This window comes from Brachybacterium timonense, assembly GCF_900258505.1.
Lineage (GTDB): Bacteria > Actinomycetota > Actinomycetes > Actinomycetales > Dermabacteraceae > Brachybacterium > Brachybacterium timonense.
On the sequence record NZ_LT984895.1, the window covers coordinates 1,095,970 to 1,211,312 of the forward strand.

A 115,343-nucleotide genomic window follows, 5' to 3' on the forward strand; every position below is an offset into this window, starting at 1 on the left:
GCGTGCGGTCGAACGCATCCGACCTGACTCCGCCGCCCACTGAGACACACCAGGAATCACACCCATGGCCAGCACCTCCGCAGCACGCGCCGCCAGACCCGGTCGCGTGACCCGTAGCGCACAGCAGCAGCGGCCCAGTCTGACCGTCCTTGCCCGGCCCGAGCCTGCACGCAGCCCGCTCCCGTTCACGGTGCTGTGCACGCTCATCGTCGTGGGCACGCTGGTGGCACTTCTGCTTCTGAATATCCAGATGTCGGACGCAAGCTACAAGATCACTCGCCTGCAGAGTCAGTCTCAGCGCCTCACCGAGGAGGCACAGGCGCTGCAGGAGACCAATGCCCGACTCGGCACGCCGCAGGAGCTCGAGAAAAGCGCCCGTGAGATCGGTATGGTCCCTGTCGGAAACCCGGCCTACATCGATCTGTCCACCGGCACGGTGATGGGAGAGAGCTCTCCAGCTGGCCAGGTAGAGCAGGCGCCGGCGCTTCCTGCCGCGCACGTTGTTCCACCCGCCCGCCTCAGTGACAGCTCCACCGCCTACCGCGGAATGGGCAACGAGGGAGTCTGAGCATGGCCACCCGCACCTCGCCTCGCCGCAGCCCCGCCCCGCGCACCCGCGGCGGCGGCTGGATACCGCGCGCACGGCTCGGCGCACCTGCTGTGCGCCACCGCTTCTTGCTCACGCTGTTGCTGGTAATGGCGCTCGCCCTGTCCGGCCGGCTGATCTGGATCCAGGGCCTGGACGCGAGCGCGAGAGCCCAAGAGGCGGTCAAGCAGCGCATGGTGGAGCGCACCATTCCTGCTCTGCGTGGCCAGATCGCTGATCGTCATGGCACGGTTCTTGCGGATTCTGTGGAGCGTTACGACCTGTGGGTCGACCAGCGGCAGGTTGGTGACTACCTCAAGAACTCCACAACAGCTACGGTCAAGGGCATCCCCGCCGCCGCGCGAGAGCTGGCCCCGGTGCTGGGCTGGACCATCGAGGAGACCACCACTGCTCTGACGGGTGATCGGGGCTTCCTCTATCTGCGGAAGAACGTCGAACCGGAGGTGCGCAGCGCCGTTATGGCGCTGAAGATTCCCGGCGTCGGCTCTGACCGCGTCGCTGATCGCGTGTACCCGGCCGGTTCCGTGGGCGGGAACATCGTCGGTTTCGTTGGCGCCGATGGCGCCGCGCTCGCAGGCGCCGAACTGACCTACAACGAGACTCTCGCGGGGACGAATGGCCGGATCGAGTATGAGCGCGGCGCCGGTGGGCAGATGATCCCGACGGGGAACAACACCGTCACCCCGGCGCAGGACGGTGAGTCCCTCGCCCTGACCATCGATCGTGACCTGCAGTGGAAGGCACAGCAGACCGTTGCTGGCGCCGTCGACGCCTGGGGAGCGACCGGGGGCAGTGCGGTGGTCTACAACGCGCGCACCGGCGAAGTGCTCGCTCTCGCCGACTACCCCACCTATGACCCCAACGCGCCTGCTGACTCCCCGGACACAGCGCGCGGCAACAAGTCCGTCTCGAACGTCTTCGAGCCTGGTTCGACAGGCAAGGTGTTCACTTTCGCGGCCGCCATCGAGGAGGGCGTCGCATCCCCGTCCTCTCAGTACACAGTGGACTACGAGCAGTATTTCAACGGCGAGCGGATCAAGGACTCGCATCACCATCCCACGCAGCGTCTGACCCTCGCCGGGGTTCTCAAGAACAGCTCGAACGTCGGCACCGTGCAGGTCTCCGAGAAGATGACTCCGCAGGTGCGCTATGACTACTTGCGCAAGTTCGGGCTGGGAGCACCCACAGGGGTCGGCCTTCCGGGGGAGTCCGCAGGCATCGTGCATGCTCCGGAGAAGTGGACCGGGCGCACTCGCTACACCACGGGCTTCGGTCAGGGCTACTCTGTGACCGCCCTGCAGATGGTCTGCGCTATGGGTACGTTCGCCAACGACGGGGTGCGTGTCCAGCCGTCCATCGTCAAGGGTGTACGGCAGGCCGACGGCAGCGTGCGCCCGCTGGGCGAACCCACCCGTACCCGTGTGATCTCCTCGGAGACCAACGAGACCATGGTGCGCATGATGGACACTGCCGTCGAGGACGGCAAGCACAAAGCGTCCGTCCCGCAGTACACCGTGGCAGGGAAGACGGGCACCGCGCAGGTTCCCGATGGCACCTACACCGCGTCCTTCATCGGCTTCGCTCCCGCGGATAACCCGGAGATCGTGATCGGTGTGTTCGTGTTCGGTCTCCCCTCCTTCATCTCCGGCAGTAAGGCGGCTGCTCCCGCCTTTTCCGAGCTCATGGCGTACACGCTCCAGACTCAGGGCATCGCGCCCACCGGGGCCGCACCGCGCCCGTACGAAACGGAGTGGTGAGCAGCATGACGCAGCAGAGTGCAGACGGCGAGAATCTGCGCACGGACGACCCGGAGCCCCCACGCCCCGCGCATCCGCGAGGGGAACAGCTGTCCCAGCTTGCCTCGCTCCTGGGTGTCACCGAACCACTGGCCGCGGATCCGGTCATCACCGGCATCACCCTCGACTCCCGCACTGCCCGGCCCGGTGACCTGTTGGCAGCCTTGCCTGGGGCTCATACCCATGGCGCTCGTTTCGCCGCGCAGGCGGCTGAGCGCGGAGCTGTCGCCGCACTGACGGACACCGACGGGGCTGCGGCCTGCCGCGAGGCTGGGCTGATCGTGCTCGAGGTGAGGAACCCTCGTGCCGACACTGCCCGGGCTGCCGACGCGGTCTACGGCTCCGCCTGGCGTCGCCTCAAAACCATTGCCGTGACCGGAACCAACGGCAAGACGTCGGTCACCACGATGGTCCGCTCCGCCCTGGGGCACCTGGGGCATGCCGCCGGAATGATCGGAACCAGCGGCACCTTCTATCGTGACGGTTCGGGGCGTGAGCATCGCGTGGCGACGGCGCGCACCACCCCAGAAGCCACCGACCTGCATGGCATCTTCGCTCGCATGGTCGAGGACGGCGTGGACGTGTGCGCCATGGAGGTCTCCAGCCATGCACTCGTGCTGCACCGCGCCGACCAGGCGGTCTTCGACATCGCCTGTTTCACGAACCTCAGCCAGGATCACCTGGACTTCCATCCCACGATGGAGGACTACTTCCAGGCGAAAGCCCGACTGTTCACGCCCGAACACTCCCGTCGCGGCATCGTCTGCGTGGACGACGATTGGGGCCGCCGCCTCGCAGCGATCGCCTCGGTGCCTGTCACCACGTACGCCACGGCTCCCGGCGTTGACGCCGACGTCACAGCGACGGATGTCCGCCCTGACGGTTTCGGCACCTGCTTCACTGCCCGCAGCGCCGATCGAGATCTGCCGCTGCGGGCCGCGCTGCCTGGACGGCACTACGTCGCGAACACACTGGCCGCGCACCTGCTGCTGGATGCCATCGGCATCCGTGGCTCCGAGGTCGATGAGGCGCTCGGGACCGCCGGGACCGTCCCGGGCCGCATGGAGCTGATCGCCTCTACGCCCGTGCGCGGTGTCGTCGACTACTCGCACACACCGGCAGCGCTTGAGCAGGCGCTCGCGACGCTGCGCGCTGTTCCCGGCACCGCGCGTGTGATCACCGTGATGGGCGCCGGTGGCGATCGGGATCGCACCAAGCGGCCCCTGATGGGGAAGGTCGCGGCCGACGGTTCCGACATCGTCATCATCACGGACGACAACCCGCGCACGGAGGATCCTGCAGCTATTCGTGACCAGGTGCGTTCCGGCATTCCTGCGGAACGGCCAGATGTGCACGTTGTTGAGGGCCGTGCCGCCGCGATCGCACGTGCGGCGTGCCTGGCCGCCGTGGGCGACACGATCCTGGTGGCCGGCAAAGGAGCGGAGACCGGTCAGGAGATCGGCGGTATCGTCCATCCGTTTGACGATCGCGTGCAGCTGCGGGACGCGCTGCGCCGCGGCGTCGAGAAGCCACGCACCACCATAGACGGAGATCACTGAGCATGCTCACCATGACCGCGAGAGACGTCGCAGCCGTGACCGGGGGACGACTCATCGGCGGCGCCACAGGCGCTGAGACGATCACCGGGAGCGCTCGACTGGACTCACGTGCGGTGCACCGTGGAGACCTGTTCGCGGCATTCGTCGGCGAAAGGTCCGACGGGCACGACTTCGTCGGCGCCGCAGCGCGAAACGGTGCCGCGCTGGCCCTGGTTTCTGCCTCCGTCGACCATCCGGCGGTGCTCGTGGATGACGTGGAACAGGCACTGTCGGTACTCGCTCACGAGCAGCTGGAGCGGGCGCGCCGCGAGAACCCGGACCTGGTGGTGCTCGCTGTCACCGCAAGCGCGGGGAAGACAGGCACCAAGGACCTCATGGGGCATGTGCTCACCGGGTGCGGGGAGACCATCGCCCCCGAAGGCAGCCACAACAATGAGCTCGGACTTCCGCTGACCGTGCTCGGCATCCGGGAATCCACCCGGTTCCTGGTGCTCGAGATGGGAGCGCGGGGCCTGGGGCACATCGACCATCTCACCTCGATCGCCCGTCCGGATATTGCGCTTGTGCTGAATGTTGGCACCGCGCATATCGGCGAGTACGGCGACATCGAGACCACGGCTCGTGCCAAGGGTGAGCTGGTCGCCGCCCTCGAGCCCGCCGGCCGTGCCGTGCTGAACGCGGAGGATCCGCGTGTGGCTGCCATGGCCGAACGCAGCGCCGCCCCGGTGACCACGTGGGGCTTCTGGTCCGGCCAGGTGCGGGGGGAGAACCTCACACTCGACGACGACGCCCGCGCCCGTTTCGACCTGGTGATCCCCGACGGGCTCACGCGGCTGGACGGCAGCGTCGTGCCCGCTGGCAGCTTCCCTATGCGACCTGACCTGCTGGGGGAGCACCAAGCCGCGAATGTGCTCGCCGCCGTGACCGCAGCCGTGATCGCCGGTGCGGACCCCGCACAGGTGGCGGAGCGGGTAGACGGTGCCCGCCTCGCTTCCGGGCAGCGCATGCAACGCCACGAGTCCGGTGGCGTCACCCTCATCGACGATGCCTACAACGCGAACCCGGACTCCATGAAGCACGCTCTGCGCACCCTCGCGCATCTGGGGCGGGGGCACCGCACCATCGCGGTGCTCGGCGAGATGCTCGAGCTCGGCCCCGACACTACGAGTCTGCACGACGAGATCGGCCGCCTGGCCGTGCGCCTGAACATCTCCCAGCTCATCGTCGTGGGGAAGGGCGCCGCCCCGATCCATCACGGTGCCAGCCTGGAAGGAAGCTTCGGTGGTGAATCACGCTATGTCGAGACGGTAGATGACGCGCTCACTGTGCTAGAACGGATCACGGCGCCCGGAGACGTGGTGCTGCTGAAGTCATCGCGCGATGCCGGACTGCGCCGCATCACGAGCCCCCTGCTCGCCTCTCTCGAGCATCGCGCCCAGCCCGATCCGCAGGGAGGGGAGCAGGCATGATCGCGATCATGATCGCGGGAGTCATCGCCCTGGCCATCGCCGGGGCTGGCACGCCGCTCTACATCCGTGTGCTGGTGAAGAAGGGCTACGGGCAGTTCATTCGCGACGATGGCCCCACCTCGCATGCCACCAAGCGCGGAACGCCGACGATGGGTGGAGTGGCCATCATCCTTGCAGTGCTGCTGGCGTACGCCGCCACGCATCTGGTGCTGTGGACGCCGCCCACCGCCTCGGGACTGCTTGTGCTGTTCCTCATGGTGGGCCTGGGGGTCGTCGGCTTTTTGGATGACTACCTGAAGATCTCCCAGCAGCGCAGCCTGGGTCTGACTCCCCGTGCGAAGTTGATCGGCCAGTCACTGGTCGCCACCGGGTTCGCGGTTCTCGCGCTGCTGTTCCCCGATGACGTCGGCAACACCCCGGCCAGCACGCAGATCTCCTTCGTGCGCGATGTGCCGTGGCTGGACCTTGCATTCGCCGGCACCGTCGTGGGCTTCATTTTGTTCGCAATCTGGGCGAACTTCCTGGTAGCTGCCTGGTCCAACGGGGTGAACCTCACCGATGGGCTGGACGGGCTCGCCACCGGCGCCACCATCATCTTCACTGCCGCGTACCTCGTGATCTCGTTCTGGCAGTGGCGCCAGGTGTGCAATGTGGATCTCTCCGCCGGCGGGATCGTGCACTGCTACTCCGCCCGCGACCCGCTGGACATCGCGATCGTTGCCGCCGCCATCATGTGCGCCTGCGTCGGTTTCCTGTGGTGGAACACGTCACCGGCGAAGATCTTCATGGGCGATACCGGTTCGCTGGCCCTGGGCGGTGCGCTCGCCGGGCTGACGATCCTGTCACGCACCCAGCTGCTGGGCGCCATCATCGGCGGCCTGTTCGTGATCATCTCCCTGTCCGTGATCATCCAGGTCACCAGCTTCAAGACGACGGGCAAGCGTGTGTTCCGCATGGCCCCGCTGCAGCACCACTTCGAGCTGAAGGGCTGGAACGAGGTCACGATCGTGGTGCGGTTCTGGATCGTCGCCGGTGTCCTGGCCGCTCTGGGCCTTGGCGTGTTCTACCTGGATGCCCTGCCGAGGCTCACCTCATGACGCAGCGCACCGGCGCCGTCGATGTCGAGCAGCTGCCCTGGCCCGGTCTCGACGTGACCGGGCTGCGGATCCTCGTGGCCGGTTTCGGTGTCTCCGGCTACGCGGTGGCTGACCAGACCATGCAGCGCGGCGCCCGGGTGCTCGTCGTCGACGGCGCGGACACGCCAGAGAATCGCGAGCGTGCCCAGGTGCTCGAGGTGCTCGGCGTCGAAGTGCGCCTGGGGCAGACGGAGACGAGCGCACTGCCGCAGGACCGTGACATCGACCTGGTGGTCACCTCCCCGGGATGGCGGCCCAGCCAGCCCCTGCTCGCCGAGGCGCGCGAGCAAGGCATCCCGGTATGGAGTGAGGTCGAGCTCGCCCGCCGCATGCAGGCACCGGATGGTCCCGCCTGGCTCGGCATCACGGGCACCAATGGCAAGACCACGACGGTGACGATGCTCGAGACGATCCTGCGCGCAGCGGGATTACGCGCCGTCGCGTGCGGCAACGTGGGGCTGCCGGTGATCGAAGCCGCTCTCGACCCCGAGGGGTACGACGTGCTCGCCATCGAGCTGTCGAGCTTCCAGCTGCACTGGACCCAGCATCTGCAGTGCGAATCCGCAGCCGTGCTGAATGTGAGCGACGACCACCTCGACTGGCATGGCAGTGCACAGGAGTACGCCCGCGCCAAAGGCACGATCTACGAGGGTGTGCAGCGTGCCTGCGTCTATGCCACCGCCGACGACACCACACGCCACCTGGTCGAGCGGGCCGATGTGCTGGAGGGGGCACGTGCCATCGGCATCACGCTCGGTGCCCCCGGCCCCTCCGAGCTCGGCATCGTCGATGGCATGCTGATCGACCGCGCCTTCCTTGCTGACCGACGCCGCCAGGCGCTGCAGCTGACCGAACCCGGGGATCTCGATCATCTGGGCCCACACGGCGCGCCGCCCCACATCCTGCTGGACGCACTGGCCGCCGCAGCACTCGCCCGCTCCCACGGTGTGGAGCCAGCAGCTGTGCAGGCAGGTCTGCGTGCCTACCGCATTGCGCAGCACCGCGCCGAGCATCTCGCCACCATCGACGGCGTGCACTGGATCGACGACACCAAAGCCACCAATCCGGCGGCCGCCCGCGCCTCACTGGCTGCCTCAGATCAGATCGTCTGGATCGCCGGCGGTGACCTCAAGGGCGCCGACGTCGATGAACTGGTCAGCGCTGCGGCGCCGCGACTCATCGGCGCGATTCTGCTCGGCGTGGACACGACCGCCTTCGAGCAGGCGCTGAGTCGACACGCCCCGACCCTCCCCGTGATCCGGGTCGATCCAGGGCAGACTGGCGATGTCGAGAACAGGACCCGACTCATGCGCAACGCCGTGCAGGCCGCGCATGAGCTGGCCGTTCCGGGCAGCACGGTGCTCCTGGCACCCGCAGCCGCCTCCGTCGACCAGTTCCGTGACTATGCGGAGCGGGGGGATCTGTTCGCGGCGGCCGTGACCGAGCTGCCAGGAGAGCGCGCATGACGATGCAGGAGACCCGCCCGGGCCCCCGGGTGATCCGTCCCGAGGAGGATGACCCCTTCGGTGACGTCGGCGGCCGCATGCGTCGCGGAATTGGCAGCTGGCTGAACTCGCCGGCCTTTGACTTCTATGCCCTGATCGCGCTGGGCACCCTGCTGGTGGGTATTGGCCTGGTCATGGTGCTCTCCAGCTCCTCCGTGCTGAACATCGCGCGCGGGGAATCCGGGTTCGCAGGGTTCATCAGCCAGGGAAGCTTCGCCGCCATGGGCCTTGTGGGCCTCGTGATAGCTGCCTGCTTACCGCCGGGCTTCTATCGGAAGGCGGCTCCCTGGCTGCTGCTGCTCGGTCTCGTATTGCAGGGGCTCGTTCACACCCCGCTGGGCTGGGAAGTGGCGGGAAACCGCAACTGGATTCGGATCGGCTCCTTCACCGCCCAGCCGTCCGAACTCGTGAAGCTCTCCCTTGCCGTGTGGATCGGCGCGCTGATGGCGAACAAGCGGCGCCTGCTGCACCAGCCCGGCCATCTCCTCTTCCCCCTGGTGCCCGGGCTGATCGTGGCGCTCGGCCTGGTCATGTGGGGGCACGACCTGGGCACCGTGCTGGTGATGTGCATGCTCGTGGCAGGGGCGCTGTGGGTGGCGGGTGTACCGCGGCGCTGGTTCGCCGCGGGCGCACTGATCGGCGTCCTCGGTGTCGTTGTCGCGACGATCACCAGCGGGAACCGCATGGCGCGCATCGCGAACTGGCTGCACGGTGAATGCCCCCGTGACACCTGTATGCAGTACGAGCGCGGCCTCATGGGTCTGGCCGAGGGCGGCTGGTGGGGCGTGGGCCTGGGGGAGTCCCGTCAGAAATGGGGGCGCCTGCCCGCGGCTAAGGACGACTACATCTTCGCCATCATCGGCGAGGAGCTCGGCCTCGTGGGCACGCTCGGTGTGCTGCTGCTGTTCGTGCTGCTCGCCTTCGTGCTGCTGCGCATGATCACGAAGGTCGATGACATCTTCCAGCAGGTCGCCATCGGCGGCATCGCCTCCTGGCTGCTCGGGCAGGCGTTCGTGAACATGATGGTGGTCACCGGCCTGCTGCCGGTGCTCGGCGTGCCGCTGCCGTTCATTTCCTCGGGCGGATCTGCACTCATCGCCTCGATGTTGGCACTGGGTGTGTTGCTCTCCTTCGCCCGCCATGAGAAGGGAGCAGCACAAGCACTCGGTGCGTCGTTCTCCCAGGTGCGACACACGGTCTCCGTGTCCGTCGGCCCCCGGTCCGGACGCTCCACGCGCCGACGCGTCCGGGGCAAGCGCCCCAAGGACCGCGGCACGGGCAGGGGGCGGACGCGCCGCCGCGGACTCGCAACGGGCACGGTGCGGCGATGAGCGCGCCCCGTATCCTGCTCGCCGGCGCCGGCACGGCGGGGCACGTCGCCCCGCTGCTCGCCACCGCTGCCGCGATCCGAGAACGCGAACCCGATGCGGAGCTCGTGGCGCTGGGAACGGCCGACGGCCTTGAAGCCGACCTTGTCCCAACGGCAGGGCTCGAACTCGCCACCATCGAGAAGGTGCCCTTCCCGCGCCGCCCGAACGGTGCGGCCCTGCGTTTCCCGCAGCGATTCGCGCGCACCCTGCGGCAGGTGAGCGACCTGCTGCGCGAACGGCAGATCCAGGTGGTTGCGGGTTTCGGCGGCTACGTCTGCCCGCCCGCGTATATCGCGGCCGGCCGCACTCGCACCCCCGTTGTGCTGCATGAGGCAAATGTGCGCCCCGGTCTCGCGAACCGTCTCGGTGCGCGTCGGGCACACGCCGTGCTCACCGCGTTCGACAGCACCCGGTTGCGCGGCGCTCGGCGTATCGGCATGCCGATGCGTGCCTCGATCGCGCACCTGGATCGCGCTGCCCGCCACGACGATGCAGTGCGTGCATTCGGGCTTGATCCTGCCCGTCCGGTGCTGCTCGCAACCGGAGGTTCGCTCGGTGCCCAGCGCCTGAATGAGTCGGTTCGCGACGCGGCTGAGGAGCTGCTCGCTGCCGGAGCGCAGATTCTTCACCTCACCGGCCGCGGCAAAGCGCAGGACATCCCGGAGCGCCCCGGGCATCGAGTTCTCGAGTACTGCCACGCGATGGAGGATGCCTACGCCGCGGCAGATCTCGCACTGACACGGTCGGGGGCGGGCACCGTCAGTGAGCTCACCGCAGTGGGGCTCCCGGCGATCCTGGTCCCGCTGCCGATCGGCAACGGCGAGCAGGCGCTCAATGGCCGTGAGGTGGTCGCAGCAGGCGGCGCCCTGATGATTCCGGACGGTGAACTCACGGCAGCACGCCTGCTGTCTGATGCGCTGCCGCTGCTGACCGATCAGGACCGTCTCGCAGACATGGCAGCGTCGGCACGTCGATTCGGCATCAGCGACGCCGCCGAGACGATGGCCGACATCGTGATCGGCGCCGCACGCCGAGCCTGAGCCGAACCTGCCGTTCACCGGGCTACCGTGACTCCATGAGCACCACCGAGCCTGCCCCGCTAAGCGACGCGCGCACGATCCTGACCCCGGGTGCGGTGGTCACGCGCCGCGACTGGCCGCAGGACACTCCGGTGCGCTCCATACACGTCATCTGCATCGGCGGGGCTGGGATGTCCGCCGTTGCGCGACTCGCCCTCGAGGCCGGATTCGCAGTCAGCGGCTCTGACTCCCAGGACGGCCAGTTCATCGCCCCGCTGCGTGAGGCGGGAGCCCGCATCGGTATCGGGTTCGACGCCAGCCTGCTCAGCGAGGACGTCGACGTCGTGGTGGTCTCGACCGCAGTGCGCCCTGACAACCCCGAGGTTATCGAGGCGCATCGACGCGGCCTGCCCGTCGTGCATCGCGCGGCCGCTCTCGCCGGGATGCTCGCGGGCCGCCGCCTCATCGCGGTGGCTGGCACGCACGGGAAGACCTCGACCACGGGCATGTGCGCGATGGCGCTGCGCGGGGCCGGGGAGGACCCGGCCTGGGCCGTCGGTGCCGCGGTTCCGGATCTGGGCCGCAATGCCGGTTTCGGCGCTGGTGACGGCGGTCTCGCCGTGGTCGAGGCTGATGAGTCCGACGGATCCTTCCTGGCGTTCCACCCCCACGCACTCGTGGTGACGAACCTCGAACCAGATCACCTCGACTTCCATGGTGACGCCGCACGGCTCACAGCGGCCTTCGACGCCGTCAGCACCCAACTCGCACCCGGCGGCATCCTGGTGACCTGCGCTGACGACCCCGGTGCCGCAGCGCTCGCACAGCGCGCCGCCCAGCGCGGCACCCGCGTGGTCACCTACGGCGCCGACCCGAGCGCCGACTGGCGCCTCCTGGAGGAGACACCGGGCACCCACGGCGCCGCCGCCCGCGTGCACGGACCGCTCGGCGAGCTCAGGCAGGAGCTGTCGGTCGCAGGGCACCACAACGTGCTCAACGCGATCGCGGCCCTCGCCGCCACCACCCACGCATGCCCCGACGCCGACCTGCATGCCCTAGCGCGCGGCCTCGGCGACTTCCATGGCGCCTCGCGCCGCTGGGATGTGGCCGGCACCGCCGGCGGAGTGACGGTCGTGGACGACTATGCGCACCACCCCCGAGAGGTGACAGCCACACTGCAGGCGGCCCGCGCGATCACGAACCAAGCGGGTACGGGCCGCGTTCTGGCGGTGTTCCAGCCGCATCTGTTCTCGCGCACGCGTGATTTCGCCGCCGATTTCGCGTCCTCACTTGCTCTCGCCGATGAGGCCTGGGTGCTTCCCGTGTACGGCGCACGCGAGGATCCTGATACGTCGATCGATGCCCGCACGATCACCGCCCACGCACCGGCCGGTTCTCGAATGCATGCGCTGCAGGACAGCGACGCGCTCGAAGAGCACCTCCTGGGGGCTGTGCGCCGCGGCGACCTGCTGCTCATGCTCGGCGCGGGCGACATCGTGAACCGCACACCGTCGGTACTGGCCGCCCTCGAGGGTGCCGCCGGCATGGAGTGTGGCTGAGATGGCGCGCCGCCCCGCCGCGCCGCGAGTGCAGACCAAGCCGGGCCGCGATCCCGCAGCGCGATCCGGCAGACCGGCCCGCTCGGATGCGGACCGCACGCCACCGTCGGCCCCCCAGGAGCAGACGCGGGCGACGCCCGCGAGGCGCACGACGTCTCCTCTGGGTTCTCCCGCGCGCTCGGGGCGCCTGACGAACTCGCAGACACAGCCGGAGGAGCCGGCGGTCACGTCGCCCCCCGATGATGACAGTGAGAGGTCGTCCCGCAGGGTCGTGGACGCCGCGGATCGTTTTCGGCGTGCCGTGGTGGGCCAGCCGTGGCGCCGCCGGCGTCGCGCCCTCATCATCGCCGCGCTCATCACGTTCGTGCTCGTGGCGGGTGCGGGGATCGCCGTGCTCACCGTACCGGCCCTCCAGGTGCGCACGGTCGCGGTGAGCGGCCTGGGATACGTGCAGGAGGACGCGATCTCTCAGGTCACCGATCCGGAGGTCGGCACGGCGATGGCGCTGGTGCGCCCGGGGGAGCTGGCCAACCGGATCGAGCAGGTGCCTGGCGTGGAGACAGCACAGGTCGAGCGGTCGTGGCCGGACACGATCACCGTCACGGTCACGGAGCGCACACCGATCGCACAGCTCACCCGCCTCGATGGCAACACGGTGATCCTCGACGCCCACGGCGTTGCGCTCCCCGATGCTGCCGCGCAGGATGCTGTGCTGATGCCACTCGCGGTCGGGGAGGGGGCCCGCGACCCGGAGGGAGCCGCCGAGGCGATGATCGAGGCGGCGAGCTCCTTGCCACCCGAGATCGCTGACGGAGTGCGAGGAATCACTGCGACCTCACCCAACGACGTGACCATGACGCTCGCACTCGAGAACGGGGCGACGAAAACTGTGGTCTGGGGCGATGCCGCGGATGCGGAGCTGAAGGGCAAGGTGGTCGCGGCACTGCTGGACCAGCCCGGCACCGTGATTGACGTGTCCAGTCCGGTTGCTCCCGTGACTCGGTGAAGTGGGGCTGTGACAGGTCGGCTCCGACGGGGACTGTTGAATCAGCCGGGTCTGCGACACGCGCCCGTGGTGTTTGCGCCGAGCTGGACTGCTCCCTAGCGTCGAAGGAACAGAGGACGACCCGGAGGTCTCAACCTGAAGTCGAGGTTGAGAGTGTGGCGGCGTTCTCGTCTCAGCACCGACAAGAGCAAGGACCTCACCGTGGCCGGATCCCAGAACTACCTCGCAGTCATCAAGGTCGTCGGTATCGGCGGCGGCGGCGTGAACGCCGTCAACCGCATGATCGAATCCGGCCTGAAGGGCGTCGAGTTCATCGCGATCAACACCGACGCGCAGGCCCTTCTCATGTCAGACGCTGACGTCAAGCTCGACGTCGGCAAGGAGATCACCCGCGGCCTGGGCGCCGGCGCCGACCCTGAGGTGGGGCGCCGTGCCGCCGAGGATCACGCCGAGGAGATCGAGGAGGCGCTGCGCGGCGCCGACATGGTGTTCGTGACCGCCGGTGAAGGCGGCGGCACCGGTACCGGCGGCGCGCCCGTTGTGGCCAAGATTGCCCGCAGCCTGGGCGCTCTCACCATCGGCGTGGTCACTCGCCCGTTCACCTTCGAGGGTCGTCGGCGTTCCACGCAGGCCGAGTCCGGCATCGATGCTCTGCAGGCAGAGGTCGACACGCTCATCGTCATCCCGAACGACCGTTTGCTGTCGATCGCCGACAAACAGGTGTCGATGCTCGATGCCTTCAAGTCCGCCGACCAGGTACTCCTCTCCGGTGTGCAGGGCATCACCGACCTGATCACCACCCCGGGCCTGATCAACCTCGACTTCGCCGACGTCAAGTCCGTGATGCAGGGCGCCGGCAGCGCCCTCATGGGTATTGGCTCCGCGCGGGGTGACGATCGCGCGCTCCAGGCTGCTGAGCTGGCCGTGTCCAGCCCGCTGCTCGAGGCCTCCATCGACGGCGCCTACGGCGTTCTGCTCTCGATCCAGGGTGGCAGCGACCTTGGCCTGTACGAGGTGTCGGAGGCAGCTCGCCTCGTGCAGGAAGCAGCGCACCCGGACGCCAACATCATCTTCGGCTCGGTCATCGACGACGCTCTGGGTGATGAAGTCCGCGTCACCGTCATCGCCGCCGGATTCGAGGGCGGCAACCCGCAGCCGCGCCCGGATGTGGCCGCGCAGCGTCCCAACGACTCTGACCAGCCCGCGCAGCCCGCACGCCCGTCGCTGCCCTCCCGCTCGGAGGAGCCCAATGCCACGGGTGATCGCGGCGCAGGCACGGGTGCCTCGGGCAACGCGACACCGGGAGCCTGGGGCGCCCCGCAGCAGTCGTTCACCCCGTCGCGCCCCGTCCAGGCCGAGCAGCCCGCCGAGGCGCCGGAGCCGGCAGGCAGCGAGGCTGTGTCCGATGCGCCTCAGCCTGCGCAGCCTCGCCCCGCAGCGCAGCCCGAGCCCGTTCGACCGCCGCGCATCGAGGAGCCCCCGACGGACGACGACCTCGACCTGCCGTCCTTCCTGAAGTGATGCCGCACAGCACGTACTCGAGCGGCTCGCACCTGTGAGCAGCCTCGACCAGATCTGGGCCCCGCAACTGCGCGGGGCCCAGATCCTGTTCACCACCCGCCATGGCGGTGTGAGCATCGGTGAGAAGACGAGCCTGAACCTCGCCCGGCATGTCGACGACGACCCGAAGTTGGTCGAGCGCAACCGCGCCATCGTCGCTGAGCGCATTGGTGCGCCGCTCGTCTTCGTTGACCAGGTGCATTCGGCCGACGTGCATGTGCTGCCGCAGACCGGGCCGATTCCGCTCGTGACGGCTGATGCGATGGTGACGGACCGCGACGATGTCGCGCTCGCGATCATGGTCGCTGACTGTCTTCCAGTGCTGCTGGCCGATGCTGACGCCGGTGTGATCGCTGCCGCGCACGCTGGCCGCCGCGGTCTGCTCGACGGTGTACTGCGTGCCACGATTGAGGCGATGCGAAGTCTCGGCGCTCGCACGGACCGCATGGGAGCAGTGATCGGACCATCAATATGCGAGGCCTGCTACGAAGTGCCCGCCGCGATGCGGGAGGAGAGCGCACTGATCCTGCCGATGGTCCGTGCTGAGACCAGGTGGGGGTCGCCGTCGCTCGACCTGCGCGCCGGCGCCCTCGAGGATCTTGTCCGCGCCGGGATGGACCCCGAACGGATCGAGGCGGCGCCGCCGTGCACCCTGGAGGACCCGGCGTATTTCTCCCATCGCCGTTCCCACGCGGCGGGGCGGTTCGCCGGTGTGATTCGACGTGCCGACACGCGGCCGACACGCCGTTGACGTCCCCGGTGCGGCAGTGATGCTCCGGTAGGTTCGCCCCATGGGCTCCAGCGCACTCCCCGTGCTTCCCCGGCGCCCCTCATCAGCGTGACACGACAGAACTTGGGAGACCTGCGATGGGAACCTGGCGCAACGCCATGGTGGCACTCGGCCTCGCGAACGAGGTTGACGACGAATACTTCGAGGACGAGCGGGACACTCGCGAGGAGACCTCCGCGCCGGCGCGCCGCACGGAGCGTGCACCGGAGCCGCAGCGTGAGGCGCAGGTGACTCCGATTCGCCGCAGCTCCAGCGTGGTGGCCATGACCCCGGCGGTCGAGGAGGAGTCCATGCATCGCATCACCACCATTCATCCCCGCTCCTACAACGACGCGAAGGCGATCGGCGAGTCGTTCCGTGACGGTGTGCCGGTGATCGTCAACCTGTCGGACATGCAGGATGGCGACGCCAAGCGCATGGTCGACTTCTCGGCTGGCCTCGTGTTCGGGTTGCGTGGCACCATCGAGCGCGTCACCTCCAAGGTGTTCCTGCTCTCGCCGGAGTTCGTCCAGGTGGACGGCGACTCCTCGGCCGATGAGGGCAGCTTCTACAACCAGAGCTGAGGCCCGTGCAGATTCTCGCAGCGGTGCTGTACATCGCACTGCTGCTGTACATGCTTCTGCTGCTGGCGCGCCTTGTCCTGGAGTGGATCCGGGCCTACTCGCGGGATTTCCGCCCCTCCGGGGTGGTGCTGGTCCTGTTCGAGGTGGTCTACACGCTGACGGATCCCCCGGTGAAAGGTCTTCGCCGTGTCATCCCGCCGCTGCGGATCGGCGCGGTGGCATTGGACCTCAGCCTCATGCTCCTGCTGTTCGCGGGATGGCTGCTGCTGCGCTTGTTGGCGCCGCTGGCGATGTGAGCATCCGACTGCCCGCGGCGCGTGCTGTCCGTGCGCCGCGTCCGTCACGGCATTGCCGTGTCCACGCTGGCTGATGACGAGGACGGAGCCGGGCCGGTGACTCGCCCGCGGAGGGTACCGGTGCATATGCTGACCTGATCCGGTGCGATGGATGCGTGCCGGAGCTGACCATACGTAGAATCCGCTACGCTGGTCCTGCCGCGTTGCGCGCGCACCCGATCCGAGTACGACGAAAAGGTGACCCATGGCTCTGATGCCTGAAGACCTGGAGAACAAGCGGTTCACCCCGGTCCGGTTCTCCGAGGGCTACGACATGGATGAGGTCGATGACTACCTCGACCACGACATCCTGCCCCGCCTTCGCGAGCTCATCGACGAGAACAACCGACTGACCAAGGAGCTCGAGGAGGCGCATAACCGCATCGCCGAGCTCGAGACCGCCGCCCAGGAAGCGCAGGCCGCTGCTGAAGAGGCGAAGGTCGCTGCTCCCGCTGAGCAAACGCCTGCCGTCGATGTGGTTGCGGACGAGCCTGACGCCGAGACCACTGCCCCGCAGCAGGTGGTTGCCGATGCGCCAGCGCCGCAGCAGCCTGAGCCGGAGCCGGCGGCGCAGACCCCGGACCAGTCCGCCGCTGGCATCATCGCGCTGGCGAATCGTCTGCACGACGAGTACGTGAAGAACGGTGAGGACGAGCGGGATCGCCTGATCAGCGAGGCCAACGCCGAGCATCAGCGCATCGTCGGTGAGGCGGAGGAGACCTCCCGCACGACGCTCGCCGCCATGGAGTCGAAGAAGGCGGAGCTCGAGAAGTCCATCGAGGGTCTGCGGACCTTCGAGCGTGACTACCGCAACCGCCTGCGCAACTACCTGGAGAATCAGCTGCGCGACCTCGATACGAGCGAGACGCAGGACAAGCAGGCGAACTTCGGCCTGTGAGCCGGACCGACCTTTCGACGAGCGCCGGGCACGAGGTGTCCGGCGCTCGTCGTCGTTTGCCGCTTGGGACAGTGCTCGCCATCGTCTTCGGTGGAGCCGCCGTGCTCGCTGTTCTCGACCAGATCACGAAGAACTGGGCGGAAGCCACACTGCCGCTGTTGGAACCGCAGCAGTTCCTCGGCGAGATTGTGCAGCTGACGCTGCTGTACAACTCCGGCGCTGCCTGGGGCATGGGGGCTGAGATCACGCCGGTGGTGACCGGGCTGCAGATCCTGATCGCGCTGGGGGTGATCGTCTTCGCCACCACATCGGTGCGCTCGGCCGGATACGCGACCGCGCTCGCGATGGTGCTGGGCGGCGCGCTGGGAAATATTCACGATCGTCTGCTGCGCCCACCCGGGCCTTTCCGCGGCGAAGTCGTGGATTTTCTGCAGCTGCCGAACTGGCCCGTGTTCAATGTCGCGGACATGGCTGTGGTGGGCGGCGCTATTCTTGTGGTGCTCCTCGGTCTGTTCGGCCGCCCTGCCGATCCCGCCGCCACGGATGACGTCGGTCGCCGCGCTGATTCCGCCGCCTCGGAGCACGGGGACGCGGGGGAGCGGAGCGCCACGGACAGCGACGACGACGGTACGCCGTCGGCGCCCACGCATCGTGCGCAGCGCCGCAGCGGCCGTCGATCCGCCCGCAGCGATCGAATCGAGCAGCCGTGAGCTCCGCACGCGTGCTCCCGGTGCCGGATGGACTCGCCGGCGAACGCATCGACGTGGGCCTGTCACGGATGCTGGGGCTCTCCCGCACCAAAGCAGCAGACCTTGTGGACCAGGGCCTGGTGATGGTGGACGGAGCCCCGGTCGCGGCTCGGTCAGTGCGCCTGGAGGCAGGTGCCCTGCTCGAGGTGGAACTGCCGGATGAGAAACCTCCGGTCGAGGTGCGCCCGCAGATCGCCGATGGCATGAGCCTCGTGCACGTGGATGACGACATCGTCGTGGTCGACAAATCCGTGGGTGTTGCCGCGCATCCGAGCGCTGGCTGGAGCGGGCCGACAGTGCTCGGCCACCTCGCTGCTGCCGGCATCTCGATCCGCACCTCGGGCGACCCGGAACGGCAGGGCATCGTCTCCCGGCTCGACGTCGGCACCAGTGGACTGATGGTGGTGGCCCGCAACGAGACCTCCTACACCCGCCTGAAGGACGCCTTCCGCGCTCGTGAAGTGGACAAGGTCTACCATGCGATGTGCCAGGGACGACCGGATCAGCCCTCCGGCACGATCGAGGCGCCGATCGGCCGCTCTCCGCAGCACGACTACAGGTTCGCGGTGCTGCGCGACGGCAAGCACTCGGTCACCCATTACTCGACGCTGGAGGAGCTGCCGGGAGCAACGCTGCTGCGGGTCAAGCTCGAGACCGGCCGCACCCACCAGATTCGCGTTCACTTCTCGGCGTTGAAGCATCCGCTGGTGGGCGATCCGTTGTACGGCGCGGATCCGACGCTGGCGCAGCGGCTCGGCCTGGTGCGCCAGTGGCTGCACGCGATGGAGCTGAGTTTCATCCATCCGGTGCGCGGCGAGCGTGTCACGTACACGACAACGTACCCGCAGGATCTGCAGCACGCGCTCGAGGTGCTGCGGACGAGCTGAGCCGATGGTGTCGGCAGCGCGGCGAGGAGTCGGTCCCGCGATGCTCCTCACTGCGCTGCCGGGGAGTCGGTCCCTGGTCCTCGTCACAGTCCAGCCGACTCTGGGTGGCCCGTCCCTACGCGGGTGCGGCGATTCGTCGGCCCCTCGCTGTAGCGTCGACCCCATGACGTCGAGACCTTCCTCAGCCCTGGACCGCCCGGAGTTCCCGTGGCAGCGTGTGTCTGCCCTGCTCGGCTTGGAGGCTGAGGACGCTCAGGTCGCACTGCGCGATGACGAGCGCTCCCGTGAGGCTGTTGAGCGGGCCTGCCGTGATTTCATCGCCGCGGATGACGATCGTCGAGCCGGCCGCACACCATCCGCGTCGCTCGCCTCGCACCCTGATTTCCCGACCGGTATCGCGATGTCGCTGATCGGAGCGTGTGTGCTGTGGAAGGCTCATCGATATCTGCCAGCTCTCGGTCTGCGTGCGGCGATCGACCACTACGAAGATGGCGACGATGAGATCGCTGCGAGCTTCGTGGGCCTCGTACGTCAATACGCGCAGGCCGAACAGAACAGCGCCGAGGCGTGGGCGGCTGAGTCGCTGCTGTTGGCGATCATGCAGCGCTCCGGCGATCCCGCGGAGGCGGAGGTGCTTGCCCGTGACCTCGCCGCCCATCATGTCCCTCTGGATCTGTGGCAGGAGACCTCCCCAGGATCCTCTTTGCCCGATGACACGATGACGTGGCATGGGGGAGCGCTCGTGGAAGGCATGCCTCCGCGCCGCGATGGCAGCGCCCTGAGTATTGAGGATGCCGAGGCTTACCTGCAGCAGCTGATGACCGAGATGCAGCACGAGGCTGAGGCGGAAGGCGATCGCGGACCCGGGGCCGATCAGAGTTCCTGAATGCGTTCGCGAAGTGTTCTTATCAGTGGGGGGAGGTCTTCCTTCGCCGTCATGAGAACCAGGTCGGTGTCGACCAGGATGTACCCGTGCGCGATCCGGTTCCGCATTCCCCACATGACTGTCCAGTCGGGGCCGAAAAGTCGGGAGCGCGCGTCCTCATCAAGGCGTGACAGCGTCTCGATGCCCGCCGACAGCCGCATGCAGATCGCGTCGACGACGATCTGATCGCACCGCGCCGAGGATGCGTGCTGCGCGGCCAGCTGCACGTGATCGAGCGCTTCGAGCAACAGATCCTTCTCGGTTCGTGGCGGTGTCACAGAGGGACCGCTTCCTTGAGGACGCGGTCCTTCAGATGCGGCATGAGGGCGGTGTCCGGGACGAGGTCCACGGGCGCTCCGAGGATCCCGGAGATCTCGTTCTCGAGCCGACCGAGAGACATCAGGCTAAAGGCCCGGGTGGGGGTGAAGAGCAGGTCAATGTCCGAATCAGGGCCATCGGACTCGGTCGCGACAGAGCCGAATACTCTGACGTCGCGGCCCCCTCCCTTCTTCACGGCGGCAGTGACCTCCCGACGGTGAGCATGCAGGGTTCTGGAGAGTGCTGACGTGCCATGAAAACGAAGGAGGCGCGAGACTTCTGGCTGACTGCGGCCGATCGCCTGCGCGATCTGCGTCTGGGTCATGCCCGCGGCAGAGGCGGCGCGAACGGCGTGAACGAGCCTGTTACGGGCGCGGCGGATCGCGTCATCACAGGATGAGGCAATCGCAGCGAGGTCCTCCATGGGCTCTACTATAGCAAGTGCTATACGTTCGGGGTGGCCACTTAACTGTGCGCCAGCGACTGCGCGTACTCGGCGAACCCCGGTGTGGCGAAGGACAGCAGACCTCGACCGGCAATGTGCACGAGGCCCTGTCCAACAGCGACCCGCTGAGCTTGTCCGTCGAGATTGCCGTCGCTGCATGTCACAGGATCGAGGGCGTCGATGTTCTGGAGCTCAACGGCTGAACTTGGTGCGCAGTACACGTCAAACGGCCCGGGTGAGATGACCTTCGCACCACGTTTGCGGAGGTGTCGGTCGGCACGTGTGACGTCCGGGGTAGGCGCCACGCCGCGCGACACTCGCGACAGGCGCCACGCCGCTCGACACGCGCGACACGCGAACGGCCTGGGGTGAGGATCTCGACCCCTACCTGAGCCCTCCTTCGTCGGCCCGCGCGGATAGTCTTGCGGGCATGGCTTCCGACGACTTCGTGCACCTCCACGTCCACACCGACTACTCCCTGCTGGACGGTGCCGCGAAGATCTCCAAGCTGGTCGACGAAGCGAAGAACCAGGGCCAGCAGGCCGTCGCGATCACCGACCACGGGTACCTGTTCGGCGCCTACGAGTTCTACAAGGCCGCGACCGATGCCGGCATCAAACCGATCATCGGCGTCGAGGCGTACGTGACGCCGGGCACGAGCCGACATGATCGCACCCGTCAGCAGTGGGGCACCCGCGAGCAGCAGCTCGCCGGCGACGATGTCTCCGCCCGCGGCGCCTACACGCACCTCACCCTGCTCTCGCGCACCACGCCCGGCATGCACAACCTGTTCCGTCTCGCTTCGGCGGCGTCGCTGGATGGCCAGATGGGCAAGTGGCCGCGCATGGACCGAGAGATCCTTGCACAGTACGCCGACGGACTGATCGCCACCTCCGGCTGCCCCTCCGGCGAAGTGCAGACGCGTCTGCGGCTGGGTCAGTGGGATGAGGCCGTCAAGGCGGCCGGCGAGTACCAGGACATGTTCGGCAAGGAGAATTACTTCATCGAACTGATGGACCACGGCCTGTCCATCGAGAAGCGGGTGACCAAGGACCTCCTCGAGCTGTCCAAGACCATCGGTGCGCCGCTCGTGGCCACTAACGACCTGCACTACGTCACCGAGCAAGACGCCACCATCCAGGACGTCCTGCTGTGCATCAACTCTGGCTCGAAGCTTGCTGATCCGGACCGGTTCAAGTTCGACGGCTCCGGGTACTACCTCAAGTCCGCGCGGGAGATGCGCGAACTGTTCCGCGAGCTGCCCGAGGCATGCGACAACACGTTGCGCATCGCCGAGATGTGCGAGGTGGCCTTCCGCACCACGAAAGAAGGGGCGAACTTCATGCCCCGCTTCGACGTGCCGGCCGGGGAGGACGAGCACTCCTGGTTCATCAAGGAGGTCCAGCACGGCCTCGAGTACCGCTACCCGCAGGGCATTCCCGACCATGTTCAGAAGCGGGCGGACTACGAGGTCGGCATCATCACGCAGATGGGCTTCCCCGGCTACTTCCTGGTCGTCTCCGACTACATCAAATGGGCCAAGGAACAGGGCATCCGCGTCGGACCCGGCCGTGGCTCCGGCGCAGGCTCGATGGTCGCCTACGCCATGCGGATCACCGACCTCGACCCCATCGAGCACGGCCTGCTGTTCGAGCGTTTCCTGAATCCCGACCGTGTCTCCATGCCGGACTTCGACGTTGACTTCGATGATCGCCGCCGCGGCGAAGTGATCCAGTATGTCGAGGAGAAGTACGGCGATGATCGCGTGGCACAGGTGGTCACCTACGGCGTCATGAAGACGAAGAACTCCCTCAAGGATGCCGCCCGGGTGCTCGACTACCCCTTCTCCGTCGGCGACCGAATCACGAAGGCACTGCCACCCGCCGTGATGGGCAAAGACATCCCGATCGCTGGGATCTTCGACCCCGACCACAAGCGCTACGCGGAGGCCACCGAATTCCGTCGGCTGCACGACGAGGACCCCGATGTGCAGAAGGTCGTTGAGATCGCCAAGGGCGTCGAGGGCCTCACCCGCGGCTGGGGCGTGCACGCCTGCGCGGTGATCATGTCCAGCGAGCCGCTGACCGACATCATCCCCATGATGCGCCGGCCCTCCGACGGACAGATCATCACGCAGTTCGAATACCCGACCTGCGAGACGCTCGGCCTGCTGAAGATGGACTTCCTGGGTCTGCGCAACCTCACCGTCATCTCCGATGCTCTGGAGAACATCGAAGCGAACGGCAAGGAGGTGCCGGACCTCGAGCAGGTCGGCTTCGAGGATCCGGCCACCTACAGCCTGCTGCAGCGTGGCGACACGCTCGGCGTGTTCCAGCTGGATGGTTCCGGCATGCGCACCCTGCTGCGCCAGATGAAGCCCGACAAGTTCGGTGACATCACCGCTGTCTCCGCTCTGTACCGCCCGGGCCCGATGGGCATGGGCTCCCACACGAACTACGCGTTGCGTAAGAACGGGCTGCAGGAGATCACCCCGATCCATCCTGAGCTGGAGGAGCCGCTCGCCGAGATCCTCGACGAGACCTATGGCGTGCTCGTCTACCAGGAGCAGGTCATGCAGACCGCCCAGAAGGTGGCCGGCTACAGCCTGGGTGAAGCGGACATTCTTCGCCGCGCCATGGGTAAGAAGAAGAAAGCCGAACTGGACAAGCAGTACGTGTCCTTCGAAGCCGGGATGAAGGAGCGCGGTTATTCCGACGCTGCGATCGCCGCGCTGTGGGAGACCCTGCTTCCCTTCGCCGACTACGCCTTCAACAAGTCCCACTCCGCCGCCTACGGCGTGGTCTCCTACTGGACTGCATACCTCAAGGCGAACTACCCCACGGAGTACATGGCCGCGCTGCTGACCTCCACCCAGGAGAACCGCGACCGGCTGGGGCTGTACCTGGGGGACTGCCGCCACCGCGGCATCACCGTGCTGCCACCGGATGTGAACGAGTCCGGCATGTACTTCTCCGCCGTCGGGGATGACATCCGCTTCGGCCTCTCAGCGATCCGTAACGTTGGCGCCCACGTGGTTGAGGAGATCCTCGCCACCCGGGAGGAGAAGGGCGCTTTCACCTCCTTTACCGACTTCCTGGACAAGGTGCCGCTGGGGGTGTGCAACAAGCGCACCATTGAATCCCTCATCAAGGGAGGTGCGTTCGACACGCTCGGTGCTAACCGTCGCTCCCTCGTGCTCATCCATGAGGATGCCGTCGACTCCGTGGTCGACGTCAAGCGGAAGGAGGCGCAGGGACAGTACGACCTGTTTGCCGACGTGTTCGCTGGGGCCGACGGTGAATCCGGTGGCTCCGCGGCCACTATCACGATCCCGGACCTGCCCGAATGGGACCGCAAGGAGAAACTCGCCTTCGAGCGGACCATGCTCGGCCTCTATGTCTCTGACCATCCGCTCTACGGTCTCGAGCACGTCGTCGCCCAGAACTCCTCGACCACCATCAGCGCACTCGCCGACGACGGTGCGGTCGAGGACGGCGCGATGGTCACGATCGCTGGTCTGATCACCTCGCTGCAGCGCAAGACCACGAAGAAGGGCGACATGTGGGCGATCGCCACGGTCGAGGATCTCGAGGGATCGATCGACTGCCTACTGTTCCCCTCCACGTATCAGACTGTTGCCACCGAGCTTGCTGAGGATCTTGTCGTCTCCATGAAGGGCCGCGTGGACACATCCAAGGGCATGCCCGAATTGCGCGTGATGGAGATGACGGTCCCCGATGTATCCCATGTGGGCGCCGACGGGCCTGTCACCATTTCACTGCCCGCCGTGCGCGCCACGACACGGGTCGCCGAGCAGTTGCGTGAGGTGCTCACGGACAATCCAGGCGGATCCACCGTCCGGCTTCGACTCCAGGAGCCCGGCCGCACCACCGTGATGCAGCTCGATACGCGACTCTCCGTCGCGCCGTCGGCAGCGCTGTATGCCTCGCTGAAAGCACTGCTGGGGCCGAGCTGCCTGCAGTGAATACCGAGCTGCCTGCAGTGACTGGTGACCTGCCGACAGGGACTGTCGAGTTGCCTACAGTGACCGTACCGAGTGCGCCCACGGGCGACTACCGTGGTCCCATGACGGACACCGCAGTTGATCTCACCCCCGAGTCGTTCCTGCCTGATGAGCTGGTCGCGACCTTCCGCGAGCGCGCCGCGCAGCATGACCGGGAGAACACGTTCTTCGACGCCGACCTCGTGGATCTGCGCGGGCGTGGGTACCTGAAGCTGCTGGTGCCCACCGAGTTGGGCGGGTTCGGCGCGAGCCTGCTGGAGGTCACTCGGATCCAGCGTCGGCTCGCCGCCGCGGCACCGGCCACCGCCCTCGGCATGAACATGCATCAGGTGATCATGTCGGCGGCACTGTTCGCCTGGATGCAGGAGGGCAATGAGACCGCTCGCGGCATGCTTGAGGCCGCTGCACGCGGTGAGCTCTTCGCCTTCGGTATCTCCGAAGGTGGAAACGAAGCGATGCTGTTCGATGCCTTCACCGAAGCAGAGCCTGATGGCGAGGGCGGATACCGCTTTAGCGGCACGAAGATCTTCACCACCCTCTCCCCGGCCTGGGACCACCTGGTGGTCCATGGCCGTCGCACCGACACCGGCGAGGGCGACCCTGAGCTCGTGTTTGCGTACCTTGACCGTGAGCCCGGTGTGAGCTGGAAGCAGGACTGGGACACGCACGGCATGCGCGCCACCCAGTCGCACACCACGGTGCTCGATGCCGCTCCCGCGTCGGCTGACCGCGTGATCACACAAGCCCCTGTCGGCCCGAATCGCACCCCGTTCGTGTTCGGCATCTTCGGCCCCTTCGAGCTGCTGCTGGCCGCGGTCTATATCGGTATTGCTGAACGCGCCATTCAAGTGGGTGCCGACGCTGCCACCACTCGCCGCACCCGTACACGCGGCATCCCGTATGCGGATGACCCCGACACCCGCTGGCGTCTGGCGGACGCCGCGTTCATCGTCGACGGCGTCGTGCTGCAGATCGAGAAGGTGAGCGCTGACCTTGACGCGCTGCGTGAAGGCCGCACCGGCACCGGGATCACCGATCACGGCGCCCGCTGGTTCTTGCACTTCTCGGGTGTCAAGTGTCGCGCCACCGACGGTGCGATCACCGCGGTTGACCAGGTGCTGCGCGCCAGTGGTGGCTCAAGTTTCTACGTGCGCAGCGAGCTTGAGCGGCTCTCTCGCGACGTGCGTGCCGGCATGTATCAGCCGTCCGACGCCAAGAGCACCCATAACTCCTACGCGACGGCTCTGCTGGGCGACGTCGGCACTTACGCCTCCTGACGATCCCTGCCCCCGATCGCGCGGCGGCCGGCGTGCCCGTGACGCGCTCACGGGTGCAGGCGGTGGCGCTCCAGGCGCTGGCTGGAGACGCGGCTGTGCGCGATCGTCTCCCGGACGGTCCAGACCAGATACGGGCTGCACCAGGCCTGCGAGGGCTTGTTCAACGCCCAGCCGTCGCCGATCGTAATCGCGGCATGCTGGGCGAGGCCCGCGCGGTCCCGCCACACGAGAACCGTGCCCGGCTCGTCGTCGGTGCCGGTGCCGCGGATGGGGGCTGAAGCCTCGCGCAGCCATGCCTCGAACGGCTCCTGCAGCATCCAGACCTCATCGGCGTCGGGCACCCCTGCGGCGGCCATGACGGCGCCGAAGCAGTTCGGGCCGGAGCCGTCGGCGAACGTGCCGGTGAGGCGCCCGGCCTCCGGCAGATGCTCGGCGGCCCGCCCCCAGGTGGCATCACTCACCTCGCGGTGTCTGCTCGGCGCCACGCCGTGCTCGACATAGGCCAGAGCGCGACGCCGTCGCAGCTCGAGAGGGTCCGTCGGCCACGCGGCGGGCCGCAGCCCCCGCGGCCGCGCCGCGACGAGCGCCCGCCGCTGCCGGGGGCTCAGCGCCGCGAACTCGTGCTCGGTGAGCGTGCGGAAGCCGGGCTCGTACACGAAGAACGTATCGCGCACCTCGGGCGACAGCGTCGCTGCCGTGCCGATCTGCGTGCCGTCGGCCTGCGGCGGCAGGGCGCGAACATCGAACGGCTGCTGAGCTGGCGCGAACCACTCGACCCAGTGCTCCATCAGTGCGTCGTCGACCTCGATGCCCAGCACAGTTCTCATGCCCCGAGTATGCGTGATTCGCAGAGTCTGACTGCAGTGATGCGGGCTGTGGACGCGGCGGCGTCAGCTGCTTCCGACCCCCGATGCTTCCGCCGGGGCGATTGGTATCACTCCGGTACCATGTCGCCGTGGCCATGACTCTGCGCTTATCGTCCGAAGACGAAGCCGTCCTCGCTCAGCTCGCTGAGGCTCAGGGCGTGAGCAAGCAGGAGGCGACGGTGCGTGCGATCCGCGAGAGCGCACAGCGTCGTCTGCACGAGCATGCCGTCGCACGCTCCTCGCAGCGCGTGCGCGAGCGCTACGCGGACGTGCTCGACCGTCTCGGACGATGACCGAGTACCTGACCACGGAGGACGTCCTCACCCTGATCGGCGATCTCGGCGTCGGCCCCGTGCGGGACCTCGGACTGCTCGACTCCGCTGTCCACCGCCCGTCGGTGACGCTCTGCGGCGCTGGATGTGAGAGGCCGACGGAGCACAGGCGACATCTGCTGGGCGACTCCGTACCGGGCCAGTGACGCCCACGAGCACGGTCGATCAGCCGAACAGCACGCTCGCCTCGTCCCAGCGGTCCTGCGGGACCGACTTGACCGAGTCGATCGCATCGGTGAGCGGCACGTCGACGATATCGGTGCCGCGCAGCGAGACCATGCGGCCGAAGCCGTTGTTGTGCACCAGATCGATAGCGGCTGTACCAAGACGGGTGGACAGCACGCGGTCGTAGCCGGTGGGTTCGCCGCCGCGCTGGATGTGGCCCAGCACTGTTGCGCGGCTCTCGATACCCAGCTGCTTCTCGATGACCGGTGCGAGGGTCTCGGCGATGCCGCCGAAGCGCGGACGGCCGAACTCGTCCAGCTCATAGGTCATGAAGTTCTCTGGGGCATCCCGCGGGATGAACCCCTCTGCGACGACCACCAGCGGGGCGCGGCCGCGGTCCCAGGCACGCTTGACGTAGGTGCAGATTTCGTCGATCGACAGCGGGAACTCAGGAATGCAGATGACGTGCGCGCCCGCGGCCATACCCGAGTGCAGTGCGATCCAGCCGACAGAGCGGCCCATCACCTCGGCGACCATGCAGCGGTGGTGAGAGTCGCCGGTCATGCGCAGGCGGTCCAGAGCCTCGGTGGCGACCTCTACAGCAGTGTTGAAGCCGAAGGTGTAGTCGGTGGCGTCCAGGTCGTTGTCCACGGTCTTGGGGACACCGACCACCGGGATCCCCGCCTCGAACAGACGGTTGGCGGTGTAGAGGGTGCCGTCGCCGCCGATCGCGATGATGGCGTCGATATCGTTCTCGTCCATGTGGCGGCGCACGATCTCTGCACCGTCCTCGCCGTCTTTGAACGGGTTGGAACGCGACGTGCCCAGGATGGTGCCGCCGATGCGGCCGATGCCGCGCACTCGACGGCGGGGCAGGGTCATCCAGTCGTTCTCGATGACGCCGCGCCAGCCGTCCTTGTAGCCGATGAACTCGTCCTCGAAGAGCTTGTCGCCCTTGATCACGACCCCTCGGATCACGGCGTTCAAGCCCGGGCAGTCGCCGCCGGAGGTCAGGATCCCGATCTTCATGCGCACAGCTCTCTTCCGGTTCAAGGGAGTGGTCCATGCCACTGTACGTCGTGCGGGCGTGTGTCCGTCACTGCGTTCGTCCCTGCGTGAAGTGCCGATGAGCAGCAGGTGAAGCGGGGGTGTCGACGCCGACGGGGCCCCGGAAGCGCACGCGGAACGGGCCGCGATCCCAGGGCCGGAAAGGACACCCACACAGAACGGAAGCGGCCGGTGAGCATCTCGCGATGATCACCGGCCGCTGTCGGATGAGGAGCTGCGGGTCTCAGCCCTTGGAGCCGTCGATGGACTCGGCGGCGGAGCCGTCTGCGGCATGACCGCGGCGAGGCGTGGCGCTGCGGGCCGCGTCAGCCAGGCCCTCGACCATGCCCTCTGCCTCGGCGCGCACTGAGCGGCCGCCCTCGGCGGCACGCTGCAGGGTGTCCTGGAAGTCGACGCCGGTGGTGGACTTGACCATCTCCATGACCTGCGCGAGGCCCACCGAGATGTTCTGGCCGATCTTCGACTCGCCGTCGCTCGAGATCACCGAGAGGCTCTCGATGTTCGAATACGGGGAGGCGAGCTCGCCGGCGACCTGCGGCAGCACCTCGAGCACCTGGGCGAGCACCGCGGCGTCGTTGAACTGCTTGTAGGCCTCTGCCTTCGCTCGGGTCGCCTCGGCCTCCGCTTCACCCTTGGCGAGGATCGAGGCAGCCTCGGCCTCACCCTGGGCACGCAGAGAGTCGGCTGCGGCCTGGCCCTCCAGGCGCACCGCCTCGGCATCCTTGGAGCGGCGCTGCAGCTCGACCTCGGCCTCGGCTCGACCGCGGGCCTCGATCGAGAACGCCTCTGCCTCGGAGGACACCTTGCGGGCCTCTGCGCGGTTGCGCTCGTCGGTCAACTGCGCCTCCGACTCGGCCACGCGGGCGTACTTCTTGGAGTCCGCGTCCTGCTGCTCGGCGTACCGCTTGGCTTCCGCGGGCTTGTGAACCTCGGCGATCAGCTGCTTCTCACGCAAGTCATTGTTGCGGACCGCGATGAGCTCTTCCTGCTCGATGATCTTCTGCTGCTGGGCAGCACGGGCGAGCGGACCGGCTGCGTCGGCCACGGCCTGACGGGCGTCGGTCTCCTCCTTGATCTCGGCCTGGCGGAGATCGAAGGCCTGCTTCGACTCGGCCTCCTGCTGGAGGTTCACGTTCTTGGCCTGGGTGGCCTCACGGTTGGCGTCCGACTCGGCGATCGCGGCGCGCTTGGCGACCAGGGCGGCCTCCGGGCGTCCCCAGTCGCGAAGATACGAGCCGTCGTCCTCGATCGCGGAGATCTGGAAGGTGTCGATCACCAGGCCCTGGTTGTTCATCGAGTGCTCGGCCTCGGCCTGCACCTGGGCGGCGAAGGAGGCGCGATCACGGATGATCTGCTCGACGGTGAGCGTGCCGACCACAGCGCGCAGGGTGCCCGAGAGGATCTCCTGGGTGTAGTGGTCGATCTGCTTCTGCTGATCCAGGAAGCGCTGTGCGGCCTTGCGCACGTCGTCGACACTGCCGCCGACCTTCACCTGGGCGACGCCGCGCAGGCGAAGGAAGATGCCGTTCATGGAGTAGCCCTCGACCTCCACCAGGATCTGGCGGGAGCTGAGGCTCATCACGAAGGCGCGGTCGACGATGGGTCGCACGATCGCTCGTCCGCCGATGACGACGCGGGCGCTGCCGGAGTTCAAGTCGATGTCGCCGGAGGACTTGGCGTTCCGGCCGGTGATGATGAGTGCTTCGTTCGGTGCGGCGATCCGGTAGGAGCGCAGCAGCACGAAGAGCACGATGAGCACGATCACCACGACGGCGGCGAGTGCCGCGCCGATGATCGGGAATGTCGGGTCCATGTCTCTCCCCTCGGGGCCTGGTGCGGGCGGACATCATTCTTCCACCGAACTGCTGTTCAGCGGACTGAAGTGAAGAAATCGAGGAGATGACCGTGACGCCTCGCAAGCGACGACGGGCCGCCCTCCGTGTGGGCGGGCCGTCGTGCGGCGGGTGCCCGAGCGGGAGCGCACCATTTCATGTCGGTGGCATCGATGCCCTGGGGCGATCTGACGCTGGAAGCGCAGCAAATCGATCAGTGCGGGCACTATTGCAACCGCTGCGAGCACCAGCATCGGGCGGAACGGCGCGACCTCATACACCTAAACACGCATCAGTCCCGACCCATAGCGGCAAGCTCTGCGCTATAATTTACGAAGAGTCCTTCATCGCGACTTGTTCTACAAGGGAGAGTGTCCCGTTCTTAGTGTAAACTTCGTGCGACGCCAGGCGACCATCTTGTTCATGGCTGTCAGAGTGCGCCTTGCATGGCGGGCGGAGCGATTGCCCCTCTGTGGAGTAAGCAGTGAGGCTTTCATGAACTAGCGCGGCTCATTCAAGGGTGCGTGGGTGGATGGGGTTCGCGAATGCTGAGCGATTAGTGGAAAACCCGCCGAGTGCTAATGTGCTCGGCCGTGTGTCTGGAGTTGAATATGCAAGCAAAGATCTTGGTTCTAAGTGGCGCTTCTGGCGCGGGTAAGTCAACCCTCGGGAAGTATCTACTTGCCGCCACGAAGAGTAAATGGGTGCACCTTGAGGCTGACCGCCTTGCTCCCGACCTGAGTAGCGCTGCAGGAGTCGAGGAGTTTGATCAGGAGGTATACTTGAAAGCCCTGCTCGCTAGCATGCTTGCATGGCCGGCCGCGGGATTTAATGCCATTATGGATGGAGTATTGCCGTACCCAGAGGGCGAGCTATTTCATCGATGCGTAAGAGCTCTCCGGAAAGAAGGCGCTAGATTTGTCGACGTGCATGCTCCAGCTGACACCTTCGCACGTCGAATCGAAGCGCGCGGGGTGGGAGATGTGGAGTGGTCGGTGCGGCAGCTCGCAGATATAAACACTTCCGAATCGATGGATTTCTCTGTTAATACTGCGACTGATCTTGAGGGTAGCCGCGATGTGTCCTTCATTCTTCGATGGATGGACTCGGAGGTGAGTGATGACTGAGGGATTTGCTGGAGTTGGGATGGCGGCTCTTCATAGATGAGGGTGTAAGTCGGTAGCGGCGCCCGGGTGGTGATGGAGGTCAAGGTCCTTTAATGATGGAATACCTCGCACAGTCATCGCCAAAGACCCCGTTGTGGAAAACGCAAGCTTCACGTCGCCTGCTCTGACCACGTTCTGCCGCTTCGACGGCCTCGGACTGGCCAGCATGGGCCAGCACGTCAGCGCGGAGCAAGCGGTGTTTCTGTGCTGCCCGGTTCATCCCGACGACTTGTGTCAGCTCTGCGGCTGCCACCGGACTCGAGATCGATGTCGCCGCTGTTCTTGGCGTTGCGCCCGGTGATGATCAGCGCTTCGTTCGGTGCTGCTACGCGGTAGGAGCGCAGCAGCACGCCCACCACGATCAGCAGCACGATGGCGATCGTGATCACCGGTATCACGGCCAGCATCAGGTTCTCCATGTCTCCCTCCTCAGGACGTGGTCAGTGTTGAAGACTCGCCCAGATGTTCGCAGCCGCCGGGGCGGGTGAGCAGACGAGACGCGACCGTGATCGTTACGGTCGCGTCTCGGTGGTCGCCGCTCGCGTAGCCTGCGGACAGGCGGGCGCCGCGCTCGACAGGGCCTCGTAGGCCCGCGGCTCAGCCGCGATGCTCGCGGTAGTAGCGGATCAGGCTCGCGGTGGAGGAGTCCTCCGCGGCGATCGCCTGCTCGTCGCCGGCCACCGCAGGAGCGAGGTTCTTCGCGAGCTGCTTGCCGAGCTCCACGCCCCACTGATCGAAGGAGTTGATGCCCCACACCACGCCCTGCACGAAGGTGATGTGCTCGTACAGCGCGATCAGCTGGCCCAGCACGGAAGCGGTCAGCTTCGGCGCCATGATCGACGTGGTCGGCCGATCACCGGAGAACTGGCGGGCCGCCACCAGCGCACCCTCGGTGCCCTCGGCCCGGACCTCGTCGGCAGTCTTGCCGAAGGCGAGCGCCTTCGTCTGCGCGAAGAAATTCGCCAGGAACAGCTCGTGCACGTCCTGGTCGCCGTCACGCAGCGCATGGTTCGGGGTGGCGAAGGCGATGAAGTCCGCCGGCACGATCCGGGTGCCCTGGTGCAGCAGCTGGTAGAAGGCATGCTGGCCGTTGGTCCCGGGCTCGCCCCAGAACACCTCGCCGGTTTCGCAGGTCACGGTGGAGCCGTCCCAGCGCACCGACTTACCGTTGGACTCCATCGTCAGCTGCTGCAGGTAGGCAGGGAAACGATGCAGGTACTGCGAGTAGGGCAGCACCGCATGGGTCTCCGCCTCCAGGAAGTTCACGTTCCACACATTGAGCATGCCCATCAGCACCGGCACGTTGCTCTCCAGAGGCGCGGTGCGGAAATGCTCATCCATCGCATGGAAACCGGCCAGCAGTTCGTCGAACACATCCGGGCCCAGCACGGTGGCGAGCACCGTGCCGATCGCGGAGTCGACGCTGTAGCGGCCACCCACCCAGTTCCAGAAGCCGAAGGCGTTGTCCGGGTCGATGCCGAACTCAGCGACCTTGTCCAGTGCCGTGGAGACGGCCACGAAGTGCTTGGCGACAGCCGCCTTCTCCTGCTCCTCGGTGAGGCCGCGCTCGCGCAGGCCATCCAGCAGCCACGCGCGCACCAGACGTGCGTTGGTGATCGTCTCGAGCGTGGTGAACGTCTTCGAGGCGACGATCACCAGGGTGGTCTCGGGGTCGAGATCTGCTGTCGTGGCGTACGCGTCGGTCGGATCGATATTCGAGATGAAACGGGCCTCGAGACCGTCCTGGGTCAGCGGCTTCAGTGCCTCGTACACCATGACGGGGCCCAGGTCGCTGCCGCCGATGCCCACGTTGACCACGGTCTCGATGCGCTTGCCGGTCACGCCGCGCCACTCGCCGGAGCGGACCTTCCGGGCGAACGCCGCAACGCGCTCGAGGGTCTCGTGCACGTCGGCGTCGATCTGCTGACCATCCACCTCGAGGGCGGGGGATGCACCCCGCGGCCGACGCAGCGCGGTGTGCAGAACGGCGCGATCTTCGGTGGTGTTGATATGGGCGCCGGCGAACATGGCATCGCGGCGTTGCTCAACACCGGTCTCGCGCGCAAGGTCCAGCAGCAGGCCGACGGTCTCGGCGGTCACGAGGTTCTTGGAGAGGTCCACGTGCAGGTCGGCGGCCGTGTGGGTGAAGCGTGCCGCGCGCTCGGGGTCCTCAGCGAACCACTCGCGCAGAGAACCGTCCAGTTGCTCGTCGTGCGCCTCGAGCGCCTGCCAGGCGGCGGTCTCAGTGGGATCGGGGGCGGTCAGGGGGTGCTCAGATGAGGTCATGACTCCATTGTGTCCCCTATGACGGACCTGCGGCAGGTCGGAGTCTTTGCGGATCTTCGTGGTGCCCTCGACCGTGCTCTTCTCTTCTCTGAGCCATCGCACCGCCTCTTCATCGGCTCTGTAGCAGCCGATCGGTTCGCGGCGCTTCCCCGGGCGTTGTGGGTAGGGTCCCGCTCATGACGCTTCTTCCGCCTCGTCTCCAAGCCGGCGACCAAGTGCGTGTGGTCGCACCGGCGCTGGCCCGAGAGGACCGTTCGTGGGAAGGGGTCTCGATCACTGCTGGCACAATGCGTGCATGAGGATCGAACTGGCACGATTTCGCGTGCGCGAGGGAAAGACCGAACGAGTCGATGAGTGGATGCAGTTCCTCAACGACCACCCTGACGCGCTGCGAGAAACGCTGGAACCGGAGCAGATGTACGTTGAGACGATCTTCTCCGAAACGATAGACGGTGTCGATTACCTCTACTGGTACAGCGTGCAAGGCGAGGGCGGCCGCGTTGACGTGACGGAATCCCAGCACTGGCTGGACGAGAAGCATGTCGAGTTCTGGCGGGAGTGCATCGACGACAGCTTCCCGCCTCAGGACCTCACGAGCCGAGTGTTCATGCTCCCCGAGCGGGTTGCGGCCGCCATGAAACCGCTTACCGGTGACGCGCCGTGAAGTACTGAGGGCTGAGGTGCGAATCGCTCTCGCCCGAATCGCCTCTGGGGCGGCACCAGACCGGGTCGCGCACAGGGCCCGGCGCGCCAAGTTGCCAGTGGTGAAGATCTCCGCGGGGAGCGGGCCCTGCGGCGATAGACTCCACCGGGCCCCGGGAGCGTGCCGCATGCTCGACGTGCGGCCAGGCGCTGCCACGGACCTCGACCCCGTCACGCAATCCGAAACGAGCCAGTCCGTATGACCCTCCGCCACCGCTCTGACCTCCGTAACGTCGCCATCGTCGCCCACGTCGATCACGGAAAGACCACGCTCGTGGACGCCATGCTCACGCAGGGTGGCGCCTTCGGTGACCACGACAAACACGACGAGCGGGCGATGGATTCCGGTGAGCTTGAGCGCGAGAAGGGCATCACGATCCTCGCGAAGAACACCGCGATCCGATACACGGGGCCGACGGCCGCCGCCGTGGGCGAGCCCGACGGACTCACCATCAACGTGATCGATACGCCCGGCCACGCCGATTTCGGCGGCGAGGTGGAACGCGGCCTGTCCATGGTCGATGGCGTCGTGTTGCTCGTGGACGCCTCCGAAGGGCCGCTGCCGCAGACCCGCTTCGTGCTGCGCAAGGCACTCGCCGCGAACTTGCCCGTCATCCTCGTGGTCAACAAGGTGGACCGCCCCGACGCACGCATCGACGAGGTCGTCTCCGAGTCCACCGATCTGCTGCTGGGGCTCGCCTCGGACCTTGCGGAGGAGGTGCCCGATATCGACATCGACGCCGTGCTCGACGTGCCCGTGGTCTACGCCTCCGGGAAGGCCGGCCGCGCCTCGCTGACCAAGCCGGCCGACGGCACCTTGCCGGAGGAGACCACGGTTGAAGCACTGTTCAAGACGATCCTCGAGTCGATTCCCGCGCCGAGCTACGACGACGAGATCCCACTGCAGGCACATGTGACGAACCTCGACGCCTCACCGTTCCTGGGCCGCATCGCGCTGCTGCGCATCAAGAGCGGTGAGCTCACCAAGGGCCAGCAGGTCGCCTGGTGCACCCAGCACGGTGAGACGAAGACGGTGAAGGTCACCGAGCTGCTGGAGACCAAGGGGCTCAGCCGTGAGCCCATGACTCGTCCAGCCCGTCCCGGCGACATCGTCGCGGTGGCTGGCATTCCCGAGATCATGATCGGCGAGACCCTCGCGGACGTGAACGATCCGCGCCCGCTGCCCCTGATCACCGTGGATGAGCCAGCGATCGCCATGACCATCGGGATCAACACCTCCCCGCTTGCGGGCAAGAACGGCAAGGGCCATAAACTCACTGCCCGCCAGGTGAAGGACCGCCTGGATTCCGAGCTTGTGGGCAATGTGTCGCTGCGTGTTCTGCCCACGGATCGCCCCGATGCCTGGGAGGTGCAGGGCCGCGGCGAGCTGGCGCTCGCCATCCTGGTGGAACAGATGCGCCGGGAGGGCTTCGAGCTGACCGTCGGCAAACCCACCGTGCTCACCCGCGAGATCGACGGCGTCGTGCAGGAGCCCGTCGAGCGCATGACCGTGGACGTGCCTGAGGAATACCTCGGCACCGTCACCCAGCTGATGGCCTCCCGCAAGGGCCGCATGGACACGATGAGCAATCACGGCTCCGGCTGGGTGCGTATGGAGTTCGTGGTGCCCTCCCGTGGCCTGATCGGCTTCCGCACCCGGTTCATGACCGAGACACGCGGCAACGGCATCGCCTCCTCCTACGCCGACGGCTACGCCCCGTGGATGGGCCCCATCGAATTCCGCAGCACCGGATCGCTCGTCGCCGACCGCGCCGGGTCCGTCACCCCGTACGCGATGATCAACCTGCAAGAGCGTGGCTCGTTCTTCGTCGAGCCCACCTCGGAGGTGTATGAGGGCCAGGTCGTCGGAGAGAACAGCCGCCACGAGGACATGGACGTCAACATCACCAAGGAGAAGAAGCTGACGAACATGCGCTCGGCAACGGCCGACGCCTTCGAGAACCTGATCCCGCCGCGGAAGCTCACGCTCGAGGAGTCGCTCGAGTTCACGGCTGAAGACGAGTGCGTGGAGGTCACCCCCGAGATCGTGCGGATCCGCAAGGTGATCCTCGACCAGCAGGAGCGCGCCAAGGCCAGGTCGCGCGCGAAGGCGTCTGCGTGAGGTGGCGCCCCGGTCCGCCGCGGACGGTGGACACCACGTCTGTCACCGCGCGGATGGCGCAGGTGACGCAAGCAGTCGTGCTCAGCATCCTGGCGGCCCTGCTGATGATCACGACGCATCGTGTGCGCGTGGAGCTCGGGGGAGTGGACTGGCCCGTCGGCCTGCTCTTCGGGGCGGTGTTCCAGGTGGTCTGCTGCGTGTTCGCCTACGCCTCAACGGGGGCGAGGTTACCGCTGCTGCTGATGGGGTCCCTGTGGGGTCCGTTCGCGCTGCCCTTCCTGGCGCGGGGTGCTGGCGGAGGCGTGCTGCTACCTGCGGAGATCGCCGGTCAGGTGCAGTACAGCGGATGGGTGGTGCAGCTGCTGGGCATCGGTATTCCGTTCGCTGCGGTCGCCGTCGTGTCGCTGGGTCGGCGCCGACGGGTCAGGGCGAGCCGCCGGGCAGGCGCGGATCGCGCCCCGGCCTCGTCGGCGGTGGCGGAACCTCCTTCGCAGCGATGACGGCGCTGCGGGCAACCACGTCTTCGCCGCGCCGTGTCATGACGGTGACCGTCCGTGCGTCCGTGGCGACCACGGTGCCCAGCGCGTCCGTGGTGCCTTCGCCGTGCGGTGAGCTGGCCCGATCGATCCGGTAGCGCAGCACGACGCGTCGCCCGACGTCGAGGAATCGCGCGAAGCCCGGTCCGCTCTCAGCCTGCCTGTCCGGGGGAGTACTGGTCATGCGCTGAGGCTACTGCGCGATCGCAGGCCACCTCGCCTCCGATGACGCACCGCGATAGGCGCACGTCCTTCGACTGTGCGTTCCCCGGCCACCTCGCCTCCGCTGACGCATCGCGACAGGCGTCGTCGTGGCGTCCAGCCTGCGGGCGAGAATAGCGACGGCGGCAGACGGACGGTTGGTCGAGGCGCCGCAATGAGGTCTCGGCGACACGACGGCCGAGGGGTTGGCCTGTGCCCCGGGGACGGTGAGATGATGGCGCGGCCCCACCGCATCGGAAGGACCCTTCATGACCTACGTCATCGCTCTGCCCTGTGTCGACGTCAAGGACCGGGCGTGCGTGGACGAATGCCCCGTCGACTGCATCTACGAGGGCAACCGGATGCTGTACATCCAGCCGGACGAGTGCGTGGACTGCGGCGCCTGCGAGCCGGTCTGCCCCGTCGAGGCGATCTTCTACGAGGACGACACCCCCGATCAGTGGGCTGAGTACTACAAGGCAAATGTCGAGTTCTTCGATGATCTGGGTGCACCGGGCGGCGCCGCGAAGATGGGCGTGATCGATAAGGACCATCCGATCGTCGAGGCCCTGCCGCCGCAGCCGAACCCGCTGGCCTGAGCCTCCGGAGCCGGTGAATCGATGACCACCGCCCCGCACGAGGACAGCGCCGCACACGACGTGCCCACTGCGCAGCCAGCCACCACGAAAGCGCCCCGCACACAGGCAGCCGCTGAGCAGGGGACAATCGCGCACGCAACCGATGCGCAGGCAGCCGATGTGCGCACAGCGTCTGCGCAGGCGCGCCGCTCCCTGGCCGGGACCCTCCCGGCGTTCCCCTGGGATGCGCTCACGCAGGCGCGCGCCACGGCCGCCGCTCACTCCGACGGCATCGTTGACCTGTCTGTCGGCACCCCCGTGGATCCCACGCCTGAGGCGGTGCAGCGCGCACTCGCCGAAGCGTCGAACAGCCCCGGGTACCCCACAACCCAGGGAACCGACGAGCTGCGTGATGCCATCGTCGACTTCACCCGTCGGCGCCGCGGAGCCATCCCGGCGGTGGATCGCGCCGCTGTGCTGCCCACCATCGGGTCGAAGGAACTCGTGGCGCACCTGCCCTTCCAGCTCGGCATCCGAGCGGGCGAGGTCATCGTGCATCCCGCCGTTGCCTACCCGACCTACGACATGGGTGCGCGACTGGTGGGCGCTCATGCTGTGGGCTTGGATCCGCGCGAGCTCGCTGCGCACGGTGACGAGGCCGTCTCCGCGGCTGGTGCTGACCCGGATCGTGTGCGTCTGCTCTGGCTGAACTCCCCGTCCAACCCCACCGGCGAGGTGCTCGACGCTGATACTCTCGCTGCGCTGGTGACCTGGGCGCGCTCGCGCGGCATTGTGATCGCCTCCGATGAGTGCTATGCCCTGCTGCCGTGGACGGTGGATGAGGTTCCGTCGGTGCTCGATGCGCGCGTGAACGGTGGCCGCCTCGACGGCCTGCTGTGCGTGTACTCCCTGTCCAAGCAGTCCAATCTTGCCGGCTATCGAGCCGCGTTCGTGGCTGGTGACCCGGAGCTGATCGGCGAGTTGCTGGCGGTGCGCAAGCAGGCCGGGATGATGCTGCCGGGCCCCGTGCAGCACGCGATGACTGTCGCGCTCGGCGATGACGACGCGGTTCGCCACCAGCATGAGCGATACCGCGCCCGCCGTGAGGTGCTCGCTCCTGCCGTCGAGGCGGCCGGTGGGCGGATCCATGGGTCGCAGGCGGGCCTGTACCTGTGGACCACCTTTGGCGAGGACGCTCTGGAGAGCGTCGCGCGTTTGGCCGAGGCTGGAATCCTGGTAGCGCCCGGAGTGTTCTATGGTGGTCCGGGCGGGACGTTCGTCCGGATCGCTCTGACGGCCACCGACGAGCGGATCGCGGCCGCTGCCGAGCGTCTGCACCGCCTCTGACCCTGTCGATCCTCACCCAGCGCAACGGAGAGCCCATGGATCACGCGCCCAACACCGCACGACTCGGCTACGGCGAGCAGGACATCGAGCTGGAGACCATTCCCGCGGTCGAGGGGAACCCCGGGATCTCCGTGGCGCCCCTGCGCCAGAAGACCGGAGCCGTCACCTACGACCCCGGCTTCATGAACACCGCGAACACCATGTCGCAGATCACCTACATCGATGGTGACGCTGGGATTCTGCGCTATCGCGGCTACCCGATCGAGCAGCTCGCGGAGAAGTCCACCTACCTGGAGACCGCCTATCTGCTGATCCACGGCGAGCTGCCCACCCGCGGTCAGCTCGACAACTTCTGCGCCCAGGTCGAGCGCCGCACACTGCTGGATGAACGCTTCAAGCGTTTGTTCGACGGCTACCCGCGTGACGCGCATCCGATGGCTGTGCTGCAGGCCGGTGTCTCCGCGCTGTCGACCTTCTACCAGGACTCGCTGGATCCCTTCGACGAGGAGCAGGTCCGGCTCTCCTCCGTGCGCCTGCTCGCGAAGGTCCCCACGATGGCCGCGTATGCCCACCGCATCTCGCAGGGCCACGCGCTGCTGTACCCCGACAACCGGCTCTCGCTGATCGAGAACTTCCTGCGCCTGACCTTCGGGCTGCCCGTCGAGGAGTACATCGCCGATCCCGTGCTCGTGCGCGCTATGGAGCAGCTACTGATCCTGCATGCTGATCACGAGCAGAACTGCTCCACCTCTGCCGTGCGTCTGGTCGGATCCGCGCAGGCAAACCTGTTCACCTCCGTCTCCGCGGGCATCGGTGCGCTGTCCGGGCCCGCGCACGGCGGCGCGAACGCCGCCGTGATGGAGATGCTGAACTTCATCCGCGACGAGAAGATCGACCCTCGTGACTACATGGAGAAGGTCAAGCGCAAGGAGGACGGCATCCGGCTCATGGGCTTCGGCCACCGGGTGTACAAGAACTACGACCCTCGCGCCCGCATCGTAAAGTCCATCGTGGACATCGTGCTGGAGCGTCTGGGCATCCACGACGAGCGTCTCGAGCTGGCCATGCAGCTCGAAGAGATCGCCCTGCAGGACGACTACTTCGTCGAGCGCAAGCTGTACCCCAACGTCGACTTCTACACCGGGATCATCTACAAGGCGATGGGCTTCCCCACGCACATGTTCACGGTGCTGTTCGCGATCGGCCGTCTGCCCGGGTGGATCGCCCAGTGGCAAGAGATGATCCACGACCCGGACACCAAGATCGGGCGTCCGCGCCAGATCTACACCGGCGAGGGAGAGCGCGAGTACGTCGCCATGGAGGGCCGCACCGGCACCAGCGAGCTGCGTCTGGCGCAGCTGCAGGAGGAGATCACGCGCCGGGAGGGCTGACAAGCCGGCGCGTCGCAGCTCACATGTGAGGGACCTCGCACGTCAAGGGACCTTTTCCGGGACCTTGGCCCAGGCGGGTGTGAGAGGGGGTCGTAGGCTGGAGTCAACCGCGGAGGGTTGAAGTCCCGATCGCCCTCCGGTATTCGCGAGGAGGCACCCTATGACGTCCGCCACCACCGACCGTCCAGCCGCAGAGACCCCTGAGAGCGACGCCTGGAAGGGCTTCGAGCCCGGCCCGTGGCAGGAGGACATCGACGTACGCGACTTCATCCTGCGTAACTACACGCCGTACGAGGGTGATGCGTCGTTCCTGGCCGGCCCCACCGAGAAGACCCTGAAGGTGTGGGACCACCTGGAGAAGAACTACCTCTCCGAGGAGCGTCGCCGTCGCGTATTCGATGTCGACACCGAAACTCCCGCTGACATCGATGCGTTCCCGGCCGGCTACATCTGCCCGGAGGATGACGTGATCGTCGGTCTGCAGACCGACGTCCCCCTCAAGCGCGCCATGATGCCCAACGGCGGCTGGCGCATGGTGGAGACCGCGATCAAGGAGGCCGGCAAGGAGCCGGATCCGGACATCAAGAAGATCTTCACCCGGTACCGCAAGACCCATAACGATGCGGTCTTCGACATCTACACCCCGCGCATCCGCGCCGCCCGCTCGAGCCACATCATCACCGGCCTGCCGGATGCCTACGGCCGCGGCCGCATCATTGGCGACTACCGTCGTCTGGCGCTGTACGGCGCGGACTTCCTGATCAAGCAGAAGCAGGCCGCGAAGGACGCTGTGGCTGACAAGCCGTTCAGCGAGCACTGGGCGCGCTACCGCGAGGAGCACGCCGAGCAGATCAAGGCGCTGAAGAAGCTCGTGCACCTGGGTGAGCTGTACAACCTCGATCTCACCCGTCCGGCGCGCAACGCTCACGAGGCCGTGCAGTGGACCTACATGGCATACCTTGCCTCGGTGAAGAGCCAGGACGGCGCCGCCATGTCGCTGGGCCGCCTCTCGGCCTTCCTGGATGTCTACTTCGAGCGCGATCTGAAGGCCGGCCTCATCACCGAGACCGACGCGCAGGAGATGATCGATGCGATCGTCATCAAGCTGCGTATCGTCCGCTTCCTGCGCACCATCGATTACGACCAGATCTTCTCCGGCGACCCGTACTGGGCGACCTGGTCCGACGGCGGCATGGGCGAGGATGGCCGCACCCTGGTCACCAAGACCTCGTTCCGTCTGCTGCAGACCCTGCGCAACCTGGGGCCGGCCCCCGAGCCGAACATCACCCTGTTCTGGGATCCGGCCCTGCCCCAGGGATACAAGGACTTCTGCTCCGCGATCTCGATTGAGACCTCCTCGGTGCAGTACGAGTCCGACAAGCAGATCCGCGAGCGCTGGGGTGACGACGCCGCGATCGCCTGCTGCGTCTCCCCGATGAAGGTCGGCAAGCAGATGCAGTTCTTCGGCGCTCGTGTGAATGCCGCGAAGTCACTGCTCTACGCCATCAACGGCGGCCGCGACGAGATGAGCGGCAAGCAGGTCACCGAGCCCGGACTGTTCGAGCCGATCGCAGGCGACGGTCCGCTGGACTTCGACGAGGTCTGGCAGAAGTACGAGGAGATGCTCGACTGGGTGGTGGGCACCTACGTCGAGGCGCTGAACATCATCCACTACTGCCACGACCGCTACGCCTACGAGTCCATCGAGATGGCGCTGCACGACTCGGAGATCGTGCGCACCATGGGCTGCGGCATCGCGGGCCTGTCGATCGTGGCGGACTCGCTGTCTGCCATCAAGTACGCCAAGGTCACTCCCGTGCGTGATGAGACCGGCCTCGTGGTCGACTACATCACCGAGGGTGACTTCCCGGTGTACGGCAACGACGACGATCGCGCTGACGACATCGCCGCTACCGTCGTGCACACGGTGATGAGCAAGATCAAGGAGATCCCGCTGTACCGGGATGCGATCCCGACCCAGTCGGTGCTCACCATCACCTCGAACGTCGTGTACGGCAAGGCCACCGGCTCCTTCCCGTCGGGCCACCAGAAGGGAACCCCCTTCGCTCCCGGCGCGAACCCGGAAAACGGCATGGACAGCCACGGCATGGTGGCCTCGATGCTGTCGGTGGGCAAGCTCGACTACAACGACGCGCTCGACGGCATCTCGCTGACCAACACCATCACCCCGCAGGGACTCGGACGCACCAAGGATGAGCAGGTCAAGAACCTGGTCGGCATCCTCGACGCCGGGTTCATCATGGACGAGCAGGCAGAGGCCTGAGCGTCCACTCCACGACCATCCCCACGACCACCGTCCAGAAGGAGAATCACATGTCCACCAAGACCTTCAATGAGCGTCTCGAGTCCATGAAGGCCAACCGCGCCTGCAACAACATGGAGTCCGGTCTCTACCACGCCAACATCAATGTTCTGAACAAGGACACCCTGCTGGACGCGATGGAGAACCCGGAGAACTACCCGAACCTCACCGTTCGTGTGTCCGGCTACGCGGTGAACTTCGTGAAGCTCACCCGTGAGCAGCAGCTGGACGTGCTCGACCGCACGTTCCACCAGAGCGCCTGAGCATCCGCTCAGCTCTGAACGCGGCGCCGGGCGGGTCATCCCCGTCCGGCGCCGCGTTCGTGGCCCCGTGACAGTGTGCCGACGGGGCTCCTCACGCAGCAGCTGCGCCCGCTGCGTCCTCCGCCTGATCCTGCAGTTCCAACCTGAGGAGTGCCCATGCCCGAGACGACCTTCCTGAACTTGGGGATGCCCACCGACCGCCGTCTTGGCGCCGGCATCGAAGGGATGGCCGAGGCTGAGCTGGAGCGCTCCGACCGGCTCAAGGCCATCCGCGAGGGATCCCTGGCCTCCGTGCACTCATGGGAGCTGGTCACCGCGGTGGATGGCCCCGGCACGCGCATGACGATCTTCTTCTCCGGTTGTCCCTTGCGCTGCGTGTACTGCCACAACCCGGACACGATGGAGATGCGCCGCGGCCAGGACGTCACGCTCGACGAGATCGTGGAGCGCGTGAAGCGCTACCGCCGCGTGTTCCAGGCATCCGGTGGTGGCATCACTCTCTCCGGCGGTGAGGTGCTCATGCAGCCGGCCTTCGCCAAGCGTGTCCTGATCGCTGCCAAGGAGATGGGCATCCATACCGCGATCGACACATCCGGATTCCTGGGCGCCGCCGCCACGGACTCTTTCCTGGAGAACGTGGATCTGGTGCTGCTGGACGTCAAGAGCGGCATCCCGGAGGTGTACAAGAAACTCACGGGCCGGCCACTCAAGCCGACGATCGACTTCGGTGACCGTTTGTCACAGAAGGGCATCGACACCTGGATCCGTTTCGTGGTGGTGCCCGGGTGGACCGACGACGAAGCCAATGTCGAGGCGATCGCGGACATCCTGGAGCGCTGGCGGAACATCATCCAGCGTGTTGAGGTACTGCCCTTCCACAACATGGGGCAGGACAAGTGGGATCAGCTCGGCATGGACTACAAGCTGCGCGACGTCCAGCCGCCGTCGAACGACGTCGTTGAGCGTGTCCGCTCCCAGTTCCGCACCCGCGGCTTCGAGGTGCACTGACCGACGGCCGACGGGTCACGGCTAAGCCTGCAGGACACCCATCGGCGTCATCGGCGTCTGAGCACAACACCGGGGGCCGGTGCCGCAGGGCGTGACTGGGCTGTTTACTGGCCGGCGACGACCACAATGACGTGGTTGGCATCGCCACCGGTGGCCTGCCCCCAGGAGTCGGCCTGTTTTCCGCGTGCGGCCCGGTCCCAGTACCTGCCCTGGTACGACACCTGGATGACGCCGTCCTCGGCAGCGCGGGCCACCGCCCAGTTCGCGAGCGCCCAGCCAAGGGTCTCATCACCGCTGGTGTCGATCCGCACGGCGGTGGCGCCCGCGCCGGACTGCGCCTGAGGCGCCGCCTGGGATACGTCGACCAGGGAGGTGCTGATCGTCCCGTTCTCACTCAGGCGTGGGAACTGGCGTGCGACCTCGTCGCGCAGAGTCACGGGTGAGACGGTTCCGCCCACCGGATTCAGAGTGCACACGAGGTTCGGTCCCGACTGCCCGGTGAGGGCGGAGGCGTATAGGCGTCCCTCCGTCTCGTGATCGCGGTAGGCCTCGGGGTGGCCGCTGCGCTGCACCTTCTGGGCCACGTCGTTGATGTCTGCCTGCGTGTAGTCGGGGACTTTCACCAGTGCGTCGTAGAACGCGTTGGTGGAGTAGACGGGATCCATGATCTGCTCTGCGGTTCCCCATCCCTGGCTGGGCCGCTGCTGGAAGAGCCCCAGGGAGTCGCGGTCGCCGTAGTCGATGTTGCGCAGCTGCGACTCCTGGTAGGCGGTGGCCAGGGCGATCGAGGCTGCGCGCGGCGGCAACTCACGATCCACCGCGATCGCGCTGATCAGCGCCGCGTTGGAGACCCTGTCCGTGGTGTAGCGATGTGACGTGCCAAGCCCAGTGGCGGTGCACGTGCCCTCATGCGCGGGGGAGCCGTAGGTGCGCAGCGCCAGGTAGGAGCCGCCTGCGATGCCCACGAACAGCAGCACCATCACAAGCGGGATCACCAGGTGCCGGGATGCGCGCCGCCGCTTGGGAGACACCGGATCAGTTCGCGTGCAGTGCTGCGTTGAGCTCGACAGTGGAACCCTCGCGGGCGACCACTTCGACGGCGCCAGACACCGAGTTACGGCGGAACAGCAGGTTGGACACGCCCGAGAGGTCGCGCGCCTTCACGACGACGGGGGAGCCGTCCTCACCCTGCTGGCCGACGACCGTCACCTTGGTGCCGGCGGTGATGTACAGGCCCGCCTCGACCACGCAGTCATCGCCGAGCGCGATGCCGATACCGGCCTCCGCGCCCACGAGGGAGCGCTTGCCGATCCGCACCCGCTCGGTGCCGCCGCCCGAGAGGGTGCCCATGGTGGAAGCGCCCCCGCCCACGTCAGAGCCGTCCTCGACGATGACGCCCTGGGAGATGCGGCCCTCGACCATGGATGCACCGAGCGTGCCGGCGTTGAAGTTCACGAAGCCCTCATGCATGACGGTGGTGCCCTCGGCGAGGTGGGCGCCCAGACGCACCCGGTCAGCATCGCCGATGCGCACACCGGTGGGCAGCACGTAGTCGACCATGCGCGGGAACTTGTCGACGCTGAGCACGGTCGGAGTACGACCCGCAGCGATGAGCCGCAGGCGGGTCTCCTCGAAACCGGTCACGGCGCAGGGACCCTCGGAGGTCCACACCACGTTGGTGAGCTTCCCGAAGAGCCCGTCGAGGTTCTGGGCGTTGGGCTGCACGAGGCGGTGGGAGAGCAGGTGCAGTCGCAGGTACGCGTCGGCGGTGCTGGCAGGCGGCTCGTCCAGGGAGATCGCGGCGACCTGCACCTCCTGGCGGGTGCCGCGGGCGTCGTCGTCGCGGGCCATGGCGCTCAGCTGAGCGTGCAGCGGATGGGCCGACGGATCGGCGGGCGCCTCACCGAGCTGGGGGGAGGGGTATCGCACGTCCAGCACAGAGCCGTCGGCGGCGATCGTCGCCAGGCCGATGCCCCAGGCGGTGCGGGCGGTCGTGGTCGCGGTCTCAGTCGCTGCGGTGCTCATGAGCGTGATTCTACGAACCCGACCCTGGATCCTCGTCGTACGGATCCGCCACGAGGACGTACATCACTCGGAAGGTATGGGCGGTGCCCTCGGAGTCCGGGTCGTCCGGAACGGAGGCGCCGTCCGCGTCACGGTTCAGCCGGTTGTACTCGTCGACGATCGCGCTGATTCGCCGGTTGAGTTCGGAGGCCTGCGAGTGATCCAGACGGAGTGTGGTGGCGAACATCTGGCCATTTCCGCGGCGTGACGGGGTCTCGGAGCTCAGCGCTGCATGGCGTGCCATCTCGGCCGCCCAGGCGGAGCGCATCCAGTCGAAGGCGGTCAGTGCCATCGCCCCCGAGGCGCTCACGTAGTCCTCGTCGACGAAGTCCGGGTCATTGATGGAGCGTCCTTCGCGTCCATGCGCGTAGGAGTTCTGCGCGAGCCGCCAGACCCGGTCGCGGCGGTCACGGGCCGCCTCCGGCGCTTCGGTGATCACGCCGCCGCGGGCCAGGATCCGCAGGTGGTAGCTGACCGAGTTGGCGGGGATGCCGAGGTCGGCGGCGATGTCCGCGGCCCGGGCGGTGCCGCGCCTGCCGACCCGCTCCATGATGTCCAGGCGCAGGGGATGGGCCATGGCGCGCAATTGGTCGCGGGAGGCGTATTCCCGCGCCTCTTGCGACGGGTTTGTCGGATCCTCACGTCGCGTCTTCTCGGGCCGGGTGTCCTCGCTCATTCCACGAGTCTAGGTGCTGCCCGCGATTCGTTGCGCAATACATGTTGCGCAAGTTGTGTTGCGCATCTAGGGTCTGGCTATGACGACCACGCCGACCGCCCCGGTTCCCCTGCGACGCAATCGTGAATATCTGCTCTGGTTCACCGGTGATGTTGCTGCCGGGATCGGGTCAGGGATCGGGCAGTTCGCCTACCCGCTCATCGCCTTCGCCGTGACCGGGTCCCTCTCCGCTGCTGGCATCGTCGGGATGTGCGGGGCGACCGCGCTGCTGGTCGGGATGCTGCCCGGGGGAGTGATCGCTGACCGCGTCGACCGCCGGCGACTGAGGATGCTCAGCGGGGCTCTGGGCGTTGCCACCCAGGTGCTGCTCGTCGCGGTCCTTCTCGCCGGGGTGGCCTCCCTCGCTGTGCTCGCGGCGCTGACCGTGGTGGACCGCCTGCGGGGAGCGCTGCTCGGCTCGGCCTCGGACGCGATGCTGAAGAGGCTCGCGCATCCGTCCCAGTTCCCTGCGGCGATGTCCGCCAATCAGGGCCGTGACGCGGCGATCGAGCTCGGCACGGCACCGGCCGGCGGCGCGCTGCTCGGGGTCCACATCGCGATGCCCGCGGTCATGCAGGGTGTTGGGCATCTCCTCTCCCTGCTGTGCACCTGGGGCATGCACGGCGACTATCGCCCGCGCGATGCGGAGACTGAGCGCGCCCATCCGATCGCCGACCTCGTCGACGGTGGGCGCTGGATGCTCCGGCAGCAGGCCAGGGTGCAGATCGCCCTTGCCGCCGCACTCGCGAACGCCGGGTCCAATGGTGCCTTCCTCGCGCTCACCCTGGCGCTCGCTGCCGACGGCGTGAGCGCGGTGCGGATCGGCCTGCTCACCACCGCCTTCGCGGTCGCCCTCATCATCGGCTCTCTCGTCGCGCCTGCGCTAGTCAGGACGGTGCCGACAGGCGTGCTGGCGATCATTGTCCTGGTGCTCGTCGCCGGGTTCGCCCTCGCCATGCCGCTGGCCTCGAGCATGTGGGTGATCAGCGCGCTCTGGGCCGGCACGGGGCTGTGCGTCGCCCCGCTGAACGCCGCGGTCATGGGTTTCTTCCTGCAGATCACGCCGAACGAGATGCAGGGGCGCGCGGGGGCGATGACCGGGCTGCTCGCCATGGGGCTGATGCCGCTGGCGACGGCCTTCGCAGGCTTCGGCCTCGACCACCTCGGTCGCGTCCCGACGCTGGCGACTTTCGCGGCGGTGTGTGCGCTCGGTGCGGTCGTCCTTGCGGCTGGGCGGCAGGCTCGGCGGATCCCGGCCTCTCCGCTCTGGGGTGACTATGCGCGCGGTGAAGGGCTCGTGCCAGCCCAGGGTGACCTGGCCGCCACCGGCGCGGTGGATCGCTGAGTGGCGTGGGGAGCGTGTGTGATTCTCGTCGGCTGACCCGTGCTGAGCATCCAAGAAAGCTTGATGGGGTCCATCATTGGACGCTATGAGTAGTCCTCTCTTGCGCCGTGACGTCGGCTTTGCACAGTTGGTTGCGTACGGTCTCGTCTTCATCGGGCCCGCCGCAGCGGTCGGCGTGTTCGGCACGCTGGACGCACGATCCGGAGGCGTCGTTCCTGTCGTCTACCTGCTCGCAACCCTCGCCATGGCCCTCACAGCAGCGAGCTACGCCGCGATGAGCGCGGCCGTTCCCAGCGCAGGATCCGTTTTCGCCTACGCGAGCGCTGGCATCGGGCGTCGGACCGGGCATATGGGCGGCTGGATGGTGTTGCTGGACTACCTGCTTATTCCGTCGGTGGCCTACCTCTTCACCGGCATCGCGCTGCACTCGGTATTTCCAGCGATCCCCGTCTGGGTGTACGTGGCCGCGGCCGTTGCGATCACCACGGCGCTGAACCTCGCGGGTGTGTCCGTCACCGCAAAGGTGTCCATGGTGGTGGTGATCGTCGAGGTCGCCGTGCTGCTTATCGTGCTGATCGCCGCAGTCGGCGTGCTGATCACTCACGGCCCGGTGCGCGGCTGGCTCGATCCGCTCACCGGGGGCTCAGGCGGCTTCCACCCGCATCTGGTGCTCGGCGCCGTCTCGATCGCGGTGCTGTCCTACCTAGGATTTGATGCGCTCGCCACCTTCGCTGAGGAGACGAAGGGGTCCAGCCGCGTCATCGGACGCGCGACGCTCGTCTGCCTCGTCGTAGCCGGCGTGCTGTTCATGGCGCAGACCTACATCGGCGCCCTGCTGAGCCCGCTGAGCACGCACGAGCTGCAGGCCGATCCCTCCCTGCAGGGCGATGCGTACTACCGCATGGTTGACGAGCAGATCAGCCCGGTCCTTCACACCGCTCTTGCCCTCGCCAAGGCCGTGGGGGCGATGTTCTCCGCGCTCGTCGGGCAGGCAGCGGGCTCGCGTGTTCTCATGGCCATGGGGCGGGATGGTTCGCTACCGCGGGTGCTGGGACGCGTCTCTGCTCGGACCGGCGCCCCTCTGATCGGCACGCTCGTAGCGGCTACCGGCAACGTGCTCGTCTCGCTGTGGGCGGCGCAGCGAGCCGACGGACTCGATGTGGTGGTCTCGATCGTCGACGTGGGCGCGCTCGTCGGCTTCACGCTGGTGCACCTGTCGGTGATCGGATACTTCCTCCTCGCCCGTCGGGGCGAGACCCGCAGCGTGTTCCGCCACGGCGTGATCCCGGTGATCGGCGCCGCTGTGCTCGTGGTGGTGCTCGTGAACTCCTCAGGCCTCGCCCTGATCGTCGGCGGAATCTGGGCCCTCGTGGGTGCCGTGATCATGCTGGCGCGAGGCGTGGGGCGCGCCGAGAGCTGATCGCCTCACCGAGGCCTCAGCGGTTCGCCCAGCCATGCGACGGACTGGGCACGGCGCACCGTCTCCTCCGTCCAGCGCGAGTTCAGACGAAACCACAGCACGCTGAGGCCGAAACAGACGACGCCCAGAGCCAAAAGCAGTGCTCCAACCTCCGTCGGCATAGAGGACGGATCGAGCAAGGACAGCAACAGGATCAGCGCGCCCGCTACTGCGCTCGCGACGCCGAGGGCCAGCATGAGAGCTGGGCCGAGCGCCCTGACGAAGCTCGGCCCGAGGGTGACGCGCTGCAGCGGTCGCCGGACGGGAATGCCACGCGCCAGTTGGCCTCGCCGCGCCACCGCCCAGGCCAGCAGCCGTCGATCGCGCAGCCGACGCGCCACGGAGCCTGCGGCCGCAGCGAGGAGCACCAGAGCCACCGCGGTGGAAAGCAGGAGGATGGCGACATCGGACACCGTATTCCGCCCGTCGTTCTCGATGATGTCCACGAGGACGGTCGCGAGGAACGCGGCGAACGCCAGCACCAGCAGCAGCGCTTCGAGGATGCGCAGGGGCATCTGCCGGGCGCCTTGCTCCGCCCGCGCGGCGGATTCCAGTTCATCGGGCATCGGGTCGATGCCCTCCTCGAGCGCCACTCGTCGTTCGGAGGCGACAAGGTCGACGAACTCTTCCACGCCCAGTTCTCCGTCCCGGTCCCAGCCTGAGACATGTGCATAGGCTGCTCGGCGTTCGGGGCCGAGCCAGTCCGCCACCGCGATGGCGTGGGCGAGTGCTTTCTCTGGCGGTTCCAGATCGGAGGAGGCGGCAGCGCGCAGCCGAGCTACAACTCTGTCGCGCCCCAGCACGTTCACGAGCATGCCCATTGCTGTCCTCCAGAGTTGAGGGGGCTGATCCCGCCAGCGTATCGGGACGCGGGCTCGTCAGCTGCCGACGGTGTGAGTGCTCCGTCGTGTGATGCCGCATCCGGTGGACGGATGTTCTAGGGCCAGCGCAGAAACCCGAGCTCCCGGGCCTGGGACGGGGTCAGGGCGGCGCGTCCCCGGGCGATCGACCGCACGCGCCAATGCATGCGCAGCGCAGTGCCAACGCCACCGATGAACAGGAGTACGAGGCCGACGCCCGTCAACGGGAGGGTCTGACCGATGCTCGGCCCGTCGGACGAGCCGGAGACCACGATGATCAGAGTCATGAGGCCGCCAGAGAGAGCCGTGAATCCACCGCCGGTCAGCAGCAGGATGGGGCCGATGGTCGCGATGATGGCCCCGAGCGCCGGTTCATGCTGCAGGGGCGGTGTGGCCGGGATGCCATGGGCGATCCCGCGGCCTTGGCGAGCGGCCTCGGGCTTCGGGCGCTGAGGACCGGCTGCTCGAGAGCGCGGTCTCCGGCGTCGCCAGACGCCAGGAGCGCCGCCCTGCGCTCAGCGGCGAGCTGCTCGACGAACCGTTCCTCGTCGGCCGTGTCCCAGCCAGCCGCGGCGGCGCAGACGGACCGCAGCTCTGGGCCGAGCCACGTGGACAGCGCGGCGGCGTTGTCGCGCGCCATGGTGTCGGGACTCTGCGCAGAGGCCTTGCGGAGCTGCAGAAGGACGGGACGGACTACGGTGCCGTTCCTTCGAGGGGCGGCTGGTGTGTGCGACGCGGTCATGGGATCTCGCCTCCGGGGCCGTGATATCGCGCCAAGCCTAGTGAACATACAGCGGGTGCACTGCTGGTGCCGGGCGATACTGGGTCGATGACCTCCCGCAGCGCGACCCGCCAGCATCCCGCCGACGAACGCCGCGCGCGGGTCGCGGTCGTCGGCATGGGGCCGCGCGGCACTGCGGTGCTGGAGCGGCTCGTGGCCGCCTCCTCCACGTCGACCTGGCAGGGCCAGGTCGACGTCCACATCATCGATCCGCACGTCGGCCTCGGCGGCGCCGTGTGGCGGTACGACCAGTCGCCTGTGCTTTTGATGAACACCGCGACCAGCCAGACCACCCAGTATCCCGATGAGAGCTGCCACCCGATCCTCCCGGTGCCGCACCGAGAGACCCTCGCTGACCATGCCGCGGTGGCAGGCATCGCCGCTGCTGAGTGCGCGCCACGAGCCGCCTTCGGTCGCTACCTCGCTCACGTTCTCGAGCAGGCCGAGCACGAGGCCGACCCGACGCGGCTGCGCATCCATCGCCACAGCAGCGAGGTGATCGACGCGACCGGCGATGCCGACGGCTCACAGTTGCTACTCCTTGCCGACGGGACCCGCCTGTCCGTCGACGCCGCCGCCTTCGCCCTGGGGCACCTGCCCACCGCCCACGGGCCGCGCTCTCGCCAGTACGCGGAAGCTGCGCGGCGCCACGGCCTCGTGCACATCGGACCCGCCAACCCTCTCGACGTCGACTACACGAGTCTGCTCGGTCGTGAGCGCATCGCCGTGCAGGGGCTGGGCCTGAACTTCTACGACGCGATCGGCATGCTCACCCACGTGGCCGGCGGCCGCTTCGTACCGGATACATCCGCCCCCAGCGGTCTGCGCTACCTGCCCGGCGGCAGTGAGCCGACGCTGCTGGTGGGCTCGCGCTCCGGCATGCTCTACCGGCCCAAGCCTGAGCTGCCCGGCATATTGCCCGAGCCGTACACGCCGCAGGTCCTCACCGGTGAGCGCGTCATGGACCTCGCTGTGCGTGCCGACGGCGTGGATCATCACCGTGATGTGCGGCCCCTGATGGTCGCCGAGCTGTCTCGTGCGCTCACCCAGGCCGGGCACCACAAGCTGGCCGAAGAGCAGACGTTGATGGCCCTGCTGTACCCCCACGGCCGCGGCGGTGGCGCTGTGCCTGATGCGCATGCGATGAGTGTCGACGTGCTGCAGCAGGCGCTCGAGGCCAGCGCCGGCACCCCGGACCGGCCCGGGCCCGATCCGGCCTGGCTGCTGATCTTCCGTGTGCTCACCGCCCTGCGTATCCAGATCAATCGCCTGGCGGGACTCGGCGCCTACACCACCGACTCGCTCGTCGCTGACGTCGACGGTCAGCTGAAGAACGCCTTCGCCTCGTGGGCCTCCGGACCGCCCGTGCTGCGGGTGAGGCAGGTGCTCGCGCTCGCCGAGGCCGGTCTGCTCGAATTCACCGGCCCCGGTATGCGCCTGGAGATCGATGATGAGAAGGGATGCTTCCTCGCCGGGGCAGGGGAGCGGCGCCTGTCCTGTGACGGCCTGCTGGAGGCACACTTGCCGCCGGTGGACCTCTCCGGTTCGGCGAGTCCGCTGCTGCGTGCGTGGAGGGAACGCCGCGAGATTCGGCGCGATCACTGGGACGCGCGTGGGCCCCGACAGGTCGCCACCGGATCGATCGCCGTGGACGGTCTGTACGCCCCGATCGGGGCCGACGGGCGGGTGTACGAGCGCCGCCTGATGCTCGGGGTTCCCGTCTCCACAGCGCAGCCCGGTTCGCAGATCTCGGCCCAGCCCGGCACCGGTGCGCAGCTCCTGGTCAACGCAGAAGCGGTTGCCGTGCGGCTCGCCCATGCCGCCGGGGTCCTCTGAGGTCAGCCTCGGGAGCGCCGCCGGAGCACGACAGAGCCCGCCCCAGCGGGACGGGCTCTCACGCAGGTCTGATGAGACCAGGCCAGCACGCTCACGCGAACCACTGGGTGGGTGGGCCCAGGCTCACCAGCACCGAGAACACCACCGCGACCACCACGAGAGCAACCACACTGGACAGCACCGGACGGCGCAGCGCGATTGCGACGAGCGACTCGATCGGACCCGTCGGCTGATCCTCGCGCAGCCGCCAGGTAGAGCCGAGCAGGCCCCGACGCTCGGCCCACCGCTCGAAGGGGATCGTCAGGTACGGCACGATCGCGGAGCCCAGACCCAGCAGGATCCGGCCCACGCCCCAGCGGCCATCGATGCCCACCAGCACCGTCACAACGCAGTAGGCGAGGAACACAAAACCGTGCAGGCCACCGCCGATCCGCACGCCGAGCTCCGTGACCTGCAGACCGTACTTCAGGACCATGCCGAAGATCAGCAGAGTCCAGGTGATCGTCTCGCCGAGTGCCAGCAGCCGGTACAGGCGGCGCGGCGCAGAGAACACGGAGCGGCGGGTGCGGGCGTCCGACGGCGCTGAGGCCGCGGCGGACGGGGCAGGGGAGGTCGTCATGCCTCTATCCTGCCCAGCGTGCCTGGAGATCGCCTCCATCGAACGATGGATCCTGCTCACAGCGGTGCCATGATGGACGCATGAGCTCCGCACCCCATCCCGCAGCAGCACTGGAACCCCACGCCGACATCGTCGACCTCACCGCGGCGATCGTCGACATCGAATCCGTCTCCGGGAACGAGCGGAGTCTGGCCGACGCCATCGAGCAGGCCCTGCGCACCCATGGCAGCCACCTCGAGGTGATCCGCGACGGCGACACGATCATCGCCCGCACCCAGTACGGCCACGACTCGCGCGTGGTCATCGCCGGGCACCTCGACACCGTTCCTGTCGCCGACAACCTTCCCTCCTCCCGCCGCGAGGGCGAGCACGGCGAAGAGCTCGTCGGCCGTGGCACCTGCGACATGAAGGGCGGTGTCGCCGTCATGCTCGCCCTGGCCGTCCACGAGCACCGTGAGCCGCGCGACATCACCTGGATCTTCTACGACCACGAAGAAGTCGAGGCCACCAAGAACTCGCTCACCCGGATCGCGCGCGAGCACCCCGAATACCTCGCAGGTGACGTCGCGATCCTCGGCGAACCCACCTCCGGTGCTGTCGAAGGCGGATGCAAGGGCACCATGAAACTCGAGGTCACCGCTCGCGGCATCGCCGCCCACTCAGCCCGCGACTGGGTGGGGGACAACGCCATCCACAAGCTCGCCCCCGTGCTGGAGCGTCTTGCCTCTTATGAGGCCCGCACCGCGGTCATCGACGGCCTTGAGTACTGCGAATGCCTCAACGTCGTGTCGATCAGCGGAGGCATCGCCGGCAACGTCATCCCCGACCATGCGCAGGCACTGATCAACTATCGCTTCGCCCCTGACACCAGCTGCGCGCAGGCTGAGGCCCACGTGCGGGAGCTGCTGGACGGCCTCGACGTGGAGATCGCCGTCGTGGACCAGGCCGAAGGTGCGTTGCCTGGCCTGGACACGCCCGCGGCGGCGGCCTTGCTCGCCGCACTCGGAGACAGCGTCGAGATCCGCGCCAAACAGGGATGGACCGACGTCGCCCGCTTCAGCGCGCTCGGCACCCCGGCGATCAACTTCGGTCCTGGAGACCCGCTGCTGGCCCACACCGAGGACGAGCATGTCCCCGTCAGCGACCTGCGCGAGGTGCTCGCCGCACTCGGACGATTCCTCGGCAGCGCGGCTACGCTCAAGGCATGAGCGAGAACAACCATCGCAGAGGCCACCGCAAAGGCCCCATCACGCTGCGCGGTGCGCAGCGGCCCGACCGCACCACCGACCAGCGTCTGCTGGAGGAGGACGCCCCCGGCGACTGGGTGCACTCCGACCCGTGGCGGGTGCTGCGGATCCAGGCGGAGTTCGTCGAGGGCTTCGGCGCGCTCGCCGAACTGGGCCCGGCCATCTCGATCTTCGGCTCCGCCCGTCTACGTGAAGGCAGCGAACAGTACGAGCTCGCCCGCGAGATCGCCGCGGGCATCGTTGGCCTCGGGTATGCCGTGATCACCGGCGGCGGCCCCGGCATCATGGAGGCAGGCAACCGCGGCGCGAGCGACGCCGGCGGAGTCTCCGTGGGGCTCGGCATTGAGCTGCCCCATGAGCAGGGCATGAATGAGTTCGTGGATCTGGGCGTGGACTTCCGGTACTTCTTCGCCCGCAAGACCATGTTCGTGAAGTACTCCAGCGGTTTCGTCGTGATGCCCGGCGGGTTCGGCACCATGGACGAGCTGTTCGAGGCGCTCTGCCTGATGCAGACCCACAAGATCACCATGTTCCCCGTGCTCCTTGTGGGCAGCCACTACTGGAACGGGCTGCTGGAGTGGATGCGCACGGCGATGGTCGAGGGCGGCATGATCAGCCCCGGTGATATCGACCTCGTGCGCGTTGTCGATACGGCGCAGGAAGCCATCGATGCACTGCGCGAGGCTGCCGGGGACGTCAGCCCCCGACCATGACAGCGGTCAGTGCGATGGTCCTGCTTCTCCTCGGGACCGCAGGTGTGGTGGCCGTGCTCGGCGTGCTCACCGCGCTCGGACGCGGCGGAGACGGCATCGACGTTCCGCCCCGGCCTCCCCGGACACGACGTCGGCACCGCGCCCGGACGCCCCGTCGTAGGACCTGAGATACTAGGGGAGTCCATGTGCTGGCCCGACCCTCGGTCGGGAGGGATGACCGGGGCCAGCGACACAACACAGGAGGCACCATGGCTGCTATGAAGCCGCGCACAGGGGATGGACCGCTCGAGGTGGTCGAGGAAGGTCGCGCCATCATCATGCGCGTCCCGCTCGAGGGTGGCGGCCGCCTGGTCGTCGAGATCAACGAGGACGAGGTGACGGCGCTGCGCGACGCTCTGGACGGTGTCCGGAAGGCCTGACGCCTCTCGCACGGTCCGCACCGGCCTAGACAGGCACGACCCCGCATCCGGGTTGCCCGGGGCGGGGTCGTTGCGTATCACATGGCGTTTCAGGGACGCAGCACAGCGGCGAGAACACCGTCACCGCTGCCGGTGAGCGCTGCGACCAGATCCTCTGACTCCTGGACCGAACGCAACAGAGCGCGCACCGACTGTGTGGTGGCGTCGCGGGCTGTCGGATCCGCCACCCGGTCGTGGTACAGCGCGTGGGGGAGCACCAGGACGCCCCCCGGCCGCAGCAGCCGGCGGGCATGGTCGAGCAGTTCCACGGCATGCGGCGCATGTGCCGGGAAACTCACCAGGTCGTAGGCGTGATCTGTGAGCCGACCGATAACATCACGCGGCTGACCCGCGATCGTGCGCACCCGGGCCGGCCGGATGCCGGCCTCGTTGAAGGCGAGCCGTGCCGCTCGCTGATTCTCGACCTCGGGGTCGATCGTCGTGAGCACACCGTCGGCCGCCATCCCAGCCAACAGATACAGGGATCCCACCCCGGAGCCGGTACCGATCTCAACGGCAGCGCGAGCCCCCACCGAGGCCGCGAGCAGACGCAGCACGGCGCCAGCGCCCGGCAGCACCGGATCGGCCCCCAGCTCGGCACCGCGCTCACGGGCCCGGGCGAGCACGCCGTCATCGGCGTACAGGGTCTGCTCGTCGATGAACTCCTCGCCAAAGGACCACCCGGCCACCTTGCCCGACACCATGTGCCACAGCCTCCTTCGGCCGCTGGGCGACCCTCGACGTTCACGCGGCCGCGAGCGCTCATGCACAGCAGCTGCACGGCCTCCGCGGATCCGAATACCCAGAGTACGTCAGCTCGGGTCGCATACGGCGCGGCACCCAGGTGCGCTCTGCCATAATGGCCGCTGAGTCGGAGCGGATCAGGCTCCGCGAATGGACACGAGACCGGCCCGGGTGCCGATGAGGACGGTGACGCTCTGTGAGCTTCATTCCCAGTGGCTGGGAGTTCTTCGTCCTGATCATCGTGTTCCTGCTCATCGTGGGTCCGCAGCGCATGCCGGAGTACACGCGCAATGTGATGCAGTGGGTGCGGCGCACGCGGCGCTGGGTGGAGGACTCCCGCGCCACGGTCGAGGACGAGATGGGTATCGCCATCGACGACCTGCGTAAATACGACCCCCGTCAGTACGATCCGCGTCGTATCATCCGCGAGGCCTGGGGCGATACGAGCCTGGATGACCTGATGCCGTCCAAAGAGTCGATGACGGTCGCTGCAGGCGGAGCCGCTGCTGGCGGAGCCGCTGCCGCGTCTCGCAAGGTGTCCTCCAGCTCATCGAGCTCGACGAGCTCGAAGAAGGACGAGGGCCCTCAGCGGGCCCCCTTCGACCCCGAGGCCACCTGAGGACAGCCCGAGGCGTTAGGAACGCCGCACCGCCAGCGGCAACGACATGCCCCCGAGCCCGCGCGGCTGATGGGTCAGCTCATGCGCAACCCGCCGCAGCTCCGCCGCCGCCGGATCTTCGGGGCTGGAGACCACGAGCGGCACTCCCGCGTCAGCGCCCTCACGCAGCGCGGGCTCCAACGGAATCCGACCCACCACCGGCACATCACGCCCCGACGCCTCACTGAGGGACGCCGCCACCCGGTCCCCGCCGCCGGTGCCGAACACATCCAGCACGGAGCCGTCCGGCAAAGTCAGCCCGGCCATGTTCTCCACCACCCCGGCGATCTCCTGCTCGGTTGAGCGCGCCAACGAACCGACCCGCTCTGCCACAGACGCAGCGGACTGCTGCGGGGTGGTCACCACCAGCATGCGCGCTGTCGGCAGCAGCTGCGCCACCGAGATCGCGACGTCACCTGTTCCGGGCGGCAGGTCCAGCAGTAGCACATCCAGGTCGCCCCAGAACACGTCGGCAGCGAACTGCTCGATCGCGCGATGCATTTTCGGGCCGCGCCATACGACCGCTTGCCCCTCGGGCACGAACATGCCGATGCTCATCACCGACACGCCGTGCGCCGTCGGCGGCATCAGCAGGTCGCCCACCTTTGTGGGCCGGTCAGCCACGCCGAACATGCCGGGCATGGAGAAGCCGTGGATGTCGGCGTCGATGACGCCCACCCTGAGGCCCTGGGCTGCCATTGCGGCCGCCAGGTTCGCGGTCACGGTCGACTTGCCCACGCCGCCTTTCCCGGAGCACACCGCGAAGATCCGCGTCAGCGTGCCGGGCTGGTTGAAGGGGATCTGGCGTCGGCCCTGGCGCAGTCGGGCGGTGAGCTCGGAACGCTGCTGCTCGGTCATCGCCTCGGACTCCACACGCACCGCAGACAGCCCCGGCACGGTGGCGGTGGCCTCGGCGGCGTCGCGCTCGATTCGATCCCGCATCGGGCAGCCTGCGATCGTCACGAGAACGGTCACGTGCGCAGTGTCATCCGCGTCGATACGAACGTCTCCGACCATGCCGAGCTCGGTGATGGGCCGACGGATCTCCGGATCGATCACAGAGCCGAGCGCCTCATGGATGCGCGCGATACGCGGATCCTGCGCCGACTCCTGGGACGCGGAGCCGTCGGGGCGGGATGCGGGGGACTGCGGGGCGGTCACCGAGACGGGTCCTCCTGATCGGTGTGGATCGGCTGGTCGGTCGGGTTCTGCGGGAGGGGTGTGGCCTGTGGGTCGCGTTCGGCGAGTGCCGCCCGCACCTCCTCGCGCAGCAGGGCACGCAGCACCGCGTGATGCTCGCGGCTCGTCGGCACTGCATCCGAGGCGTCGGGCGCCCCATCGTGCTGCCGATAGCTCTCGGTGGTCTCCGGCTGCTCGAGGTTCTCCGCCTCGAGCTCCTCGAGCAGGGTGCGTAGCTCGCCGCGGACGAAGTCGCGCGTGGCCACGTCATTCAGGGCGATGCGCAGCGAGGCGATCTCGCGGGTGATGAAGTCTGTGGTGGCGTGGTTGCGCTCCGCGGACTGGCGGTCCTGCTCCAGCTGGACGCGGTCGCGGTCATCCTGACGGTTCTGCGCCAGCAGCAGCAGGGGCGCCGCGTACGAGGCCTGCAGGGACAGGATGAGCGTGAGCAGGGTGTAGTTCAGCGCCCGCGGGTCGAACTGGGCCTCTTCCGGCAGGAACGTGTTCCAGCCCAGCCAGACGGCGCAGAAGATGGTCATGCCCACAAGGAAGCCGGGCGTACCCATCAGGCGGGCGAACGCTTCGGCGCCGCGACCGAAGGCGTCCCCGCGCAGCGGATGGGGCAGAGAGAACCGGTGGCGTCCGCGAGGCGCGGGGTCATCCAGCGGGCTTGGTGCGCGGTCAGCCATTGGTCACTCTCCCTTCGCCGTCGTGCGGTCGGTGCCGCGGGCGATCTCGGCCAGATCGATCTGGCCGGTGGTGGGCGCGGGCTCATCCATCTCGCGCCAGTCCTCCGGCAGCACATGGTCAAGCACGTCGTCCACGGTCACCGCGCCCAACAGATGCCCGTCCTCATCCACCACCGGCAGAGACACCAGGTTGTAGGTGGCCATCTCGCGGGTGAGCTCGCCCAGCTGGGTGGTGGGCGGCACAGCGTGGCTCTCCCGATCGAGGATCTCGCCGACGGCACGGTCCGGCCTTGCACGCAGCAGCAACTGGAAGTGGACGATCCCGAGCAGCCGACCCGTCGGCGTCTCCAACGGCGAGCGGCACACGTGCACCGTCGAGGCCTGCGCGGCAGGCAGCTCCTCACGGCTGATCATGGCCAGGCAGTGCGCCACCGACGCTTCGGGTGGAACGATCAGCGGCTCGGTGGTCATCATGCCGCCGGCGGTGTACTCGTCGTAGGCGAGCAAGCGGCGCACATCCTCCGCTTCCTCCGGCTCCATCAGACCCAGCAGATGCTCCGCCACAGGCTCGGGCAATTCCTGCACCAGGTCGGCGGCGTCGTCGGGGTCCATCTCATCGAGCACGTCGGCCGCGCGATGGGATTCCAGGCCCGTGAGCACCTCGATCGCGGTGTCCTCCGGGAGCTCCTCGAGCGCGTCGGCCAGTCGCTCATCCGACAGTTCATCAGCCAGTTCGATGCGGCGTTTGGACTCCAGCTCCTGGATCACTTCGGCGAGATCCGCGGGCTTGAGGTCCTGGTAGGAGGCGGCGAGCAGGGCAGCGGACTGCTCTGCCTGAGTGCCCCACAGCCCGGTGACCTCGTCCCACGAGACCGTGAGCGTCTCGCCGCGGGAGACCCACCGGCCAAGGCCCCCACGGCCGCGCCGCTGCAGGTGCAGACGGGAGATCTCCCAGCCGCGCCGACGGGTGTGGTCCAGGGCCACATCCTGCACCGAAGCCGACGAGGAGTCCTCCTTCAGCGTGACCACGCGATCGAGCAGATCGCCGATCACCAGCAGCTCTGCGGAGCGCTTCTCGAAGCGACGCAGGTTCAGCAGCCCTGAGGAGATCACCTGTCCCGGCGAGATCGACGTGACGCGGGTGACGGGCATGAACACGCGCCGCTTGCCCGGCACCTCCACCACGAAGCCGACCGCTCGGGCGGGTGTGCGCGGTTGCGGCACCACCACGACATCTCGGATGGTGCCGACGCGATCGCCGATCGGATCGAACACCGAGGTGCCGACCAGACGTGCCGCATAGAAGCGCTGCTGCTGGGAACTCACGGGACCAGGGTAGTGCTCCCGCTCTGGCCAGGTCCTCAGTCAGCCCGCGTGAGAGATGCCATCCACGCCTCGACCTCCGCGACAGTGCGCGGGGCGCGGGCGGAGAGGTTCTCCACGCCATCCTCGGTCACCAGCACGTCATCCTCGATCCGTACGCCGATCCCGCGCATCTCCTCGGGCACCAGCAGATCGTTCTCCTTGAAGTACAGGCCGGGCTCAATGGTGAAGACCATGCCGGGACGCAGCTCGGCGTCCAGATACATCTCCCGGCGCGCCTTCGCGCAGTCGTGCACATCCATGCCCAGGTGGTGGCTCGTGCCGTGCACCATCCAGCGGCGGTGCCACTGGCCGCTCGGCGCAAGCGATTCCTGTGCGGTCCCCGGCAGCAGCCCCCACTCCTCGAGGTGGCCAGCGACGACCTCCATCGCGGTGGCGTGCAGGTCACGGAACTTCAGGCCCGGCTTCGCGACCGCGAACACGGCATCGGCTGCCTCCAGGACCGCTTCATAGATGCGGCGCTGAACGGGGGAGAAGGTGCCGTTGATAGGCAGAGTGCGAGTGACATCCGCTGTGTACAGCGAATCCACTTCCACGCCGGCGTCGATCAGCACCAGATCACCCTCGCGCACCGAGCCGTCGTTGCGGATCCAGTGGAGGGTGCACGCGTGGTCGCCGGCGGCTGCGATCGTGTCATAGCCAACGCCGTTCCCGTCGGCGCGCGCAGTGCGGGCGAACACACCCTCGATCACACGTTCGCCGCGGTGGTGAGCCACGGCCTCGGGCAGGTGGCGCACCACGTTCTCGAAGCCATCGATGGTGGCGTCCACGGCTGTGCGCATCTGCGCGATTTCGTAGCCATCCTTGATCAGGCGCTGCTCACTGGCGACCTCGTGCAGCCGGTCGTTCTCGCGTTCCGCGTCCGCGCCACCGGGCAGACCGTTCTGCTCCCGGATCTCGGCGACCATCGCCTCCACGGACGCGTCCACCTGCGGCATCACCGCAAGGGACAGAGAACCGCCGACGTCTTTGGCCAGATGATCGCGCAGCTCGTCAATATGGCGGCATTCAATGCCAAGTCGCTGAGCGTTCTCGGCCAGGGTGGGCCGACGCCCCACCCACATCTCGCCGTAACGGGAGTCGGCGTAGAACTCGGAGGTGTCGAAACCGGCGCGCGGGCGGAAGAAGTAGGTTGCTGTGGCGGTGTGGGGGTCCTCGGCCGACGGCTCCACCACGAGCACACTGTCCGGCTCCTCATCCGCCTGCAGACCGCCGTAGTAGGCGAAGGCGGTGTCCGGACGGAACGGATAGTCGGTGTCGTTGGAGCGGACCTTCAATACGCCGGCGGGCAACACGAGACGGGTGGCGGGCAGGGCACGCACCAGGGCGTCGCGACGTGCCGGGGTGTAGTCCGCGACCTCTCGCCGTGCGGCATCGGGCACGGTCTCATCCCAGTTGCCGGAGATGAAATCGCGGAACTCGTCATTGGTGGGGCGCTGCGAACGCGAATCGCCGCGTGAGGCCAGTTCCTCTGCTGTGGGGCCCGGCGTCGATGCCGGGGCCGACGGTGCGGAGGTGGTGTCCCTGCCGGTCGAGGTCTGCGCCTGCTCGGTGCTGCGGGCCTGCGCTGCGGTGGTGGTGTTCTGGGTGCTGTCGGTGCTCTCGGTGTTCACGCCCGCCATGCTCTCACGTGCATCTGAGCTGGGCATGATTGGTGATGCCGAGGCGGGCTGGGGCGAGCGCTCTAGGCTCGACCTCATCAACGATGAGGAGGCCGCGATGTGCGGGAGGTTCGTTCTCGACTACGACTAGGCGGGGCTGCTCCACGCCTCCGTCGCCACCAAGGCTGATCGCGAGGGCCCGGACTGGTCTCCGGTCTTCTCCATCGCCCCGTCCACGCTCGTTCCCGTCGTGCGCGAGCACTTCGACGACGGCGGCGAGCTCGTGCGCACTGGAGCCGGCTCACTGGGGTCTGCGTCCCTCGTGGGCCAAGGAGAAGGGCCTGCGGCCGATCAACGCCCGCTACGAGACGGTGACGACCAACGGCATGTTCCGCGGCTCGTTCTCCTCGCAGCGCGTCGTCGTGCCGATGACCGGCTACTACGAGTGGGGCGAGCAGGAGGACGGCACCAAGCAACCCTACTTTGTGCACCCCAAGGACGGCGGCCTGCTGAACGCTGCCGGCCTCTCTGCCGCGCGGAGGTCCGAGGACGGCGAGTCTTGGGACATCACCTTCACGATCATCACCCGCGAGGCCAAGGATGCCGCCGGCGAGGTCCACGACCGCATGCCCGCCTACCTCCCGGACGACAAGCTGGGGGAGTGGCTCGCCCCCGGCAAGCTCGACGACGACGAGAAGGCGGACCTCTACCAGGGACTCGGCGAGGTCTCCGAGGAGATCGCTGCGACCTTCGTGACCCACCCGGTCAGCCGCGAGGTCAACAACGCCCGAAAGGTCGACCGCACGGACCCCTCGCTCATCGAGCCTGTCGAGCTCGACTGACGCGGGCCGGCCACCCCACCGACCGGGAGATGAACTGATGAACAGCGTCACGGTCCACGCCACTCGTTGGGAGCTTACGCTCGGCGACGACGTCGTCACGCAGGCCCACGATCTCGCCGAGGCGGGCCAGCAGGTCCGCGACTACCTCGACACGGTGGATCCCTCGACGGACCACAGCCTGTGGGTGGTCTCGGTGGTCACTGATGGCTGGTAAGTGGGGTGGGCGCGTTCGCCGCCCTCACGTCGCGCCTCTTTTGGGCACTCGTTGCGAGGGCGGCGAATCAGTGCGTTACCGGACGTCCAGTCTGGATGGACCATCCGCGGACAGGCGAAACTACTCCCGCGCTTGCCGCAGCCTAACCTCGGCAATCAGCACAATGATGATCCCAATGGTCGGCAGTATTGTGACGAAGGCCGGTGGATGGATTACGCCAAGGAAGGTGAGTACTCCCAGGAGAATCCCGATGGCTACAAGTATGTATCCTATTGGTCGAAGGCTTCGCATTGACCAATCCTTTCTTGGCGCGGATTAAGCGGGTCAGGCGAAGGGGTTGCACCCGCCATGCCCGGTGAGCAGCCAGTACCAGGTCACGCAGCCGTCCTCTTCGGCGCACATCCCGATGATTCCACTTGCGGCAGCGAGTGCGGTCGCGACGACTCCGCCGGCGATACCCCCTACAGCGGTTTCGGACGTCGCGAGGCCGATGCCTCCGGCAATGGCGGAGGCCGTAGCGGTCCCCGCGGTGATCTTGCCGGCAAGGTAGCTGTCGAAGTGGATCTTAAGGCCGTACCAGTGGCCCGAGATGGATCCGTGTAGATGCTCTTGCCGCCGGCCTGGGGCGTGATGGCTCCGCTGGTACTTCCGGCCCCGACACTCTCGTTCCAGTCCTCGACAGCCTTGCGCACCTCGTCGGTGGCGGATGGGCCGAGTTCACGTTCGGCGGCCGCTTCGTCCAGCTCGTAGGCCGTGCCGTTCTGGGTAACGAACTTGTCGGCAGCGGCAATCTGCTCGTCCGTGAGGTCGAGGGTTGCAGACTTTCCTGTCGCGCTCTTGCCTTGCGGGAGGGGCTGCGTCGGTGAGGCTGAGGCCGAGGTGGTAGTCCCGGTGCCGACCAGGGCTACGGCCAACGCGCCTCCCCCCAGTACAAAAGCGCGTCTGCGATCGACGTTCAGTTCAGCAAAAATGGACATTTCCATTCATCCCCTCGGTTTGACTGCATGGCGGCCCCATTCCGCCATCTCCATCGGGGCGCAAGCAGGCTATGTACGGCTAAAGAGTGAGTCAAATCGCAGCCGTCGCTCCTGATGTCTTCGGGTCCCTACCGGGATGCTCGTCCCCTTCGTCTCGCGTTATGGCGAACGCAGAGTTGTAGGCGGAGGTGGGGCGGGGAGGTGTGCGCTTGTGTATTGACCCGAGCAGCGCTCGTCGCGGACGAGGCGGCGGCTAAGCGAGGCATCCTGCCGCTCTCGACGAGCTGCGATTGTCGCGATCGCACATCTGCGGGTGGTCGTGGGAAGAGTATGCATCAGGGGGTCGGTCTTTCTCACAAATGCACGAGTTCGAATGACGTCGCTCCGAGAGCCTCAGTTCAGTAATCCTCGGAGAGCTCGGGCCAGTCCCGGACCAGGTGTGCCTCGAGCGCCCGGTGGCGGAAACTGTAGTTCGCTCCGCGGTTGATGAGCCCGCGGGTCGCATCCAGCCGCTTGGCGAAGGAGGCGACCTGCGTGGAGTTGGAGTAGCCCATCTCGGAGGCGATGTTCTTCAGCGCCCGCTCCTCGGGGGCCAGTGTCGCCATCGCTTGGATCATCTGCGCCTCCTTCTCCGGGAGACGCTCGAGGATCCGCTCGACGTGGTCCCGCGCCTCGCGCTTGGCCGTCTGCCAGCCACGCAGCACCTGGGCCCTGGTGATGACCTCCGAGTCCCCGGCGTACCAGGCGTGGTAGCCGGCCAGCTGGAACAGGAACGGCTCGCCCTGGCACAGGTCCAGGATTGCGTCACGCGCAGCAGGTTCCATGCCTATGCGCATCGTGCCGCCCTGCTCGTCCGGCACGGGCCAGCCGTCGAGGACGAAGGACTGTAGTGCCATCTCGAGGTCCTCGTCGCTCAACGGGGAGAGCACTCTGCGGTCGAATCGGCGTCCGAAGGTGGCACCGCGCCGGGCGGAGGCCATGTCCCAGAAGTCCGGCAGACCTGTGAGGTAGACGGCGATCGGCAGGTAGCGCTCGATGACCATGTTCGAGGCCGTCGTGACGCCGATCTTCTTTGAGGTGACGTCCCCGAGAATGATGAGCAGCTGCGAGAGCACCGCGGGGTCGGTGATGTTCTGGACCTCGTCGAGGTGGATCAGGACGACAGTGTCCTTCCGGTGCGCCGCGGCCTCGCCGATGCGGATCATCAGCTCGCGCAGGGCTGCGAATGCCTCCGGCGTCTCTTGCTCGCGCATTGCCACAGACACCCCCTTGGCTGAGATCGAGGTGACGCGGGCGAGCAGGTTGCCGATCTTCGTGTCGGCCTTGCTGAAGCCGATCTCGCCGGACAGGTCCAGGAGCGCGCTGGCGAGGATCGCGAGCGGATCGGCTCCGAGAGGGATCCGCAACTGGCCGGTGACGAGATCCCCGCGCTCCTTCGCGTTCTCGGTGATGTAGCCGACGAGCGTCGACTTGCCGAGCCCGGCCTCCGCGAGGATAAGGCGGGGGCGTTCGGGGAGCCCGTCCACTCTGCGCGGGCGCACGATATCCACCCAGTCGTTGACCTCATCGTGCCGACCGGCCCAGATCGGCGGAACGACATCTGGCTGGGTGCTGAAGGGGCAGTCCACGGATCGGCGCATGCTGTTAAGGTTAACAAGAGCCGCGCTCGTTGTTAAGGTTAACGAGACTCTTCGGCCGAGCTAACGTTAACGGGCGAGTGCGCGGTCTCCAGAGTTGGCATCCTTACAGCATGGCTCAGAGCATCTCTGTCACCCTCGATGACCACTATGCGCGCTTCGTCGCCGAGGAAGTCGCCTCAGGGCGCTACCGGCCGCCACCTCGGCCGGGTCTGGACAGAGTCTTGCTTTGAAGATCTCTCCGGTCTGGACGTCCATCGCATGCGCCACGACGCTGCGGGCATGCACATCCAGACCAACACTCGTACGCTCGGTAAACAACCGGGGCCTCCCACGTATGTCGGAAAGGCCAGACAGGCCCACCCTGTCCGGCAACCCACGCATCGTTGCGCGGTGAGGCCCCGGCCTGCCAGAGCCCTCACCCCAATCCGGGGCCACCCATACCGTCTAGGCTGGGCCCATGTCCACCCCGCCCTGTGCGCCGGGCAGTGATGCCCGTATCGATCTGCATGCCCATTCCACGTGGTCCGATGGCACGTGCAGTGTGCCAGAGCTCTTCGCGCAAGCCCGGGCGGCGCAGCTCGACGTGCTCGCTCTGACGGATCACGACACCGTGCGCGGCTGGGCCGAGCTGCCTGCGGCTGTTGCGGCGAGTGGCGTCGTCGCGGTGCCGGGGATCGAGGTGTCTGCCGAGCATGACGATCTCAGCGTGCATGTTCTCGCCCTGCTGGTGGACCCGTCCGAGTCCACCGAGCTGGCGTCGGAACTGGCTCAGGCGCGGCGCTCGCGTGGCGAGCGTGCACAGCGCATGGTCGAGCTCATCAGCCAGGACCATCCGATCACCTGGCAGGATGTCCTGGACCAGGTGGGCGATAACGACACCACGATCGGACGGCCGCATATCGCCGACGCGCTGGTCGCAGCCGGGATCGTACCGGACCGCTCGGCGGCGTTCCACACGCTGCTGCGCTCCGACAGCCCCTACTACGTGCGCCACTACGCCCCGTCGCCCGGCCGCGCTGTAGAAGTGATCGTGCGCGCCGGCGGCGCCGCGATCGCGGCCCATCCCGCGTCCGGGATGCGGGGCACTGCGGTGCCGCATGACCTCCTGCACGAGATGATCGATGCCGGGCTCGCCGGCATTGAGGTCGATCACCGCGAGCACGATGAGGCTGCCCGCGCTGAGCTACGCGCCCTGGCCGATCGAGAAGGACTGCTGGTCACAGGCGGAAGCGACTATCATGGATCGGGCAAGCCGAACCGGCTCGGAGAGCATCTCACCGGCGGGGAGGTCCTTGACACGCTCCTGGCCCTTGCCCGCAGCACCACCGAGGTCATCCTTCCGTGAATCTGATTGATCTGCCGTTCTTCGCGAGTGTCTTCGTCACGCTGTTCGTGATCATTGACCCGCCCGGCATCATCCCGATCTTCATGGCGCTGACCGCCACGATGACTCACACGCAGCGCCAACGCGTCGCCGCCATGGCCGTGGGCGTGGCCGTGCTGATCATCAGCGTATTCGCTGTGTTCGGCAGGCTGATCCTCACCTACATGCACATCTCGCTGCCGGCGCTGCAGTTCTCGGGTGGTCTTCTCCTGTTGCTCATCGCGCTGCAGCTGCTGGCCGGCAAAGAGGAAGAGATGGGCGGCAGTGAGGGCGTCAACGTGGCCCTTGTTCCCCTGGGCATGCCATTGCTGGGCGGCCCGGGCGCGATCGTGGCCGTCATGCTGTTCGCCGAGCAGGCCGAGGGGCGCACCAGTCACGTCGTGGCGATGGTGCTCGCGCTGATCGCCATGGCCGTGCTCATGTATGTGTTCATGCGCTTCTCCGGGGTGATCGCCCGGGTGCTGGGCCGCGGCGGCGTCACGCTCGTCACCCGTATCTCCGGCGTGCTGCTGGCCGCGATCTCCACCCAGATGATCTTCGACTCGCTACAGCAGGTGCTCACGGAGTGGGGCATCATCCCCGCCTGAATACCCGCCTGAGAGCTGCGATCAGAGTCTCAGCCCGAGACGTCGCCCGTGCCGGAGGCGCCACTCTCAGAGCCGGTCGATGGCTGTGCCGACGAACCGCCTCGACCGCGACCACCGCGCCCGCGACCGCCACGGGAACGACGCCGACGCGTCGGCCCGTTGCCAGAACCGGTTGACGACTCGCCACCCGCTGGCGGCGCCGACTCGGAACCGCTCTCGTGGGGGGAGGCCCCGTTGCCCTGCGAGGAGACGACCTCGCCCGCTACCCGCTTGGTGCGCCGACGGTTGCGACGACGCCTCGGCTTCTCCTCCGAGCGCGCTCCTTCCCCATCCCGACGGGCGGATCCTTCAGAGCGGCCGGCCCCACGGGAACCCGAACGCGACCGCCCACCAGCGCGCTCGCGACGGGACTCGGGGCCGCCCAGATCCTCGATCTGCTCAGCATGCAGGCCCGCACGGGTACGAGCCTCCTTGGGCAGCGTGCCCTTCGTGCCCTCGGGGATGTCCAGGTCGGTGAACAGGTGCTCGGAGGTGGAGTAGGTCTCCACGGCTTCCGTGGACTCCATGCCGAGCTGTCGGGCGATCAGCGCCCAGCGGGCCAGATCCTCCCAGTCCACGAAGGTGACAGCCGTGCCCTTCCTCCCCGCGCGGCCGGTGCGGCCGGTGCGATGCAGATAGGTCTTGTCATCATCGGGGCAGTTCCAGTTCACCACGTGGGTGACGTCCTCGACGTCGATGCCGCGGGCCGCGACGTCGGTGGCGACGAGCACGTCGATCTTGCCGTGGCGGAAGGCGCGCAGCGCCTGCTCGCGAGCGCCCTGCGAGAGGTCGCCGTGCAGGGGAGCCGCAGCGAAGCCGCGCGAAGCCAGATCCTCGGCCACGCGATCCGCTTGGCGTTTAGTGCGCATGAACACGATCGTCAGACCGCGGCCACGAGCCTGCAGCAGACGTGCCATCACCTCGATTTTGTCGAGCTGGTGAGCGCGGTAGACCACCTGTTTGATGTCTGCCTTCGTGCGGGACTCGTCACCGGGGTCGTGGGCGCGAATATGCGTGGGACGATCCATGAAACGTCGCGCAAGAGCGAGGATCGGGCCGGGCATGGTGGCGGAGAACAGCATCGTCTGACGCTTCGCGGGCACACCGCGCAGGATCGTCTCGATGTCCTCCAGGAAGCCCAGGTCGAGCATTTCGTCGGCCTCATCAAGCACCGCAGTGCGCACATGCGAGAGGTCCAGGTGCTTCTGGCGCATCAGATCGATGAGACGGCCCGGAGTGCCCACCACGATGTCCACGCCCTTGGCGAGTGCTTCGATCTGCGGCTCATAGGCGCGGCCGCCATAGACGGTGAGCACGCGCACCGGACGCTTCGCGGAAGCATCCTGCAGATCCTGCGCGACCTGCACGGCAAGCTCGCGCGTGGGCAGCACCACGAGCCCCTGGGGCTTGCCGAGCTCACGCCCGTCGGGATTGTCCTCCCCAGGCGCCACGGTGGCCTGCAGCATCGGGATGCCGAAGCCGAGGGTCTTGCCGGTACCGGTCTTCGCCTGGCCGATGATGTCGCGGCCACGCAGCGCCACCGGCAGGGTCATTGCCTGGATGGGGAAAGGGGTGACGATACCTTTGGCGGCAAGTGCCTGAACGATGTCGGGGCGCACGTCGAAGTCGGCAAAGGTGCGCTCGGCGGGGACCTCGGCAGCGACGGCGGTTTCGGTAGCGCCGACGTGAGCGGCGATGGGTTCGGGGGCGCCGGAGCTCTGCTCGACGGCGGCGGCCTCGGGGGTGTGCTGGCTGGTTTCGGGCACAGTTCAACTCTCTGATCTCGGATATGCCCTGCCATGGTAGCCCGGCACAGGACGCCCGCCCCGTATGCCGCCCGGCGGCGCGAGAGGAGTCACGCCAGCAGCACGGGCACGCTCACCGCCGTGGAACACCCAGCGCTGCGGGACGCTCGAGCTGTGGCCATCAGCCAGCTTTGGCCGGTGAGCCCTCGGTCACTGTTCGCCGTCTGCAGGGTCCTGGTCTAAACGGCCACTCCGGCTGTTCCGCTCGTTCTGACGCGGGTCGGCAGGGGGCTCACCGCCGGCATCGCTCGCAGGCCACGGATGCGCGGGATCCGTCGGCGTCACGCGCTCCTGGTCGGGAACAGACTCGCCTTCATCCTGGTGGATCGGCGAATCAGGCGTGGGCTCACCCTCCGGCGGGCGCAACTCGGCGTGCTCAGCAGGCATCTGATGGCGAGACACCGACACGGAGACAAGCCCGAGACCACCCATCACGATGTCGTCGTAGGAAATGAGGTCACCGGTGGACCGGTCGAAGTGCAGCAGACGCGCGGTGAGGTCCCGCGGCTTACCGCCGGCGAGCACGGGGCGCACACCGCCGCTGGCGAGTGCGCCACCCGTGGAGCCCACGACCATCCAGTCGGTGCCGCTGCCATCGCGGTCCAGATGCACCTCAGAGGTGTGCATATGCCCGGACAGCACCAGATCAGTGCGCCCGAGCAGGCCAGCAGGCTCACTGGGATCATGGATCAGCGCGACGTCCACAGGGGAATCGGGGTGGGCGTTGTTGTAGTCCTCAATGGTGTCGCCTAGTTGGAAACCGGACGCTTTGACTGCTTCCTTCCCCTCACGCCAGCCGCCAGCGTCGGAGTCGTCGTCGGCCGCAAAACGCGGATCACCGATGCCCGCGATGGTCAGACCTTCCACCTCGGTCACCTCATTATCGAGCACGATGCCATTGGGCTGGTTCTCGACCATCGAGGCGGTGGCGGCGCCGTCATGGTTGCCCTTGATGTATACGTACGGCACATTCAGGCGGCCGACGGCACTGAGCAGATCGTTCTCCCAGCTCGTTCCCCACGAGACGATGTCACCGGTGTCGATCACGAGATCCAGGTCGAACTGGTTGTCCAGTTGTTCGATCACGTCGAAGGCCTGCACGTTGTCGTGAATATCGGAGACGTGCAGCACGGTGACGACGTCCTCATCGGAGAAACCGGCCGGCAGCTGATCGGCAGCGATGTAGAGCGCGGAGACCTGCCCCACGAACTCGGCGAGGATCGAGCGGTAGTTCGCGTAGTTCACCACAGTGCCCTGGCCCAGATCCGCCACGTAGGCGGCCTGTGACAGGAGCCCGTCGAACCGCGGCTGGTTCAGCGACTCGGGGCGGAACGTGGCGGTCGTCAGCGCTGCGCTGCCCAGGACCACGCCAGCAGCGACACCGCCGGCGATCAGCGATCGGCGTGTGCGGCGGAAAGCCAGCGCGACGGCGACGCCGGCGCCGAGCGTCGCGAACAGGGTGTTCAGTGCTGCGTTGGTTGCAGCAGCAGAAGTGATCGCGTTCGGCGCCGTGGACTCGAGCTCGGCCAGGGCATCATCCGAGTACAGAAGCTCCTCGGCCTTGCCGATATCGACCCCTGTCACCCGCGCCTCAATACGCACCGGGGCACGGTGAGAGTCGAAAATGACCTCGCCAGCCGGCGGCAAGAGAATTGCGGTGTCGGACGCGAAGGAGGGGCGCAGATGCACAGTCGCTGTCAGGGGGCCGACGGTCGTCTGCGTGGCCGGAACCAGGGCGATGCCGATGGCTGCGCCGATGAGCGCTACGAGAACGGTGAGCAGCAGCTGCAGCGCGCGCAGGCGGCGGCGGGGCCAGCGCTTCGGTGCTGCAGCATCGTCGGCGGTGCGCTCAGAAGCACTCACAGCGTGCAGAAGGGGGCGGGCTCAGCCCAGGAAGCCGACGCGACGCGGTTCGTCGCTGCCGACCTCGATGTAGGCGACCTTCGCGCCCGGCACGATCACCGTGCGGCCGCGCGCATCCTTCATCGCGATGGTGCTGCCTTCGTCCACACAGGTACGCAGGGTCTCGGTGACCGCCTCGGCGGCGTCGTCGGACTCGATCACAATCTCCCGCGGGGAGTGCTGGATGCCGATGCGGATCTCCACTGGTGTCCTTCCCATCGCTGTGCCGGGCTGACGGTGCTGAGCGCGTCACAAGCCCGTCGTTCGTGTCTGCGTAGCGAGTGTAACGGGGCTCCCACTCCGACGGTGCGTTGGCCGATAGCTGCTCGCCCCGCCGGTGGTCGCCACGTGGGGTGGGTCAGCCTGGGGATACCTCACCGGCCACGCGCGGTTCGTCCAACGGCGCGAATCCCGTCAGACCGCGGACGATCAGGCTCGTGGTGACCGTGACGATCTGGTGACGTTGCTCAGGAGAGACGGACTCATCGAGCATCACGGCGGTGGCCTGGGTGAGGCCGAGGATGGCGCGGCCGAGCACGCGAGCTTGCTCGTGGTCGATCTGGCGGGAGTCAGTCAGCACTTTCGCGAGTGCAACCGAGCCCTGGTCGAGGATCTCGCTCACCCGCTGCTGCACCTCCGGCGAGATGGTCTCGTGGCCGGTGAACAGACGCAGCGTGTTGTCCAGGCGCACCACGTCGTAGAACTTCGCGATGCCGTGGCGGACGCGCTCTTCAGTGGAGCCGGGGATCGTTCCGAGCGCTACCACTGAATTCAGCAGCCGCTTCCCGGTGATCTCGATCACCACGCCGTACAGCTCCTCTTTTGAGGAGAAATGCTGGTACAGCACAGGTTTGGTGACCCCAGCCGCGCCCGCAATGTCGTCCATGGAGGTGCCCTGGAATCCGCGCTCGATGAACAGCTCCGTGGCGAGTTCGAGAAGTTGGGCTCGACGCTGTTCGCGCGGCATACGGGGCGTTGACGCCATAGGGACCTCCGGGCGGCAGGGCCCCGGTGGCAGTACGGGAGCCCAGCAAAATCGTGGACAACAGACACAGTGCGTGCGGCAAGTCTAGGGCTGTCGGGCTCCTTCCCGGACCGGCGCATCGTCTGTCGGACGGCGATGATCGAATAGGACCCGTTGCACGCGCAGCCGTCACGATGTGGAACGCAGGCACGATGCGGAGCGCAGGAAGGAGAGCTGCCGGTGGTACCCAGGTCACGAACACGTCGAACGGGCCTGTCGGAGCGGATTCGCCTGGTCGCACCGGATCGTGAGGCAGCATGGATGCTCCTGTCGCCGGACGAGCTCGACCACGACCAGCTGCGAGCGCTCGAGCTGTTCCGCGCCGGGCGCAGCGTTCTCGTGCACGGAGCACCACGCAGCGGGCGAACCACGGTGGTGCTCGCCGCCGCTGACGTTCGACCTGCTGGCATAACCCACGCTGCGGCTGAGGGCGAGGTGATCGTGCTGGCTCCTCGCCGCTCCCTCGCCGCTCATCTGCAGAACATCCTGGGTGCGCACAGCCGGGCTCACGTGAGGGTGATGACGCCAGCGGCCTTCGCCTTCGCACTCATCAGGGACGCCGAGGTTCACGCCGGTCGGCCCGAACCCTCACTCGTGACCGGCGCAGAGCAGGACGCGCTCCTGGCCGAGCTGATCAGTGCTCGCCATGGCTGGCATCTGAAGGCGGATCCCGCAGCCCGTCAGCTTCCCGGGTTCCGGACACAGCTGCGTGAGACAGTGACGCGGGCCGGCGACCTTGGGCTCACCCCCCGGCGCTTAGCAGAACTGGGCGAGCTCCACGCGCGCCCGGCGTGGGTCGATGCCGCCGACCTGCTCGAGGACTATCTGGGAGTGCTCGACCTCGAATCAGCGACGGCGCTGGATGCGGGCCGACGGCTCGACTCAGGCAGTCTTGTGCGCCAGGCCGCGCGCCGTGCGGAGGGCGGCGCGACACGGCTGCCCCGGCGCGTGATCGTCGACGATGCCCAGGACATGACCTCCGCCGCTGTTGACCTGCTCAGTGCACTCGTGCGCGCCGGATCCCAGGTGCTCGTGACCAGCAGCCCGGATCAGGCAGTTGAGAGCTTTCGCGGGGGCGTGCCGCACGCCAGCCGTCTCTGGGCGGACGCACTGGGGGACCAGGTGGACGAGGTCACCCTGACCGCCACCACCCGTAGCGATGCCCGCATCACCTATCTGGTGAGCGGACTGCGAGGGCGGCTCCCGCTGGCCGGTGCCCCGGCAACCACACGTCGAAGCCCCCAGACGCAGGCGGAAAACACCGACGATGGCTCCGCGGCAGCCGAGCCGCTGACGGCCGCGGGAGTCGCGACCGCGCTCGCCGTGGATGACGCTGAACAGGCACGGTTCATCGCCAACGCCCTGCGCCATGTCCATCACGATGACCAGGTCCCCTACGACGAGATGGCGGTCATCTGCCGCTCTGGCGCCGCCGTGGATCGTCTCGCGGACCACCTCACTCGAGCCGGGCTGCCGGTGCGCACCCCCCGACGGCTCGGCGCACTGCGCGACGAACAGGTGATCGCAGACCTTCTTGACCTCGTCGAGATCGCGGTGTCCTGTGCAGACCGCGCGTCGGATAGCGAGGGCACCGAGCCTGATCCGCAGCATGCCCTGCGGCTGCTGCGCGGACCCTTCGGCGATGCGGATGCGCTACGCCTGAGGCGGGTCCGGCGAGACCTGCTCGATGCGTCACGCCATGGCGCACCTGAGCCCTCACGTGATGCACAACCGCACCCGCCGGTGGACTCTGCCCGGCTGCTCGCCCGTGCCCTGGTGCGCGAGAACATCCCCGGTCTGCTGCCTGCTGACCATGCAGACCGCCGCACCGCACCGGTGCACCGGCTGCGCGCCATGATCCGCGCCGCACGCCGTGCCGCCGCGGACGGTCCTGCCCAGACCCTGTGGGCAGCCTGGGACGCGGCCGGGCTCTCCTCCGGCTGGCAGCGGGCGGCCGTCGAGACCGGCACCGAGGCGCAGGCCTCGCGTGCGCGCCTGATCGGCCGTCGCTTAGATGCACTCACGGCACTGTTCGCCGTATGCGAGCGGTTCGTCGAACGCAGGCCCCAGGCCGACGTCCAGGACCTCATCGATCACGTGCGCAGCCAGGCCATCCCCGAAGACACGCTCGCCCCGACTGCGCAGCGCCGCGGCCTGGTCGATGTGCTGACACCCGCCCAGCTCGCCGGCCTGAGCCGTGACACCGTTGTGCTTGCCGGGCTGCAGGAGGGGGCCTGGCCGAACCTGCAAATCCGCTCGAGCGTCTTCGGCGCCGAGCAGCTGGCGCTCGCCGATGCCGCGCAGCATCCGTTGAGCCTGCCCGAGGTGCGCGCGGCGCAACGTCACAGCGTGCTTGCCGACGAACTACGCCTCGCGGTCAGCGCCATGTCGCGGGCGCGTCGCCGCGTACTCGTGACCGCCGTGGATGGTGCGGATCTCAGTCCGTCGGCCCTCTTCACCGCGATCGAACGCGCCGCCGTGCAGCACGCAGAGCCGTGGGTCGATCCCGCGGTGCTCACCAGTGACCCCGGGCCGTCTCCCGACGCGCGACGCCTGGTCGCGGCGCTGCGTCGCACGCTGCACACCGGCAGCGACGACCGTGCCCGGGATGCGGCCGCCCAACTCGCCCTGCTCGCCCGCGCCGGGGCGCCCGGAACAGACCCCGATGCCTGGTACCACCAGCGCCCCAGTAGCACCGAACCGCTGCGCGTACCGGGGGCTGCACTGCGACTGTCCCCATCGGCACTCGACCTCGCGCACCAGTGCCCGGTGGCGTGGCTGCTCGAACGCTCCGGCGGCAGCCGCGCTCCCTCCCCATCGCAGGCCATCGGAACGGCACTGCACGCTCTGGCCCAGCAGCATCCGCATCCCACACCCGAGCAGATCCCTGACCTGCTCGCCGAGCTCCACGCCCGGCTGCGCCCTCTGCGCCTGGAGGCCACCTGGAGCGGCCGACGCACACGTGAACAGGCGGATGCGGCGGCGCGCAGTCTGCTCGGTTATGTGGCAGCAACGCCTGCCCCCCTGGCGGTCGAAGCGCCGTTTGCGATCGACCTGGACGGTGTGCACCTGCGCGGAAGCATCGACAGGATCGACGGCGATGCCGCGAGCGTGCGCGTGATCGACTTCAAAACGGGGCGACGCGCGAAGAGCGCCCGACAGGCCGAGGAGGACCTTCAGCTCGCCGCATATCAGGCGGCGGTGCGCGACGGAGCCATCGATGACACCCTCGGCGGCGGTGCCGGCGAACGCCTCGCAGGGGCATCGCTCGTGTATGTCGGCACGGGCACCCGTAAGGCGGCAGTGCGCACCCAGACCGCGCTGCCCAGTGCCGAGGTCCCGGACTGGTTCGACCGGATCGTGGCGCAGGTGGGGGAGAGCCTCGCCGATGCACAGGTGCAGGCGCGCCGCTGCGGCCACTGCGACCTGTGCGCGGTGCGCACATCCTGCCCCCTGCAGACGGAAGGAGCGCAGCTGTGAATTCACCGTCACCGCACCTGAGCGCGGCGCAGGTTGCGGACCTGCTGCAGCAGCCAGCACCGACCGATGAGCAGGTGGCGATCATCGAAGCGCCGTTGGAACCGATGCTCGTGGTCGCCGGCGCCGGATCCGGTAAGACGGAGACGATGGCCTCGCGCGTGGTCTGGCTGATCGCCAACGAGATCGTTCGCCCCCGTGACGTCCTGGGCCTCACCTTCACCAGGAAAGCCGCTCACGAGCTCGCCGAACGTATCGGTGCACGCCTTGCCGCCCTCACCGGTGTACTGCGCACCAACGGGATGCCCGTGCCCGACGGCCTCTCCCGCAGCGAGGACGACGTGATCGGCGAGCGACCCGTGGTCCACACCTACAACGGGTTCGCCCTCGACCTGGTGATGGAACACGCCCTCGCGATCGGCCTCGATTCCGAGCTGACCATGATGTCGGCCTCTGCCGCCTGGCAGCTTGCGCACGAACTCGTCGAAGCCTGGGACGCCCCGGCCACCACCACGGCATCAGCCGCCACCCTCACGGCGGCCGTGATCTCGCTGACCTCCTCACTCGCCGACCATCTGCGCACGCCCGCCGAGCTGCGCGATGAGCTGGAGGCAATGCGGCATCACCTCACCTCCATCCCGCTCCAGGCGGAAGGCCGAAAGCGCACGGCACCACCGGCCGTCGCCACGACACTCACCGGACTGGAAGCACGCCTGGACCTCGTGGATCTCCTCGAGGCGTTCACCGCCGAGCGGATGCGCAGCGGCCGACTCGACTTCGCCGACCAAGTGGCCCTCGCTGCACGGATCGCACGCGAGGTACCAGCTGCGCGCGACCTCGCCCGCACCCAGCACCGCGTCGTGCTGCTCGACGAGTTCCAGGACACCTCTGTGGCCCAGCTGCAACTGCTCGCCGACCTGTTCGGTGCTGGGCATCCCGCGATCGCCGTCGGCGACCCCCAGCAGGCCATCTACGGATGGCGCGGCGCCTCCGCCGCGTCCCTGGCATCCTTCACCCGCGCCTTCGCCACCGAGCAACCGGTGACGCAGCGCACGCTGTCCACCTCCTGGCGCAATGACCAGGCCGTGCTCGCCCTCGCCAACCGGATCGCCCAGCCTCTGCGCAACGCCGCCGCCGGTCTGCGCGTGCCAGAGCTGCGGGCACGCCCCGGCGCTGGCGAAGGTGCGGTCGAGATCTGCGAGGCGGCCGACACCCAGCGCGAGGCACAAGCCATCGCAGCCTGGATCCAGCGGTGCCGCGACACGGCTGAGCCTGACGCACCCCTGAGCGCAGCGGTGCTCGTGCGAGCGCGACGGCAGATCCCCGTGATCGCCCAGGAACTGGAGGCAGCCGGTCTCAGCGTCGACGTGGTGGGGCTCGGTGGTCTGTTGCACCGGCCCGCCGTCGCCGATGTTCGTGCCCTGCTGACCTGCGCACATGATCCGTCTCGCGGGGATGCCCTGATGCGCCTGCTCACCGGTCCGCGGATCCGACTGGGGGCTCGTGATCTGGCGGTGCTCGGAGCCTGGACGTCCCATCTCGGCTCCCGTCGCCGCGCCGGTTCCGGTGCACCTGACCCGTCGGCCCCGCCCGATGACGCTGATCAGGTCACCCTGGTTGATGGGCTCGACGATCTCCCACCCGAGGACTGGACCGACCGCGACGGTCGTTCCCTCAGCGCCACGGCCCGGCGCCGACTCGCCATCCTCCAGAAACACCTGCGAGACATCCGGCGGCTGTTGCCCCTGCCGCTGCCGGACCTCATCACCGCTGCGGTACAGGCTCTGGATGTGGATCTTGCCGTCCTGAATAGAGAAGACGACACCACAGGCGCCCATGGCCGCCGCGCGCTTGCCGACCTCGATGCCCTGCGTGACCACGCTGCCGCCTTCGCCCGCACAGCCCGTAGCGCGGACCTGGGTGCATGGCTGGACCTGCTCGAAATCAGCGAGGACCGTGAAGCCGGGCTCAGCGTGGGGGAGCAGCATGCGGTCCCGGATCCCGCCGCCGTCACCGTGGTGACCATGCACTCCGCCAAAGGCCTGGAATGGGATCTCGTGGCAATCGCCGGGCTCACGGAGGGATCGGTGCCCTCCTACGATCTGCGCCGAGCGCGCGCCGACGACACGGGCCGCGTACGGGTTCCCGATAGCGGGTGGCTCGGCCCGCTCGCTGATGCCACTGTGCCCACGGCGCTGCGCGGCGACGCCGACACACTGCCGGAGCTCGCCTGGGCTCAGGCTGACACACAGGTCGACGCGGAGCGGATCCTTCAGGACTGGTATCTGGCCAGCGGCGAGGAATCCCTGCTGGAGGACAGGCGTCTGATGTATGTCGCGATCACCCGTGCGCGTCGGCGGCTTCTGCTGACCTCAGCCGCGTGGCGCGAGGGGCTGTCCACCGCTCGCCCACGCTCCCGTTACCTCCAGGAAGCGCTCGACCTGGTTCCCGAACGGTTCCGCACGAGCGAGACGATCCCGGAGGAGAACCCCCTCGACGCGGCCCCGCGCATCGCTCTGTGGCCGCCCGAGACGGGGGCGGCCGAGCAGGCGCGTGACCGCGCCTCCGACCTGCTTTTCGAGGCTCTGCGCGCTCCCGCGGTGGCGCCGGAGGAACCCGTGCGGCGGGTGCTGGCGGACCTCGCCGCTCGCACCGCACGCCACGACGTGCCGATGCCCGTGCAGCAGTCTGCCTCTCGACTCGTGCGCCTGGTCGATGACCCCGAGGCCGCGGCGCTCGCGCTTCTGCGCCCCGTGCCGCGTCGCCCCTCACCTGCTGCGCGTCGCGGCAGCGCCTTCCACGCCTGGCTCGAGCACAGGTGGAGCGACGCAGCTCTGCTGGATCTCGAGGACCTCGACGACCTCACCGATCTCGAACCGGATGACCCGGATGCGCCCTCCCTGGAGGAGCTGCGCCGTGCCTTCACGGATTCGTCCTGGTCCGGGCGAACGCCGATCGCCGTCGAACGCAGCGTGCAGGTGCAGCTCGGTCCCTTCATGGTCCGAGGTGTCATCGATGCGGTGTTTGCGGATCCTGACGGCACCGACGGACCCGATGGGGTGATCATCGTGGACTGGAAGACGGGGCACGCACCGCCGCCCGCACGGCGCCGCGCGCTCGCACTGCAGCTATCCGTGTACCGGCTCGCCTGGCATCAGATCACGGGGCTGCCCCTTGAGCGGATCCGCACCGCGTTCCACTACGTGCCAGACTCACGCACCATCGAGGTGAGCGACCACCCCTCCGTCGACGAGATCCTCGACCACCTCGGCGAGTTCCCGTCCGCATGAGGGGCACTGGCCCGAAGCACGTCCTCGGACGCAGTGAGGGAAGCGGCCCGAGGTGATGCGCGCCGGGTCGTCCCGGTCGAGCCTGGCGCTGCGTCGGTGCCCCAGCCGGTCCGGGTGAGTGTGCGCTGGGATCAGCTGGGGTTCACGTCCATATCGTCATAGGTGCGCTCGGCCTGCTCGCGTGCAAGCTGCGCGAGGTCGTTGTCGAGGTCAGCCAGCATCTCCTGGGCGTCGGCGATGATCTCCTCATCCTCCGCGTCCACTCCATGCAGCAGCCAGGACAGCACCGCGAACTCACCGAGGGCCTGCGCCCGTTCCATCAGACGTGGATGTGGCACCGTCGGCAGCTCCTGCCGATATCCGGCGTAGACGGCGTCGAAGGAATCCGAGTCCAGCCCGGTGATCAGCCACGCGAGGTCCTGCGCCGGATCGCCGATGTGCGCTGAACTCCAGTCGCGTACCGCCCGGACGCGGTCCCCGTCGAAGAACAGCGCATCCTCGGACAGATCCCCGTGGACGAACTGAGAGGAGTGGTTCCACAGCTCGTCATCCTCGAGCAGACGCTCCCAGCGCTGCGCCACGGCAGTGGGCAGCAGCTCTGCCTCCTGGGCGCGCTGACAGCGCTGTCGATGCCCCTCTCGCAGCACTTCTGCGCTGAACGTCTCCGCCCCGGTGGCTTCCGCTGCGTACCGCGGCACCGCATGGATCCGCGCGATGGCTCCGCCCAGACTGCGGGCGAGAGCGCTGTCGGCACTGACCGCGTCGAGCGTGAGCGGGATGCCGTCGGGGGCTGCTGTCACGCAGGCGCGGCCACCATCGGGCAGCTTCACGGAGCCCAGCACGGGCGGGACCACGGCACGCAAGGACGTGCCCAGCAGCGACTCCGACACATGCAGGTCCTGCTCAAGAGCCGCGCCTGCGGCTGCGGTCACCGGAGCGGTCACGATGACTCGACGACCGTCCTCGCCCACGACGCCTGCGCACTCGAGCCCCTCGAGGGGAGCGGTCAGCGTGGTGGTCTGCTGCGGAACCAGACCGGGGACCGCGGCGACCGCCAGAGCCGCCAGGGCGTAGGAATTGCGTTGCACGCGCTCCACCGTACCGTCCCTGATGGAGCACTCCTCGTAGGCTCGGCCCATGATACGGATTCGCGGCCCTCACCTGAGCACCCCGCTGTCGGTGCTCATCTCTGCACGGGATGCCCTGGCTCGGCGCGATGCTGACCAGCCCGGCCCCGACGCGCTCTACCTGCCCACCCGGTCAGGCGCGGTGGCGCTATCTGAGCGGTACGACGGCCGCCTGGGCCTTGCCGTCGAGGATGCCGACCCCCGCCGTGGTGGGCGGGCTGTCGCGGTGTTGCTCGGACGCTTCGAGAACCGCCCCCTGTATGGCGTGGAGCTGCTGGAGATCCGCGAGGAGATCGACGATCCGGGGCGCGATCTGCGTGACCTGCGGCACTGTGCGGAACGGATCGCCCCCGGCGACCTCGACCTGGCGCTCGCCGCAGTGGCCATGGGGGCGTGGCATCGCTCGATGCGTGCCTGCACCGACTGTGGTGGGCCGCTCGTGCCGGAGCAGGGCGGCTGGGTGCTGTGCTGTGAGACCGACGGCCGCGAGCATTTCCCGCGCACCGATCCGGCCGTGATCATGGCGGTGCGCGATAGCCAGGATCGTCTTCTGCTCGCTCAGGGAGCTGGCTTCCGGGGCCGTTTCCATTCCGTCCTCGCCGGCTTCGTTGAACCGGGGGAGACCGCTGAGGCGGCTGTGGCTCGTGAGACCGCGGAGGAAACAGGTATCACGGTGGAGAGCGTCGAGTACGTCGGCTCCCAGCCGTGGCCCTTCCCGCGCACCCTCATGCTCGGTTTTCGCGCGTGGGCGCCTGGAGCAGCCGAGCTGCGCCTCCAGGATGAGGAGATCGTGCGCGCCCGCTGGTTCAGTCGTGACGAGCTGGCGGCAGCGCTCGCCGATGGCACCGTGGAGCTGCCCGGCACTGCCTCGCTGGGGCGCGCCCTGATCCGTGACTGGTATGAGGCCGACGGGCGCAGTCTGGGCGAGCACTGAACCGCAGCGGCGCCCAACCCACTGCGCAGCCGGTTCTCCCGACGCCGGTCCACCGCGTAACCGCTGTGGTGGAGAAGTGCGTCGTGGCGTCCGCATCGGGACATCCCTCCGCCATGCAATCGCGTACTCCTCCACAGGCGCCGGTGCTCCACAGCGTGTCCGCGACGGCTCGTGTGTCGGCGTCTCCTGGCAGGATGAAGAGCGTGAGCACACCGGAAAGCGCTAGACCCCTCGCCGCTGCACCGCCCGTTCCCGGGGGCGACCCGGAGGCGATCCTCGCTGCCCTGGATCCTGAACAACGGCAGGTCGCCACGACGTTCGGGCAGCCGGTGTGTGTGCTCGCTGGCGCGGGCACCGGCAAGACTCGCGCGATTACGCACCGGATCGCATATGGCGTCACCACCGGACAGCTGAACCCGCGCCACGTGCTCGCCGTGACGTTCACAACGAAGGCGGCCGCAGAGATGCGCTCGCGCCTGCGGGACCTGGGTGTCCCCGCCGTGCAGGCCCGCACCTTCCACGCGGCGGCGCTGCGCCAGCTGCGCCATTTCTGGCCGCGTGCGATCGGTGGGGGAGTGCCTGAGCTGCTGCCGAACCCGTTCGCCGGCATCGGCGAGGCATGCCGACGCCTGCATCTGAGTGTGGATCGCGCCGCGCTGCGCGACATCGTGGATGAGATCGCGTGGGCGCGCGTGGGCATGGTCACCCCGGAGGCCTACCCGGAGGCCGCCGAGCGCGCGCGACGCAGTGGCGTCGCCGGATTCGAGGCGCGCACGATCAGCCGCATCATGACGCAGTACGAAGAGGTCAAGAAGGAACGCGGCGTCATCGACTTCGACGACGTTCTCCTGCACATGGTGGGAATTCTCTCCGAGCGTCCAGACATCGCACGCGAGGTGCGCAGCCAGTACCGCCACTTCGTGGTTGACGAATACCAGGACGTCTCGACCCTGCAGCACGCGCTCCTGCGGCTGTGGCTCGGGCCCGGGGATGACCTGTGCGTGGTGGGAGACGCCGCCCAGACCATCTACACCTTCGCCGGTGCCCGCTCCGGCTACTTGTTGCGTTTCGGTAAGGAGTTCCCGCGCGCTGCGACGATCCGCCTTGAGCGCAACTACCGTTCCACTCCGCAGATTGTGCGTCTGGCCAACACCGTGCTGGACGCAGCCCGCGGCGCCACGCTGCAGCATCGCCTCACCCTCGTTGCCCAGCGGGAGGATGGCCCTGCCCCCGGCATCGAGTCCTTCCCGGACGATCCCGCTGAGGCGCAGGGCGTTGCCGATCGCATCGCCGAGCTCATCGAGCAGGGGCGATCCGCCTCTCAGATCGCGATCCTGTTCCGCACCAACAGCCAGTCAGAAGCGTTCGAAGATGCACTGACCGCCCGCGGCATCGGCTATCTTGTGCGCGGCGGCGACCGCTTCTTCGAACGTCAGGAGGTGCGCCGCGCAATGGTGGCGCTGCGCGCGGCCGCCCGGCTGGAAACCGATGACGTGCCGCGCACTGTCCGGGATGTCCTCTCTCAACTCGGGTGGTCGCCGCAGGAACCCTCCACGACGGGTGCGATCCGTGAGCAGTGGGACTCGTTGAACGCCCTCGTGGGGCTCGCCGATGTGATCGCGGCGCGGCCCGGCGCAGGAATGAACGACCTGGTGCAGGAGCTCGAGGAGCGCGCCGAGGCGCAGTCCGCTCCCGAGGTGGATGGCGTCACCCTCGCATCCGTGCACGCGGCGAAGGGCCTTGAATGGCCCGCGGTGTTCCTCGTCGGCGCGAGCGAGGGACTGATGCCCATTTCGATGGCGAAGACAGCCGCTCAGGTCGAGGAGGAGCGGCGCCTGTTCTACGTGGCACTCACACGCGCCCGTGACGAGCTGACCATCACCTGGGCTGCAGCACGCACCCCCGGGGCACGGGGCAGCCGCAAGCCCACTCGCTTCCTCGACGGCATCAGCGACCATCCGTCGAACGGCGGATCACCCTCGCCGCATTCGAGGCGCACAGGTCGCCGCACCGCGACCACGTACACCTCCTGCCGCGTCTGCGCGAAGGGGCTCGAGACGCCGCGCGAACAGCGCCGTGGCCGCTGCGATACCTGCCCGCCACTGGCCTCCGAGTCCCTCATGGACGAGCTGCGCCTGTGGCGGCGTGAGAAGTCACGTGAGCTCGCCGCACCGGCGTACACGGTCTTCACCGACGCGACCCTGGAGGCCATCGCCGAGCGCAGGCCCGCGACCGACGACGAGCTGCTCGTCGTGCCCGGCATTGGACCTGCCAAGCTCGAGCGCTTCGGAGAAGACATCCTCGACCTCCTGCGGAACGCACCGGACAACGGCGACAACAGTGCAGGTCAAAAATAAGATGCCGAGCCCGTGCGGGTGGGCTAAACTCATCCCGTCCATCGTCCACGTCGCAGCTCGGGAAACCGGGAGGCGCGCATGAGAAAGGAGGTGTCGCCGTGATCATCAGGAACTACAGGATCGTGAGCGCTCTGCATACCCGCAGCGCCCTGTCCGCGGTCATCGGCACCCTCCCGGGTGCGCCGATCCCCGTGCGGCAGCGGCCCGCCAACGCGGAGCTCCCGTAGCCGATCCTGACGGTGCCGCCGACGATCTGACGAGCTCAGCCTCGCTGCGTCGCGGCACTGTCACCGCGACCCCGCCCCTTCGGGCACGTTCCACGACGACCGTGAAGCAGCGAGACGATGACGACCACAGCATTCCCCACCATCACCCGCACCATGCGCGCGCAGCAGAGTCTGCCGTGCCGTGACGAGAACGCCGCCGCGCTCTTCTTCTCCGAGCGCCCATCCGACCTCGAAGCAGCGAAGGAACTCTGCATCGGATGCCCGCTGCAGAACGCCTGCCGCCAAGGCGCGATTGACCGCGCCGAGCCCTGGGGCGTCTGGGGCGGCGCGATTTTCGAATCCGGGCGGATCATTGCGGTCAAGCGCGGCCGCGGCCGGCCTCGCAAGCAGCAGGCCGCCTGAGACGCCAGGAGGGGCGCCCCGAACGTTCGGGGCGCCCCTCCATGCTGGTGTCGCCGTTCTCTCAGCGGCTCGCAACGCGGCCAACTGCGGCGACGCGGTCGACGCTCAGCGTGACGACCGGTTCACTGATCGTGGGCGCTCAGGCCTTGCCCAGGATGCGGTTGAGCTTGGTGCCGCACTCCGGGCACACAGCCTTCGCCATGCGGCGGTTGTTGGAGACAACGACATCGCCCTGCGCCTCGCGCTTCTCGCGGCATTTCACGCAGTAGAACTCACCGCTGTAGGTCTCGTCAGCCATGGGGACTCCTCAGATTGTGGGTGGGGGTGTGCGCGTGCGCTGGCGCAACACGGGCCCGGCCACTCTACGGCGCCTGACCAGCATGGACGAATCGACAATGAGTCCCGATAGGCGACGGCCCGACGCACGCTTCGGGTCAGGAGGCCACAAGGCCGAGGAAGTGCGTGCGTCGGGCCGATGTCATCAGCCGTCTCTCAGGCCGTGAAGCCCCAGGGGCGCTCAGCACCACGCGCACCTTCCCCGTGTGCGTCCTGCTAGTTATCCCGGGGCTTCACGTGCTGGGAAACTTAGTCCCCGCGGAGCACACGGGTCAAAGCCGCGTGGGGGATGAGCTGTGGACAACCCGGCCATCTGCTGTGGACAGGCGGGGGGAGACGGTGTGGCCGCTGTGGATACAGTCGCACTCGGTACGATGAACAGTCGTTGACCACGACGGATGCCGTGCACAGCTGTGGACGAGGAAAGAATCCGACCAGTTTTCTGAGAGGACCCCCACATGCAGCGTCTGACCCACTATCCGGACGCTGAAGGTCCCGCTGGGGAACGGGTTCTCGTGCGGCGTTCGAGTCGGCGGCGGCGCACCGTGGACATCACGCGCCGCAACGGTGAGCTCATCGTGTCGATCCCCGACCGTTTCAGCGCGCGCGAGGAACGCGAGTGGGTGCAACGGATGATCGAGCGCCTCGCCGCGAAGGAGCGCCGCGCGGGAACGGCGCACCGCAGTGACGATGACTTGCAGCGTCTCGCAGACGATCTCTCCGGCCGCTTCCTCGATGGACGCGCCCGACCCCACGCGGTGCGGTGGTCTGGCCGCCAAGAGCGCCGCTGGGGATCATGCACACCAAGCACGGGGGAGATCCGGTTGTCCACCCGCCTGCAGGGCATGCCGGCATATGTGATCGAATCCGTGCTCGTTCATGAGCTTGCGCACCTACTCGAACCCGGACACGGGCCCGGGCACCGAGCTCTCACTGATCGCTACCCGCACACGGAACGCGCCGATGCCTTCCTCGCGGGTGTCGTGTGGGCACGGGATATGCCGGTCGAGGCATCGCAGCCAGGCGCCGAGTGTGAGAACGACGCCGACGTCGATGACCCCTTTTCCGCCGGCGCCGGTGACGCCGCGTCCGCCGACGTCGACCACCTCGCGTCCGCCGACGTCGACCACCTCGCGTCCGCCGACGTCGACCACCTCGCGTCCGCCGACGGCGATCAGCTGGAATGAGTCGGGCCCGCTCCGTGCTCCGCGATGACACCGGCCAGGAGATCAAGCTTCCCCGGCATGTCCGCCACGGTGCCGTCCGGCAGATGAGCCGTCGAGCGCGCAGGACCGCCGCTGATCAGTGGCCACGGCATCCAGCGCGCCACGGGGGCTTCCGTGCTGACCCCCAGGGGCTGCTGTGCTGCGGCGTGAGGGGTACGCAGAAGGAACTGCACATCCCAATGCTCGCGGCATGCCCCAAACGCCGCGGAAAGCCAGTGCCGGTGCAGCAGCGCGGGTCCCCGCACGACGGCCAACAGGTCTCGCAGACCCAGCTCCTCAGCGACCTCACGGCGTGCGGAGCTCTCCAGATCGGGGTCCGCAGGCTCAATGTGACCGCCGGGCTGGACCCAGAACTGCCCTTTGGCATGCCACAGCAGCGCGACGTGCTCGATCGGCGCATCCACCACGACGGCGCTCGCCGTGAGATGAATCGGTCCGCCGTCGCGATGCAACGCCCGCGGGTTCTGTTCGAGCAGGTCGAGGTAACGAGCGCGGTCAGCGTCTCGGATCGCGGGGGAGGACGCTGCGCTGAGCTCAGCAGCAGCTGCCCGAATGCTGGTCATGCGGCAGGCGTCGGCCCGGAACCGGACTCATCCGACTCATCCGGATCCTCTGGTGCGTCCGGATCGATCGGCCTCCGCGCATCGTTCGGATCGTTCGGCCCCTCCGAGCCGCGTGCGCCCGAAGCGTTCCGTTCACGCAGACCGCCCTGTTCGTCCTCCATCGGCGCCGACTCGGCATTCTCTCCCGAGAGCAGCCGTTCGAGCTCCGCATCGAAGTCAGCGGGGAACTCCACATCGGCGAGCGACCCCGGCGCATCCGCGCTCGCGCGCGCAGTCCCGCCGCCATCGGTGATCGACGCGGCGTCGGGGGAGGGGGAGACCTGGTCCCGTGGTGCCTGAGGCGCCCCGGAGAGCACATCAGAGCCGGGCAGCAGATCCGGGTGCTCCCACACCGCGTCCCGGCCCTGCATGCCCTCCGTAGCCAGCACACTCTCCCACCATGCGAGCGCCTCGCGCACGCGGCGTGGACGCAGTTCGATGCCGACGGTCTGAGCCAGCATCTGCTCGGCCGGGCTGCCTGTTGCGCGGCGACGCCGCACCACCTCACGCAACGCCTCGATCTGCGGCAGTTTCCCCTCGAGAGCCTGCGCCGTGACGTGATCCACCCAGGACTCGATCAGTGCGAGCGTGGTCGCAAGCTCCTCGAGCGCCCGGTCCTGCGCGGCACGCCGCGTGAAGACGAACAACTCGTCCGGTCGCTTCGCCTGCATGGCGGACGGGTCCGACAGGTCGAGGTCCCGCACCATCTCATCCAGCGCATCCAGGTCCAGGGTGATGCCCCGCGCGTAGTCATCGATCGCGGAGAACAGGGCCCGACGCAGCCACGGGTGCGCAGCGAACAGCGCGGTATGCGCGAGCTCGCGGGTGACCAGGAAGATCCGGGCCGCGGCTGGGTCCAGGCTGTGCTCGCGCACCAGGTCATCGATGTTCAGCGCCACCACCGCGGCCTCGCCTTCGCGGCCCAGAGGAAGCGACAGGTCGGTGGTGCCGCACACCTCGCGCGCCAGCGCCCCGATCGCGTACCCGAACTGCACCCCGAACATGGTGCCGCCCACGCGCTCCATCATCGCCGCGGGATCGCCCGGTATCGGCATCGGTGCGGACTGCATCTGCGCGGCGATCGCCTCACCGATCGCGCCCGCCATGTACTGCGCGACAGGTTCCACGATCGACTGCCACCGCGGCAGCGTGCGGGCCAGCCAGGTGCCGCGGCTGTACACACCGAGCTCAGTGGCAGGCAGATCGATCGACAGCACCGGATCCAGCCAGAGCCGCGCCACGCCCTCCGCCTCGCGAAGCGCTTTCAGCTGTGCATCGGTGGGACCCGGGTCCCCTGGGGTCCCCGACGGCTCCGGAAGCCCTGGCACTGTGGTCGACGATACGGCGGTCTGCCGCGCCACATCCTGTGCGAGCTTCCAGTTCACCGGACCGTCCCCGGAACTTGCGAACAGATGCTGCATCTGCATCGCGGCAGCCCTCAGCTGCGCGGGATCCTGCGGCAGATTCGCCTGCTGTGCCAGCTGTGACAGATCCATGCCCTCGAGCGCTTCTTCCGGAAGTGCCCCTCCGAACGCCTCGCGCAGGAACCGCCGCAGGTTCTCCTCCTCCGGGCTTCCTGAGCCCGGCGTGCTTGCGCCGCTGTTCATGGTTCGCCTCCTGGATGCTGCGTGCCGCTGTGGCGTCCCGTGGGGACGTCGGTGCGGCGTGCCGTCGATTGCGCTTCAGCGTACCGAGCCGGTGTGGGCCCAGCTGATCATCTCCGCATGGCACGTCGTGCCGCTGGGGCACAATGGCATGCGTGACCGAGCAGACGCCTGCAGACCCCCAGCACCCCACGCGGCCGCTGCTGCGCACACGAGTGGCACGCGCCTGGGATCGTGCCGTCGAGGAGTCGCAGATGCCACGGCCGATCACCGCGATCGTGTCGCTGGGAATCCTGTGCATCATGCTCGTCGTCGGCGCATCCCTGCCGGTTCCCTACGTGATCGAGCAGCCTGGCCCCGCGATCGATGTCCTCGGCGAATACGAAGACGAGCAGGTCATCACCATCAGCGGGCGCACCACATACCCCACCGAGGGTGAGCTCATGATGACCACCGTCGCTGTCGACGGCGGCCCCGGGTATCGCGTCACCCCCGCGGAGGTCATCGGCGCCTGGTTCCGCCCCAGCCGCACTGTCATGCCGCGCGAGCTGCTTTTTCCCGCAGACCAGACGCGAGAACAGACCACCCTGCAGAACACGGTGCAGATGACCACCTCGCAGCAGGGTGCGATCGCCGTGGCACTGGATGAACTGGGCATCGAGTACACCTCCACCGTGTTCATCGCGGGCGTGCTAGAAGGAACTCCCGCAGACGGTGTGCTTGAGGCCCGCGACGAGGTGCTCGCGATCAACGGCGAGAGCGCCGAGAACGCCCTCGGCTATCAGCGCCTCGCGGCCGCCACAGCCCACGGACAGCCGGTGCGGATGCGCGTGCGGCGCGACGGTGAGGAGAAGGACCTCGAGGTGCCCACAGAGGTCGTGGACGGCGCGCCAAGAATGGGCGTGACCCTCGCTGACGGCTACGACTTCCCGATCGACGTGTCCATCTCCGTGGGCCACGTGGGCGGTCCGAGCGCCGGCACCATGTTCGCACTCGCCATCTACGACGAGCTGACTCCTGGCCCGCTTACCGGCGGCAAACGCATCGCCGGCACCGGCACGATCGATGACCAGGGCATGGTCGGCCCCATCGGTGGGATCCGACAGAAGATGGTCGGTGCCCGCTCGGCCGGCGCCGATTACTTCCTGGCACCCGCCGACAACTGCAACGAGGTCGTCGGCCACGTGCCCGAGGACCTGCATGTGGTCTCGATCGCCACCTTTGACGAGGCCCGTGCCGCCGTCGAGACCATCGCGAAGACCGGCTCCACCGAGGGCCTGAAGACCTGTGAGGAACCATGAGCAGCAAACGCCGCACATCCCCGAGCCCCACCGTCGTCTTCGATTACGGCGGTGTGCTCAGCGCCGGACACGACCCGATCGACGACCTGCACGACGTGCTCGGCGGTGACCGCGACGCACTTGAACGCGCCGTGTGGGAGCACCGGCTCGGGCATGACAGCGGTGAGCTGGACGCGCCGGCCTACTGGGGGCGTATCGCCGCGGATCTTGGCATCGAGAACCTCACCGACTCCGCCGCCGAGGAGCTGCAGGACCTCGACAACCGGTACTTCCTGCGCATGGATCCTGCCGCACGCGCACTCATTCACGACCTCGCACGCAACCGTGTGCGCCTGGCACTGCTGTCGAACGCCTCGGCCTCCTTCGGGCAGGCCGTGCGCCGCGCCGACTGGTTCGAAGCGTTCTCCTTCGCTGTCATCTCCGCGGAAGAGCACGTGGTGAAGCCAGACCGCGAGATCTACGACATCCTGCTGGACGCGCTCGCCCACGAAACCGGCGGCGTGAGCGTGCCGAAGGCCGTCGTCTTCTTCGATGACCGCGAGGCGAACGTCGAGGCCGCACGTGCGCTCGGTATCGACGCCCATCTGTGGCCGCGCAATGGCGATGACCATGGCGACGGCGCCCGCCACGGCGCCGATATCGCGCGCGAGATCCTGACCGCACGCGGGATCCCACTGGACTGACCGCAGCCATCGGCGCTTCATGCCGACGCGCGGGCACCGCCGCACTGCCTGTTCTCTAGGTGCCGGTTCCCGCTGACGGCAGCTCTCTCAGGCGGTAGGAGCGACGCAGAGGAGAGCAGGTAGAGTCGGTACCGGCTCGCGCAGGGCCGCACAGACCACCTTTCCACCCTTCTACCAGCGGAGATGCAGTGGCAGAGTTCATCTACACCATGTATAAGGCCCGGAAGGCCGTGGGCGACAAGGTCATCCTCGATGACGTCACCATGAGCTTCTACCCCGGCGCCAAGATCGGCATGGTCGGCCCCAACGGCGCCGGCAAGTCGACGATCCTGAAGATCATGGCCGGCCTGGACCAGCCCTCCAACGGCGAGGCACGCCTGAGCCCCGGATACAGCGTGGGCATCCTGCTGCAGGAGCCGCCGCTGGACGAGTCCAAGACCGTGCTGGAGAACGTGCAGGAAGGCATGGGGGACCTCTACCGCAAGGTCCAGCGCTTCAACGAGATCGGCGAGGAGATGGGGCAGCCCGACGCCGATTTCGACTCCCTCATGGAGGAGATGGGCACGCTCCAGACCGAGATCGACGCTGCCAATGGCTGGGACATCGACTCCCAGCTCGAGCAGGCGATGGACGCGCTGCGCTGCCCGCCCGGCGACGAAGCGGTCACCCATCTCTCCGGAGGTGAGCGCCGTCGTGTGGCGCTGTGCAAGCTTCTGCTGGAGAAGCCCGATCTGCTGCTGTTGGATGAGCCCACCAACCACCTGGACGCCGAGAGCGTGCTGTGGCTCGAGCAGCACCTTCAGCAGTACGAGGGTGCCGTCATCGCCGTCACCCACGACCGCTACTTCCTGGATCACGTCGCGCAGTGGATCGCCGAAGTCGACCGCGGCCACCTGTACCCCTATGAGGGCAACTACTCCACCTACCTGGAGAAGAAGGAAGAGCGCCTGCAGGTCCAGGGCAAGAAGGACGCCAAGCTCGCCAAGCGCCTCAAGGAGGAGCTGGAGTGGGTGCGCTCGAGCGCCAAGGGCCGGCAGGCGAAGTCCAAGGCCCGTCTGGCCCGTTACGAGGAGATGGCCAAGGAAGCCGAGTCGATGCGGAAGCTCGACTTCGAAGAGATCACCATTCCGCCGGGCCCGCGGCTGGGCAACGTCGTGATCAATGCCCAGAACCTCGAGAAGGGCTTCGGCGACCGCAAACTCATCGACGGACTGTCGTTCTCGCTGCCCCCCAACGGGATCGTCGGCGTCATCGGCCCGAACGGCGTGGGTAAGACCACTCTGTTCAAGACCATTGTGGGCCTCGAGCCGCTCGACGGCGGCGAGCTGAAGATTGGCGAGACCGTCAAGATCAGCTACGTCGACCAGGGCCGCTCGAACATCGACCCCGAGAAGACCCTGTGGGAGGTCGTCTCCGACGGTCTGGACTTCATCGAGGTGGGCAAGGTTGAGATCCCCTCGCGTGCCTATGTGTCCCAGTTCGGCTTCAAGGGGCCCGATCAGCAGAAGAAGGCCGGTGTGCTCTCCGGCGGCGAGCGCAACCGCCTGAACCTGGCCCTCACCCTCAAGGAGGGTGGCAACGTGCTGCTGCTCGATGAGCCGACCAACGACCTGGATGTGCAAACCCTGGGTTCACTCGAGAACGCGCTGCTGAACTTCCCGGGCTGCGCCGTGGTGGTCTCCCACGATCGCTGGTTCCTGGACCGCGTGGCCACGCACATCCTCGCCTACGAGGGCACCGAGGAGGAGCCCGCGAACTGGTACTGGTTCGAGGGCAACTTCGAGGCCTACCAGAAGAACAAGGTTGAGCGCCTGGGTGAAGAAGCGGCACGCCCGCATCGCGTCACCTACCGCCGCCTGACCCGCGACTGATCCACAGCGGCTGCGCAAGGGCACCCGGCGCAGCCGACGATGGACGACCGACACAGCACGACGGCGCCGCCGCTGACCTCGCACGGCGGCGCCGTCGGCGTACAGTGGGCCAGGTGACTCTCGCCCCCGCACCCGAAACACCGCGCCCATGATGCGTCCGCGCCACCCGCTGATCGCCTGGTTGCTGATCATCCCGAGCCTGATCGGCGTCGTCGCCTTCCTCATCCTGCCGGTGCTGCTCTCCTTCGCGGTCTCTCTGTATCGGTGGGACCTCATCGGCACCCGTGAGTTCGTTGGCCTGCAGAACTACCGCGACCTATTCTCCGACGGCGTGCTCACGAACTCGCTGATGGTCACCGCGATCTTCACCGTGCTCGCCGTGCCCGTGACATTGATGCTCGGACTGCTGCTCGCCACCCAACTGGTCCGCGCCCTGCCCGGCACGTCGGTAGTGCGGGTGCTCGTGGTGATCCCCTGGGTGTGCGCACCGCTGGCGCTTGGCGTGGTGTGGAAGTGGATCTACCAGCCCTCCACCGGTGCACTGAACGCCCTGCTGGGTACACGCATCGAGTGGCTGAGCACCCCGGGGCTCGCCCTGGCAGCGGTGTCCTTCGTGGCCATTTGGCAGAACGTCGGTTACGTGTCCCTGTTCTTCCAGGCCGGGCTGCAGCGCATCCCGACGTCGATCTATGAGGCCGCCCGCCTGGATGGCGCCGGCCCACTGGCTCAGCTGTGGCATATGACCATTCCGCTGCTGCGGCCCACCACGTTCTTCCTTGCCGTCACCCAGGTGGTCGCGAGCTTCCAGGTGTTCGACACCGTCTACGCCCTCACAGGCGGTGGCCCGCGCCGAAGCACGGAAGTGGTGGCCTCGCTGATCTACAACGAAGCTTTCGTCGGCTTTCGCCTGGGCCGTGCCAGCGCCGTGGCTGTCATCCTGTTCATCCTGCTGGTGGTGATCACAGTGCTGCAGCAGCGCTGGTTCGCCCCACGCATCACCTACGACATGAGCTGAGGCGATCATCATGAACGCTCCCGCTCCCACACTGCGCCCCTCGGCACGGCGCCGACTGCGCGCCGGGCACATCGCCACCTACCTGGTGCTGCTCACCGCGGCTCTCGCGACCCTTGCACCGTTTTTGATGTCGGTGTCCACGGCGCTGCGCGACAAGAACGATTTCGTGCGCCAGGGGCCGCTGCACCTGCCGTCCCCGCCCGTACTGGACAACATCGCTGCGCTGTTCGAGGGCACGGACGGGTTCATCACCCCGGTCGTGGTCACCGTGCAGATGGTCGCGGTGATCCTGGTGGGGCAGATGGTGTTCTCCGTGCTGGCCGCCTTCGCTTTCGCGCTGCTGCGTTTCCCGGGACGCGATGTGCTGTTCTGGGTGTACGTCGCGACGCTCATGGTGCCGCAGGTCGTGGTGGTCGTCCCGCTGTACCTGATGTTCGCCGAAGCGGGGATGCGCAACACCTTCTGGGCTCTCGTGGTGCCGTTCATGTTCGGCAGCCCATACGCGATCTTCCTGCTGCGAGAGAACTTCCGCACCATGCCGTCGGAACTGATCGATGCGATGCGCATCGACGGTGCGGGGGAGCTGCGCCTGCTGTGGAACCTCGTCCTGCCGATGAACCGGCCGATCGTGGTCACCCTCATCCTGATCACGGTGGTCACCCACTGGAACAGTTTCATGTGGCCACTGGTGATCACCTCGGGCCCGACCTGGCGGACGGTCACGGTGGCCACCGCCGCACTGCAGACGCAATATGACGATAATTGGCCGCTTGTGATGGCAGCGACCACACTCGCCATGATTCCGCTTGTTCTGCTGTTCCTGGCGTTCCAGAAGCAGATCACGCGGTCCATCGGCGCGTCGACACTGCGCTGAACAGACGGCGCCCGACTGCGCCAGCGGCGAACATGGCGCCGGCGGGGATGCCATGGCGAGGCCGACGGGGCAGAATGGATGAAACCTGTATCATCTGTGGGTGCCCGGTCAATGTTTGTGATTGCCCGCCGAGCCCCCGCCCCCCGGAAGGAAACCCCATGTCTGCCGGACTGACTCGCCGTCATCTGCTCGCCTCCGCCGCCGCGACCGGCGTGCTCGCCGCAGCCGCCTGCTCGCCCTCGAACTCGGGTGGTGGATCAGGCTCCTCCGACGGCGGCGGGAAGAGCCTCACCTTCCGCCTGTGGGACGAGGCCGCCAAACCCGCCTACGAGGAGTCCTTCGCCGCCTTCGAGAAGAAGACCGGGTGGAAGGTCGCCATCGACGTTGTGCCGTGGGCCGATTACTGGACGAAGCTGCCCCTGGATGTCTCCAGCGGGGAGATGGCCGACGTCTACTGGATGAACTCCGCGAACTACGTGCAGTTCCAGGCCTCAGGTGACCTGCTGAACATTGACGAAGCTGGCGTTGAGGGGAAGGACACCTGGGAGAAGTCCGTGGTGGACCTCTACACCCGCGACGGCAGCCTGTGGGGCGTCCCGCAGCTCTGGGACTCGATCGCGCTGTACGTCAACAAGCAGCTGGTGGACGAGGCCGGCGTGGATATCTCCCGCCTGACCTTCGACCCGGCGGCCGACACAGATCCGCTGCGTGAAGCGGGCAAGGCGCTCACCGTCGATGCCTCCGGCAAGCACCCCGGTGACGAAGGCTTCGCTGCGGACTCCCGTAAGGTGTTCGGCTTCAACGCGCAGGCCGACCGTCAGGCAATCATCGGGCCGTTCCTCGCCAGCAATGGCGCCACCTGGCAGGAGGACGACGCGTACGTGTTCGCCTCCCCAGAGGGCATCGAGGTCTTCGAGTATCTCTCCAACCTCATCAACAAGGACCTCATCGCCCCGAGCGCCGCAGACACCAATGAGAACGGCGATATGACGCGTGACCTGTTCGTGCAGGGCAAGCTCGGTCTGTTCCAGTCCGGCCCCTACAACCTCAAGGCGATCGACGACGGTGTGGCTGACTCCTTCGAGTGGGAGATCGCCCCGATGGTGGCAGGCCCCGCTGGCGCGAAGTCCCTGGTGCACGGCGTGGTCGCGGTGGGCAATGCGAAGGCGCCCGAGGACCGTCAGGAGGGTGTGAAGGAGCTTCTGACGTGGCTCGGCTCCGCCGAGGGGCAGAAGCCGCTGGGTGCCCAGGGCATCGCCTTCCCGGGCAACACGGAGGCCCAGAGCGAGTTCGTGGACTTCTGGAAGGACAAGGGCGTGGATGTGCAGCAGTTCATCGACGCGACCGAGGACCCGGCTCAGGCCGACACCGGCGCGAAGGCGAACGCTGGCCTGCTGGCTGCCATGCCGATCTTCCAGGAGATCCTGATCGGCCGCACGGACGCCGCGGATGGCCTGCCCAAGGCCCAGGAGGAGGGCAACAAGGCGATGCAGTGACGCCCGGGTGGACGCCGACGCATCGAGACCTCAGCCCTCGGCGTCCGCCTGTGCGGGATTGATCGCGGCCACGATGCGCTCCGATGGCGTCCCGGACTCATTGCGCGGAGCGTTCTCCCGGGTGATCAGCAGACGGTCGGCCTGCTGCTGGGCACTGACCCGAATGCTGCCGTCCGGCGCCGGACGGATGACACCCAGATCGGTCGTGGTCGCATCATCAACGGCCCACAGCTGCAGTACCTCATCGCTGTACCCTTCGACCCCGGTGGCGCTCAGAGCGAATGCCTCCGGAGTCATCACTGCCCGCCATGTGCCGTTGTCAGACGTGCCCACCATGGCGCGGGCGTCCGGTTCAACGCTGAGCTGCGCCCACGTGTCGGCGAAAGCACGCGCCTGCTGAGCTGAGCCGCGCTCGCCGATCCATGCGAGGGACGTTGCCACCAGGGCCACGGCAAGCACCACGGCGCTGATCGCGCTGACCCAGGTCCCCCAGGAGGAGCCGCGGCCGACGCGTCTCCGCTGGCGCCGATGGCTGCGCTCGTCGGCCGGCCGGAAGCTGAATGCCGGTGGGGCCTGTTCCGTGGACTCCGTCGCGTCGGGCACTGTCATCGACTCAAGTGGCGTTGACGACGACGCAGGGGCATCCGCGAGCACGTTGCTGCGCACCGGCGGGCCCACGACACGCTGCTGCGATGACGTGCCGAGCACGGGTGTGGCGTAGGTGCCGTGATACGCGGCCTCCTGTGACGGGGAGCTGAGAGAGGCAGGGCTGGGGCTGCCGCCGTTGCCGTGCGGTGGTGTCATCGGCGTGGCCGGAGCATCACTGGCAGCACCATGGGGAGAAGGAGGCGGGGCGAGCTGCGTTGGCTGTGAGGAGGATGGGGGGAGCGTGTCCTCGTCCACGGTGGCGAGGCCCGTCAGCACTGCTTCGGAGATATCGCCCTCCGGGGCGCGCGCCGTGAGGAGGGTGAGGCGGGCAGCTGCCTCGATGGCGTGCCGGTGCACCGCGGCGGTGTGCGGCTGCGAGGTGAGCGAGCGCAGGGCTGTGCGCTCGTCCTGGTCGGCCAGTGCTAGCGCATCGAGCGCTGCCAAGGAGACCAGTGGCTGCTGGTCATCCCCGAGGGTGACGATCTGGTCGAGAATACTGGCGAGGCGGGCGGCAGCCGCCATTCGGTCCGGCTCCAGAGCCTGGACACGGCCCTGGGCGGCTGCCTCCACCAGTGCTCGATCTGTCGCGGGGAGGGAGATCAGCACCCGTACGACATCGATTTCGCGACGGTCGCGGGTGCGATCGGGCATGGCGAGGTCGTGCGACGCAAGTGACCGCACAGCGCCATCGCCGGCGAGGGGGACAGCGGTGCGCCGGGCGCGGTCCAGCGCCGCGGCCTCCCCGGGCAGGCCGCTGTCAGCGAGCTGCTGCGCATCCTGCACGCAGGAACGGAGCACGGCGACGGTGATTCTCTCCGCCCGTCGTGCGGAACCAGTGACATGCAGCGCGAGTCCATAGACACGAGCGCTGAGCGCATCGATGAGTCCGCCTCGCGCGTCTACGTCGCCTCGAGCAGTGCGACGCAGAAGGGTGCGCACCGGGTCCAGCCGCTCGCCCAGGGAGAGGGTGTCCTCGGGTATCTCCGGCACCTCACCGGTGGAGGTGTCCTCCTCCGCGATGCGTCCCAGCTCCCCGGTCATCTGCGCTCCTTCGTGCTCTCATGTGCGCGGACCCGCTCGGGCGGAAACTCTCCGCGTGCTCAGAGTGCGGCGCGCATCCCGAACCCGTGATGCACACCATGCGGCTGTTCCAACCCCCGCTCTATTGTGCCGTGCCTCGCAGCAGCAGGAGAATCGTTGTGGACAGCACCGTCGCATCCCGCATACCCGCGAAGATGAAGGATCTTGCAGAATTGGCGCCCGGTTGGCGTGCATCGATAGGGCAAAGCGCAGAGATAATCGCCATTCAGTCCGCTGACCTGCTCTCATGTCGACAGTGCCTACCCGATAGCTGCCTGCAAAGGATGTGCAAGAGGTCCCGCCCGCCTCAGGTACCGTGGAGCCATGAAGCCGCTGCATACCATCACGGTCGCCTCCGACCTCCCTGCCGCTCTCGAGCCGCTGCGCGAGCTCGCCCTCAACCTCCGATGGACCTGGCGCCGCCAGACCGCTGACCTGTTCCGTACCCTCGACCCTGACGCCTTCGACCGCAGTGGCGAGAACCCCATCGCCATGCTGTCGATGGTCTCTGCCACACGCCTTGCCGAGGCCGCCCGCGATGAGCGCTTCCTGTCGCGCCTGCGCTCCGAGACCGGTGACCTGCGCACCTATCTCGACTCCGGTCGCTGGTTCCAGCGCACCGTCAACAATGCAGCCCAGGCCGAGACCACCATCGCGTACTACTCGATGGAGTTCGGCATCACCCCCACGCTCCCCATATACTCCGGCGGCCTGGGAATCCTCGCCGGTGACCACCTCAAGTCCGCCTCCGATCTGGGCGTGCCGCTGATCGGCATCGGCCTGCTCTACCAGTGGGGCTACTTCAGCCAGAGCCTGGATCGCGAGGGCTGGCAGCAGGAGAACTACAAGCACAACGATCCCGACAAGCTCCCCGTGCGGCCCGTGCTGGATAACGACGGTGAGCAGCTCACCGTCGAGGTATCCCTGCCCGAGGGGCGACGCGTCGTGATCGCCGTGTGGAGCGCTCAGGTGGGTCGCGTGCCGCTGCTGCTGCTGGACACCGACGTCGAGCAGAACGACGAATCCGCCCGCGCCATCACCGACCGTCTCTACGGCGGCGACCACGAGCACCGGATCGTGCAGGAGATCGTGCTCGGCATCGGTGGCACCCGCGCCGTCAACCGCTACACCGAACTCGTCGGCCGACCCACCCCCACCGTGGCCCACCTCAACGAGGGGCACGCAGGCTTCTCCGGGCTCGAGCGCGTCGGCACCCTCATGCAGAAGGGCGCGAGCTTCGCCGAAGCTCTCGCCGAGGTGCGCGCAGGCACCGTGTTCACCACGCACACCCCGGTTCCCGCAGGCATCGACCGCTTCGGCGTGGATGAGCTGCGCCGCTACCTCGACGCCGACGAGAACGGCATTTCCCGCGTGGTTCCGTCGCTGCCCGTCGAGGCCGCGCTGGCGCTCGGCACCGAGGACGGCGGCGAGGTCTTCAACATGGGCCACATGGGCTTCCGCCTTGCCCAGCGCGCCAATGGCGTGGCCAAGCTCCACGGCGCCGTCTCTCGCGGCATGTTCCAGTCGCTCTACCCCGGATTCGATGTGCCCGAGGTTCCCATCGGCTCCGTCACCAACGGTGTGCACCGTCGCACGTGGACGTCCGCCCCGATGGACGACTTGTACATCAAGGCAATGGGCGACGTGGACATCTCCGCCACCTCGGACTGGAGCCCGCTGGCCACACTCACCGACTACGAGCTGACCCAGGCGCGCAACCAGCTGCGCTCGAACCTGGTCGACATGGCTCGCCGGCAGGTGCGGGAATCCTGGCTTCGCCGCGGGGCCGACGCTGCCGAGCTCGCCTGGACCGACACGATCCTCGACCCGAATGCGCTGACCATCGGTTTCGCCCGTCGCGTCTCCACCTATAAGCGGCTGACGCTCATGCTGAACGATCCGGAGCGTCTGCGCCGCATCCTCCTGAACGAGGAGCGGCCCGTGCAGTTCGTGATCGCCGGCAAGTCCCACCCGGCTGATCGCCCCGGCAAAGAGTTCCTCCAGCAGCTGGTGCGCTTCGCCGACGAAGCCGGCGTGCGTCACCGCATCGTGTTCCTCCCGGACTACGACATCAAGATGGCCTCGGTGCTGATCGCCGGCTCTGACGTGTGGCTGAACAACCCGATCCGTCCCGAGGAGGCATCGGGCACCTCCGGTATGAAGGCCGTGCTCAACGGTGGGCTCACGTTCTCGATCTCCGACGGCTGGTGGGATGAGATGGCCTGCGACGCCGGCTGGACGATCCCCACCGCGCAGGTTGAGGACCAGGCCGAACGCAACCGTCTGGAGGCCGAGGCGCTGTACGAGATCCTCGAGCATCGCATCGTGCCACTGTTCTATGAGCGGGATGAGCGCGGCATGCAGCACGGCTGGATGTCGACCGTGCGCGAGTCGCTCGTACGGATCGCCCCGCAGATCGTCGCGGCCCGCATGGTGCGCGACTACGTCACCGATCTGTACCTGCCTGCCGCTCGCGCGGCGGCCGAGTTCACCTCGAATCCGCAGCTGGCCCGCTCCTTCACACAGTGGCGCACCGAGATCCTCGAGGCATGGCCACAGGTGAGCGTCACCGATGTTCGCCTGGACGGCAGCCGCGACGACCGCGTCGCCACCGGTGCCGAGGTCACACTGTCTGCCGCAGTCGACCTTGCCGGTCTGCGCGAGAAGGACGTCATGGTCGAAGCCGTGATCGGTGACATCGCCGAGGACGGCGAGATCGCCGATCCGCAGATGATTCCGCTGCAGCGCACCGACGATGGCCGCTGGGCTGCCCGCTTCGCGCTGGCGGTTCCCGGTGAGGTGGGCTACACCGTGCGCGCGATCCCGCAGCACTCTGTGCTCGCCTCCCGAGCTGAGCTCGGACTGGTGGCCACAGCCTCCTGACGGCCAGCACCCGATCACGTCCACCCGACCCGCCCGCATCGCCTCCCGGCCGCGAGGGCGGGTCGGGTGCACAATGGCAGGCGCCGCCTGCAGGCGCGCGGCCACCCCGCACGCGCCCGAGTGGCCCATGCCCGCGAGAACTCGGCGCCGCAGACATGGCCGAACCCCGCACGCGCCCACGTGGACCGTGCCCACGGGGAGGGAGCCGCCGTGATTGCACGCCGACGACTCCTAGGCGCGATGACCGCCTCAGGCGCCGCACTGGCTCTGAGCGCCTGCGGCAGCCGGCGCCGACGGACGAAAGACACGGAGACGCCGCCGCTGCGTTTGCGCGTTTGGTCCGAGCCCGCAGCCGCGGCCTACCGTGCGGCACTGTCCAGCTTCCGTTCCACCTCGGGGCTCGCGGTTGAGGTCGAGTCACAGCCTTGGGATGACTATTGGGCCTCGCTCCCGTTGGATGTGGCTGACCGCAGCGCTCCCGACCTGCTGTGGATGAACACGGCGAACCTCGCTCAGCTGCAGGCGAACGAGGTGCTCCTGGACGTGGGCGAGCTGGTGGGGGATGCCACATCCGCGATCGAACCGATCACCGCCGACATGTACCGGATCGACGATGTGCTCTGGGGGCTGCCGCAGCTGTGGGAGCGCACCGTGCTGGTGGCGAACCGCAATCTGACCGAGGCGGCCGGAGTGGACCCGTCGGCTCTCGCCTTTGACCCGTCGGCCCCGTCCGACGCACTGCGAGATGCAGCGCGGAGCATCACGGTCGACGAGGGCGGGCGCCATCCCGGTGATGAGGGCTTTGATGCCGAGCATGTCGCCGTCACCGGCTTCTCATCGCATCCTGACCGCTCTGCACTGCTCGGACCGTTCATCGCCGCCCACGGTGGGCATTGGCAGAACGCGAAGGGGCAGGCAGATTTCGCGTCCCCCGAAGGGATCGCTGCCGTGCAGTACCTGGCTGACCTCGCGCTGAAGGACCAGGTGGCGCCGCCCGGCGAGCTGACCGTGAGCGATCCGAGCCTGTGCCGGCAGCGATTCGTCGAGGGCACCCTGGGGCTGCTGCAGACCGGCACCTACAACCTCGACGCCCTCCAGGCCGGCATCGACGGGTCCTTCCCCTGGGACCTTCACCCGCCCGTTGCCGGCCCGCACGGCGTGCGCCCGCTCGTGCACGCGATCGCTCTGGTGGCGGTCCGCCCGAAGAAGGACGAGCGCACCGAGGCGATCGGTGAACTGCTTGCGCACCTGGCCACGCTCGAGGCGCAGCGCCCGCTCGCCGAGGCTCGCCTGGGCATCCCTGCGCACCGTGATCTGCGCGGCGCGTGGGAGCAGGCGTGGAAGGACGCAGGGGTGGACGTCTCCGTGCTCGGCGACGCCCCGGCCGAGATCGCCTGGCCCGAACGCGGCGTGCGCTCCGCAGAGGCGGTCGACGCCGCCATGGGGCCGATCGCCGAGGTGTTCACTGGGCAGAAGCCCGCTCAGGAAGCGCTGCCGGAGGCGCAGACCGCCGCTCGCGACGCCGTCGGCTGACCGCAACCCATCGCCCCGGCGCCGCTGAACGTTCTGCGAGGCATACCCCGGACCAGGCTGCGGGGCTCAGGTCCGGCAACGCGCGCAGCGCTGCATCCGGGGAGGGCCCGGACTGCGGCCGCCGGGCTCAGGCCTGCGGCTTCACCCGCAGCATGCCCTCCTGGGTGACGGTCGCCACCAGGTCACCGGAGCGGTCGTACACCTGCCCGTGCGTGAGGCCGCGTCCGCCCGAGGCCGACGGGGAGCTCTGCACATACAGCAGCCACTCGTCGGCCCGCACATGCCGATGCCACCAGATCGCGTGATTGATGGTCGCCAGCCGCAGCCCGGGCGTGATCCAGCTGAGACCTTGCCGCCGCAGCATCGGCTCGAACGGAGTGTAGTCGCTTGCGAACGCCAAAATGGCGTCATGCAGCAGCCCCGGAGCCTCCATCGGCTCGAGGGTGCGCATCCACACCATCTGCGTATCGGCAGCGTTGCCGTCGGGCCGCAGGTAGATCGGGTCAGTCACGTGGCGGATGTCGATCGGCCGCTGCGTGGCCCAGTACCGCGCCGTTGGATGATCGATGCCTGCAAGCGCCTCAGCCGTGGTGGGCAGCCCCTCCGGATCGGGAGCCGCCGGCGCGCGCAGCTGATGCTCAAGCCCGTCCTGCTCCTCCTGGAACGAGGCAGTCATCGCCAGGATCGTCTGCTCACCGCTGTGGGTGGCCTGCACCGCAAGTACACGCCGCACTGAGAACGAACCGCCGTCCCGCAGCGCATCCACCCGGAAACGGATCGGCTGCGACGGATCGCCCGGCGCCAGAAAGTACGAATACATCGAATGGATCCGTCGGCCCTCCGGCACTGTGGAGCCCACCGCCATGACAGCCTGCCCCATCACCTGACCGCCGAAGACGAAGTTGCCCGGATGCGCCTCAGAGTCCGCCTCGAACACGCCCGCTCCCGCCGCCGTGTCCTGATCTGTCGGCTCCACACGGCGCAGGTCCAGCAGGTGACGCAGCGCGTCCGACGGTGTGGGGGTCTGCGGGGACATGAACTCTCCTGATGGTCGATGGCGAAACGAGGCTCAGACTACGCGGATGCTGACAAGCCCCGCGCCCGCTCTGGCCGGGCACCTGCGACACTATCGCCATGGCTCATATCGACATCCCCGTGCCCGTGCGCTGGAGCGACGTGGACGGCTACGGGCACGTGAACAACGCCACGATGCTTCGCCTGCTGGAGGAGGCACGCATCCGGGCTTTCTGGCGACCTTCGCCCGAGCAGGAGGCGCTGGGGGCAGAGGTCTACCCGACGGCGCTCCCTGTGGTGGATCCCGCCCGCGGCGTCCACACCGTGGTGGCGTCCAACCGGGTGGAGTACCGCCGTGAACTCGGGCATCGCCTGGACGGCGTGATCGTCCGCATGGGCATCAGCCGGCTCGGCGGAGCGAGCCTGACACTCGACTATCTCGTGCTCACCCGGGATGATCCTGAGGGGGAACAGCCGTACGCGATCGCCCGGACTGTCCTGGTCGTGGTGGACGCCGCCACACGGGCGCCGCAGCGGATCAGTGCCGAGGACCGTGCGTCGTTGCAGGCCTACGTGATCGAACCACTCAGCTTCCGCGACTGATCCTTGCTTGCCGCAGCACAGCCGGTCAGGCGCTGCGGCCGGCTCGTTGTCGCCAGCTCAGCCATCGTGCCCGTGTGCACGCCGCAGCACAGCCGGGCAGGTGCTGCGACAGCCACGCGCGGTGGGCTCGTCAGCAGCCGAACCCGCGGCGGGAATCGAGTGAGGCCGACGACGGGGCGTGGTCTCAGTCGAGCCGGTCCGGCACCTGGTGGCCGGCCATCGGGGCCTCGCCCCCATCTGGCGTGTTGATGAGTGAACGGGCTGCCCGCTCCACGTAATCCCGCAGCGCTTCATCGTGCAGCGAGGCAAGCTGCAACGTATCGATCGCCGCGTTCATGTGCGTGAGCCAAGCCTGCGCGGCCGACGGCGAGACAGGGAAGACCGCATGTCGCATCCGCAGACGCGGGTGACCGCGCTGGGCCGAGTAGTCCTTGGGACCGCCCCAGTACTGGACGAGGAACATGCGCAGCCGCTCCTTCGCCCCCGTGAGGTCTTCTTCGGGATACATCGGACGCAGCAGCGGATCGCCAGCAACACCTTCGTAGAAGCGGTCGACAAGGCGAACGAACGTCTCCTCGCCGCCGATGGCGTCATACAGGGTGTGCTGGGTCGAGTCCGTCATGGGGATCCTGTTCGTCGACGGGGCGGTCAGTTGCCCGTGGCCTCGGTGAAGCGGGGCAGAGCGAAGTCGATGTCCGCTTCACGGAAAGCACGGCGGATCCGTCGGCGCATCTCCTGCTCGACGCTCCACTGCTGTCCGGGAGCCACGTCCACCGTGAGCCGCCGCTGGAACCGTGCACCATCCACCGTGAGGATGCCGCTGATGGTCACGGCGCCCTGCAGCTCGTCTGCCCAGTCCTCGTCCTGCTCGAACTCGCGGGCGACCTCCTCAAGCACCCGCGTGACCTCGAGATTGTCGGCCTGGGCGTCGATATCCAACAGCACGAGCGCGGTGGAGTAGCCGCGGGACATATTGCCGATACGGATGATCTCTCCGTTGCGCACCGTCCACAGCACCCCGTCGATAGAGCGCACCTGGGTTACCCGGAGGTTGATCTCGACCACGGTGCCGGTGGCGTATTCGAGGTCCACCACGTCTCCCACGGCCACGATGTCCTCGAACAGCATCACGATGCCGGCCACGAAGTCCTTGATGATGGTCTGCGCGCCGATACCGGCAGCCAGACCGATCACACCCAGGGAGGCGATCACGGGGGCGATGTTCACCCCGATCTCGGAGAGGACCATCACGATTGCGATCGCCCAGATCACCATGCGAGCGATGTTCCGCGCCACGTTCGAGAAGGTTTCCGCGCGCTGACTGCGTCGCTGCTGTGCGGCCTTCATCTCACGCTGCGTGCGTTTGACCACCACGCTGGTGGCGTTCGACAGCGCCGTGGAGGAGGTGACCATTGTGGAGACGAACCGTTTGATCAGCCAGTTCACGACGGCGCTCAGCACCGTGGCGAGCAACAGGATCACGACGATGCGCAGGCCGCTGTCGATCAGCCACGCCCACAGGGAATCCAGCAGGGAGCGGGCAGCCTCCGGGGAGGGCGCGGCCAGCAGGGAGTCCGTCAGCTTCGCGGGGGAGATCATGTCTCGACCCTAGCGGCACGGCCTGACAGCGGTCACAGTGCGGTGGTGGCGTCGTGGGGCCGCACGTGTGTCCCGAGGGAAAGCGGGGCCCGCGCATCGTGTGCACGAGCCCCGCTCTGGGGCGAGACGGGCCGCTTCAGAGTCGGCCCGGACCGGGATCAGGCAGAGACGTCGGCAGCCTGGACCCGCAGCTGACGGGCCACGCTGTCGCGGCCTTCGATGATGGGCCGACGCAACCCGAAGGGAGCATCCTCGTTGCCTTCAAGCCAGTCGTCGGCGCGCTCGAGCACGGAGCGATCCGCGTGTGCGGCAGGGAAGTAGCCCTGCACCAGACGGTTGGCGATCTCATTGGAGCGCGAATCCCAGATGCGCCGCAGCTTCTCGAAGTAGAGCGCCTGGTAGTCAGCGATCAGTGACGGATCGGCCACCCGCGCAAAGCCCTGGATCACGGCGGTCAGCGACTCATTGGGCAGCGCGTCTTCTTCCACGGTGCGATGCCACGCCTGAGCTTTCGCTTCCGCCGTGGGCAGTGCGGCGTGTGCGGTCAGGGCACTCTTGCGGCCAGACTGGGTATCGTCCTTCGCGAGCACTGCATCGATGCCGTCGGCGTCGATACCACCGAGCGAGGCGAGCGCAATCACCAGGCTCCAGCGCAGATCCGTGTCGATCTCACGACCGGGCAGTGTCACGGAACCATCGAGCAGGCCAGCGAGGATACGTGTCTGCTCCTCGCTACGCGCGAGTCGCGCGAAAGCGCCGAGATACTGGAACTGCGCGTCGGAACCGGCCTCTGCCTGCTGCGCGAGGTCCCAGACAGCATCTGCTGCCTCACGGGTCCGCTCGGAGCGACGCTCCGGTGCCGCGTAGGGTCCAGCAACGGTCTCCAGCTGGCCCAGCAGAGTGCGGACCACCGACGAGGACTGCTCCGCCGTGATGTTGGCGAGCACCAGCTGCTGGAAGCGGCCCGAGGGCAGCTCAGCGTCGCGGGTCATATCCCAGGCGGCGGAGAAGATCAGCGTGCGGGCCAGTGGATCGCTCAGCTCGCGCAGATGGTCCATCGCCACAGCGAGAGATGCCTCGTCCAGACGGATCTTGGCGAAGGTGAGGTCGTCATCATTCAGCAGCCACAGGTCGGCCTTCTTACCCACCAGCTGCGGCACCTCGGTGAAGGAGCCATCGACGTCGAGCTCCACCTGCTCGGTGCGCACCAGGGCGCCGTCGCGCAGGCTGTAGCCGCCCACGCGCACGCGGTGCGGGCGCAGCGTCGGGTGCTCCTCCGTGGCCTCTTGCGCGATCTTGAAGGAGGTGACGACCCCGTTCTCATCACGTTCCACACGCGGGCGCAGCAGGTTCACGCCTGCGGTCTCGAGCCAGGCGGCAGACCAGGCACGCAGATCACGGCCGCTGGTGGCCTCGAGCTCGATGAGCAGATCCTTCAGCTCCGTGTTGCCCCAGGCATGCTTGCGGAAGTACGACCGCAGGCCAGCGAAGAACTCGTCCTTGCCCACGTACGCCACCAGCTGGCGCAGCACCGAGGCCCCCTTCGCATAGGTGATGCCGTCGAAGTTCGTCTCCACCGCCTCGAAGTCGACCATGTCGGCGACGATCGGGTGGGTCGAGGGCAGCTGATCCTGACGGTAGGCCCAAGCCTTCTCCGAGGAGGCGAACGTGGTCCAGGCATCAGTCCAGCGGGTGGCCTCGGCCGAGCACAGGGTGGAGGCGTACTCGGCGAAGGACTCGTTCAGCCACAGGTCATCCCACCAGCGCATGGTCACGAGGTCGCCGAACCACATGTGCGCCAGCTCGTGCAGGATCGTCAGATCGCGACGTTCGCGGATCGCGTCGGAGACCTCGGAACGGAACACGTAGGACTCCACGAAGGTGATCGCCCCCGGGTTCTCCATCGCGCCCATGTTGTACTCGGGCACGAACACCTGGTCGTACTTCGGGAACGGGAAATCGCAGTCGAAGGCCTCTTCGTAGAAGTCGATACCGGCTTTGGTCACGTCGATGACGTACTGGGCGTCCACATGCTTGCTGAGGCTGCGGCGCGCGTACACGCCCATGGGGATGGTGCGGCCATCGCGCGTGGTGACCTCACCCTCGCCGCCCTGGTAGTCGCCGGCGATGAGTGCCACGAGGTAGGTGGAGATCCGGGTGGTCGGCTCGAAGGACCAGGTGGCGACCTTCTCGCCGGCGGGCGTCGGCTCCGGCGTGGGGGAGTTGGAGATGACCCGCCAGTGCTCCGGCGCCGTGACGGTCAGCTGATAGGTGGCCTTCAGGTCCGGCTGCTCGAAGCAGGCGAACATGCGGCGCGCGTCAGAGACCTCGAACTGGGTGTAGAGGTACACCTCGTCGTCAACGGGGTCGACGAAGCGGTGCAGACCTTCGCCGGTGTTCATGTAGTTTCCGTTGCCGAGGATGCGCACGGTGTTCTCGCCCTCGCGCAGAGCGGGGAGCTGGACCCGGGCGCCGTCGAAGCGGGATGCGGGATCCTCGAGAAGCTCGCCGTTGAGCTCGATCTCGGTGACGTCCTTGGCGATGAAGTCGACGAACGTCTCGCGCGCCTCGGTCGAGGAGAAGCGGATCGTCGTCTCGGAGACGAAGGTCGTCGGCCCAGTGGTCAGGTCCAGGCGGATCTCGTAGGTGTCGGTGCTGAGGAACGAAGCGCGCTCGCGCGCCTCATCGCGTGTGAGGTTCTCATTGGCCATGGTTCCCATCATGTCACCGCTGGGGGTGACGCGGTTGACAGAGAGGGGTGCATGCAGGCTCGCGTGGCCCGAACTCCCCTCGCCTCCGCCTTCGTCAACGAACGCGGTGCGAAGTGCAGGTCACATGTCCGGCTTGGCATGTTCTTCGCACCACGTTCGGCTGAGCTGATGGAGCCGACTGATCGACGGTGACCGCGGTCCGGAGCCCAGCGGTACTGGAGCGTGGCGTCACCCGCCTCCAGAGCCGCGGCCACACGCTGCAGTACCGATTCCCCTCAGACCCCGCCGCGGCAGTGCGTCGGCCGGTGCCTGTGCGCCACCCGGGGCCGGTGCGCCACCCGGGGCCGGTGCCTGTGCGCCACCCGGGGCCGGTTCCGGTGCGCCACCCGGGGCCGGTGCAGGGATCGGGTGAGTGGGATAGAAAAAAGAGGGTGCACGAGGGGGGGATTTCCGTAGTGTCGACCTCATGCCGGATCGCTTGTCCCCGCCCGCGACTTCGTCCCCGCCCGCGACCTCGTCCCCGCCCGACACCGCACCCCCGCCCGACACCGCACCCGCGCTCGGCACCGCACCCCCGCCCGACACCGCGTTCGAGCCTGATGACGCGCTCGAACACATGGCTCCGCCGACCCTCGACACCCCACAGCCTGGTCGACGTGTCGGCCTCCGGGCGGTCCTCGCGGGTGCGGCGTGGTCGCTCGGGCGGACCTGGACGGCGGCACCCGGGTGGTTCCTCGCCGTCATCTTCTCGACGGTGCTGCTCGCCCTCATCCCGGCGCTGCAGGTACACACCGTCGCGTGGCTGGTCGGCGATGCCGCGGATTCGACGTCGTGGCTGGACCTGATCGTGCCGCTCATACTGCTCACGCTGCTCGTGTGCCTCACGGAGGTGATCTCCAGCGTGCAGAATCTCATCGGACAGCGAGCCGGGCTGCGGTTGAAGCGCCGACTCGACCTCGAGATCGCGGAGGTCGCCAATCGCAGAGACCCGGCTCAGATCGCCGATGATCGGATGCACGCCATCCTCGACGGAGTCCGCAACGACACCTATCACCTGTCGCAGTCACCGGGTTCAGTGATCGGTGCGGTCGGTGCTGTGCTCACGGCAGCCGCTCTGGCATTCTCCCTGTGGTCCTTCTCCGGGCTCGCCGCGGTGCTCATTGTGTTGGCTCTGGTGCCGACGCTGATCAACTATGGCTGGTCGGCGACTATGCAGGATCGCCATTTCGAAGCCATGGGTACGCATTCGACACGATCCCGATACCTGATGGAGCAGCTGGTCGATCAGCGCTCAGCGCTGGAGCTCGCGACGCTCGGATCAGGACCGCTTGCGCGCCGTCGCCTGGAGCGCGCCACGCTCGAGCACGATCGGTTGATGGACCGCATGCTGGCGCTTCTCATGCGCGGTGATGTGCTTGGCGGTCTGATCACGGCAGTGCTGCTGGGTGCTGCGCTGATCTGCGTGATCGGCGAGAGCGGAGGCGCGGCGGGGCTCTCGGCCGGCATCCTGGGCATCATCTCTGGGCTGCAGACCACGCGTGCGGCGGGGTATGCCATGGGGGACGTGCTCGGCAATACCCCACGCATCGCCCGTTTCCGCGAGCTGAAGGACGCGGTCCCGCCGTATGAGACACAGCAGATCATCTCTGTTTGCGAAGAGCTGGCGGTGCAGGAACTCACGGTCACCTACCCGGGGGCCGAACGTCCCGCGCTGCAGGACGCCTCTCTTACTGTCCGCCGCGGTGACATGGTCGCCGTGGTCGGGGTCAACGGCGCAGGGAAGACGACCCTTGTCAACGCCGTCATCGGCGTCGTGACCGCGCAGCATGGCTCGGTCACGGTCGACGGGGTGGATCTTTCCACTCTCACCACGGCGCAGCGGTTCGCCCGCTTCGGCCTGCTCACCCAGGAATTCGGTCGCTACGAGATGACGGTTCGCGATGCGGTGGCCCTGGGTAGCCCCCGCGAGAGTGTCAGTGATGAGGAGGTCTGGGCTGCGCTCGATGCTGCGCACGCCAGTGAGCTGGTGCGCGCGATGCCGGATGGCCTCGACAGCATGCTCGGTCAGCAGTTCGGTGGCAGAGGCTTGTCCGGCGGGCAGTGGCAACGTGTGGCGCTTGCCCGCATTCACCTGCGTGGCGCTGGGATCTGGATTCTCGACGAGCCGACCTCGGCGATCGACGCCGAGGCTGAACGGGACGTTTTCGCGCAGTTGCGTCGTACCAAGGCGGAACGTATCACCGTGGTCGTGTCGCATCGGGCATGGACGCTGCGTGGCATGGATTGCATCTATGTCGTCGACGATGGGCGCATCGTCGAATCCGGCACCTACGACGAGCTCATGGCGGCGCAGAGTCGCTTCGCTGAGATATTCGCCCAGCAGGCAGACTGAGACAGGAGCTGTGTGTCCACCTGCGGCTCAAGGACGTGCCCGTCCGGGTTGGCGGCCCAGGCAGGCGCCGCGTGTGCGCGTAGCGACGACGGCGAACGTGGCAGTGAGGAACTGTTTCCACCACACGCTGCGTGCGCGCGTCAGCGACACTCGGATGCCGGTGGGGTGCCGCGACGACGTGTGAGGTCCAGATCCCAGCTGTAATGCTCGGGCAGCTCGGGAATTGGCCACCGCGGGTCCGGGAAGAAATACTCGAAGCCCGCGGAGAACGGGTACGACCATTCGGCGATGTGCTGCTCGGCCTCGCGGCCAGCTTCCCGGATCTCCTCGACCTCCTCGGGGGAGAAGTAGCCGGTGCGCTCAGCGCCTTCGAGCTCGTCCTCGTCCTTGTAATGCCAATCGCGCCGCGGCAGCACGACAAGGTCGAGCACGAGGTCACGCGTGCGGATGCCTTCGACGGTGCGTTCGTAGGGCGTTTCGAGGTTCACGTAGTAGCAGCCCAGCGATCCGTCGTCCTTGTAGAACAGCCAGATCGAGTACGGCTTGTGAGGCAGCGCGATCATGAGGATCCCGTTGCCGGTCCACAGTTGCTTGGACTGGACACGCTTCTGCGTGAACATGCCGTCGTCACCGGCGCGGCGCAATGCGGCGCCCGATTCGAGCACCGGCAGCAGCACCTCGGTGCCGGGCGCGATCCAGACGACGACCCCGCGGTCGTCATCGAGCACCACGGTGCCAGGGCGTACCGTGCGCGTGGGGTGTTGGAGGGTGTAGTAGGTCCAGGTCACCTGGTCGCCGGGCGACCAGCGGTCAGTCGCAGACATGATGTTCCCGGCCGGGTAGGCCTGCGCGGGCGCCCCGTGCTCGTCCGGCCCTCGGGCCGGGGCTGCTCTGCCCGCTCAGGGGAAGGAGTATGGGCCGACCATACCGCGCGGCGGCCGAAACGTCTGTGATGCGAGCCGGTCCGCGCGGCGCCGATGGTTGGCCGTGGCAGCAGCGCCGACGCGGTCGGCGGATCCAGGAGCAGGTCAGAGCACAGTGAATGCAGCGATGCCGAGTCCGGCGCTTACGAGCCCAGCCAGGGCGGAGACGATCAGCAGGGCGATCCCCGTGCCGCGACGCCTGCCGCGTGAACCGGCGGTGGGCGCCGCCGACGGTGACTGAGGTGTCGACGTGACCGCGATAGGAGCGCTGTGGGGCGTCGCCGACGGTGCCTGAGGTGCCGACGCTGCCGCGAAGGGAGCGCTGAAGGGCGCCGCTGGGCTGCCAGGGGGCGGTGGTGCAGACGCTACTGGGGCCGACGGGACGGATCCGGCGGCGTCTTGATGCGACGTCTGCGCCGAGGGATGCGGCACGGACGAACTGTTGAGGCCGCTTTCGCCGTCACTGCTCTGCGGAGTCGAGACCCGGGTCGGAACGTTCTTCAGCGCCTCGGTCGGATCCGACGTTGGTGACGGGCTCTCCCGTGTGCTCGCAGCAGCGTGTGAGCGCGCCGACAGTCGCTCATGCAGGGATCCGCGTGTGAGCGCAAGCTCGTCGGGGCCAGCCAGCGGAACCTCCGGAAGCCCCCAGCCTGGCGATCCTTCCTGCAGTGGCTCGACCTGATCGGGCACCGTGAAGCGCGCGCCGTCAGCTGCTCGGGACCATTCCTCCAGCGGCCCGTCGGTCGTGGGAAGCATGTCGAGGGCCTCCCGCACGGAGGGACGCGCCTCTGCCACGGGATCGAGCAGTGCCCCGAGGGTGCGAAGCAGCGCCTGGGAGTGCGCATCGAGGCCGGGATGCATCAGCTCATGCAGCGGTTCGATGCGCTGCATCGGCTCACGGCGTGTCCGTGGCGGCGTGGGCGCGAGTGCCTCGGCCATCGTGGCGCCCGCCGCCCAGAGATCGGCCGACGTCGTTGCGGTCAGTCCAGCCATCGCCTCAGGCGCCATGAAACCGGGGGTGCCGTTGATCATGCCGGTGGCGGTCAGCCGTACATCCCGTTCATGCAGCGCGATGCCGAAGTCCGCCAGCAGCATGTGTGGCGACCCAGCGCCCGTTGCGTCCAGGAGCATGTTCGCCGGCTTCACGTCACGATGTACCCAGCCGGCCTCATGCATGGCGCCCAGTGCCTCGAGCAGGTGCCGTGTCAGATGCGCGACCAGGGGCATCGACAGTGGTCCGTGGCGGTCGATCGCGCCAGCGAGGGTTCCGCCGTGGATAAGGGGCATGACCAGCACGATCGTGTCGTCTTCGGCCACCCATGTGTAGGGCGGTAACAGATTCGGGTGCTCGCCGAGCCCGCGGGACCCGCCCACGGTCTGCTCGCGTACGAACCGCAGCACATCTGCGCCGTCGCGCTGGCGCATGACCTTCGCTGCGCAGATGGCGTTGTAGCGCTGATCGATCGCACGCCACAACGACCCGCTCGCACCGCGGGCGAGCGGGTCCAGGAGCGCTATGCGGCCCGCGATGAGATCGGTCATGATAGGCGCCATGGTAGGTCACTCACGCCGTCCCGTCCTCGCGCTGTGCGTGGTGCTCGCCCTGGTATCGCTGTTCGCGGCGCCGGCGAGCGCTGAGCCAGAGACCGGGGTGGGATACGCGGCGTACGGTCCTGCCGTCGAGGGAGGCGGGTCGCTGGCACAGGCGCCGACGCTGACCCCGGGCACCTACTCCGACACTCTCGAGCGGGGTGATACGAGCGAGGACGATTCCGGCTCGGACGGCACGACGCGCTTTTACAGGGTGAGCCTGCAGGAAGGCGAGCGGCTCCACGCGGCAGCCACGCTGATCGCGCCCCGCTACCCGACGGGCATCCCCGAGGAGCCGCCGTCCGCGTCGCTCTCGTTGGACGTGCTGACCGCGTCCGGCGCCAGCTGCTTGTCGGGCAGCACATCGGAAGTCGGCCAACCGGATTCCGGCAGCGGACCGGTCACGGTCTCGGGGTATACGGAGGAGATCGGCGAGCATTGCACCGGACCTGATCTCTTCGTCTCCATTCAGCGCACCGGCTCGCGTGCAGCCGATCAGCCCCTGCCCATCGAGCTGCAGCTCGCCGTGGAGAAGGCGGGAGCCATCACCGGTGAACCGGTTCTCGAGGAGGCACAGGACTCCACGGCGGCTTCCCCGACGGCGCCGGTCAGTGATGAACCGCTCGCGGCGGGCCGTTCCTGGGCGGCGTCCACGCCCGTGGAGGAGGGCTCCTATGTGCTGGAGCTCGTTCCCGGTCAGGTGGCCGCTGTGCGTCTACCGGTTGGGATCGACCAGTCGCTCCGCTGGCGCATGGAGGTCATCTCCGATGTTCCCGAGGATGGGGGCGAGGTTGTTTTGCGCGTGACGAATCCGGTGCGTGAGCCTGTCTCCGTGGACGGCGGTGGGTGGAGCTTCTCCGAGCGCGGAGAGGTCACCGGCGGCAGTATGGCCGCTCCTGTCTCGCCCGGGAACCGATCAGCAACCTGGACCGATATCGCTGAGGCCTGGCTTCCGGGGGACTATGGCGTCATGGTCGAACGGCCGCAGCTCGCGCAGGAGGCGCCTGAGGAGGCGCAGGCGCCGATCCGCCTGATCCTCACGGTGCAGACCCACGGAGAAGCAGGTGAGGAGTCCGATCCGGCGACATACGTCGACCTGGGGGAGGCGCATTTCGGGGCATCCGGCAACGGTGCAGCGCTGCTGGGAGGCCCCTGGCCGCGGCGACTTGCGCTGGGCGGCGCCGGCATCGCGTTGAGCGTCTGCCTGGTCACCGGCATCAGCGGTCTGGTGCTCCTGCGCCGCCGCTGAGTGAGGACCCGGATCCTGCCCCGGGGCTGGGGCACCCGCTTCACGGTGCCCGGGCTCGATCCGCGCCGAGAACGTCGGGCCCGGCCTCCCGCGCCAGCCTGTGCTAGCCCACAACGCGGGCGGGGCTCACGCGCTCCACGCTTCCCACAGCCGCGCGTACACGCCGCCGCGATCGACCAGCTGCCGATGGGTGCCCTGCTCCACCACAGCACCGTCCTCCATCACCAGGATGCGGTCAGCTTCCTTCGCCTGCGACAGGCGGTGGGCGACGATGACCGTGGTGCGGCCACGCGCCACCTCGATCGCGGCCCGCTCCAGCACACGGGCGCCCGAGGAGCCTTCGTCGGCCGTGGCTTCGTCCATCACCAGCACGGCGGGATCCTGCAGCACCACGCGAGCGAGCGCGAGCTGCTGGGAGCGCTCCGCTGTTAGCCGCTCGCCCTTCTCACCCACTTCGGTGTCGAGGCCGTGCGGCAGGTTCTCCACCCAGGCGTCCGCCTCGACGATCCGCAGCGCATGCCACAGCTCCTCGTCGGTGGCGTCGGGGCGGGCGAGCGCGAGGTCCTCCCGCAGCGGCCCACGGAAGACGTGCACGTCCTGAGAGACGATCGAGGCGTGTTCGCGGACCGCTTCCAGATCAGCGTGCGTCAGGTCCGCGCCGCCGTGCAGCACACGGCCGTGCCGGGGCACGAGCGTGCCGGCGATGATCGACGCCAGCGTTGACTTGCCCGCTCCGGAGGCGCCGACCAGGGAGATCGTCTCCCCGGGGTCGATCTCCAGGTCGATCGGGCGTAGCACGGTGCGCTCCGTTCCGTCCTCACTCACCGTGTAGGCGTGGGAGACTCCCTCGAGCCGGATGGATGCGTCCGCAGGGCGTTCGCTGCCGGGGGAGGCCGCCGGATCGATCGAGTCGATCACCCCCACCATGCGGGCAAGGCTCGCCCCGGCGGACTGCACATCATCGAGGTTGAAGATCAGCGCGAGCATCGGCCAGAACAGGGACACCAGGTAGATCGCGGCCGCGGTGACCACCCCGAGCGGAGCCCCGCCCTGCACCATCAGGTATCCGAACAGCACCACCAGCGCGAGCGCGATGTTCTCCGGCACGTTGATGTACACGATCAGGCGGCCCACCAGGCGCATCACCCGCATGAGGAGGATCGAGGCGGTTTCGGAGAGCACCGCCACGTGGCGAGTCTCGCGACGCTCGATGCCGTAGGCATGCACGGTGGGAATGCCGTGGATAGCGGAGAGCAGACCCTGGGCGCGGGCGCCCTTGGCGATGCGGTCGCGCCGGTACAGCGGGGCGGTGCGGCGCAGGAACCACATGGCGGCGACCGCGTACATCGGCACGACGACCAGCACGAGCAGCAGCAGCCACGGCGACAGCGTGGCCATGCCCACGATCGTCACCAGCACATAGAAGCCGAGCTGGATGAGGTTCGGGACCAGGTTGTTCACTGCGCGGGCGGCGACGTCGACGTCGTCGGCCACGCGGGAGAGTGCATCACCGATGCCGGTCTGCTCCATGCGTTGGGCCGGCAGATC

At 67.8% G+C, this 115,343-nt stretch carries 100 protein-coding genes (2 of these 100 only partly in view); 64 read left to right on the forward strand and 36 right to left on the reverse strand.

The annotated features are described in order from the left end of the window. The 19 genes from rsmH to C8271_RS04830 form a co-directional block, all read left to right on the forward strand. Window positions 1-43 carry the end of a 16S rRNA (cytosine(1402)-N(4))-methyltransferase RsmH gene (rsmH, locus tag C8271_RS04740; RefSeq protein ID WP_106506334.1) on the forward strand. 950 nt of this gene lie to the left of the window's left edge, so the window shows 43 of its 993 coding nt (coding positions 951-993); the start codon falls outside the window, past its left edge; it ends in the stop codon at window positions 41-43. A gap of 21 nt (window positions 44-64) precedes the next feature. After that, on the forward strand, window positions 65-568 hold the full coding sequence (gene ftsL / locus C8271_RS04745; RefSeq protein ID WP_106506335.1) for a cell division protein FtsL: 504 nt from the start codon (window positions 65-67) through the stop codon (window positions 566-568). 2 nt (window positions 569-570) lie between these two features. Then, window positions 571-2,364 carry a peptidoglycan D,D-transpeptidase FtsI family protein gene (locus tag C8271_RS04750; RefSeq protein WP_106506336.1) on the forward strand — a complete coding sequence of 598 codons (1,794 nt, stop codon included), beginning with the start codon at window positions 571-573 and terminating at the stop codon, window positions 2,362-2,364. Between the two features lie 5 nt (window positions 2,365-2,369). Then, complete coding sequence (locus C8271_RS04755) at window positions 2,370-3,962, forward strand: UDP-N-acetylmuramoyl-L-alanyl-D-glutamate--2,6-diaminopimelate ligase (protein WP_106507885.1); 1,593 nt, start codon at window positions 2,370-2,372, stop codon at window positions 3,960-3,962. 11 nt (window positions 3,963-3,973) lie between these two features. Beyond that, window positions 3,974-5,431: a UDP-N-acetylmuramoyl-tripeptide--D-alanyl-D-alanine ligase gene (locus C8271_RS04760; RefSeq protein ID WP_342751937.1), complete on the forward strand. Its 1,458-nt coding sequence runs from the start codon at window positions 3,974-3,976 to the stop codon at window positions 5,429-5,431. Next, window positions 5,428-6,528, forward strand: a complete 1,101-nt coding sequence (mraY, locus tag C8271_RS04765; protein WP_106506338.1) for a phospho-N-acetylmuramoyl-pentapeptide-transferase — start codon at window positions 5,428-5,430, stop codon at window positions 6,526-6,528. The genes C8271_RS04760 and mraY overlap by 4 nt, the downstream gene beginning before the upstream one ends. After that, entirely contained in the window at window positions 6,525-8,033 is a 1,509-nt protein-coding gene (gene murD, locus C8271_RS04770) for a UDP-N-acetylmuramoyl-L-alanine--D-glutamate ligase (RefSeq protein WP_106506339.1), read from the forward strand. Before mraY ends, murD begins: the two co-directional genes overlap by 4 nt. Then, complete coding sequence (locus tag C8271_RS04775; RefSeq protein ID WP_106506340.1) at window positions 8,030-9,403, forward strand: peptidoglycan glycosyltransferase FtsW; 1,374 nt, start codon at window positions 8,030-8,032, stop codon at window positions 9,401-9,403. Before murD ends, C8271_RS04775 begins: the two co-directional genes overlap by 4 nt. Beyond that, window positions 9,400-10,482 (forward strand): undecaprenyldiphospho-muramoylpentapeptide beta-N-acetylglucosaminyltransferase, encoded by a 1,083-nt coding sequence (murG, locus tag C8271_RS04780; protein ID WP_106506341.1) that lies wholly within the window; start codon window positions 9,400-9,402, stop codon window positions 10,480-10,482. The genes C8271_RS04775 and murG overlap by 4 nt, the downstream gene beginning before the upstream one ends. A 35-nt stretch (window positions 10,483-10,517) precedes the next feature. Beyond that, on the forward strand, window positions 10,518-12,020 hold the full coding sequence (gene murC / locus C8271_RS04785; protein ID WP_106506342.1) for a UDP-N-acetylmuramate--L-alanine ligase: 1,503 nt from the start codon (window positions 10,518-10,520) through the stop codon (window positions 12,018-12,020). Window positions 12,021-12,291: 271 nt separating this feature from the next. Beyond that, window positions 12,292-13,026, forward strand: coding sequence for a cell division protein FtsQ/DivIB (locus tag C8271_RS04790; RefSeq protein ID WP_170957805.1), 735 nt, complete (start codon window positions 12,292-12,294; stop codon window positions 13,024-13,026). Between the two features lie 201 nt (window positions 13,027-13,227). Further along, window positions 13,228-14,547 carry a cell division protein FtsZ gene (gene ftsZ, locus C8271_RS04795; protein WP_106507886.1) on the forward strand — a complete coding sequence of 440 codons (1,320 nt, stop codon included), beginning with the start codon at window positions 13,228-13,230 and terminating at the stop codon, window positions 14,545-14,547. A 34-nt stretch (window positions 14,548-14,581) separates the two neighbouring features. Next, a complete protein-coding gene (gene pgeF / locus C8271_RS04800; RefSeq protein ID WP_106506344.1) occupies window positions 14,582-15,337 on the forward strand; it encodes a peptidoglycan editing factor PgeF in 756 nt (251 codons plus the stop codon). Window positions 15,338-15,453: 116 nt separating this feature from the next. Next, entirely contained in the window at window positions 15,454-15,939 is a 486-nt protein-coding gene (locus C8271_RS04805; RefSeq protein ID WP_106506345.1) for a cell division protein SepF, read from the forward strand. Window positions 15,940-15,944: 5 nt separating this feature from the next. Then, on the forward strand, window positions 15,945-16,235 hold the full coding sequence (locus C8271_RS04810) for a YggT family protein (RefSeq protein ID WP_106506346.1): 291 nt from the start codon (window positions 15,945-15,947) through the stop codon (window positions 16,233-16,235). 244 nt (window positions 16,236-16,479) lie between these two features. Continuing rightward, complete coding sequence (locus C8271_RS04815) at window positions 16,480-17,172, forward strand: DivIVA domain-containing protein (protein WP_106506347.1); 693 nt, start codon at window positions 16,480-16,482, stop codon at window positions 17,170-17,172. After that, window positions 17,169-17,882 carry a signal peptidase II gene (gene lspA / locus C8271_RS04820; RefSeq protein ID WP_245920893.1) on the forward strand — a complete coding sequence of 238 codons (714 nt, stop codon included), beginning with the start codon at window positions 17,169-17,171 and terminating at the stop codon, window positions 17,880-17,882. The genes C8271_RS04815 and lspA overlap by 4 nt, the downstream gene beginning before the upstream one ends. Then, window positions 17,879-18,808: an RluA family pseudouridine synthase gene (locus tag C8271_RS04825; protein WP_106506349.1), complete on the forward strand. Its 930-nt coding sequence runs from the start codon at window positions 17,879-17,881 to the stop codon at window positions 18,806-18,808. The genes lspA and C8271_RS04825 overlap by 4 nt, the downstream gene beginning before the upstream one ends. A 163-nt stretch (window positions 18,809-18,971) precedes the next feature. Further along, on the forward strand, window positions 18,972-19,694 hold the full coding sequence (locus C8271_RS04830; RefSeq protein ID WP_106506350.1) for a hypothetical protein: 723 nt from the start codon (window positions 18,972-18,974) through the stop codon (window positions 19,692-19,694). Here C8271_RS04830 and C8271_RS04835 read toward each other — a convergent pair. Together C8271_RS04835 and C8271_RS04840 are read right to left on the reverse strand one after the other, a co-directional pair. Beyond that, window positions 19,682-19,981, reverse strand: coding sequence for a HepT-like ribonuclease domain-containing protein (locus C8271_RS04835; protein WP_138774524.1), 300 nt, complete (start codon window positions 19,979-19,981; stop codon window positions 19,682-19,684). The two genes, C8271_RS04830 and C8271_RS04835, sit on opposite strands and share 13 nt — an antisense overlap. A gap of 26 nt (window positions 19,982-20,007) precedes the next feature. Beyond that, window positions 20,008-20,475 carry a nucleotidyltransferase domain-containing protein gene (locus C8271_RS04840; protein WP_106506352.1) on the reverse strand — a complete coding sequence of 156 codons (468 nt, stop codon included), beginning with the start codon at window positions 20,473-20,475 and terminating at the stop codon, window positions 20,008-20,010. Window positions 20,476-20,926: 451 nt separating this feature from the next. On the opposite strand from C8271_RS04840, the gene dnaE reads away from it, so the two are divergent. Both dnaE and C8271_RS04855 read left to right on the forward strand, forming a co-directional pair. Then, window positions 20,927-24,481, forward strand: a complete 3,555-nt coding sequence (gene dnaE, locus C8271_RS04850) for a DNA polymerase III subunit alpha (protein ID WP_106506354.1) — start codon at window positions 20,927-20,929, stop codon at window positions 24,479-24,481. Window positions 24,482-24,582: 101 nt separating this feature from the next. Then, window positions 24,583-25,797, forward strand: coding sequence for an acyl-CoA dehydrogenase family protein (locus tag C8271_RS04855; RefSeq protein ID WP_106506355.1), 1,215 nt, complete (start codon window positions 24,583-24,585; stop codon window positions 25,795-25,797). 47 nt (window positions 25,798-25,844) lie between these two features. On the opposite strand, the gene C8271_RS04860 is transcribed toward C8271_RS04855, so the two are convergent. Then, entirely contained in the window at window positions 25,845-26,624 is a 780-nt protein-coding gene (locus tag C8271_RS04860; RefSeq protein WP_138774525.1) for a hypothetical protein, read from the reverse strand. A gap of 134 nt (window positions 26,625-26,758) precedes the next feature. Between C8271_RS04860 and C8271_RS04865 the strand changes: the two genes are divergently transcribed. Beyond that, entirely contained in the window at window positions 26,759-26,956 is a 198-nt protein-coding gene (locus C8271_RS04865) for a CopG family transcriptional regulator (RefSeq protein ID WP_245921175.1), read from the forward strand. After that, on the forward strand, window positions 26,953-27,141 hold the full coding sequence (locus C8271_RS04870) for a hypothetical protein (RefSeq protein WP_245920895.1): 189 nt from the start codon (window positions 26,953-26,955) through the stop codon (window positions 27,139-27,141). The genes C8271_RS04865 and C8271_RS04870 overlap by 4 nt, the downstream gene beginning before the upstream one ends. A 19-nt stretch (window positions 27,142-27,160) precedes the next feature. Here the strand turns inward: C8271_RS04870 and C8271_RS04875 are convergent, their stop codons facing one another. Beyond that, window positions 27,161-28,189, reverse strand: a complete 1,029-nt coding sequence (locus C8271_RS04875) for an ATP-dependent 6-phosphofructokinase (RefSeq protein WP_106506358.1) — start codon at window positions 28,187-28,189, stop codon at window positions 27,161-27,163. Window positions 28,190-28,451: 262 nt separating this feature from the next. Further along, complete coding sequence (locus tag C8271_RS04880) at window positions 28,452-30,041, reverse strand: SPFH domain-containing protein (protein WP_245920898.1); 1,590 nt, start codon at window positions 30,039-30,041, stop codon at window positions 28,452-28,454. A gap of 630 nt (window positions 30,042-30,671) precedes the next feature. Between C8271_RS04880 and C8271_RS04885 the strand changes: the two genes are divergently transcribed. Continuing rightward, on the forward strand, window positions 30,672-31,187 hold the full coding sequence (locus C8271_RS04885; protein ID WP_170957806.1) for a P-loop nucleotide/nucleoside kinase family protein: 516 nt from the start codon (window positions 30,672-30,674) through the stop codon (window positions 31,185-31,187). A gap of 218 nt (window positions 31,188-31,405) precedes the next feature. On the opposite strand, the gene C8271_RS13945 is transcribed toward C8271_RS04885, so the two are convergent. Further along, window positions 31,406-31,645, reverse strand: coding sequence for a hypothetical protein (locus tag C8271_RS13945; RefSeq protein ID WP_212591324.1), 240 nt, complete (start codon window positions 31,643-31,645; stop codon window positions 31,406-31,408). Between the two features lie 178 nt (window positions 31,646-31,823). After that, window positions 31,824-33,512, reverse strand: coding sequence for a glucose-6-phosphate isomerase (pgi, locus tag C8271_RS04895; protein ID WP_106506360.1), 1,689 nt, complete (start codon window positions 33,510-33,512; stop codon window positions 31,824-31,826). 295 nt (window positions 33,513-33,807) lie between these two features. Between pgi and C8271_RS04900 the strand changes: the two genes are divergently transcribed. From C8271_RS04900 to C8271_RS04910, 3 genes are all read left to right on the forward strand, one after another. Next, window positions 33,808-34,176, forward strand: a complete 369-nt coding sequence (locus C8271_RS04900) for a DUF6176 family protein (RefSeq protein WP_106507887.1) — start codon at window positions 33,808-33,810, stop codon at window positions 34,174-34,176. Window positions 34,177-34,413: 237 nt separating this feature from the next. After that, window positions 34,414-36,336, forward strand: coding sequence for a translational GTPase TypA (gene typA / locus C8271_RS04905; RefSeq protein ID WP_106506361.1), 1,923 nt, complete (start codon window positions 34,414-34,416; stop codon window positions 36,334-36,336). A gap of 26 nt (window positions 36,337-36,362) precedes the next feature. Further along, window positions 36,363-36,836: a hypothetical protein gene (locus C8271_RS04910; RefSeq protein WP_245920900.1), complete on the forward strand. Its 474-nt coding sequence runs from the start codon at window positions 36,363-36,365 to the stop codon at window positions 36,834-36,836. Here the strand turns inward: C8271_RS04910 and C8271_RS04915 are convergent. Further along, on the reverse strand, window positions 36,760-37,056 hold the full coding sequence (locus C8271_RS04915) for a putative acetyltransferase (RefSeq protein WP_106506362.1): 297 nt from the start codon (window positions 37,054-37,056) through the stop codon (window positions 36,760-36,762). The two genes, C8271_RS04910 and C8271_RS04915, sit on opposite strands and share 77 nt — an antisense overlap. 286 nt (window positions 37,057-37,342) lie before the next feature. On the opposite strand from C8271_RS04915, the gene fdxA reads away from it, so the two are divergent. The 6 genes from fdxA to pflA all read left to right on the forward strand — a co-directional run bounded on the left by fdxA (window position 37,343) and on the right by pflA (window position 43,983). Then, the gene (fdxA, locus tag C8271_RS04920) at window positions 37,343-37,672 is read left to right on the forward strand and encodes a ferredoxin (RefSeq protein ID WP_106506363.1); all 330 of its coding nucleotides are present in this window, start codon (window positions 37,343-37,345) and stop codon (window positions 37,670-37,672) included. 21 nt (window positions 37,673-37,693) lie between these two features. Beyond that, the gene (dapC, locus tag C8271_RS04925; protein ID WP_106506364.1) at window positions 37,694-38,998 is read left to right on the forward strand and encodes a succinyldiaminopimelate transaminase; all 1,305 of its coding nucleotides are present in this window, start codon (window positions 37,694-37,696) and stop codon (window positions 38,996-38,998) included. Window positions 38,999-39,033: 35 nt separating this feature from the next. After that, window positions 39,034-40,389: a citrate synthase gene (locus C8271_RS04930; protein WP_106506365.1), complete on the forward strand. Its 1,356-nt coding sequence runs from the start codon at window positions 39,034-39,036 to the stop codon at window positions 40,387-40,389. Window positions 40,390-40,549: 160 nt separating this feature from the next. Then, window positions 40,550-42,673, forward strand: coding sequence for a pyruvate formate lyase family protein (locus C8271_RS04935; protein ID WP_106506366.1), 2,124 nt, complete (start codon window positions 40,550-40,552; stop codon window positions 42,671-42,673). A gap of 17 nt (window positions 42,674-42,690) precedes the next feature. Further along, a complete protein-coding gene (gene grcA2, locus C8271_RS14280) occupies window positions 42,691-42,975 on the forward strand; it encodes an autonomous glycyl radical cofactor GrcA2 (RefSeq protein ID WP_425428202.1) in 285 nt (94 codons plus the stop codon). A gap of 156 nt (window positions 42,976-43,131) precedes the next feature. Next, window positions 43,132-43,983, forward strand: coding sequence for a pyruvate formate-lyase-activating protein (gene pflA, locus C8271_RS04945; protein WP_106506368.1), 852 nt, complete (start codon window positions 43,132-43,134; stop codon window positions 43,981-43,983). 104 nt (window positions 43,984-44,087) lie between these two features. Here pflA and C8271_RS04950 read toward each other — a convergent pair whose 3' ends face one another. From C8271_RS04950 to C8271_RS04960, 3 genes are read right to left on the reverse strand one after another with little or no spacing between them, the layout of a single operon-like run. After that, window positions 44,088-44,963: a VldE C-terminal domain-containing protein gene (locus tag C8271_RS04950; protein WP_425428203.1), complete on the reverse strand. Its 876-nt coding sequence runs from the start codon at window positions 44,961-44,963 to the stop codon at window positions 44,088-44,090. Window positions 44,964-45,018: 55 nt separating this feature from the next. Beyond that, window positions 45,019-46,008 carry a 2,3,4,5-tetrahydropyridine-2,6-dicarboxylate N-succinyltransferase gene (gene dapD / locus C8271_RS04955; protein WP_106506369.1) on the reverse strand — a complete coding sequence of 330 codons (990 nt, stop codon included), beginning with the start codon at window positions 46,006-46,008 and terminating at the stop codon, window positions 45,019-45,021. A gap of 10 nt (window positions 46,009-46,018) precedes the next feature. Beyond that, window positions 46,019-46,723, reverse strand: coding sequence for a winged helix-turn-helix domain-containing protein (locus C8271_RS04960; RefSeq protein ID WP_106506370.1), 705 nt, complete (start codon window positions 46,721-46,723; stop codon window positions 46,019-46,021). Between the two features lie 79 nt (window positions 46,724-46,802). Between C8271_RS04960 and C8271_RS04965 the strand changes: the two genes are divergently transcribed. Beyond that, a complete protein-coding gene (locus tag C8271_RS04965; protein ID WP_106506371.1) occupies window positions 46,803-48,107 on the forward strand; it encodes an MFS transporter in 1,305 nt (434 codons plus the stop codon). 85 nt (window positions 48,108-48,192) lie between these two features. Next, a complete protein-coding gene (locus C8271_RS04970; RefSeq protein ID WP_106506372.1) occupies window positions 48,193-49,527 on the forward strand; it encodes an APC family permease in 1,335 nt (444 codons plus the stop codon). 5 nt (window positions 49,528-49,532) lie between these two features. Here C8271_RS04970 and C8271_RS04975 read toward each other — a convergent pair whose 3' ends face one another. Continuing rightward, window positions 49,533-50,381, reverse strand: a complete 849-nt coding sequence (locus C8271_RS04975) for a hypothetical protein (RefSeq protein ID WP_138774526.1) — start codon at window positions 50,379-50,381, stop codon at window positions 49,533-49,535. A gap of 122 nt (window positions 50,382-50,503) precedes the next feature. After that, a complete protein-coding gene (locus C8271_RS04980; RefSeq protein WP_106506374.1) occupies window positions 50,504-50,713 on the reverse strand; it encodes a hypothetical protein in 210 nt (69 codons plus the stop codon). 542 nt (window positions 50,714-51,255) lie between these two features. Between C8271_RS04980 and C8271_RS04985 the strand changes: the two genes are divergently transcribed. After that, window positions 51,256-53,043 carry an FAD/NAD(P)-binding protein gene (locus C8271_RS04985; protein ID WP_106506375.1) on the forward strand — a complete coding sequence of 596 codons (1,788 nt, stop codon included), beginning with the start codon at window positions 51,256-51,258 and terminating at the stop codon, window positions 53,041-53,043. A 91-nt stretch (window positions 53,044-53,134) separates the two neighbouring features. Here the strand turns inward: C8271_RS04985 and C8271_RS04990 are convergent, their stop codons facing one another. After that, window positions 53,135-53,662 carry a DUF3817 domain-containing protein gene (locus C8271_RS04990; RefSeq protein ID WP_106506376.1) on the reverse strand — a complete coding sequence of 176 codons (528 nt, stop codon included), beginning with the start codon at window positions 53,660-53,662 and terminating at the stop codon, window positions 53,135-53,137. Between the two features lie 80 nt (window positions 53,663-53,742). On the opposite strand from C8271_RS04990, the gene dapE reads away from it, so the two are divergent. The 3 genes from dapE to C8271_RS05005 all read left to right on the forward strand — a co-directional run bounded on the left by dapE (window position 53,743) and on the right by C8271_RS05005 (window position 56,041). Further along, the gene (gene dapE, locus C8271_RS04995) at window positions 53,743-54,870 is read left to right on the forward strand and encodes a succinyl-diaminopimelate desuccinylase (RefSeq protein ID WP_106506377.1); all 1,128 of its coding nucleotides are present in this window, start codon (window positions 53,743-53,745) and stop codon (window positions 54,868-54,870) included. Next, on the forward strand, window positions 54,867-55,622 hold the full coding sequence (locus C8271_RS05000; RefSeq protein ID WP_106506378.1) for an LOG family protein: 756 nt from the start codon (window positions 54,867-54,869) through the stop codon (window positions 55,620-55,622). Before dapE ends, C8271_RS05000 begins: the two co-directional genes overlap by 4 nt. Window positions 55,623-55,870: 248 nt before the next feature. Next, complete coding sequence (locus C8271_RS05005; RefSeq protein WP_106506379.1) at window positions 55,871-56,041, forward strand: DUF3117 domain-containing protein; 171 nt, start codon at window positions 55,871-55,873, stop codon at window positions 56,039-56,041. Window positions 56,042-56,130: 89 nt separating this feature from the next. On the opposite strand, the gene C8271_RS05010 is transcribed toward C8271_RS05005, so the two are convergent. Further along, complete coding sequence (locus tag C8271_RS05010) at window positions 56,131-56,784, reverse strand: O-methyltransferase (protein WP_106506380.1); 654 nt, start codon at window positions 56,782-56,784, stop codon at window positions 56,131-56,133. 236 nt (window positions 56,785-57,020) lie between these two features. Between C8271_RS05010 and C8271_RS05015 the strand changes: the two genes are divergently transcribed. Next, the gene (locus C8271_RS05015; protein WP_106506381.1) at window positions 57,021-57,443 is read left to right on the forward strand and encodes a twin-arginine translocase TatA/TatE family subunit; all 423 of its coding nucleotides are present in this window, start codon (window positions 57,021-57,023) and stop codon (window positions 57,441-57,443) included. A 15-nt stretch (window positions 57,444-57,458) separates the two neighbouring features. Here the strand turns inward: C8271_RS05015 and C8271_RS05020 are convergent, their stop codons facing one another. The 4 genes from C8271_RS05020 to C8271_RS05035 are packed head-to-tail and all read right to left on the reverse strand — an operon-like array spanning window position 57,459 to window position 62,355. Then, a complete protein-coding gene (locus C8271_RS05020; RefSeq protein WP_106506382.1) occupies window positions 57,459-58,643 on the reverse strand; it encodes a P-loop NTPase in 1,185 nt (394 codons plus the stop codon). Next, window positions 58,640-59,350, reverse strand: coding sequence for a DUF1003 domain-containing protein (locus C8271_RS05025; protein WP_106506383.1), 711 nt, complete (start codon window positions 59,348-59,350; stop codon window positions 58,640-58,642). The genes C8271_RS05020 and C8271_RS05025 overlap by 4 nt, the downstream gene beginning before the upstream one ends. Before the next feature lie 3 nt (window positions 59,351-59,353). Further along, window positions 59,354-60,676 (reverse strand): magnesium transporter MgtE N-terminal domain-containing protein, encoded by a 1,323-nt coding sequence (locus C8271_RS05030; RefSeq protein WP_106506384.1) that lies wholly within the window; start codon window positions 60,674-60,676, stop codon window positions 59,354-59,356. A 35-nt stretch (window positions 60,677-60,711) separates the two neighbouring features. Beyond that, a complete protein-coding gene (locus C8271_RS05035; protein WP_106506385.1) occupies window positions 60,712-62,355 on the reverse strand; it encodes an aminopeptidase P family protein in 1,644 nt (547 codons plus the stop codon). Between C8271_RS05035 and C8271_RS14285 the strand changes: the two genes are divergently transcribed. The 3 genes from C8271_RS14285 to C8271_RS13840 are packed head-to-tail and all read left to right on the forward strand — an operon-like array spanning window position 62,354 to window position 63,390. Beyond that, a complete protein-coding gene (locus C8271_RS14285) occupies window positions 62,354-62,485 on the forward strand; it encodes a hypothetical protein (protein WP_281260380.1) in 132 nt (43 codons plus the stop codon). The genes C8271_RS05035 and C8271_RS14285 overlap by 2 nt on opposite strands. Beyond that, window positions 62,439-63,176: an SOS response-associated peptidase gene (locus C8271_RS05040; RefSeq protein WP_245920908.1), complete on the forward strand. Its 738-nt coding sequence runs from the start codon at window positions 62,439-62,441 to the stop codon at window positions 63,174-63,176. Before C8271_RS14285 ends, C8271_RS05040 begins: the two co-directional genes overlap by 47 nt. Before the next feature lie 37 nt (window positions 63,177-63,213). Further along, window positions 63,214-63,390, forward strand: coding sequence for a hypothetical protein (locus tag C8271_RS13840; protein ID WP_170957807.1), 177 nt, complete (start codon window positions 63,214-63,216; stop codon window positions 63,388-63,390). Window positions 63,391-64,765: 1,375 nt separating this feature from the next. Here the strand turns inward: C8271_RS13840 and C8271_RS05045 are convergent. Continuing rightward, on the reverse strand, window positions 64,766-66,007 hold the full coding sequence (locus tag C8271_RS05045) for a P-loop NTPase family protein (protein ID WP_106506386.1): 1,242 nt from the start codon (window positions 66,005-66,007) through the stop codon (window positions 64,766-64,768). A gap of 110 nt (window positions 66,008-66,117) precedes the next feature. On the opposite strand from C8271_RS05045, the gene C8271_RS05050 reads away from it, so the two are divergent. The 3 genes from C8271_RS05050 (at window position 66,118) to C8271_RS05065 (ending at window position 67,978) form a co-directional block, all read left to right on the forward strand. Further along, the gene (locus C8271_RS05050) at window positions 66,118-66,237 is read left to right on the forward strand and encodes a type II toxin-antitoxin system ParD family antitoxin (protein WP_138774527.1); all 120 of its coding nucleotides are present in this window, start codon (window positions 66,118-66,120) and stop codon (window positions 66,235-66,237) included. A 227-nt stretch (window positions 66,238-66,464) separates the two neighbouring features. Next, entirely contained in the window at window positions 66,465-67,352 is an 888-nt protein-coding gene (locus C8271_RS05060) for a PHP domain-containing protein (protein ID WP_106506388.1), read from the forward strand. Continuing rightward, entirely contained in the window at window positions 67,349-67,978 is a 630-nt protein-coding gene (locus tag C8271_RS05065; protein ID WP_106506389.1) for a MarC family protein, read from the forward strand. Before C8271_RS05060 ends, C8271_RS05065 begins: the two co-directional genes overlap by 4 nt. A gap of 29 nt (window positions 67,979-68,007) precedes the next feature. On the opposite strand, the gene C8271_RS05070 is transcribed toward C8271_RS05065, so the two are convergent. From C8271_RS05070 to C8271_RS05085, 4 genes are all read right to left on the reverse strand, one after another. Next, window positions 68,008-69,783 (reverse strand): DEAD/DEAH box helicase, encoded by a 1,776-nt coding sequence (locus C8271_RS05070; RefSeq protein WP_106506390.1) that lies wholly within the window; start codon window positions 69,781-69,783, stop codon window positions 68,008-68,010. A 189-nt stretch (window positions 69,784-69,972) separates the two neighbouring features. Next, window positions 69,973-71,685 (reverse strand): metallophosphoesterase family protein, encoded by a 1,713-nt coding sequence (locus tag C8271_RS05075; RefSeq protein WP_106506391.1) that lies wholly within the window; start codon window positions 71,683-71,685, stop codon window positions 69,973-69,975. 21 nt (window positions 71,686-71,706) lie between these two features. Next, window positions 71,707-71,928, reverse strand: coding sequence for a DUF3107 domain-containing protein (locus C8271_RS05080; RefSeq protein WP_106506392.1), 222 nt, complete (start codon window positions 71,926-71,928; stop codon window positions 71,707-71,709). Between the two features lie 154 nt (window positions 71,929-72,082). After that, entirely contained in the window at window positions 72,083-72,709 is a 627-nt protein-coding gene (locus C8271_RS05085; protein ID WP_106506393.1) for a TetR/AcrR family transcriptional regulator, read from the reverse strand. 300 nt (window positions 72,710-73,009) lie between these two features. On the opposite strand from C8271_RS05085, the gene C8271_RS05090 reads away from it, so the two are divergent. Beyond that, window positions 73,010-76,228, forward strand: coding sequence for a UrvD/REP family ATP-dependent DNA helicase (locus tag C8271_RS05090; protein WP_106507890.1), 3,219 nt, complete (start codon window positions 73,010-73,012; stop codon window positions 76,226-76,228). Next, window positions 76,225-79,515 carry an ATP-dependent helicase gene (locus C8271_RS05095; protein ID WP_106506394.1) on the forward strand — a complete coding sequence of 1,097 codons (3,291 nt, stop codon included), beginning with the start codon at window positions 76,225-76,227 and terminating at the stop codon, window positions 79,513-79,515. Before C8271_RS05090 ends, C8271_RS05095 begins: the two co-directional genes overlap by 4 nt. A 131-nt stretch (window positions 79,516-79,646) precedes the next feature. Here the strand turns inward: C8271_RS05095 and C8271_RS05100 are convergent, their stop codons facing one another. Continuing rightward, on the reverse strand, window positions 79,647-80,603 hold the full coding sequence (locus C8271_RS05100) for a phosphotransferase (RefSeq protein ID WP_106507891.1): 957 nt from the start codon (window positions 80,601-80,603) through the stop codon (window positions 79,647-79,649). A 49-nt stretch (window positions 80,604-80,652) separates the two neighbouring features. Here C8271_RS05100 and nudC point away from each other — a divergent pair, with 49 nt between their 5' ends. The 4 genes from nudC to C8271_RS05115 all read left to right on the forward strand — a co-directional run bounded on the left by nudC (window position 80,653) and on the right by C8271_RS05115 (window position 84,562). After that, the gene (nudC, locus tag C8271_RS05105; RefSeq protein WP_106506395.1) at window positions 80,653-81,576 is read left to right on the forward strand and encodes an NAD(+) diphosphatase; all 924 of its coding nucleotides are present in this window, start codon (window positions 80,653-80,655) and stop codon (window positions 81,574-81,576) included. A 194-nt stretch (window positions 81,577-81,770) separates the two neighbouring features. After that, the gene (locus C8271_RS05110; RefSeq protein WP_106506396.1) at window positions 81,771-83,933 is read left to right on the forward strand and encodes an ATP-dependent DNA helicase UvrD2; all 2,163 of its coding nucleotides are present in this window, start codon (window positions 81,771-81,773) and stop codon (window positions 83,931-83,933) included. A gap of 98 nt (window positions 83,934-84,031) precedes the next feature. Continuing rightward, the gene (locus C8271_RS14290; protein WP_281260359.1) at window positions 84,032-84,160 is read left to right on the forward strand and encodes a hypothetical protein; all 129 of its coding nucleotides are present in this window, start codon (window positions 84,032-84,034) and stop codon (window positions 84,158-84,160) included. Between the two features lie 117 nt (window positions 84,161-84,277). Then, window positions 84,278-84,562: a WhiB family transcriptional regulator gene (locus C8271_RS05115; RefSeq protein WP_106506397.1), complete on the forward strand. Its 285-nt coding sequence runs from the start codon at window positions 84,278-84,280 to the stop codon at window positions 84,560-84,562. A 139-nt stretch (window positions 84,563-84,701) separates the two neighbouring features. On the opposite strand, the gene C8271_RS05120 is transcribed toward C8271_RS05115, so the two are convergent. Next, window positions 84,702-84,860 carry a DUF5679 domain-containing protein gene (locus C8271_RS05120; RefSeq protein WP_106506398.1) on the reverse strand — a complete coding sequence of 53 codons (159 nt, stop codon included), beginning with the start codon at window positions 84,858-84,860 and terminating at the stop codon, window positions 84,702-84,704. Window positions 84,861-85,356: 496 nt separating this feature from the next. Between C8271_RS05120 and C8271_RS05125 the strand changes: the two genes are divergently transcribed. After that, window positions 85,357-86,085, forward strand: coding sequence for a M48 metallopeptidase family protein (locus C8271_RS05125; RefSeq protein ID WP_212591325.1), 729 nt, complete (start codon window positions 85,357-85,359; stop codon window positions 86,083-86,085). Here C8271_RS05125 and C8271_RS05135 read toward each other — a convergent pair. Together C8271_RS05135 and C8271_RS05140 are read right to left on the reverse strand one after the other, a co-directional pair. After that, window positions 86,073-86,687 (reverse strand): NUDIX domain-containing protein, encoded by a 615-nt coding sequence (locus tag C8271_RS05135; protein ID WP_106506399.1) that lies wholly within the window; start codon window positions 86,685-86,687, stop codon window positions 86,073-86,075. The two genes, C8271_RS05125 and C8271_RS05135, sit on opposite strands and share 13 nt — an antisense overlap. Then, entirely contained in the window at window positions 86,684-88,333 is a 1,650-nt protein-coding gene (locus C8271_RS05140) for a zinc-dependent metalloprotease (protein WP_106506400.1), read from the reverse strand. The genes C8271_RS05135 and C8271_RS05140 overlap by 4 nt, the downstream gene beginning before the upstream one ends. 143 nt (window positions 88,334-88,476) lie before the next feature. On the opposite strand from C8271_RS05140, the gene C8271_RS05145 reads away from it, so the two are divergent. The 6 genes from C8271_RS05145 to C8271_RS05170 all read left to right on the forward strand — a co-directional run bounded on the left by C8271_RS05145 (window position 88,477) and on the right by C8271_RS05170 (window position 95,570). Next, window positions 88,477-89,631: a YlbL family protein gene (locus C8271_RS05145; protein ID WP_106506401.1), complete on the forward strand. Its 1,155-nt coding sequence runs from the start codon at window positions 88,477-88,479 to the stop codon at window positions 89,629-89,631. Beyond that, window positions 89,628-90,314, forward strand: a complete 687-nt coding sequence (locus tag C8271_RS05150) for an HAD-IA family hydrolase (RefSeq protein ID WP_106506402.1) — start codon at window positions 89,628-89,630, stop codon at window positions 90,312-90,314. The genes C8271_RS05145 and C8271_RS05150 overlap by 4 nt, the downstream gene beginning before the upstream one ends. Before the next feature lie 188 nt (window positions 90,315-90,502). Next, on the forward strand, window positions 90,503-92,185 hold the full coding sequence (gene ettA, locus C8271_RS05155) for an energy-dependent translational throttle protein EttA (RefSeq protein ID WP_106506403.1): 1,683 nt from the start codon (window positions 90,503-90,505) through the stop codon (window positions 92,183-92,185). A gap of 148 nt (window positions 92,186-92,333) precedes the next feature. Beyond that, on the forward strand, window positions 92,334-93,200 hold the full coding sequence (locus tag C8271_RS05160; protein ID WP_342751938.1) for a carbohydrate ABC transporter permease: 867 nt from the start codon (window positions 92,334-92,336) through the stop codon (window positions 93,198-93,200). 10 nt (window positions 93,201-93,210) lie between these two features. Continuing rightward, complete coding sequence (locus tag C8271_RS05165; protein WP_106506404.1) at window positions 93,211-94,074, forward strand: carbohydrate ABC transporter permease; 864 nt, start codon at window positions 93,211-93,213, stop codon at window positions 94,072-94,074. A 158-nt stretch (window positions 94,075-94,232) separates the two neighbouring features. Beyond that, window positions 94,233-95,570 (forward strand): ABC transporter substrate-binding protein, encoded by a 1,338-nt coding sequence (locus C8271_RS05170; RefSeq protein ID WP_106506405.1) that lies wholly within the window; start codon window positions 94,233-94,235, stop codon window positions 95,568-95,570. Window positions 95,571-95,600: 30 nt separating this feature from the next. Here the strand turns inward: C8271_RS05170 and C8271_RS05175 are convergent, their stop codons facing one another. Beyond that, a complete protein-coding gene (locus C8271_RS05175; protein ID WP_106506406.1) occupies window positions 95,601-97,259 on the reverse strand; it encodes a hypothetical protein in 1,659 nt (552 codons plus the stop codon). Between the two features lie 363 nt (window positions 97,260-97,622). On the opposite strand from C8271_RS05175, the gene glgP reads away from it, so the two are divergent. Together glgP and C8271_RS05185 are read left to right on the forward strand one after the other, a co-directional pair. Further along, window positions 97,623-100,181, forward strand: coding sequence for an alpha-glucan family phosphorylase (gene glgP / locus C8271_RS05180; protein ID WP_106506407.1), 2,559 nt, complete (start codon window positions 97,623-97,625; stop codon window positions 100,179-100,181). A 210-nt stretch (window positions 100,182-100,391) separates the two neighbouring features. Beyond that, window positions 100,392-101,714, forward strand: a complete 1,323-nt coding sequence (locus tag C8271_RS05185) for an ABC transporter substrate-binding protein (protein WP_245920914.1) — start codon at window positions 100,392-100,394, stop codon at window positions 101,712-101,714. A gap of 127 nt (window positions 101,715-101,841) precedes the next feature. Here C8271_RS05185 and C8271_RS05190 read toward each other — a convergent pair whose 3' ends face one another. Next, window positions 101,842-102,750, reverse strand: a complete 909-nt coding sequence (locus C8271_RS05190) for an acyl-CoA thioesterase (RefSeq protein ID WP_106506409.1) — start codon at window positions 102,748-102,750, stop codon at window positions 101,842-101,844. Window positions 102,751-102,848: 98 nt separating this feature from the next. On the opposite strand from C8271_RS05190, the gene C8271_RS05195 reads away from it, so the two are divergent. After that, the gene (locus C8271_RS05195; protein ID WP_106506410.1) at window positions 102,849-103,331 is read left to right on the forward strand and encodes an acyl-CoA thioesterase; all 483 of its coding nucleotides are present in this window, start codon (window positions 102,849-102,851) and stop codon (window positions 103,329-103,331) included. Between the two features lie 184 nt (window positions 103,332-103,515). Here C8271_RS05195 and C8271_RS05200 read toward each other — a convergent pair whose 3' ends face one another. The 3 genes from C8271_RS05200 to pepN form a co-directional block, all read right to left on the reverse strand. After that, window positions 103,516-103,953, reverse strand: a complete 438-nt coding sequence (locus C8271_RS05200; protein WP_106506411.1) for a globin — start codon at window positions 103,951-103,953, stop codon at window positions 103,516-103,518. A gap of 26 nt (window positions 103,954-103,979) precedes the next feature. Next, the gene (locus C8271_RS05205; RefSeq protein ID WP_106506412.1) at window positions 103,980-104,930 is read right to left on the reverse strand and encodes a mechanosensitive ion channel family protein; all 951 of its coding nucleotides are present in this window, start codon (window positions 104,928-104,930) and stop codon (window positions 103,980-103,982) included. A 158-nt stretch (window positions 104,931-105,088) separates the two neighbouring features. Next, window positions 105,089-107,641 carry an aminopeptidase N gene (pepN, locus tag C8271_RS05210; RefSeq protein WP_106506413.1) on the reverse strand — a complete coding sequence of 851 codons (2,553 nt, stop codon included), beginning with the start codon at window positions 107,639-107,641 and terminating at the stop codon, window positions 105,089-105,091. Window positions 107,642-108,257: 616 nt separating this feature from the next. On the opposite strand from pepN, the gene C8271_RS05220 reads away from it, so the two are divergent. Beyond that, window positions 108,258-110,033, forward strand: a complete 1,776-nt coding sequence (locus tag C8271_RS05220; protein ID WP_138774528.1) for an ABC transporter ATP-binding protein — start codon at window positions 108,258-108,260, stop codon at window positions 110,031-110,033. 140 nt (window positions 110,034-110,173) lie between these two features. Here C8271_RS05220 and C8271_RS05225 read toward each other — a convergent pair whose 3' ends face one another. Both C8271_RS05225 and C8271_RS05230 read right to left on the reverse strand, forming a co-directional pair. After that, entirely contained in the window at window positions 110,174-110,857 is a 684-nt protein-coding gene (locus C8271_RS05225) for a ribonuclease FAU-1 family protein (RefSeq protein ID WP_106506416.1), read from the reverse strand. A 204-nt stretch (window positions 110,858-111,061) separates the two neighbouring features. Continuing rightward, window positions 111,062-112,498 (reverse strand): serine/threonine-protein kinase, encoded by a 1,437-nt coding sequence (locus tag C8271_RS05230; protein ID WP_170957808.1) that lies wholly within the window; start codon window positions 112,496-112,498, stop codon window positions 111,062-111,064. Between the two features lie 10 nt (window positions 112,499-112,508). On the opposite strand from C8271_RS05230, the gene C8271_RS05235 reads away from it, so the two are divergent. Next, window positions 112,509-113,795, forward strand: coding sequence for a hypothetical protein (locus C8271_RS05235; protein ID WP_106506418.1), 1,287 nt, complete (start codon window positions 112,509-112,511; stop codon window positions 113,793-113,795). Between the two features lie 126 nt (window positions 113,796-113,921). Here C8271_RS05235 and C8271_RS05240 read toward each other — a convergent pair whose 3' ends face one another. Beyond that, window positions 113,922-115,343, reverse strand: the 3' portion of a protein-coding gene (locus C8271_RS05240) for an ABC transporter ATP-binding protein (protein WP_106506419.1). 411 nt of this gene lie beyond the right edge of the window; only the last 1,422 of its 1,833 coding nucleotides appear in the window; the start codon falls outside the window, past its right edge; its stop codon occupies window positions 113,922-113,924.

Excerpts from the sequence above, each read along its gene's own strand:
- C8271_RS04815 (WP_106506347.1), top strand. The coding sequence starts at position 16,480 with ATGGCTCTGATGCCTGAAGACCTGGAGAACAAGCGGTTCACCCCGGTC.
- C8271_RS05165 (WP_106506404.1), top strand. The coding sequence starts at position 93,211 with ATGAACGCTCCCGCTCCCACACTGCGCCCCTCGGCACGGCGCCGACTG.
- C8271_RS04830 (WP_106506350.1), top strand. The coding sequence starts at position 18,972 with ATGACGTCGAGACCTTCCTCAGCCCTGGACCGCCCGGAGTTCCCGTGG.
- C8271_RS05230 (WP_170957808.1), bottom strand. The coding sequence starts at position 112,498 with ATGACCGATCTCATCGCGGGCCGCATAGCGCTCCTGGACCCGCTCGCC.
- fdxA (WP_106506363.1), top strand. The coding sequence starts at position 37,343 with ATGACCTACGTCATCGCTCTGCCCTGTGTCGACGTCAAGGACCGGGCG.
- C8271_RS05060 (WP_106506388.1), top strand. The coding sequence starts at position 66,465 with ATGTCCACCCCGCCCTGTGCGCCGGGCAGTGATGCCCGTATCGATCTG.
- C8271_RS05200 (WP_106506411.1), bottom strand. The coding sequence starts at position 103,953 with ATGACGGACTCGACCCAGCACACCCTGTATGACGCCATCGGCGGCGAG.
- C8271_RS04880 (WP_245920898.1), bottom strand. The coding sequence starts at position 30,041 with ATGGACCCGACATTCCCGATCATCGGCGCGGCACTCGCCGCCGTCGTG.
- C8271_RS04760 (WP_342751937.1), top strand. The coding sequence starts at position 3,974 with ATGACCGCGAGAGACGTCGCAGCCGTGACCGGGGGACGACTCATCGGC.
- C8271_RS05000 (WP_106506378.1), top strand. The coding sequence starts at position 54,867 with ATGAGCGAGAACAACCATCGCAGAGGCCACCGCAAAGGCCCCATCACG.
- C8271_RS04900 (WP_106507887.1), top strand. The coding sequence starts at position 33,808 with ATGAGGATCGAACTGGCACGATTTCGCGTGCGCGAGGGAAAGACCGAA.
- C8271_RS05205 (WP_106506412.1), bottom strand. The coding sequence starts at position 104,930 with ATGATCTCCCCCGCGAAGCTGACGGACTCCCTGCTGGCCGCGCCCTCC.
- C8271_RS04885 (WP_170957806.1), top strand. The coding sequence starts at position 30,672 with ATGCAAGCAAAGATCTTGGTTCTAAGTGGCGCTTCTGGCGCGGGTAAG.
- dnaE (WP_106506354.1), top strand. The coding sequence starts at position 20,927 with ATGGCTTCCGACGACTTCGTGCACCTCCACGTCCACACCGACTACTCC.
- mraY (WP_106506338.1), top strand. The coding sequence starts at position 5,428 with ATGATCGCGATCATGATCGCGGGAGTCATCGCCCTGGCCATCGCCGGG.
- C8271_RS04840 (WP_106506352.1), bottom strand. The coding sequence starts at position 20,475 with ATGGAGGACCTCGCTGCGATTGCCTCATCCTGTGATGACGCGATCCGC.
- pgi (WP_106506360.1), bottom strand. The coding sequence starts at position 33,512 with ATGACCTCATCTGAGCACCCCCTGACCGCCCCCGATCCCACTGAGACC.
- C8271_RS05225 (WP_106506416.1), bottom strand. The coding sequence starts at position 110,857 with ATGTCTGCGACTGACCGCTGGTCGCCCGGCGACCAGGTGACCTGGACC.
- murC (WP_106506342.1), top strand. The coding sequence starts at position 10,518 with ATGAGCACCACCGAGCCTGCCCCGCTAAGCGACGCGCGCACGATCCTG.
- ftsL (WP_106506335.1), top strand. The coding sequence starts at position 65 with ATGGCCAGCACCTCCGCAGCACGCGCCGCCAGACCCGGTCGCGTGACC.
- C8271_RS14285 (WP_281260380.1), top strand. The coding sequence starts at position 62,354 with ATGCTCTCACGTGCATCTGAGCTGGGCATGATTGGTGATGCCGAGGCG.
- C8271_RS05010 (WP_106506380.1), bottom strand. The coding sequence starts at position 56,784 with ATGGTGTCGGGCAAGGTGGCCGGGTGGTCCTTTGGCGAGGAGTTCATC.
- C8271_RS05035 (WP_106506385.1), bottom strand. The coding sequence starts at position 62,355 with ATGGCGGGCGTGAACACCGAGAGCACCGACAGCACCCAGAACACCACC.
- C8271_RS04860 (WP_138774525.1), bottom strand. The coding sequence starts at position 26,624 with ATGAGAACTGTGCTGGGCATCGAGGTCGACGACGCACTGATGGAGCAC.
- C8271_RS04875 (WP_106506358.1), bottom strand. The coding sequence starts at position 28,189 with ATGAAGATCGGGATCCTGACCTCCGGCGGCGACTGCCCGGGCTTGAAC.
- dapC (WP_106506364.1), top strand. The coding sequence starts at position 37,694 with ATGACCACCGCCCCGCACGAGGACAGCGCCGCACACGACGTGCCCACT.
- C8271_RS05140 (WP_106506400.1), bottom strand. The coding sequence starts at position 88,333 with ATGAACAGCGGCGCAAGCACGCCGGGCTCAGGAAGCCCGGAGGAGGAG.
- dapE (WP_106506377.1), top strand. The coding sequence starts at position 53,743 with ATGAGCTCCGCACCCCATCCCGCAGCAGCACTGGAACCCCACGCCGAC.
- nudC (WP_106506395.1), top strand. The coding sequence starts at position 80,653 with ATGATACGGATTCGCGGCCCTCACCTGAGCACCCCGCTGTCGGTGCTC.
- C8271_RS04970 (WP_106506372.1), top strand. The coding sequence starts at position 48,193 with ATGAGTAGTCCTCTCTTGCGCCGTGACGTCGGCTTTGCACAGTTGGTT.
- C8271_RS04985 (WP_106506375.1), top strand. The coding sequence starts at position 51,256 with ATGACCTCCCGCAGCGCGACCCGCCAGCATCCCGCCGACGAACGCCGC.
- C8271_RS05150 (WP_106506402.1), top strand. The coding sequence starts at position 89,628 with ATGAGCAGCAAACGCCGCACATCCCCGAGCCCCACCGTCGTCTTCGAT.
- C8271_RS04805 (WP_106506345.1), top strand. The coding sequence starts at position 15,454 with ATGGGAACCTGGCGCAACGCCATGGTGGCACTCGGCCTCGCGAACGAG.
- C8271_RS04975 (WP_138774526.1), bottom strand. The coding sequence starts at position 50,381 with ATGCTCGTGAACGTGCTGGGGCGCGACAGAGTTGTAGCTCGGCTGCGC.
- C8271_RS04930 (WP_106506365.1), top strand. The coding sequence starts at position 39,034 with ATGGATCACGCGCCCAACACCGCACGACTCGGCTACGGCGAGCAGGAC.
- C8271_RS04855 (WP_106506355.1), top strand. The coding sequence starts at position 24,583 with ATGACGGACACCGCAGTTGATCTCACCCCCGAGTCGTTCCTGCCTGAT.
- C8271_RS05090 (WP_106507890.1), top strand. The coding sequence starts at position 73,010 with ATGCTCCTGTCGCCGGACGAGCTCGACCACGACCAGCTGCGAGCGCTC.
- C8271_RS13945 (WP_212591324.1), bottom strand. The coding sequence starts at position 31,645 with ATGGAGAACCTGATGCTGGCCGTGATACCGGTGATCACGATCGCCATC.
- C8271_RS04990 (WP_106506376.1), bottom strand. The coding sequence starts at position 53,662 with ATGACGACCTCCCCTGCCCCGTCCGCCGCGGCCTCAGCGCCGTCGGAC.
- C8271_RS05190 (WP_106506409.1), bottom strand. The coding sequence starts at position 102,750 with ATGTCCCCGCAGACCCCCACACCGTCGGACGCGCTGCGTCACCTGCTG.
- dapD (WP_106506369.1), bottom strand. The coding sequence starts at position 46,008 with ATGAGCACCGCAGCGACTGAGACCGCGACCACGACCGCCCGCACCGCC.
- C8271_RS04755 (WP_106507885.1), top strand. The coding sequence starts at position 2,370 with ATGACGCAGCAGAGTGCAGACGGCGAGAATCTGCGCACGGACGACCCG.
- C8271_RS13840 (WP_170957807.1), top strand. The coding sequence starts at position 63,214 with ATGAACAGCGTCACGGTCCACGCCACTCGTTGGGAGCTTACGCTCGGC.
- pflA (WP_106506368.1), top strand. The coding sequence starts at position 43,132 with ATGCCCGAGACGACCTTCCTGAACTTGGGGATGCCCACCGACCGCCGT.
- C8271_RS05175 (WP_106506406.1), bottom strand. The coding sequence starts at position 97,259 with ATGACCGGGGAGCTGGGACGCATCGCGGAGGAGGACACCTCCACCGGT.
- C8271_RS04775 (WP_106506340.1), top strand. The coding sequence starts at position 8,030 with ATGACGATGCAGGAGACCCGCCCGGGCCCCCGGGTGATCCGTCCCGAG.
- C8271_RS05025 (WP_106506383.1), bottom strand. The coding sequence starts at position 59,350 with ATGGCTGACCGCGCACCAAGCCCGCTGGATGACCCCGCGCCTCGCGGA.
- typA (WP_106506361.1), top strand. The coding sequence starts at position 34,414 with ATGACCCTCCGCCACCGCTCTGACCTCCGTAACGTCGCCATCGTCGCC.
- pepN (WP_106506413.1), bottom strand. The coding sequence starts at position 107,641 with ATGGCCAATGAGAACCTCACACGCGATGAGGCGCGCGAGCGCGCTTCG.
- C8271_RS04915 (WP_106506362.1), bottom strand. The coding sequence starts at position 37,056 with ATGACCAGTACTCCCCCGGACAGGCAGGCTGAGAGCGGACCGGGCTTC.
- C8271_RS04960 (WP_106506370.1), bottom strand. The coding sequence starts at position 46,723 with ATGAGCGAGGACACCCGGCCCGAGAAGACGCGACGTGAGGATCCGACA.
- C8271_RS04870 (WP_245920895.1), top strand. The coding sequence starts at position 26,953 with ATGACCGAGTACCTGACCACGGAGGACGTCCTCACCCTGATCGGCGAT.
- glgP (WP_106506407.1), top strand. The coding sequence starts at position 97,623 with ATGAAGCCGCTGCATACCATCACGGTCGCCTCCGACCTCCCTGCCGCT.
- C8271_RS05040 (WP_245920908.1), top strand. The coding sequence starts at position 62,439 with ATGAGGAGGCCGCGATGTGCGGGAGGTTCGTTCTCGACTACGACTAGG.
- C8271_RS05085 (WP_106506393.1), bottom strand. The coding sequence starts at position 72,709 with ATGGCGTCAACGCCCCGTATGCCGCGCGAACAGCGTCGAGCCCAACTT.
- C8271_RS04750 (WP_106506336.1), top strand. The coding sequence starts at position 571 with ATGGCCACCCGCACCTCGCCTCGCCGCAGCCCCGCCCCGCGCACCCGC.
- C8271_RS05145 (WP_106506401.1), top strand. The coding sequence starts at position 88,477 with ATGGCATGCGTGACCGAGCAGACGCCTGCAGACCCCCAGCACCCCACG.
- C8271_RS04965 (WP_106506371.1), top strand. The coding sequence starts at position 46,803 with ATGACGACCACGCCGACCGCCCCGGTTCCCCTGCGACGCAATCGTGAA.
- C8271_RS04935 (WP_106506366.1), top strand. The coding sequence starts at position 40,550 with ATGACGTCCGCCACCACCGACCGTCCAGCCGCAGAGACCCCTGAGAGC.
- C8271_RS05005 (WP_106506379.1), top strand. The coding sequence starts at position 55,871 with ATGGCTGCTATGAAGCCGCGCACAGGGGATGGACCGCTCGAGGTGGTC.
- C8271_RS04980 (WP_106506374.1), bottom strand. The coding sequence starts at position 50,713 with ATGACTCTGATCATCGTGGTCTCCGGCTCGTCCGACGGGCCGAGCATC.
- C8271_RS05220 (WP_138774528.1), top strand. The coding sequence starts at position 108,258 with ATGGCTCCGCCGACCCTCGACACCCCACAGCCTGGTCGACGTGTCGGC.
- C8271_RS05110 (WP_106506396.1), top strand. The coding sequence starts at position 81,771 with ATGAAGAGCGTGAGCACACCGGAAAGCGCTAGACCCCTCGCCGCTGCA.
- murG (WP_106506341.1), top strand. The coding sequence starts at position 9,400 with ATGAGCGCGCCCCGTATCCTGCTCGCCGGCGCCGGCACGGCGGGGCAC.
- C8271_RS05170 (WP_106506405.1), top strand. The coding sequence starts at position 94,233 with ATGTCTGCCGGACTGACTCGCCGTCATCTGCTCGCCTCCGCCGCCGCG.
- C8271_RS04865 (WP_245921175.1), top strand. The coding sequence starts at position 26,759 with ATGACTCTGCGCTTATCGTCCGAAGACGAAGCCGTCCTCGCTCAGCTC.
- C8271_RS05195 (WP_106506410.1), top strand. The coding sequence starts at position 102,849 with ATGGCTCATATCGACATCCCCGTGCCCGTGCGCTGGAGCGACGTGGAC.
- murD (WP_106506339.1), top strand. The coding sequence starts at position 6,525 with ATGACGCAGCGCACCGGCGCCGTCGATGTCGAGCAGCTGCCCTGGCCC.
- C8271_RS04950 (WP_425428203.1), bottom strand. The coding sequence starts at position 44,963 with ATGGTGCTGCTGTTCGTGGGCATCGCAGGCGGCTCCTACCTGGCGCTG.
- C8271_RS05235 (WP_106506418.1), top strand. The coding sequence starts at position 112,509 with ATGGTAGGTCACTCACGCCGTCCCGTCCTCGCGCTGTGCGTGGTGCTC.
- C8271_RS05050 (WP_138774527.1), top strand. The coding sequence starts at position 66,118 with ATGGCTCAGAGCATCTCTGTCACCCTCGATGACCACTATGCGCGCTTC.
- C8271_RS05160 (WP_342751938.1), top strand. The coding sequence starts at position 92,334 with ATGATGCGTCCGCGCCACCCGCTGATCGCCTGGTTGCTGATCATCCCG.
- C8271_RS05135 (WP_106506399.1), bottom strand. The coding sequence starts at position 86,687 with ATGACCAGCATTCGGGCAGCTGCTGCTGAGCTCAGCGCAGCGTCCTCC.
- C8271_RS05125 (WP_212591325.1), top strand. The coding sequence starts at position 85,357 with ATGCAGCGTCTGACCCACTATCCGGACGCTGAAGGTCCCGCTGGGGAA.
- C8271_RS05120 (WP_106506398.1), bottom strand. The coding sequence starts at position 84,860 with ATGGCTGACGAGACCTACAGCGGTGAGTTCTACTGCGTGAAATGCCGC.
- C8271_RS05045 (WP_106506386.1), bottom strand. The coding sequence starts at position 66,007 with ATGCGCCGATCCGTGGACTGCCCCTTCAGCACCCAGCCAGATGTCGTT.
- C8271_RS05115 (WP_106506397.1), top strand. The coding sequence starts at position 84,278 with ATGACGACCACAGCATTCCCCACCATCACCCGCACCATGCGCGCGCAG.